Below are 113709 nucleotides of genomic sequence, written 5' to 3' on the forward strand. Positions count from 1 at the left end.
ATCTGACCGGTGAGTCACCCAATACCGTTGGTGCCTGTTCACCGGCACGTTTCGTGCGCTGGCAGCAAACCGATCACGGTATGGAATCCCGTCTCAATAACGTCTTGATTGACCGCTATCAGGATGATGAAAACGCCGGTTACCCTACCTTGTGCAAGGGTCGGTATCTGGTGGATGGCCAGCGCTATCACGCGCTGGAAGAGCCCACCAGCCTGAATACACTGGAACTGCTACCGGAACTGATGGCGTCCAATATTGCCTCGGTAAAAATTGAAGGCCGTCAGCGCAGCCCAGCTTATGTCAGCCAGATAACCCGCGTATGGCGAGAAGCGATTGATCGTTGTCAGGCTGCGCCGGAGAGCTTCGTGCCGACACAGGAATGGATGGATTCGCTGGGTGCGGTAGCCGAAGGGACACAAACCACTCTCGGTGCTTATCACCGTAAATGGCAGTAGGAGAAGATATGAAATACGCATTGGGACCCATTCTCTACTACTGGCCCAAAGCCGATATTGAGGCGTTCTATCAGGCGGCGATATCCAACAGTGCGGATATTATCTACCTCGGCGAAACCGTGTGCAGTAAACGCCGTGGCATGAAGGTGAACGATTGGCTCGACCTGGCTCGTCAGGTTGCCACCAGTGGTAAACAGGTAGTGATTTCCACCCTGGCTCTGTTACAAGCGCCCTCTGAACTGAACGAACTGAAGCGCTATGTCGAAAATGGTGATTTCTTGTTGGAAGCGAATGACCTTGGCGCAGTCAATATGGCGGCAGAACATCAGTTGCCTTTTGTCGCTGGTCATGCACTGAACTGCTACAACGCCTATACTCTGCGACTGCTGCACAAACAGGGAATGGTACGCTGGTGCATGCCGGTAGAATTATCCCGTGACTGGCTGCAACATCTGTTGAATCAGTGTGATGAACTGGGATTCCGTCATCAGTTCGAAGTGGAAGTCCTGAGCTACGGTCATCTCCCACTGGCCTACTCCGCTCGCTGTTTCACTGCTCGATCGGAAAATCGTGCCAAAGATGAGTGCGAAACCTGCTGTATCAACTACCCGCAGGGTCGTGATGTATTATCGCAGGAAAACCAGCAGGTATTTGTGCTGAACGGCATCCAGACCCAAAGCGGTTACTGTTATAACCTTGGCAATGAGCTGACATCAATGCAAGGACTGGTGGATATCGTCCGCCTCTCACCACAAAGCACGGAAACACTGATAATGCTGGATAAATTCCGCGCCAACGAACAAGGATTGCGCCCACTCACGCTGGAAAACCAGGTGGAGTGTAACGGTTACTGGAAACGGGTAGCCGGGTTAGAATTGGTTCAATAATATCAATCACATTGCGGGGGATAGCCCTCTCCCGCACACTTCATCCTGCGTCATCTCCTGAATATTGAGTAATATTAATTACTCTCATTCATTGACTGATCGCTGTCAGGTCAGCACGTAATCAGGCGAGCCATGCTTATGCCATCACATACTGTTCCCTTTTCCGTTCTTGATTTGGCTCCCATTCCGCAGGGCGCTACACCACGCGATGCTTTCCATCATTCGCTGGATCTGGCTCAACACGTGGAACAATGGGGCTACCATCGCTATTGGCTGGCTGAACACCATAACATGACGGGGATCGCCAGCGCCGCCACCTCGGTATTGATTGGCTACCTTGCTGGTGGAACGCACCGTATCCGGCTCGGTTCCGGTGGCGTAATGCTGCCCAATCACTCACCACTGGTGATTGCAGAACAGTTCGGTACGCTGGAATCCCTGTATCCCGGTCGTATCGATTTGGGGCTGGGACGGGCTCCCGGTACTGATCAGCGCACCATGCTGGCGTTGCGTCGTCACCTAAATGCCGAGATGGATGATTTTCCCCGTGACGTACAGGAACTTCAGCGCTATTTCACCGCCACGCAACCCGATCAACCAGTACAGGCAGTTCCCGGCCAAGGATTAAATGTCCCCATCTGGTTGCTCGGTTCCAGTTTGTATAGCGCCCAGCTAGCTGCCTCAATGGGATTACCTTTTGCGTTCGCAGCGCATTTTGCACCCGATATGCTATTGCAAGCTTTGCAAATCTATCGCAGCACTTTTCGTCCATCAGACCGTTTCCCCGAACCCTATGCGATGGTCTGCGTGAATGTGGTAGCCGCCAATAGCGATCGTGATGCCCGTTTCCTGTTTACGTCCATGCAGCAGCAGTTTATCAACCTGAGACGAGGTAACCCTGGCCCATTACCTGCACCAGTAGAGGATATGTCCGCCCTCTGGACAGCAGCCGAACAGTTTATGGTAGAGCAGACATTGCGGCTGTCGATAGTGGGAGATCGCAGTAAAGTTCGTCATGGTTTGCAAACGTTGCTGAGGGAAACACAGGTCAATGAAATCATGATTAATGGCCAGATCTTTGATCATCAGGCTCGGTTACATTCATTTGAAATGATCGCGGGATTGCGGGAAGAAGTCATTCAGGAAAACCAGATAAACTGACAATAAAAAACCAGCCCGAAGGCTGGTTTCAATTCACTGCGTTATGCTTCGCTGCGACGCGGTGCGCGTTGACCATCACGGCCACCACCGCGACGTTCGCCACCACCTTCACGGCGTTCGCCACTAAAAGGACGGCCAGCGCCTGCGGGGCGATCACTGAAAGAACGGCCACCGCGAGCCGGTGTTGCACCTGCACCACCACGTTCGCGACGTTCATGTGGCTGAGCATCACCCATCAGTTGCATATTCATTGGCTTGTTCAGGATGCGTGTACGGGTAAAGTGCGACAACAGGTCACCCGGCATTCCTTTCGGCAGCTCAATAGTGGAATGGGTAGCAAACAACTTGATGTTACCGATGTAGCGGCTACTGATATCTCCTTCATTAGCAATAGCACCCACGATGTGACGTACTTCAACACCATCATCACGACCCACTTCAATGCGGTACAACTCCATGTCACCCACATCACGGCGTTCACGACGCGGAGGACGTTCCCCGTCACGTGCTTCGCCACGGCCATCACGACGACGCTCACCACGTGGTGATTCATCACGATCACGAGATTCACGGCGTGGACGACGATCAATCACCGGATCCGGCGGCAGAATCAGCGGACGCTCACCTTGAGCCATTTTCAGTAACGCCGCAGCCAGCGTTTCCATATCAAACTCATCCTGTGGCTGCAACTTGGCCAACAGCGCACGGTACATATCCAGATCACTGCTTTCCAACTGCTGTTGCACTTTAGAAGCAAACTTGGCCAAACGACGCTGCCCCAGCAGCTCTGCATTCGGTAATTCTACTTCCGGGATAGTCAGCTTCATGGTGCGCTCAATATTGCGCAGCAGGCGACGTTCACGATTCTCTACAAACAACAGCGCACGACCCGCACGACCCGCACGACCCGTACGACCAATACGGTGGACATAAGATTCTTCATCCATCGGGATGTCGTAGTTGACGACCAGACTAATACGGTCCACATCAAGACCACGAGCCGCCACATCCGTTGCAATCAGAAGATTCAAGCGACCATCTTTAAGACGTTCCAGCGTTTGTTCACGCAATGCCTGATTCATGTCACCGTTCAGTGCGGCACTATTGTAACCGCTGCGCTCTAGCGCTTCTGCCACTTCCAACGTTGCGTTTTTGGTACGGACAAAAATAATCGCCGCATCAAAATCTTCTGCTTCCAGGAAACGGATCAATGCTTCGTTTTTGCGCGCACCATGCACCGTCCAGTAACTCTGGCTAATGTCTGGGCGAGTAGTAACGCTGGACTGAATACGGACTTCTTGTGGGTCCTTCATGAACCGACGAGTAATGCGACGGATCGCTTCCGGCATCGTTGCAGAGAACAGCGCCGTCTGATGCTCAGCCGGGATCTGCGCCATGATGTTTTCTACATCTTCAATAAAGCCCATACGCAGCATTTCATCAGCTTCATCCAGTACCAATCCACTAAGATTGGACAGACTCAGCGTACCGCGCTTCAGATGATCCAGCAGACGTCCGGGCGTACCCACGACAATCTGAGGTCCCTGACGCAACGCACGCAGCTGTACGTCATAGCGTTGACCGCCATATAACGCTACTACGTTGACGCCATGCATATGCTTGGCAAAATCACTGCAGGCTTCAGCCACCTGCACCGCCAGCTCGCGGGTTGGGGCCAGCACCAGCATCTGCGGTGCTTTTAAATCTACGTTAATATTCTGTAATAACGGCAAAGCGAATGCCGCTGTTTTACCACTCCCGGTCTGCGCCATACCCAGCACATCACGGCCGTTGAGCAGATGAGGGATACATTCTGCCTGAATGGGTGATGGTTTTTCGTAACCCAGATCTGACAGGGCATTAATAATTGGAGCGGATAGCCCCAAGCTAGCAAAAGAAATTTCAAACTCAGCCATGTAAACGTGCCTCATTTCATAATGGCGGCCAGTCTACATAACTTGTCGAGAAAATATTCAATCATTTTCATTGAAAAGTGTGAACCGGCTCAAATTGGATTAAAAAGCGAACAAAAAAGCCTCGCCCATAAAGGCGATAGAAATCATCATGATTTCAGGCTGATAGATGTTCGTCAGCTATTGCTGGTCCGATCCTGATAGGTCGTCTTGCTCTTGGCCTAACTGCGCCAATTCCAACAACGCATAGCGGTGCTCAACAAAGTTATGAACGTTGTTAGCAACCGTCAGCTTGAACAGCGCCAAAGCGGTGTTCTTGTCCCCCAGACTTAGGTAATGCTTACCTAAATAGAAGTCAGTTTCACTGAGATGCTCAGCGAGCGAAGTGTTATCCGTAGCTTCTTCCTGTACACGCTGCATCAACGTTTTTTCGCTGATGTTGCCCAGGTAGAATTCGACAATATCCCATCCCCACACACCTTTCTTCGCTTCCTCATAGCGCGCTTTTAACGCTGCATTGGCCTTCTCGGGATTAATTTCTCTCTCCACAAGATACAGCCACAAGGAACGAAAAGGATCATTAGGATCGTCTCGATAAAACGCCAGCAGATCATCCTGCGCTAACAGGTAACGACCACCATAGTATAAGGCGATCCCCCGATTCAAACGCGCATAATTGTAAGTTGGATCAAGCTCTAATACAGAATCAAACGCTTCATAGGCAGCATCAAAATTGCCTGCCTGCGTTAAGTAAATACCCAAATAATTAAATACTTCAGGCATATCGGGACGGATAGAGAGCGCTTGTGAAAAATCATTTCGCGCCAATGCCCGTAACCCCAAGCTATCATACAGCACTCCGCGCTCATATAATAGCTGCGCTCGCTCGTCGGGGGTAAGAGCCCGACTCGCCAGGATCTGTTCCATGCGAGCCAGAATCACTTCCTGTTGCAAAGTGGGTTGTAATGGAACTGCCAATACTACATCTTTGCGCCAATCTGTGTTGCTGCATCCTGCCAGCATGATTGCTGTCGCAACATAACACCAGCGCAAGAAAGGCTTCATTTCCTACTCCCGAAGACATACATTGTATGAACATCCTGTCCCCGACTGCTCAGTATAAAGATATCCATTCCTTATAATACACGCAGCTCCTTCACACTGTAAGGAGCTGCAAACTGATTAGCTGTTATTCTTCTTCCCCGGAAGCGGAAACCGATTCCTGAGGCTGGGCATTGGCTTCTTTAATGCTCAGACGAACTCGTCCCTGGCGATCAACTTCCAGTACTCTAACCGGAACTTCCTGACCCATTTGTAGATAATCAGTCACTTTCTCGACACGCTTATCAGCGATTTGAGAAATATGTACCAAACCTTCTTTACCACCACCGATAGCTACGAAAGCACCAAAGTCTACAATGCGGGTCACTTTACCTTGATAAATCCGACCGACTTCAATCTCAGCGGTAATCTCTTCGATACGGCGAATGGCATGTTTTGCCTTCTCGCTATCCGTTGACGCGATTTTCACTGTACCGTCATCTTCAATTTCGATGGTAGTGCCAGTCTCTTCGGTCAATGCACGGATAACAGAACCGCCTTTACCAATAACATCCTTGATCTTGTCAGTACTGATCTTGATCGTATGAATACGCGGTGCGAACTCAGAGATTTCACCACGCGGTATGCTGATTGCTTGCTCCATCACACCCAGAATATGCAAACGGGCACCTTTTGCCTGATTCAGCGCAACTTGCATGATTTCACGGGTAATGCCTTCAATCTTGATGTCCATCTGCAGCGCGGTTACACCATCACGGCTACCAGCCACTTTAAAGTCCATATCGCCCAAGTGGTCTTCGTCACCAAGAATATCGGACAAGACAACATAACTGTCGCCTTCTTTTACCAATCCCATAGCGATACCCGCTACAGCGGCTTTAATCGGCACACCAGCATCCATCAATGCCAAAGAGGCACCACAAACAGACGCCATAGAAGAGGAGCCATTAGATTCGGTAATTTCGGATACCACACGCACGGTATACGGGAATTCACTCGCTTTCGGCATAACAGCCAGAACACCACGTTTTGCCAGACGGCCATGACCGATCTCACGACGCTTCGGTGATCCGACCATACCAGTCTCACCTACGGAATACGGAGGGAAATTGTAGTGCAACATGAAACGATCAGTGCGTTCACCGGTCAGTTCATCAATATTCTGAGCATCACGCTCAGTACCCAATGTAGCGGTCACCAACGCTTGTGTCTCACCACGGGTAAACAGAGCAGAACCATGAGTACGCGGCAACACACCGGTACGCACATCCAGACCACGGATCATGTCTTTTTCACGACCATCAATACGCGGTTCACCACGTAACACTCGACTACGAACCACATTTTTCTCAATGCTGCCCAAAATGTCGCGGATTTCATCTTCATCCAGCGTAGCATCTTCTGCCAATAGCACCGCAGTAACTTCAGCTTTGATAGCATCAACCTGTGCGTAACGCTCTTGCTTTTCAATAATGCGATAAGCATCACCTAAACGGGCTTCAGACAGCGCCTGCACACGACTCTGCAATGCAGCATTCACTTTCGGAGACGACCAGTCCCATTTCGGTTTACCTGCTTCAGCAACCAGCGCCTTGATGTTCTCAATAACTACCTGCTGCTGGTCATGACCAAAGACAACGGCACCCAACATCTGATCTTCACTTAATAAGTCAGCTTCGGATTCAACCATCAGTACAGCCCCCTGGGTACCGGCCACAACCAGATCCAGACGACTTTCTTTCAGTTCATCAATAGTCGGGTTCAGCACATACTGGTCGTTGATATAACCAACACGAGCGACACCGATAGGACCATTGAACGGAATACCAGACAGGCTCAACGCAGCAGAAGCACCGATCATGGCAACGATATCCGGGCTTACTTGCGGATTCACCGACACCACCGTGGCAATAACCTGAACTTCGTTCACAAAACCATCTGGGAACAGCGGACGAATAGGACGGTCAATCAGGCGGGAGATCAGGGTTTCGCCTTCACTCGGACGACCTTCTCGACGGAAAAAACCACCCGGGATACGGCCAGCAGCGTAAGTACGCTCCTGATAGTTGACAGTTAGCGGGAAAAAGTCCTGACCAGGTTTAGCGTGTTTAGCACCCACTACCGTCACAAATACTGCAGTGTCATCCATACTAACCATAACAGCAGCAGTAGCCTGACGCGCCATCATCCCTGTTTCCAGAGTGACAGTGTGTTGACCATATTGGAATTTACGTACGATCGGATTCAGCAAAATTATATCCTTCACCATATGCTATGTGCGTGATTAGGGGACGAATTCACGCCAAGTTAACACCCGATCCAGTCACTACATCCTCGCGACTAATGACAACCTTCAGTCTGCCTTTGCAGATAAAGCCTCTCATTAGCCGCGCGAATCGCTGTAATAACGGATCCTATTTAAAACACAATACATTACTCTGTTTTACTAGACCTTCCTAGAAGAAAGGGGCCGCAAGAGGCCCCTTCCCACTGAAACTCGCCAGATTAGCGACGCAGGCCCAGACGTTCAATCAAGCTGGTATAACGCGCTACATCTTTACGCTTCAGATAGTCCAACAGCTTACGACGCTGCGAAACCATGCGCAGCAGACCGCGACGACTGTGGTGATCTTTTTTATGCTCAGCAAAATGGCCTTGCAGATGATTAATCTGCGCAGTCAACAAAGCAACCTGAACTTCAGTAGAACCACTGTCGTTAGTATCACGACCGAATTCCGAAACGATTTTAGCTTTAGCTTCAACGCTTAGAGACATAGTAAACTCCAGAACATTATAAATAAAAAAACAAGGCGCCGATCTCTAATTCAGCCACCCAAGATTTAAGCCGGGTTATTCTACTCGTAGCGCCTTACGATAGCAAGATGCTCACTGGATAGCCGGCTCTGCGTGTTCGACCACCAAACGCCGTGGTGCCACACGGCCTTCAACGTCCATCTCACCCATACCGATAAATTTATGCTCTTCACCTTCAGTAATGCGCACCATACCCGACAGTGGCGCCCCGGCAGTTCGAACAGCCTGGCCCAGCTTCAAATATCCTGCCATCACTAAAGAAAGATTCACTTCAGGAAACGCTTGTACCGGACTATCCATAGGCAGTAACTGTGCATCCAATGCCGACATTAGTGAAGATGCATCCACCTGATCCTGATCCAGCAATCCGTTAAGCTGCTCCAGCGTTATCATTCGCTCGATAGGGTAATTTGCTACCTGTAAACGACGCAGGTAAATGACATGTGCACCACAACCAAGCTTTTCACCTAAATCGTCAATAATGGTACGAATATAAGTGCCTTTGGAGCAATGAATTTCCAGCTCCAGCTCATTCCCTTCCCAGCGGATAAACAACAACTCATAGACAGTGATTTCCCGTGCTTCACGCGGAACCACCAGCCCTTGACGGGCATACTCATATAACGGTCGACCCTGATACTTGAGTGCGGAATACATGGATGGAATCTGCTGGATAGTGCCGCGAAATCCATCTAGCGCATGTGCCAGCTCATCACCAGTGAACGTAACCGGGCGTTCTTCGATCACATTACCGTCAGCATCAGAAGTATCAGTGCGCTGTCCCAACCGGGCAATAACACGATAACGTTTATCTGAATCCAACAGATACTGGGAAAACTTGGTCGCTTCTCCCAGACAAATCGGCAGCATTCCTGTTGCCAGCGGATCCAACGCCCCCGTATGGCCTGCTCTGTTGGCATTAAAGATACGCTTTACTTTTTGTAGTACATCGTTAGACGATATATTCTGTGGCTTATCTAGCAATAACACACCGTTTATATCTCGGCCGCGACGACGAGGACGCCCCATTAATCCTCCTGATCATCGTCGGAAGAAGAGCGACGCTCAATATCCTTTCTAACAACATTGGTCACCAGATTGGACATACGCATCCCTTCCACCAGGGAATTGTCATAAGCAAAAGTCAATTCCGGAACCACACGTAAACGCATAGCCTTACCCAACAACATCCGGATAAAACCAGAAGCATCCTGTAATGCCTTCAGGCCTGTTTTAACCTGTTCCGGCTCATTATCATTTAAAAAAGTCACAAAAATCTTGGCATAGGCCAAATCACGCGAGACCTCGACACCAGAAACTGTGGCCATGCCCACACGCGGATCTTTTACTTCACGCTGAATGATAATGGCGATTTCTTTTTGCATTTCCTGCGCCACACGCTGCGTGCGACTGAATTCTTTTGCCATGATGAATCCTCAGGGAAAAATCAGGGGGCACTAAGCCCCCTGAACGGAAAAATGAAATTACGTTATCGGAAAAATTAAGCGATAGTGCGTTTAATTTCAATAGTTTCAAACACTTCGATCATGTCGCCTGGGCGAACGTCGTTATAGTTCTTAACACCGATACCACATTCCATACCGTTACGGACTTCGTTAACGTCATCTTTGAAGCGGCGCAGAGACTCCAGCTCACCTTCATAGATCACCACATTGTCACGCAGGACGCGGATCTTGTTGTGACGCTTAACAACACCCTCGGTCACCATACAGCCAGCAACCGCACCAAACTTCGGTGACTTGAAGACATCACGCACTTCGGCCATACCGATGATTTCTTGCTTGTACTCTGGCGCCAGCATACCGCTCATCGCCTGTTTCACTTCGTCGATCAAATCATAAATGACGGAGTAATAACGCAAATCCACGCTTTCTGACTCAACGACACGACGCGCAGAAGCATCAGCACGAACGTTAAAACCAAGAATAATCGCGTTCGACGCAGCAGCCAGTGTTGCGTCGGTTTCTGTGATACCGCCCACACCAGAGCCCACGATTTTGACTTTCACTTCATCAGTAGACAGTTTCAGCAAAGAATCAGAAATCGCTTCACAAGACCCTTGAACATCAGATTTCAGAACAATATTTAGCTCAGAAACCTCACCTTCGGTCATGTTAGCGAACATATTTTCCAATTTGGATTTCTGCTGACGAGCCAGTTTAACGTCACGGAATTTACCCTGACGATAGAGAGCCACTTCACGTGCTTTCTTCTCATCGCGCACAACCGTCGCTTCATCACCGGCCGCAGGTACACCTGACAGGCCGAGAATTTCAACTGGAATAGACGGACCAGCTTCTGTAATTTCATGCCCCAGTTCGTCACGCATTGCACGTACTCGGCCATATTCAAAGCCACACAGAACAATATCACCTTTATTCAGTGTACCTTCACGTACCAGAACAGTTGCAACCGGACCACGACCTTTATCCAGGAAGGACTCAATCACGACACCACTGGCCATACCGCTACGGATCGCCTTCAGTTCCAGAACTTCGGACTGTAACAGGATTGCATCCAACAGCTCATCAATACCCGTACCGGCTTTTGCCGACACATGTACAAACTGAGACTCACCGCCCCACTCTTCCGGCATAACGCCGTACTGGGACAATTCATTTTTCACACGGTCTGGATCAGCTTCTGGTTTATCAATTTTGTTAACAGCAACAACGACCGGGACTTTAGCTGCTTTGGCATGCTGGATTGCTTCAATAGTCTGAGGCATAACGCCATCGTCAGCTGCAACCACGAGAACCACGATATCTGTTGCCTGAGCACCACGTGCACGCATAGCGGTAAACGCGGCATGCCCCGGAGTATCCAGGAAAGTAATCATCCCGTTTCCGGTTTCTACGTGATAAGCACCTATATGCTGAGTAATCCCACCCGCTTCGCCAGCTGCGACTTTAGTAGAGCGAATATAATCCAGCAGTGAAGTTTTACCGTGGTCAACATGTCCCATGATAGTCACTACCGGTGCACGAGATTCGGGTGCAACGCCAGTATCACGGTCACTCATTACCGCTTCTTCCAACTCGTTTTCACGGCGAAGAATCACTTTGTGACCCATTTCTTCCGCAACCAGTTGTGCTGTTTCCTGATCGATAACCTGGTTAATAGTCGCCATAGCGCCAAGTTTCATCATGGTTTTGATGACCTGAGAGCCTTTCACCGCCATTTTATTGGCCAATTCGGCAACCGTAACGGTTTCACCGATGACCACATCACGGTTGACAGCCTGCGCTGGTTTATTGAACCCCTGCTGCAGTGTGCTTGGTTTACGTTTGCCCTTACCACCACGAACGGCACGAGCCTCTTCACGATCAGCCTTGGACTCAGACAGACGATTACCTTTTTTCTGTTTGGTCACCTTACGGCTACGACTACGACGTTCACCTTCAACCTTGCGGTCATTCTCATCTTCAGCTTCACGCGCATGATGAGATGTTGTTACGTGGTAGTCAGCATCCTCGGTAACAACTGGTGTGCTTTGTGCTTCCCAAAGTCCGGCGTTCTCTGTCGCCATGCGACGGGCTTCTTCAGCAATACGCCGGGCTTCTTCTTCAACTTTCATCTGTGCCGCTTCTTCTGCTTTGCGCTTGAGTTCAGCCGCTTCAGCTTCACGTCGAGCTTTCTCAGACTGGGCTGGTTTGGTCGTACTGTCATTCTGTTGATTGATCACTTTTTCTTTTTCCGCTACATCACGCTTAGCTTTTTCGGCGGCTTCACGTTTGGCTTGCTCTTCAGCAGCGCGTTTTGCCTTCTCAGCGGCTTCACGTTTAGCTTTTTCTTCAGCTTCACGTTTAGCTTGCTCTTCAGCAATGCGTTGTGCCTGTTCTTCCGCTTCACGCCGTGCCAGCTCTTCCTCTTCAGCCTGTTGGGCATCCAGTGGATCGCGTTTTACATAAGTGCGTTTCTTGCGGACTTCAATCTGCACCGATTTACTCTTACCGCCGGTGCTCGGAATATTTAATGTGCTACGTGTTTTACGTTGTAATGTCAATTTGCTTGATGCACTACCGCGTTCACGGTTCAGGTACGTCAGCAGTGCTTCTTTCTCGTGCTGCGCCACAGAGTCTGAAGCAGACTTGGTAATTCCCGCATCAGCAAATTGCTGTATCAGGCGGTCAACCGAAGTCTGAATCTCTGCGGCCAGCGATTTTATGGTTACATCTGTCATGCTGTTCCTTTCCTGCTACAGTTTGTTATTCGTTGTCGTCACCAAACCAACAGATATTACGTGCAGCCATAATTAGCTCACCGGCTCTTTTTTCATCAAGCCCTTCAACATCTGCCAGGTCGTCGACGCCCTGCTCAGCAAGATCTTCCAACGTACATACACCACATGCAGCCAGTTTGAATGCCATTTCACGGGACAAACCAGGCAAACTGAGCAAATCATCGGCCGGTTGAACATCACCACGGCTTTCTTCACGCGCCAACGCCAACGTGGTCAATGCGGCTTTTGCACGCTCACGCAGAGATTCAACGATTTCTTCATCCAGATCGTCAATTTCTTGCAACTCTTTGATCGGTACATAAGCCAGCTCCTCCAGCGAAGAGAAACCCTCTTCCACTAAAAGTGTGGCGAAATTTTCATCAATATCCAGATATTTAGTGAAGATATCGATTGCTGCATGAGCTTCAGCCTGATGTTTCTCCTGAAGATCTTCTATGGTCATCACGTTCAATTCCCAGCCACTGAGCTGAGAAGCCAAACGCACGTTTTGTCCGTTACGGCCGATAGCCTGAGCCAGGTTGCCAGCTTCAACAGCGATATCCATGGTATGATTGTCTTCATCCACCACGATAGATGCCACATCTGCCGGAGCCATTGCATTAATAACAAACTGTGCCGGGTTATCATCCCATAGCACGATATCAACACGCTCACCACCCAGTTCACTAGATACTGCCTGTACGCGCGCACCACGCATACCTACGCAGGCGCCTACCGGATCGATACGCTTATCATTGGTTTTAACTGCGATTTTCGCACGAGATCCCGGATCACGTGCCGCAGCTTTGATTTCAATGAGTTCCTCACCAATTTCCGGTACTTCAATGCGGAAAAGCTCAATCAGCATTTCCGGGCGAGAACGGCTGACAAACAACTGCGCTCCACGGGCTTCTGGACGAACGGAATAAAGCACGCCTCGCACACGGTCACCTGGACGAAAATTCTCACGGGGAAGCATATCTTCACGGCCAATAACCGCTTCGGCGTTATTCCCCAGATCCAGGGAAATATTATCACGACTCACTTTCTTGATTACACCGGTTACGATTTCACCTTCCTGTTCACGGAACTGTTCGACAACCATCGCCCGTTCAGCCTCACGAACCTTCTGAACAATAACCTGCTTGGCTGTTTGAGTAGTGATCCGATCGAAGGTGACAGATTCAATCTGGTCCTCAATATAACCACCCAGCTCGACGGTAGGATCATCAAACTGTGCCGCTTCCAGGGTGATCTCACGTGTTGGTAAAGTGACTTCATTCACTACCAGCCAGCGACGAAATGTATCAAAGTCCCCTGTTTTACGGTCAATACAGACACGGACTTCAATTTCCTGTTCATACTTTTTCTTAGTTGCTGTTGCTAATGCTGTTTCCAGCGCTTCAAAAATTTTCTCGCGCGGAACGGCTTTTTCGTTTGAAACCGCTTCAACAACAGCCAGAATCTCTTTATTCATCCTAGTTGCCTCATCCAAACTTTAAAAGTGGGGTACCAGATTCGCTTTCTGGATGTTGCTCAGTGCGAACACTTCGTCTTTGCCTTCCACTGTTACAGAGATCATCTCACCTTCTACGGATTTAATTACTCCCTGCCACTTACGGCGATTCTGGACTGCCATACGCAGCACGACTATCACTTCTTCACCAATAAAATGTACATAATGATCAGCAGTGAATAAAGGGCGATCCAGCCCTGGAGACGACACTTCCAGGTTATAGGCGACGGATATGGGGTCTTCAACATCCAACACTGCACTGACCTGATGGCTAACATCAGCACAATCATCAACAGTGATCCCATCGTCACTATCAATATAGATACGCAGCGTCGATTGGCGACCCCGAATGAATTCAATACCCACCAGTTCATAACCTAATGCTTCAACAGGTGCTGAAATCATCTCTGTTAATTTTTGCTCTAATGTGGACAAGTCCACCCCCAAGACATAAAAAAAGGGCTTAATAGCCCAGTAATTCTGCTGTCAAATAACAAAAAACCCCGATATATCGAGGCTTTTAGTAACTGGACCCTATATACCGCCTATACAGCGCGGTGTAGTTTTCCGTTAAGGATTTTTTCAAAACTTACTGTGGAAGTGATACAAAGACACGCTAGAACAGTTTATTTGTGAAAAAAAACTTTATTGGGAAAATCAAGTGGTTGCGGGGGCCGGATTTGAACCGACGACCTTCGGGTTATGAGCCCGACGAGCTACCAAGCTGCTCCACCCCGCGTCCGAAAACGTGGCAAATAATACGCTGACAACCGCAAAAATGCAAGTTATCTCTAGGATTGGTACAAGGACGAGACTTGAAGATTTGGCCTATCGTATTGAAACACAAGGAGACCTGTCAAGACCTTATCGTAATGAATCCTCATCCATATACTTATCCCTGATTGTGTCCTTCGTTATCTACTATTAATAAAGTCAATAACAGCGGCGATAAATTACAACACAGGGTTTCTGATGCGGTGGGCATAATACCCACAACCTCACTCAATGTCTATGAAAGACAATAAGGAAAACAGGCAATCATCTCGCAGCCGACATTCACGGATAATGTTTGGGATAATATTGTTCATTGCCGCATTGATGGACAGTGACCGTCTGCATCTGCGGTGGAAACACGAGTGGGACCCATAGAGAAGGCTACCCGCCTGACCCAACGTGCAATTTCGAGGTGTAGACCTTCACCGCACAATCTTTCACCAGCCCACGATCTCACGCACCAATGCCCGATAAATAGACGCTGATTCATGCAGCAATCCAATTATCTACAACGCATAAACCAATATGTAGAACACCGGTAAGCTCGTCAAAACCGAGGCAACCATCTGGCGGACAAAAAAGCGATCACGACAGCTCAGATCGCTCCCCCAAAGATAAGGATTATCAGTAAATACCCTTACGACGTTGTTTTTCATAAGAATGATTGGGCTACAAATGCCGGTTAACCGGCATGGGGCGGAATACTGCAGAGCATCATGAAATATCTGCGGCATTCTCACGGGAACGTTTGGATCAAAAAAACATACCGATTGACGAAGACAATTACGGCCAGGGTTAACAATAGAGCCCAGCTCATTTCTGCTCCCTTGCGATGCGTGATACAAAGACTGAGATCATCATGCCGAAGTAACCCATGCTCACAATTGCGCCTTCTACGTCAAAATATGTGAGCAGCATGGAAAGTAGCAGTGAGGAAACGACACCGGAGAGCGCACTAAGATGCTTAATCATCGGCACAACAATGGTGATAAACATCGCAATAATTGAGAAATCGAGGTGATATCTATTCAGATTGGGAAGAATGGGTGTCGCCATCCCCATGAGGCTGAATGCAACCCATCCAACATAGAAGGTAATTACAGCACCCAGCAAATAGCTGACCGAGAGAACATGTATCCGATCTTCCTTACTACTCAACGCAAATAACTCGTCGGTCAGCAGAAATCCCATCGGCAATCGATACTTTACATGCAGCGTTGAAACGAACCGCCGAAGTGTAAGGCCATAAATAAAGTGCTGCGATGTGATAAAGAACACCGAAATCAAAAAACATTGGACAGAAACACCGCACTATTTGTAGACATGGTGAATGATAAGGCCAATCAGGTCGGTATTGATGTGCAGTTATTCCATCAATCTTCAATCTTTCACATATTGATTGGCGCGCAAAAAGCAGGGGTTGAGATTGCGCCCTCTGAAGATGCAATCTGGATGGCGCAAAAAAACGCGGCTATATACAGCGAGCTGAAAGCGATTCTTGCCCGCCAAAGTATTGATATGCACAAGTCCCATGGTTGGCTTAGTGCCTGCCATACGCATGACGTACTTGAAGATGCGGCAGGCAGGTTCCATACAGCGTTCACCATGTTATTAAACCAAAACAGTTCTACAGGTTTAGCGGACTAAGCGGAGGGAGCCATGATCGAGATCGTCAACTTCATCAACGGCAGGCATATTAGGGCAACGGGAGAAGGCAACCTGTTTTCGGTAAATCCGGCAACCGAAGAACGCATTGCCCACGTAAATATTTCATCACCAGTGGATGTTGATACCGCCGTGCAGGCAGCCAGAGCGGCATATACACAAGGGCCTTGGCCACGCATGGCGGTAGAGGAAAGGGCTGCTTACCTACATATGATCGCAGACGTACTGGAAGACAACCTGGTGTTATTTGCACAGCATGAATGTGAAGATACCGGTTTCTCTGTTGGGCCAAATCTTTGAGGAAGTCGGCCTACCAGAAGGCGTAGTCAATTTGGTACATGGCGCAGGGCAGCCAACTGGCCAGGCATTGATACAGCATCCCGGTATCGATCTGTTGTGTTTTATCGGCGGTACTCAGGTAGGTAAAGAGGTTTTAAGGTATTCGGCGAATACGGTGCGACGCTCGTTACTTGAATTGGGCGGAAAATCCCCGACTGTGGTACTGGCTGACGCAGATATTGATGCTGCATTGGACGGTGCATTGGTGTCTGCTTTCAGTAGCAACGGGCAGGTATGCACGGCGGGTTCGCGCATCATTGTCGAGCAACCCATTGCCGAGGCGTTTAGCCGCAGATTTATTGAACGAACCCAGCATATTCGCGTTGGTGATCCGTTTGATGAAACCAGCGAGATAGGCCCGATGATCAGTGCCATGCATCGGGAAAGGATGCTGGAAGCCATTGCGCAAGCCCAGCAAGCAGGAGCAAGCCGGAGAACCGGTGGGCATATACCGGCAGAACACCAGCAGGGTTTTTACATTGAGCCTACCGTATTCACGGGGATTCATCCTCAGAGCGATTTGGCCACACAAGAAATATTCGGTCCCATTATCGGAATTTTTACTGCGGACAATGAAGTTCACGCCCTTGCTTTGGCCAATGATACCCGATTTGGGTTAGCAGGATCGGTATGGAGTGCGGATCAATCCAAAGCATTGTCTTTTGCCCGACAAATGCAGGCGGGAAATGTTGGAATAAATACGCCATACATTCGGGATATTCGTTGCCCATTTGGCGGTTTTAAAGAGAGTGGCATTGGTGCCGTTGGGGGACGCTGGAGTCTGGACCAGTATACCCAAACGCAAACCCTGTGTTTGCCCCTCAACAAATATACTCTGCCTAAATATGGCGCACTGAAATAACGCCACCTGCCGACCAAAATTTATATCAATAATTACTGTGAGCGTGAACATGAATGAAACAATTAATAATCACTTCAGCCTAACCGATTATGACGTGTCACAATTCAAGAAGAATGGCTTTGTTGTTTTACGATCATTTCTGTCAACTTCACTGATTTCACATATTAAGAACTCCATCACTGAACACCTGCGGTTGTTGGATGAAAACCAAACTGGTTTCAAGCGCGTCGGATACGATATTTTTGAAAACGATTTAGTTATCAAGGCGCTGCTGGCCCATGACTGCTTCTCCGGCACATTGACCACGCTGGCTAATCGCAGCCTGTTCTATACCCAGGGGCTGGGTTTCCAGATAGAAAAAGAAAAGCACACGGGTTTTCCTTGGCACATTGGGACACAAAGCTTTGGTTATCAACATGGTGAGGATTTTGGCTGTTCGATGTGGGTGCCGTTAGTAAAAATTGATACCGATAATCAGGGAGGCGGTATGAGCTATGTGCCGGAACATATTATTTCGGGCAAGTTTATGTATATGGATATCGATCCGTCTATCGATCAAATGATACGTGAGCTTGCTGAGGTGGACAGAGATTCCCTTGAGTTGGGCAATTACATCGAGTTACGGCACAGTATTCTCAATTCACCCGCGCTCAGTACGTTACTAGAATATTACAAGCACACTGATTCGTTTAACCTCGGTGATGTATTGATTTTTAACAAAAATGTGATCCACGCCAGTGAACCGTTATTAGAAGGAGAGATCGCAACACGTACCGCTTTTGTGATGCGTTTTATCGACATCGATAGCCGCTACGATGAAACCCGTTCCCGCGGACTAGACTTCTCAATGATCTATTTTGGCCATCCCCCTTCCTCCGATTTTCACACTAAAGTCAGTGAGAACGATGGCGACCTGATCCGGGAAAGCAAGCTATTCAAGGATGGCAATAGCCGGATTTTGGCGAAGTCATAAGTAGAAATAGATGGAGGAGGAAACGTGGAAAAGGTGGAAAAGGTGGAAAAGGTGGAAAAGGTGGAAGAATACTCTATATGGAAAAACAGCCAGTTCCGCATTCTGTTCTCTGGGGCGCTGTTTTGTAATCTGGGCGGCAAGGTTTATGAACTGGCACTTCCGCTGTTGATCTATGACATTACTCGTTCATCAGAAATTATGGGCTGGGTGCGTGCCGTCGAGTTTCTGCCTTATATTCTGCTGGCGTCGGTAATTGGGGCGTGGATCGACCGGGTGGATCGCAGAGTGTGGTCGCAATGGATGGTTGCTGGGCAGGTTGTGTGTCTACTGACGGGATGGTTGGCCATTCAGTTTTTACCCAACCCGCTGTGGGTGCTGTTCCCTTGTGCCTTCTTTATGATGGCGTTCAATTTTGGTTATCTTAATGCCAGAATGGGCATGTTGAAGCACATACTCCCCTTATCGTTGCAAAGTGCCGCGACTTCCAGCATGAGTTCGCTAAACAGCCTGTTTCAGGCCATGGGGCCATTGCTATCAGGCGTGGTGATTTTATTCTCCTCTGTGCATATTATTTTTCTGTGGATCGCCTTGTTCCTGTTTATCGCTTGGTGTTACCTGATAAAAATGCCGTATGAGAGAGAGGTATTCAGGACCACCGGATCAATAGGAAAAGCAATTATTGAAGGGTGGAGAATCCTGCGGGCCAACCCTCCTCTTTATCATATGGCATTGGCAATTGCGGTGTTAAATACCAGCTCGGTAGTCTTTTCATTACAGTCAATCTATTACGCCAAAACCGTGTTGGCCATGAATGCCGTGGATATCGGTTATATGGCGTCTGCGGGCGGGATCGGTGGGATACTCGGATCGCTGTTGACGGTGCGTTTGCGCAACAAATTTGGTCTGGGAAAAGTGTTGATTACCACGACAATAACTCAGGCACTGGGCTATCTATTTATTTTGTTTTCTAACCATTCATTAGTACTAGTTTCTGCTTTCTTCTGGGTAAGTTTCTTCGAAGTCATTACGGCTATTCTCGTTTATACCTACCGGCAGGAAAGTATCAAAACCGAAAATCTGGGCAAGGTTATGGGGATCACTGGTACGCTGTTTAAAATGGGTTTGCCGTTTGGCCTCGCCATTTCTGGATACATTGTGTCGGGCTATGGCATTGGCACATTATTTACCGCCTGTGCTGTCGTTCAAATTTCCATGGGAATTTTATGCACGCTAAGCCCAATAGCGAAAGTGTCTTAGTCCTATAGAGATTAGAACTGACCACATATTGATTCTTGATTTAAAAGGATTTTCACCAGTTCGAAAATGTAGTTGCTCCCAAACATTTAGGGCTGGATTATTTACGGGTTAATCACAGAAGACAATAGACTATACCCTGTTTTCTATCGGTGACTTATTGAGTCAAGAATAATGTTTTTATCCCCTTTATATTTCGAATAAATACTGTCTCTCAGAAAGTCTCAACGCGTTCGACTTATTTATTTACCCAATTTTCTACTCGTAGTCCCGTCACTCGCTCAAACTCACAGACATTATTGGTTACCAGTATCAGTCCAGATGAGCGGGCATGGCTTGCCAGCAGGTATCATAGGAACCGATAGGCGTTCCTTTTCTTGTCAGTTCTGCGTGAATCTGACCGGTATGAACAGCGGTATCAAAGCCATATGTCAGCACTTCCATACGGGTGGCAAAACCTTCAATCACCGCCAGCTTCTTTTCAGGATTAATCGATTTTTCCGCACCGTAAATCAGTTCCATTAGCGTGACAGAACTGATGCCGAATTGGCCGTAATAGCGATAAAAAGCCTTTCTGACTTCCTGTGTTTATTTTTGATAGTGTAAATACAAATATTAGTATCAAGCAGATATTTGAGCATCGAAAGTCTTCCCTGATTTGTTCATTGGGTTGTCCTCGGTTACTCATAAAATCAGACGCTACGTCTGATCCTTCAAACTCGTTTCGATGCCGTCAGGTAGATAAAGCCACTATTTCAAATATTCCATGATCCAGTCCGCCGACTGTTGTCACAGATCAATCGGTACATCAGCACGGATCTTCCATGTATCCAGGCAGTGATGATTTGCCAGCAGCATAACCACTTGAACCATAAAACTGTAGGAATGACTATGTGTCTGACACCGTTCGTAGTTTAAGGCTTGGCGCGAACGACATAGCAATTACGCTAACGTTGCAATTTATCTGAACCAATTGCGACTTCTTGATGAATATTGCCAGGAGGCCTGTTGACGCCGTTTTCTATTATGAAAACGGAGGGTCACGTACCACCAATATCAGGCATTACAAGCATGGCCGGAGGCGAAAATGAGTGATGGTTGTAACGGCGCTACGTTTGAAGACTGCTGACCACCAGAAAAAGGCGGCAGTCAACATCCTGTCACTAATATCTCCTAGCGGGGCGGGACACGGTTATTTTCACCAATGCATTGAGTGCCCAGCACAACTTACAACCCTACAGTAAAACCACGGGGTTCAGATAAAAAAATAGACGCCTATTGGCGTCTATTGATTCTGTATTGGTACCGAGGACGGGACTTGAACCCGTAAGCCCAATCGGGCACTACCACCTCAAGGTAGCGTGTCTACCAATTCCACCACCTCGGCATCAAAATCTTACAACCCGATAACATATTCACTTGTCATCGATAAACTTCATCCGGCTCGCCTCAAGCTATCCGCGATTATTTAGGGATATCGCTAGTTGGTGCGGCAGGAGCCGTACTCTGCTCAACTTTGGCTGGAGCTGGCTGACTCAAGCTTTCCCACTCACTCCCTTTCTGGCTATGATTGGAGCTCATGTTACCTAAAAGCAAGCTGATAATGAAAAACAGCGTCGCCAATATAGCCGTCGTACGGGTCATGAAGTTACCAGAACCGCTCGAACCAAATAAAGTAGCGGAAGCACCTGCTCCGAACGACGCGCCCATATCAGCACCTTTACCTTGTTGCAGCATAATCAGCCCCACAAGGCTAATAGATACCAACAAGAAAATGACTAAAAGAGCTTCGTACATAATTGTACCTGTTACTGTTTCCCCACGAAGTGAGGATTGCTGAATTCTTGCGGTTAACCCGCCTGCTGTAGCCCGCAGTAGGATGTTGTTTCATCCCCTACAAAGCGGGTCTGAATACTAACCAAAGCATGCACCGTAAGCAAGGGTAATTTAGCGCTGCCTGGCCGATTGGGGAAAAAAACAGCGGACAACCAATCCCCACACCAAAGACCACATTATCCAATTGATTATTCAGTTTTAAATCAACAACGATATGCTTATGTCATCTCATCTGGGTAAGCGAGATAGTTGATCAATTATCAGCCAGGCAGGTGGCGTCATATATATTATCCGACGGCCTTTACAGCCTCGGCGATACGGTCAGCCAAAAGCGTAACCATCTCGCCATCCTCGCCTTCAACCATAACCCTAATCAACGGTTCAGTACCGGACTTACGTAGTAACACTCTCCCGCGCCCGGCCAGTTGATTTTCAGCATCCTGAGTAACTTGCTTAACTGATTCATCTTCCAATGGATTATGTTCACCAGTGAAACAGACGTTAACCAGAATCTGGGGAAACAGCGTCATGCCACTACATAAATCATGCAGACTCATATGATTACGAACTATAGCTGTCAGGACTTGCAACCCCGCAATCACACCATCTCCGGTAGTCGTTTTATCAAGCAGAATAACGTGGCCAGAATTTTCTGCACCAATCCGCCATCCTTTCTCCTGCATCAACTCCAGTACATATCTGTCGCCCACTTTAGCCCGCGCAAAAGGGATGCCTAACTGCTTAAGTGCCAGTTCCAACCCCATGTTACTCATCAGGGTACCGACAGCCCCTCCGCGGAGTTGCCCTTGACGCAAGCCTTCACGGGCAATAATGTACAGGATCTGGTCACCGTCAACTTTGTTGCCCAGATGGTCAACCATTATCAAACGATCACCATCACCATCAAAGGCAAGACCAACATCGGCTTTTTCAGCTAAAACCCGTGCCTGCAACTGGCTGACATCCGTAGCACCACAGTGTTCATTTATATTCATCCCATCAGGCTCGCAGCCAATGGTTATCACACTGGCACCCAGCTCACGCAGTACACTGGGAGCGATGTGATATGTCGCGCCATTGGCACAATCCACAACGATCTTCAGGCCATTAAGGTTCAATTCGCTCGGGAAGGTTCCTTTGCAGAACTCTATATAGCGGCCCGCCGCATCTACTATCCGGTTGGCTTTACCCAACTCGGAAGATTCAACACAGGTAATCGGCTTTTCCATTTCTGCTTCAATAGCCTCCTCGACTTCATCCGGCAATTTAATGCCATCGATCGAGAAGAATTTAATGCCATTATCGTAGTAAGGATTGTGGGAAGCCGATATAACAATACCGGCTTCCGCTCTAAAAGTACGTGTCAGGTAAGCCACCGCGGGTGTCGGCATCGGGCCGGTAAAGGAAGCGGAAAGTCCCGCTGCAGCCAATCCGGCCTCAAGCGCAGATTCAAGCATGTAACCGGAAATACGGGTATCTTTACCAATGATGATCTTTTTAGAACCATGGCGAGCCAGAACCTTCCCTGCTGCCCAGCCAAGTTTTAATACGAAGTCAGGCGTAATCGGTGTATCTCCAACTTTGCCCCGAATACCGTCAGTTCCAAAATATTTACGGCCGCTCATAAATTTTTTTTATTCCTTAGCTGAAAGTGTGGCTTCTACAATGCGCATGGCATCAACCGTTTCTTTTACATCATGAACGCGAATAATGTGAGCGCCCTGCATAGCAGCTATAACCGCGCAGGCAACGCTGCCATGCACTCGGTCAAGAGGCGGAACATTAAGTACCTGACCAATCATGGATTTTCTCGACATACCAACCAGCAATGGCAAACCAAAGCGATGCATCTCCTTCAGATGAGCAAGTATCTGATAATTATGCGCTAGACTTTTGCCAAATCCGAACCCCGGATCCAACAAAAGCCTGCCTTTCTGGAGATCGGCATTCACACAACGTGCAATATGATGCTCAAAAAAAGCAAAAACTTCATCCAACAGATTGTCATAATACGGGGCGTGTTGCATGGTTTCTGGTAATCCCTGCATATGCATCAGACATACTGGTAATCCGGTAGCTGAAGCGGCTTCCAAAGCGCCAGGCTCCTGTAATGACCTAATATCATTAATCAAATGAGCACCGGCCAATGCCGATGCAGTGATCACTTCTGGCTTTGACGTATCTACGGAAATCCAGGTATCAAAACGCTGGGATAGTGCCTCTACAACGGGGATTACTCGTGATAACTCTTCTTCCACACTTACTGCATTAGCTCCAGGTCTGGTTGACTCACCACCTACGTCGATCAATGTTGCTCCTGCCGCGATCATCTCCTGTGCATGGAACAGCGCGGCATCTAATGTGGCGTGCTTTCCTCCATCGGAGAAAGAATCCGGGGTAACATTTAAAATACCCATCACCTGTGGACAGGAGAGATCCAAAATCGCTCCTCTGGCAGTCAGCTTCATATTCATTCCTCAAAACCACGACCATTTTTATACTGCTGGAACCATTAAACTCCAGTAAAAAACCCCGGCAAGCCGGGGTTTACAAATCACAGAGATCAACAATACAGGTTGCTATACCATTATTTATCGTTTAGCTGTTCTGATACCGTATTACCCTGGTTGGGTGTAATTGGCTCATCGCCGCCTTGCGTTGGCATATTGGGAGCGCCGCCATTATCAGAATGACTATTCGATGCTGATTCCTCCCAATCCGCTGGAGGACGGACTTCTTTTCGTGCCATCAGATCGTCAATTTGCGGAGCATCAATGGTTTCATATTTCATCAATGCATCTTTCATTGAATGCAGGATATCCATATTTGCCATCAACAATTCACGGGCACGCTGATAATTACGCTCGATCAGTACCTTAACTTCCTGATCAATAATTCTGGCGGTTTCATCAGACATATGTTTCGTCTTGGCTACAGAACGACCCAGAAATACTTCTCCATCTTCTTCCGCGTACAACAAAGGACCCAGTTTTTCCGAAAACCCCCACTGAGTCACCATATTGCGGGCAATAGATGTAGCCACTTTAATATCGTTTGAAGCCCCTGTAGATACGTGCTCAGAACCGAAAATAATTTCCTCGGCTAAACGACCGCCATAAAGCGTAGAAATCTGGCTCTCCAGTTTTTGGCGACTGGCGCTGATAGCATCCCCCTCGGGCAGGAAGAACGTTACCCCTAATGCACGTCCACGCGGAATAATCGTCACTTTATGCACGGGATCATGTTCTGGAACCAGGCGACCAATAATGGCATGGCCCGCTTCATGATACGCAGTGGATTCTTTCTGTGCCTCAGTCATGACCATAGAACGTCGCTCCGCTCCCATCATGATCTTATCTTTAGACTTTTCAAACTCAGCCATAGAAACAACACGTTTGTTGCCACGGGCCGCAAATAAGGCAGCCTCGTTAACCAAGTTAGCCAAATCAGCCCCAGAGAAACCCGGTGTACCACGTGCGATCACTGAAGCATCAACATCCGGAGATAAAGGAACTCGGCGCATATGAACCTTCAAAATCTGCTCACGGCCACGTACATCCGGTAATCCCACCACCACCTGTCGGTCGAAACGACCTGGTCGTAACAACGCGGGATCCAGTACATCAGGACGGTTGGTTGCCGCGATAACAATGATACCTTCGTTACCTTCAAAACCATCCATTTCGACCAGCATCTGATTCAGTGTTTGTTCACGTTCATCATGCCCGCCGCCCAGACCTGCCCCACGCTGACGCCCTACAGCGTCAATTTCATCAATAAAAATGATACAAGGAGCAGCTTTCTTGGCTTGTTCGAACATGTCACGCACACGAGACGCACCGACGCCAACAAACATCTCTACAAAATCGGACCCGGAAATAGTAAAGAAAGGCACTTTCGCTTCACCGGCAATTGCTTTAGCCAGCAGCGTCTTACCCGTCCCGGGAGGACCTACCATCAGAATACCTTTCGGGATTTTACCGCCAAGCTTCTGAAAACGGCTAGGTTCACGCAGGTACTCTACCAGTTCACTGACTTCTTCTTTAGCTTCATCGCAACCAGCAACATCAGCAAATGTCGTCTTGATCTGATCTTCAGTCAGCATCCGCGCCTTGCTTTTACCAAAGGACATGGCACCTTTGCCACCCCCTCCCTGCATTTGACGCATGAAGAAAATCCAAACGCCAATCAGCAACAGCATCGGGAACCAGGAAATGAAGATAGAAGCCAGCAGGCTCGGTTCTTCAGGTGGCTCACCAACAACTTTCACATTCTTAGTCAGAAGGTTATCCAACAGCTTGGGATCGTTGACAGGGATATAAGTCGTATATTGCGTGCTGTCTTTTTTGACGACACTGATCTTACGTCCATTAATGTGTACTTCACGAACCTGATCCTGATTCACTTCAGTTAAAAAGGTTGAATAATCCACCCTACGGCCATTCGACTCGCTGGGCCCAAAGCTCTGGAATACCGACATCAGCACAACCGCGATGACTAACCAGAGGATCAGGTTTTTCGCCATGTCACTCAAGGGATTAACCTCATATTACAACTGTGTTAAAAAATAACGTTAGGGTACTACACTTTGCGCCCTGTCGCTACGATGTACACCTCACGGGACCGGGCACGCGAGGCATCTGGCTTACGAATCTTTACCGTTGTAAACAGGGAGCGAATTTCTCGCAGATATTCATCAAACCCTTCTCCCTGAAATACTTTCACCAGGAAACTTCCGCCTGGCGCTAATATATCCCGGCACATATCCAATGCTAATTCCACAAGATACATCGCTTTGGGTATATCCACTGCCGGTGTACCACTCATGTTCGGGGCCATGTCAGACATCACCACCTGAACCTTATCACTGCCGACTCTTTCCAAAAGAGCCTTCAGAACTAATTCATCACAAAAATCCCCTTGAAGAAAATCGACTCCGACAATAGGATCCATAGACAGAATATCACAAGCGATAATACGCCCTTTTTCGCCGATTTGGCTGACAACATACTGTGACCATCCGCCAGGCGCTGCCCCTAAATCCACAACAGTCATTCCCTGTCTGAATAGCTTATCGGTATGCTGTATTTCATCAAGTTTAAACCAAGCGCGCGAGCGGAGTCCTTTTTTCTGCGCCTGCAGCACATATTTATCGCTAAAGTGTTCCTGCAACCAGCGGCTGGAACTTGCAGAACGCTTTTTGTTAGCCATCAATTTTCCAACTATTATTAAAAAAGCGCGTTCGGTGAATAAAACGTCTCAATGACAACCAAATGACACAGTCCAATTGGTGATAATCATCAGATGGCGGTAGAATGGCCCGTTTTCAATCCCAACCTAAGTAAAAAAAGACAATGAATCTAAGTAATAAACAAAAACAGCACCTAAAAGGTCTGGCACATCCGTTAAAGCCAGTCGTAATGTTAGGCAATAATGGCCTTACTGAAGGTGTCCTGGCTGAGATCGAACAAGCTTTAGAACACCACGAACTGATCAAAGTAAAAATTGCTACGGAGGATCGTGAAACCAAAGGTTTGATCGTCGATGCCATCCTGAGAGAAACCCGCGCCAGTAATGTACAGGTTATTGGTCACACTTTAGTACTCTATCGTGCTGCAAAAGAACGCAGAATAGTGTTGCCACGATAACACTTTTAGGTTCAGGTCACCTTGTTTTCACAGCAAAGTGCCATGACCGTGGGTGCGAGAAAAGGCCGTAAACGGCCTTTTTCTTTACAAACTTTATCGATTTAACCATCAGATCTGCAAGAATTAAATATATTTAACATTCAGAATTTCAAATTCCACATCCCCACCGGGGGTACGGATTGTGACAATATCGTCCTTTTCCTTACCAATGAGGCCTCGAGCAATAGGAGAATTCACAGAAATGAGGTTTTGTCTAAAATCGGCCTCATCATCACCCACAATTCGATAGGTCTGTTCCTCCTCACTGTCCAGGTTCATTACGCTCACTGTTGCACCAAAAATCACACGGCCATTATTGGCAGCCATTTTAGTGATATCAATCACCTGTGCGTTGGAAAGCTTGGCTTCAATTTCCTGAATACGACCTTCACAGAAACCTTGCTGTTCACGTGCCGCATGATATTCAGCATTTTCCTTCAAATCACCGTGTGCACGAGCTTCCGCAATCGCTGAAATAATTTCAGGACGACGAACACTTTTCAAATATTCCAGTTCTTCGCGTAATTTTTCGGCACCACGCAACGTCATCGGAAATTGTTTCATATTGTCAATACCTCTAAAAAATCCGTACAAATCAAATAGCCATCATCCTGGCGCTATACAATCAACTGCGACGGAGTGTCTGTAGCCAGTGTTCCCTGACAATTAAGGCAAGCAAAAGCGCCCTAGCCCAGAACAAAACTTCCAGGTTAGACACCATGTTGCATTTTGATACGTATTTTACCCTAGAGTTCCACAAGGGTCATCGTTTACTTTAACCCTTATTGCGCCGTAGTATGACCACACGTTACCCTGTTCTTAGCTGAGATTATGCGTTTTTCATCGATTGTTGCTGGACTTACCTGTGCTTTTATTCTGCATGCCAACGCTGCTCCCATAGAGAATCATATACAATATTTGCCCAGTGGCGCCAATCTGGCGCTGATTGTGCAAAAAATCGGGGCATCGACACCAGTGATTGACTACCACAGTCAGCAGATGTCATTACCGGCCAGTACACAAAAAATCATTACCGCACTGGCGGCATTGCTTCAGTTAGGTCCCGATTATCGGTTTATTACCACGATGGAAAGTCACGGCGCAGTAACCAACGGTGTTCTAAGGGGTAATCTGATTATTCGTTTCAGTGGAGATCCTACGTTAACTCGCCAGGAAATACGCGATATGGTGCAAAATCTGAAAAAACGTGGAATCTACGGAATTTCTGGTGATGTGCTGATTGATACTTCCATTTTTGCCAGTCATGACAAAGCACCAGGTTGGCCCTGGAATGATATGACGCAATGCTTCAGTGCACCGCCTGGCGCTGCCATTGTTGATCGTAACTGCTTTTCTGTTTCGCTTTACAGTGCCCCCCGACCAGGTGACAACGCTTTTATTCGCGTAGCCTCATATTATCCGGTACACATGTTCAGTGAAGTCAGAACGCTGGCTAAAGGCTCTCCTGATGCGAAATATTGCGAACTGGATGTCGTGCCCGGTGAATTAAATCGTTTTACGCTGACCGGATGTCTGACACAGCGAGCGGAACCGCTGCCGCTGGCGTTTGCCATTCAGGATGGCGCAAGCTATGCAGGGGCCATTGTGAAAGATGAGTTGCTGCAGGCCGGCATTCGCATTAACGGTAACCTACATCGCCAAACTCAGCCGAACCCCGCGGGAACCATTCTGGCCCAAACACAATCAGAGCCCCTACATGAATTACTGACAACTATGCTCAAGAAGTCAGACAATATGATCGCGGATACTGTCTTTCGGACTATTGGTCATGAGCGTTTTAAAGTACCGGGCACTTGGCGAGCAGGGGCTGATGCAGTACGTCAAGTCCTGCTGCAAAAAGCCGGAATCGATTTAAATAACAGTATTATTGTGGATGGTTCCGGATTATCACGACATGACCTAATAGCACCGGTCACGATGATGCAGGTACTGCAATATATCGCTCAGCATGATAGCGAACTGAATTATATCAAGATGCTGCCACTGGCGGGATACGATGGCACATTACGCTATCGCGCTGGTTTACATGAGGCTGGAGTTGACGGAAAAGTTTCCGCGAAAACCGGGTCATTACAAGGCGTCTATAATCTGGCTGGGTTTATTACTACCGCCAGCGGACAACACATGGCTTTTGTGCAATACATTTCCGGTTATGCAGTTCCGCCGAAAGATCAGAAATCCCGACGCATTCCTCTCGTTCGTTTTGAAAGCCATCTGTATAAAGATATCTATCAAAACAACTAACCATTTATCTTACTTAAAAAATTCCCTTATCTACCTGCGCAGATAAGGGAAAAATCAACAAATCACAAGCAAATTCATTAACGAGAATTTCGTCGGTAATCATTTGTGATAAATGATTTCAACGCCTTCGTCGTCACCTTCATCCCAATCATCTTCAGCTTCCGCTTTGGCAGCCTCAAGTTGTTCACGATGATAGTCATCCCACATGAACTCTACTTTTTCAGAAGTCGCTTCTTCTGTAGCAGCCAATGCCTTAGGCTGTGTATTGAGAAAATTCATCACATCCCAACACAGTGCATTAACACCTTCACGGCTAGCTGCAGAAATCAGATAATATTTCCCTTCCCAGCTCATAGATTCAGCAATTTCTTTAGCTAGCCTTTCAGCCTCAACCTTATCCAGAAGATCAACTTTATTAAAAACCAACCAACGCGGTTTTTCTGCCAGTGCAGCACTGTACTGCTGAAGTTCATTCACGATAATCCGGGCATTTTCAATCGGATCAGATTCATCTATCGGCGCCAGATCGATCAAATGCAGCAGAACGCGGCAACGCTCCAGATGCTTAAGGAAACGGATCCCCAGGCCAGCACCATCCGAAGCGCCTTCGATCAGACCCGGAATGTCCGCCACCACGAAACTTTGTTCGCTATCCATACGCACCACACCCAGACTCGGGACCAACGTAGTGAATGGATAATCAGCGACTTTAGGTTTCGCTGCAGAAACAGCACGGATAAATGTAGACTTACCGGCATTGGGTAGCCCCAACATACCAACATCCGCCAACAAAAGTAGTTCCAGCATCAATTCACGTTCTTCACCCAGAGTACCGCTGGTTTTTTGACGGGGCGCCCGATTAACTGATGATTTAAAACGAGTATTACCCAGCCCGTGCCACCCTCCCTTCGCTACCATCAGACGCTGCTGGTGACGGGTCATATCACCCAGCACCTCTCCCGTTCCTTTATCCTGGATACGAGTTCCGACAGGAACTTTCACGGTAATATCTTTGCCACGCTTGCCAGTACAATCCCGGCTCTGACCATTCTGTCCACGTTCAGCCCGAAATGATTTTTCAAAGCGATAGTCGATCAAGGTATTCAGATTTTCATCTGCAACCAGGTAAACGTCACCGCCGTCACCGCCGTCACCGCCGTCCGGTCCGCCATTAGGAATATATTTTTCTCGACGAAAGCTGACACAACCATTGCCACCATCGCCTGCCACAACCAGAATTGTGGCCTCATCTACAAACTTCATTTACTGTCTCCGCAAAAACCAATAGAAAAACACTCTATCTGCTTCAGCAATTATTGGTTCTATTTGGCGTAACCATCTTATTTATATATGTAAAACATACATCATTAAAAACCGACGCGTTAGAACCATTTCGGTAAAGGGTGCTGATTGTACCCGCTTACTTCAAGGATTTCATCTGTATTAAAAATAAACAGCAAGGATTCAATGTCAATAATAAATACCGACAGCGTCTTCAGCTCAGTTGCTTTTACACTACCGGGCCTGATGGTTTCCTTGATGAGATCATACGATGTCCAATGGCTGAGAACATGGCACCAGATACAACCACAAAAGCACCGATATAACCCAACAAATTAAGCACCGGCACATCAAATGTTGTCGGCCAGACCGATGACAATAGTTCAGAAAATAATAAGGTAAACAAAGGGGTTAATGTAATGATGGCACTCACCCGAGCAGCTTGCCAGCGTGCCATGGCCTCAGCCAACGCACCGTAACCAATCAACGTATTTGCACCACAGAACAACAGACAAATAAGCTGCCATCTACTCAATTGGAAAATCACCTCAGGCTTCGCCAACGGTGTAATAAATAAGACACAAAGCGCATAAAGCAAAAGCAGAATTTGCGGTGATGTCAGACGCTGTAGCAGGACCTTTTGCGCTACACCATAAGAAACCCATGCAGCAGCCGCGCCAACGCCAAGCAAGACACCTAAGGTATAATCAGTCAGGCGGGTAAAAATCTCAGTCAGACTGGTATTAAAAAACATCACCAACCCACAAAGTAAAATCGCTGCCCCAATTGTCTGCGTAAATCTCATTTTTTCTTTTAATATAAGTACACTGGCAAACATCATACCTACAGGAGAAAGCTGCCCTATCACCTGAGATGCCGTTGGACTTAAATACTGCAATGACGAACTAAACAAGACAAAATTACCCAGTAATCCACAACTGGCAATAAGCAACAAAATCCACCAACGCCGGTGGCGGAAAACTCGTCTCCTGGGTAGCATGCCCTTGGAGTAAAGCACAATCCCCAACCCCACCAAAGCAATAACAAACCGGTACCATACAATGGTGTAGGGTTCCATGACCGCCAGAACCTGTTTCATCGCAATTGGTAAGGCTCCCCAACATATCGCGGTGGTTAACGCCAAACAAAATCCGATGCCAGCATTCTGTTTCATAATTCAACCCATGCAGTGATACTGCTCTATCAGAATGTAAAAAGCCCTGCAACGAATTGCAGGGCTTAAGTCAATGGACCTGAACTGTATAATTATTCAGCAACGATGCTTATATATTTACGATTCTTCGGACCTTTAACTTCAAATTTCACTTTGCCGGTAGACTTAGCAAATAGGGTGTGGTCTCTGCCGCAACCTACATTACTTCCAGCATGAAATTTGGTACCACGCTGACGAACAATAATGCTGCCAGCCAGGACTGATTCACCACCAAAACGTTTTACGCCAAGACGTTTACTTTCTGAGTCACGGCCGTTACGAGTTGAACCGCCAGCTTTCTTATGTGCCATTAATCCGCTCTCCTAAAACTTAAGCGCTGATGCCGGTGATTTTCACGTCAGTAAACCACTGACGATGGCCCGCTTGCTTACGATAGTGTTTACGGCGACGAAATTTAACAATCTTAACTTTCTCACCACGACCATGAGCAACTACTTCAGCTTTGATCTTACCGCCATCGACGAAAGGAACGCCGATTTTGATTTCTTCACCATTGGCAACCATCAAAACCTGGTCAAACTCAACAGCTTCACCAGTTGCGATGTCCAGCTTTTCCAAGCGAACGGTTTGACCTTCGCTTACTCGGTGTTGTTTACCACCACTTTGGAAAACTGCGTACATATAAAACTCCGCTTTCCGCGCACCCTATATTGATTTACTCAGAGCGCACTATAAATATTCATAATAGGGCGCGAATTCTACGCAAAAAACCCCCTCATGACAAGAGCAGAATCAACCAATATGAAGAAAAAGGATACAACCCACTAACTGCCATTTATCTACGTCATTTTTCAAGTACAATCATTTACACAGTCCCATTTAAATGCCGATAAACAGCAATCTTACGGCGATGTTGAAGAAACCAGCTGGCAGACTAATGAATCTAGAACAAATCACAGCATTAACCGCTCAGGATATGGCCGCCGTCAATAAGACCATACTTGAACAATTGAACTCGGATGTAATCCTTATCAACCAACTGGGCCACTACATTATTAGTGGTGGTGGTAAACGAATCCGGCCAATGATCGCTGTATTGGCTGCCAGGGCACTAAATTATCAAGGTGACAAACATACGACTGTGGCTGCCTTGATTGAGTTCATCCATACCGCGACTTTATTACATGATGATGTCGTCGATGAATCGGACATGCGCCGAGGAAAAGCTACCGCCAATGCTACATTTGGTAACGCCGCCAGCGTGCTGGTTGGTGACTTCATTTATACTCGCGCTTTCCAGATGATGACAAGCATCAACTCCTGGCGTGTTCTGGGCCTGATGTCAGATGCGGTTAATGTGATTGCTGAAGGTGAAGTCCTGCAACTGATGAACTGTAATGATCCAGATATCACCGAAGAGAGCTATATGCATGTGATTTACAGCAAAACGGCTCGTCTTTTTGAAGCCGCATCTCAATCGGCTGCCATTCTTGCTGACGCTACGGCCGAGCAGGAAAATGCATTACAGGATTATGGTCGCTATCTTGGAACAGCTTTCCAACTGATTGACGATCTACTGGATTACAGCGCCGACGGAAAAACCCTGGGAAAAAATACCGGTGACGACTTGAACGAAGGGAAACCCACTCTGCCTTTATTGCATGCCATGTATCATGGTAACCCAGAGCAGAGCGCCATGATTAGACTGGCAATCGAGCAAGGCAATGGACGTCATCTACTGGAAACAGTTCTTGCAACCATGCAACAGCATGGTTCTCTCATTTACACACGGCATCGAGCAGAAGAAGAAGCGGACAAGGCCATCAGTGCACTACAATGTCTGCCTGACACACCTTTTCGCTCTGCACTTGAAGGGTTGGCTCATATTGCCGTTCAACGGGAGTTTTAGTTTTCACAATCCCGGATTCTTAGCTATGTTGACTCATTCTTCGTTTTACCCTCAAGTTGGGACAGCATAGTTAACACCCCTTCACGCAAGATATAATTTATCAAATGCGAACGCTCTGTCTCTGAAAGTTGATGAAAAATTTGCACCCATGCAGCCCATAATGTTGGTTGTTGTGGTGCCATATAGTCAGGCGGCGTCTCTTGAATCAAGGTCTTTTTCACGTCTTCTGGCAGACTCCAGATCGCATACTCGACCCCTTTTCCCTGAATGCCTATTCGCCGACGTCTCTCCCAACCGTTATCCCTCGCCTTTTTATTAAGCCCTTGACGAGATTTGGGTAATCCTGCGATCCCCAAAAGTTCATTAGTCGAAAACCACTCTTTATCCATCTCCATATTTTTGCCCTGTTCCATTAGTTATTTCCTCACACTCCTTGATGATGACCAGTTTCCATATTAAGTTTCCACATAATAGAATAATTTTACCAAAACATCTAACAGTATGACGTTACAGAAATGGCTGAAATATTCGTAATGCAGGAAAAGGTATCGAACTTATTTTTCGATTAGACGGAGAAAATAGATTTGTCATTGATGGATGCCATTCCTTTGGTATAAGGAATGGCGAAAAACATTACTCGGAAAAATCTTTTGCTGATATTGATGACTCAGCATCCAACGTATGCAGGCCAAGATGCCTAAGCGTTGCCGAGACACCTTCACGCATAATATAACCAATCAGCTTTTCCCGCTCTGATGCTGAAAGCTGCTGGTATATCTGTATCCAAACAGCCAGCATGTCGGGCTGCTTCACCACGTACTCTCCTGATGACTCCTGTATTAATAATGAATGCTGCACAGGTTGCGGCAGGCTATGAATGAAATATTCCACTCCTCTTCCTTGAACACCTTTGCGGCGACGCTTTTCCCAACCATCTTCTCGGGCTCGTTTATTCAATCCTTGCCGTGATTTAGGGAGTCCGCCAATACCAACCAACTCGCTGGTCGCAAACCACTCTTTTTTCATGTCCTTTCATCCCGATAGTGCTATTCGTTACAAAAGCAGGTTCATTTGGAAATAAATTGGAAATAAATTGGAAATTGATGATATATTATTTCCAAATAATGACTTCTTATTAATGAAGTCATTCACCACGAACTGTTATTTATACCACTAATATGCTGTCGTCTTATAGCGATAAGGGAAGGATTATGAATTCAAGGAAACATGACTGGCATCCGGCTGATATCATAGCGGCGTTGAGAAAGAAGGGGACCACGCTCGCCGCTGTCTCCCGTGCAGCCGGATTAAGTTCATCGACACTCGCCAATGCCTTATCCCGTCCCTGGCCCAAGGGGGAATGGCTGATTGCTGATAAATTGGGTGTTCACCCCGCCGAAATTTGGCCGAGTCGCTATTATGATCCTAATACCAATGAATTGATCGACCGAAAGAAACTTATTCGCCCTCGATGATTAGCGAAACAAAAGCCGGAGATAACAAACTCCGGCTTTATTCACATAAATCATTTCAAGAATGAATTATTTATTAACGAAGGATTCACCCAGCGCAATATCATGATTCAGTGTATCCAGCATGCTACTCATTGATTGCTGCTCAAAAGCGCTCAGGGAACCGATAGTCTTGTATTCGGCAATACCGTCTTTACCCAGCAGTAATGGTTGCGCAAAGAAACGAGCGTATTTACCATCGCTTTCAACATAAGCACATTCAACCACACCGCTTTCCCCCGACATGGCTCGAACCAAAGACAAACCGAAGCGTGCAGCAGCCAGCCCCATTGACAAGGTCGCAGAGCCGCCACCAGCTTTCGCCTCAACAACCTCTGTACCTGCATTCTGAATGCGCTTGGTGAGATCAACAACTTCCTGCTCAGATAAGCTAATACCGGGGATTTGAGACAAAAGAGGAAGGATGGTTACACCAGAGTGGCCACCAATAACGGGCACATTAATCTCTTGTGGCTGCTTTCCTTTTAGTTCAGCGACGAAAGTGCTGGAACGAATAATATCCAGAGTAGTCACGCCAAACAGTTTGCGCTTATCGTAAACTCCTGCTTTTTTCAATACCTCAGCAGCAATAGCAACGGTCGTATTCACTGGGTTCGTAATAATACCGATACAGGCCTTAGGACAAGTACGTGCAATTTGCTCAACCAGATTACGAACGATACCCGCGTTCACATTAAACAGATCCGAACGATCCATACCAGGTTTACGTGCGACCCCTGCAGAGACCAAAACAATGTCAGCACCTGCTAAAGCCGGAGTGGCATCTTCACCACTAAACCCTTTGATTTTCACAGCAGTTGGAATATGGCTTAGATCAACAGCGACACCCGGCGTTACGGGGGCAATATCATAAAGGGATAATTCCGAACCTGAAGGAAGCTGGGTTTTGAGGAGAAGAGCAAGGGCTTGACCGATACCACCTGCGGCTCCGAGAACTGCAACTTTCATCCTGAACTCCTTATTATCGTTAAGTAATAAATGCCGTGGATTTGTTTAGTTTTATAAACTTCATGCTCGTGAGAAAAGTTAAAGCAATCAACCTACCATCAGTGGGCAATAACAATCGCTGCAAAAACAGCCATCTATTTAATAATAAATTAAAATCCACCTCGGATCTGAAAGGTAAGTAAAGTTATGGATAATTGCATTGATGACTCAGCATAAGTCCACGACTGATTAACTGGGCAGTTACATTACACCGACCATCAGCCTCCAAACAACATCATTCTGATAACATTTCCTTCACTTTTATGTGACGAGGAGCACATTTTTCTGACTGGCCAGGTAGCTAAAAATTTTTCAATTTTGAAGGGATAGGTGCCTGTAGATAATAGCGATTTTATACGCATTCACATTGCATAAAAATTCATTCTTATGCATAATATCGACATGACCCACATGCTTTATCTGGTGCAGAATGCGTAACTCAACAAAACAAGATGATTTGGTTAAGGCGTTCAAAGCGCTGCTGAAAGAAGAGAAATTCAGTTCTCAAAGTGAGATAGTGCAAGCATTGCAGGATGATGGTTTTGAAAACATCAATCAATCTAAAGTATCCCGCATGCTGACTAAATTTGGTGCAGTCCGTACTCGCAATGCAAAAATGGAAATGGTGTATTGCCTGCCCGCCGAACTTGGCGTCCCTACCACAAGCAGCCCCTTGAAAAACCTGGTGCTGGATGTCGATCATAACGACGCGGTAGTGGTCATTCATACCAGTCCTGGTGCCGCTCAGCTTATTGCTCGTCTACTCGATTCACTGGGAAAATCAGAAGGGATTCTAGGCACCATTGCCGGTGATGATACCATTTTTACAACACCGGCCAGAAGCTTCAGCGTTAAACAGCTCTATGAAGCCATTTTAATGCTGTTTGAGCAGGAATTGTAATTCCGTTTTGCCGATAGCCCCTTCCTTTACATAAAGGGGCTAATTACTCACTCGTTTCACTCAATAGTAGGCAATTCTGCCAACGGCCAGCGAGGCCTAACTGACACACCTAGCGTTTGTGTTCCGCCACATTTCAAACGTATAGTGCCCACATAGGCAATCATGGCTCCATTATCGGTGCAAAATTCTGGACGTGCATAAAACACCGCACCACCACGTTTTGCCATAATATCTGATAAGCGCTGCCTTAGCGTATTATTGGCGCTGACCCCACCGGCCATGACCAACCGCGTAAACCCAGTTTCATCCAAAGCACGACGACATTTTATTGCCAGAGTATCCACGACCGCATCCTCAAAGGCCCGTGCGATATCTGCTTGAGTCTGAGCATCTTTTCCATACTCACGAATAGTGTTGGCCGCAAACGTTTTTAACCCGGAGAAGCTGAAATCCAATCCTGGGCGATCGGTCATTGGGCGGGGGAATGTGAATCTGCCTGTCTGCCCATGCTGAGCCATTTTTGATAACAATGGCCCACCTGGATAATCCAACCCCAGCAATTTTGCGGTTTTATCAAACGCCTCCCCCGCCGCATCGTCAACGGATTCACCCAACAATCGGTACTCTCCAATACCCGTCACACTGATTAACTGGGTATGTCCACCAGAAACCAGTAAAGCAACAAACGGAAAGTCGGGAGGGCTGGCTTCTAGCATCGGTGCAAGTAAATGCCCTTCCATGTGATGAACAGGAATTGCAGGCACGTTCCATGCAAAAGCCAATGCGCGTCCAACTGTGGCACCGACCAAAAGCGCACCGACCAGCCCAGGGCCCGCCGTATAGGCCACACCATCAATGTCACCTTGTTGCAAACCTGCTTCGTGCAAAGCCGCCTGAATCAAAGGCACCGTTTTACGAACATGATCTCGGGACGCCAGTTCTGGGACTACACCACCATAATCGGCATGTAACTTAATCTGGCTATACAACTGGTTAGCAAGCAGCCCTTTTTGCGTGTCATAAATTGCGACACCAGTTTCATCACAGGATGTTTCAATACCCAATACGCGCATTGCTGTTTTCACTCTCACTATTACGGTACACGCTGCCTTTGGATGATGCAGCTTGCTTCATGCGGCGGATAGTCTACCATAAGCGTTTCTATTTTAAGCGCATGCATAGCCTGCGTGTTTTATAATCACCACAGCGCTTTACAAAAGCACCATAGTTGCAGTAGAATTCCGCACCATTTTGAAAAGGCTGGCACAAGGCCAGCGGCAAACCGAATTTATTGAGGTGAGAGGCACATGCCGGTAATTAAAGTACGTGAAAACGAGCCGTTCGACGTAGCTCTGCGTCGCTTCAAGCGTTCCTGTGAGAAAGCAGGTGTTTTGGCTGAGGTTCGTCGCCGTGAGTTTTATGAAAAACCGACGACCGAACGTAAGCGCGCTAAAGCTTCTGCTGTGAAACGTCACGCGAAGAAGTTGGCTCGAGAAAACGCACGCCGCACTCGTCTGTATTAATTTTTGGGAGGATATTGCCTCCATCGCGTGATTAATCCGCAGACTTAGCAGTTGCATACGAAGGCCGTGCTTTCCGAAAGGAATGCGCGGCTTGTTGTCGTTTATAAGCTTATAGATAAGGGGCTTATGGCTGGACGCATTCCACGCGCATTTATTAATGACCTGCTGGCTCGCACGGATATCATCGACCTGATAGACGCACGCGTAAAACTAAAAAAGCAGGGCAAGAATTACCATGCGTGTTGCCCGTTCCACCATGAGAAGACCCCATCGTTCACAGTTAACGGTGACAAACAGTTCTATCACTGTTTTGGCTGTGGTGCGCATGGGAACGCCATCGATTTTTTAATGAATTATGATCGCCTTGAATTCATTGAATGTATTGAAGAATTGGCAACCATGTATGGTCTGGAAGTCCCCTACGAAACAGGAACTGGTCCTACACAATTTGAGCGCCATCAACGGCAAAGCCTGTATGGGCTGATGGAACAATTAAATACATTTTACCAACAGAACCTGAATCAACCCGCTGGCGCCTCTGCTATGCAGTATCTGACGAAACGAGGATTGAGTGCTGAGGTCATCCGGCATTTCGCTATTGGTTATGCCCTGCCAGGATGGGATAACGCACTAAAACGCTTCGGGCGTAGCAACGATGACAGAAGTACACTGAACGATGCAGGAATGCTGGTGACTAACGAGCAAGGCCGGACCTATGACCGTTTCCGTGAGCGAGTCATGTTTCCTATCCGCGATAAACGAGGCCGAGTCATTGCTTTCGGTGGTCGAGTTCTTGGCGATGGTCTACCCAAGTACTTGAACTCACCAGAGACAGAAATTTTTCATAAAGGTCGGCAATTGTACGGCCTGTATGAGGCGCAACAGAAATACCCTGAATTGAAACGATTACTGGTGGTTGAAGGGTATATGGATGTTGTCGCTTTGGCGCAATTCGGCATTGATTACACCGTTGCTTCATTAGGAACCGCCACTACAGCAGATCATATTCAGTTACTATTTAGAGCTACCGATCAGGTTATCTGCTGTTATGACGGTGATAGAGCAGGACGAGAAGCTGCCTGGCGAGCGCTGGAAACCGCGCTACCCTATTTAAATGATGGTCGGCAGCTACGCTTCATGTTTTTACCTGATGGTGAAGATCCTGACACACTGGTTCGACAGGAAGGCAAAGATGCCTTTGAACTGCGGATTGAACAGGCAATGCCACTGTCGGTTTTTTTGTTTGAAACGCTACAGCACCAGGTGGACATGAGTACACCGGATGGACGTACAAAACTAAGTTCGTTGGTACTACCCTTGATTAGTCAAGTGCCTGGTGAAACGTTGCGATTATACTTGCGTCAGCAATTGGGAACCAAACTGGGGATTCTGGATGACAGTCAGCTCGACCGATTGTTACCAAAGATGTCAGAACAGACATCCTATCAACCCCCACAGCTAAAAGTCACAACTATGCGTATACTGATAGGACTTTTAGTTCAGAATCCCGGTCTTTCCGCAGAAGTGCCAACGTTGGCACTGGAAGATATTGAAGAAAGCAAAGTGGCGGGACTGGAGCTATTTCTGGAGTTGGTAAAAACCTGTGATGACAGTCCAGGTCTGAATACCGGCCTGCTGCTAGAGAAGTATCGAGAGAGTAAATATCGAAAACAGCTTGAAACCATGGCTGCCTGGAACCATATGATCGTAGAGGAAGAGCTTGAAGAAAAATTCAGAATTAGTTTGGCTGAGCTCTACGACCAACTACTGCAACTGCGCCTGGATACGCTGATTGCCCGCGACAGAACACATGGGCTCAGTGTAAAAGAACGAAAAGAACTTTGGTCATTGCAACTGGCTTTAACGAGAAAAAACTGATTACTGAGGCTTAATTGCCGATAAATAGTAGGGACTATCCCTACAAAATGCCGTGACAGGGGCTGCGGCGACAAGAAAAAATACCCCTAATGTTATTGTTGGCGATTTCCGCCGACCGACACCAACCCAAATACTCTGAAGTGTGGATACCGTCTTATGGAGCAAAACCCGCAGTCACAGCTCAAGCTACTTGTCACCCGTGGTAAGGAGCAAGGCTACCTGACCTATGCTGAGGTCAATGACCATCTGCCGGAAGATATCATCGACTCCGACCAGATCGAAGACATCATCCAGATGATTAATGACATGGGCATCCAGGTGATGGAAGAAGCACCGGATGCAGATGATCTTATGTTAGCCGAAAACACTGCTGACGAAGATGCAGCGGAGGCTGCAGCACAAGTGTTATCCAGCGTTGAATCCGAGATTGGACGTACTACCGATCCGGTGCGTATGTACATGCGTGAAATGGGTACCGTTGAACTCTTGACACGTGAAGGTGAAATCGATATTGCCAAACGTATTGAAGACGGTATCAATCAGGTACAGTGCTCCGTTGCTGAGTACCCTGAAGCCATCAGCTATTTACTGGAGCAATACGATCGTGTTGAAGCAGGTGAAAGCCGTTTATCAGATTTGATCACTGGCTTTGTCGATCCAAACGCGGAAGAAAACCTGGCACCAACGGCAACACATGTTGGTTCTGAGCTTTCCAGCGATGAGATAGATGACGACGAAGACGAGGATGATGACGAAGAGGAGGACGATAACAGCATTGACCCTGAGCTGGCCCGTCAGAAATTCGCCGAACTGCGTGAGCAGCATGAGACGACCCGGAAGGCAATCAAAGCCCACGGACGCAGTCATCCAAGTGCTGGTGCGGAAATTCTGAATCTGTCTGAAGTTTTCAAACAATTTCGATTGGTACCAAAACAGTTTGACCTGCTGGTCAACAGCATGCGTTCAATGATGGATCGTGTGCGTACGCAAGAACGCTTGATCATGAAGCTGTGCGTTGAGCAGAGCAAAATGCCGAAGAAAAACTTCGTCACACTGTTTTCCGGCAATGAAACCAACAATAAATGGTTTGCAGCCGCGATGGCAATGGGTAAACCCTGGTCCGAAAAACTGCACGACGTGAAAGAAGATGTACAGCGCGGCTTGCAGAAACTTCATATGATTGAAGAAGAAACTGGGCTGACCATTGAACAAATGAAAGACATCAACCGCAGGATGTCCATTGGTGAAGCGAAAGCCCGTCGTGCAAAAAAAGAAATGGTGGAGGCAAACTTGCGTCTGGTTATTTCTATCGCCAAGAAATACACCAATCGTGGCCTACAGTTCCTTGACCTGATTCAGGAAGGAAATATCGGTCTGATGAAAGCCGTAGATAAGTTTGAATATCGTCGTGGTTATAAATTTTCAACTTATGCTACCTGGTGGATCCGTCAGGCGATCACTCGTTCTATTGCGGATCAAGCGCGGACTATCCGTATTCCGGTACATATGATTGAAACCATCAACAAACTCAATCGTATTTCACGCCAGATGCTGCAAGAAATGGGTCGTGAACCCACTCCGGAAGAACTGGCTGAACGTATGCTGATGCCGGAAGACAAGATCCGCAAAGTACTGAAAATCGCTAAAGAGCCAATTTCGATGGAAACACCGATTGGTGATGATGAAGATTCACATCTTGGGGATTTCATTGAGGATACCACGCTGGAATTGCCGCTGGATTCCGCAACCTCTGAAAGTCTGCGTTCAGCGACACATGATGTGCTGGCCGGCCTGACAGCCCGAGAAGCGAAAGTATTGCGCATGCGCTTTGGTATTGATATGAACACCGACCACACATTGGAAGAAGTGGGTAAACAGTTTGATGTTACGCGTGAACGTATTCGACAGATTGAAGCGAAAGCACTGCGTAAACTACGTCATCCCAGTCGTTCTGAAGTACTGCGCAGTTTTCTAGATGATTAATCATCTTCTGGTTAAAAAAACCCCGATTCGTCGGGGTTTTTTTTATTGCTGATGCAATTGCAACTCACAATACAATTCACGATAAGCCGCTGTCAGTGATTCCACTGTCGCACGATTGAGGCCACTGGGATTAGGTAACACCCACACATGTGTCTTCCCCAGCGAAAAATCCTGCTTGCCCCATGCCACCTTAGTGCAGTTGAAAGCCTGACTGAATGCCTGTTTTCCCAATACTGCCAACGCACGGGGCTGATAGTGCAATATTTTATCTATCAGGGCCTCTCCACCCTTCTTCAACTCATGACGCCCCAACTCCGACGCCTCAATCGTTGGGCGTTCCACCAACATCGTAATACCACAACCTGTATCCAACAGTCGCGTCTCTTCCTCTGGTCTCAGCAAGCATTGAGTAAATCCAGCCTGATAAATGACTCGCCAGAAACGATTACTGGGATTGGCAAAATGATAGCCATGATGTGCACTGGAAAGACCGGGGTTGATACCGCAAAATACGACATGCAGGTTGAAAGCCAGAATATCCGTAATCATTATTAGCCCTTTAACATCGTTTATAAGTGTTATGGCAAATTCTGGCAGCAATAACAATAGGCTAGTCTGGATAGAAAACAGCCATACGGTCTCTCAGCTATAGACCGCCCCTGCCGGATTACCGTATAATTAGCGGCCGTTGGCCCCTTAGCTCAGTGGTTAGAGCAGGCGACTCATAATCGCTTGGTCCCCCGTTCAAGCCGGGGAGGGGCCACCAAATTTTAGCTGTAAAATCAACACATTAAGCCACTTCTCAGAAAGTGGCTTTTTTGTTTCTACACACGAGTGTCTCAAAAGTGTCGCTCAGGTTTTCAGGCATATTGAATTCAACCAACAAAAATCCTGCACGCGGGACCGCAGATAATCAGCAAAACGTTCAATCAGAAGGTGCTACTCATGGAAGAAATGCATTTCATCTATATAAATGCCAAGGGGTACATTGATGCCTATTCCGTTACAAAAATCAGTTACAGCGATAACCATATTCAGGGTATTTGCAAGGCATCCAACACACTAAAAACTTTCAGAAAAGATCGGGTTATTTGTCAGTTTGAATCTGAAACGTTAGCGATTGAGTCCGTGTGTAAATATTCTCCCGATGACTATGCACACCTCATTACAAAACCACCCAAAAAAGAAACGTTCGATATCTGCTTCACCGGATTTAAGAAAGCTGATAAAGACAGGCTCGCAGGCATCGCAACAGAATATGGGCTGATTATCCGAAGCTCAGTAACCCAAAACCTCAACATGCTGTGCTGTGGATACAACGCAGGGCCAACAAAAGTTAGCACCGCACGAATGAAAGGCGTCATCATCATTGATGAATCGCAGTTCATTGATTTTTTAGAAACGGGTCAAATCCCCGATATATGATATTAACCCAGACAATTTACTAAAAAAGCCCGCATGCGGGCCTTCTGTTAATCAGTTTGTATTGGTCAGATGTTCATCACCGCCTGCCGCCCCTGCGGATGAGGTGCAACAGGCTGAACAGTTTCGGGTCGCGAAATCGAACGGACATAGGTTTCATGACTGATAAACGTATGACCGCAGTTAATATTAGTACACTGGTTGTAACGTTCCTTTGTTGTGCTCGTCACCTCATAAGATGATCGCGTGTGTGCGGCACTTCCGCACAAAGGACATTTCATCATTTCAATAATCCTCAACAAATAACGCCATTGTTTGAATAAAGCTAATTATACAGCAGAATAAATTACATAAAATCTAATTTTTTATTCCATTTCAACTTCATCAATTTTTACCTCCAGATCCAGCGATGTGGTAAACCCCCGGTCACTGAGCGAATGCGTCACTGTGCCTATTGTCCAGTCGGCGGCGTCGATTTCTCGCTTGAACCCGGTCACTTTCACTGGCAGTTCCGGGTACAGCTCGGCCCGGCCTTTTGCCAGTTCAATGGAGAATGTCGCAACCCCGCGCTGAATACGTTCCCAATGCATTTTTGCGGCCCGTTCAGCATTTCCTTTGTTGGAATAGGTACGGCTGAGAACTAGCACGTTTTCATCTGTTCCCAGCAGGTACTCTCCCTGTTTTTCTTCCGGCGTTTTCTTTTTTGCCGTCGTGGTTTTGCGACGACGTTTTACCTTCACGGTCTGATTTTTCTTTAGATCTCGGGTATGCAGCCAGTGAGCCATGACGCCGGTGTAGGCGCCACGGTCAGCCAGGGTAAAACGGTGGCTGTCGCCGTCCTTGCGGCTGATGGTGGCAACGGGCAGCGCTTTACCACTGGCGGTTTTTCCCTGGCCTTGTCGCAAAAACAGCAGATGGCCATCTTTGACGGCGGCGATGGCGCCATGATCTTTCGCCAGGCGCATCAGAAACGAGCAGTCTGACTCATTGGTCTGGTCAATATGGTCAACCTCCTGCGCAGCAGTGTCGCTGTCCAGTGCCGGAGTCAGCTTATGCCGGGCGGCGATGTCGTTCACCATGGCCCCGACCGTGGTCTTGTGCCAGGAGCGTTCCCGCTTGAGGTTCAGCGTTTGCCGAAAATCTGCACTGCGGGCGCGTAGCGTCAGCCGGTCAGGTGCACCGCTATGCTCTATCTCATCCACCACAAAGGTTCCCTTTTTCAGCAGGGGTTCACCTTTCCAGCCAAGAAAGACGGTGATTTCAGCCCCGCGCCGGGGCAAGGCCAATTGCCCGTCGGCGTCGTCCAATTCAATATCCAGCTGATCGGCTTCAAAACCGCGATTGTCGGTGATGGTGAGTGACATCAGACGCTTATCCAGTGTGGCGGTAATGTCATCTTTCCCAATGCGGATGCGGTAATCCGGCGTTAATTCCGTACCCGCTAACCAGCCCATCAGGACAGCACCCCATTCACTGCCGACGTCACACTGTCGAGTGCCCCGGTCAGGGTTGTCTGTGCCTGGCCGAGATAGCTCGTTGCCTGGTTTTTCAGTGTGGAAAGCTGTTCCGTCAGGTCGCCCAGCATGGCATTCAGTGATTCATCCACGCGTTTTAACGTCAGGGTAAATTCAATCCGGCGGGCGTTGCCGTCGCTGAAAAACTGGCTACGGGTTTCACTCATGCTTTCAATCACGTACATGCCGTAAATGGTGCCGGAACCTTCCAGCAACGCCCAGGCTTTACCGGTTTCGGCCATCTGTTCGAGTACCAGCAGGGAGAGTTTGCCGCCGGTGACCTGGGGCAACAGTACCGCCTGTAATGTGATGGTGTCGTTATCCGGCCCCAAAAACTGTGCCACCGGACGGTAACCAACCCGGTTATTGGTGGGGTGCCGCCATGAGCGTTGCCTTTGTAATTCCTGATAGGGGATGGTCTTTAATGTAAAGACGAATAACCCCAGCACCATCATCATCCGATACCCCCTTGATCGCGGTAGTTGCTGCGTGATTTGGCGCGGGCGCGGTGTTCCCGTTCATCTAATTGACGGGCGACTTCGCGGGCAATGTCAGTGGCATTCTGTCCGGGCTGGGTCACGATAGTGATCGGCGCGTGAATAGACACCGGCGCCAGCGATGAAGGACGAGGTTCTGGCCGGCTCACCGCGTATTCTTTCGTGGGTAAGCTGAATGGATGCAGCGGACGCGCCATTACCGGTTGCGCGGCCGCGCCTAGCATCATGGCGGCAGAGGCGGCCAGCGCAGCCGTTCGGCGACGGCTGGTGATCCTCGCCGGGCCGTTAACGATTTCAGGGCCATTTTCCCCGACAATGCCAATCCGTCCGGACGGGATAACGCCACCGGTGTCAAACCGGGGGATGTCATTTAATACCGACGAACCGGCCCCGGCAGCACCCGGTACGGTGGGCAGGGATGGCATCTGCTTGCTATCGGGTTTCATCCAGTCCGGCAAGTAGTCAGTCAATGACGCCAGTTTGGTTTTCAACAATTCCCATTTTTCATTGATACCGGCCATCAGTCCATCAATCAGTTGGGAACCCGCTTCCTGAAACCGGGCAGGCATGGATTCAGCGGTGCTAACCAGCTCATTCCAGCGATCACTGATGGTTTTCTTGATGTTTTCCCAGGCTTCTGACACGCCAGCCTTGATAGCATCCCAGTTTTTATAAATCAGCCCCGGCAAGGTGTAGTTGAGAAAGTAAGACTTGATACCCTCCCAGGCAGTACTGATGGCGTTTTTCACCCATTCCCATGCCGCCGATGTTGCGTTGCAAATAGCATCCCACAGCGCCTTGAATTTGGGGCCGAGCGTGTCCCAGTGTTGCCAGATATAAATCGCCCCCATGGCAATCAGGCTGATGATCGCCAGAATGGGATTAGCCATCATCAGCCGTCCCAGCCACAGGACGGCTTTTCCCACAATGCCAAGCGCACCACGGATAAGACCGAAAGCACTGACGGCCCTGATCCCCAAGACATTGCAGCTCAGACGCAATAACGCCATCGGGCCTAGTATCGCCGCCACACTCAGGATGATGGTTCCCATCATTGTCAGGAAGCTGCCCAGTGCCAACACCGTACCGGTAATGACACGGGTCAGTTGGGGATGTTGGGTCAGCCAGCCGCCAACTTTCGACGTTAGCGCGGTGACGCTATGGGTGATGGCACGCAGTGGACTGTCAACACTGTCAAACAGCGTGATGCCAACATCCTCCCAGGCAGATGAAAAGCTTTTCAGATCGCCGCTGAGGTTATCGGTCATCGTACCCGCCACTTTTTCAGCTTCGCCGTGCGCGGCGCGCACCTCGGCCACCAGTTTCTGCAACTGTCCTGTCCCGGCCTGCTCAACCAGGACACTCAATCCGGAAAATGCCTCCTCTCCGGCAATGTGCTTAAAGAGGGACGCCCGCTTGGCGTTGCCCATTTTCTGAGTGCGGGCGTACATTTCTGACAGCAGATCCGTTAACGGGCGCAGGTTGCCGCGTGCGTCTTTGGTTTTGATGTTCAGTTCTGCCAGTGCCTCCGCCGCCGCTTTGGGAGGCGAAGCCAGCCGCGCCAGAATAGCGCGGAGTGAGGTTCCTGCCTGGCTGCTCTGAATACCCGCATCACCCAGCTTGCCCGCCGCCGCTGACGCGGTTTCCAGATCCACGCCCAGCGTCGCCGCCACGGGTGCCACATACTTCATGGTTTCACCCAGCATCTGCAAATTGGTATTGGAGCGGGTAAATGTGGCCACCAGACTGTCGCCCACCCGGCTCATTTGGTTGGCGGGCAGTTTGAAACCGGTCAAGATGTTAGAGCCGATGTTGGCGGTGGTTGCCAGATCGGTATCTCCCGCCAGCGACATGTTCAGTGTGCCGGGCATGGCGCCGCGTATCTGTTCCGGGTTAAAGCCCGCCATGGCGTAGAAACTCTGCCCTTGTGCCACATCATTGGCCGTAAACGCTGTGGATGCGCCCAACTGCCGCGCCTGTTGGCGCAATGCGGCCATTTCTGGTGCGGCTTTTTTCAGGCGGGTCAGCGCTTGCACTTTTGACATCCCTTGCTCAAAGTCAAAACCGGGTGCCATCGTGCGCTTGGACGTGTAAAGCATCCCGACACCCGCTCCGGTGATGGCCGCACCCTTTACCGACAGCTTATTGCGGGTTTCTATCGTTTTGGAATACCGGCTTCTGATGGCATTCAGTTTTTGCTGGCGCTCCCCCACACGCTTTAGTGCTTGTTGCTGGCGAGTCAGCGCGTTGGTCACCGATTGTGTATCACGGCGTAATTGCCGTTGGGCGTCGCTCAACTTTTTGGTGTCCAGACCAGACGCATGCAGCGCCTCACGCTGACGCTGAACGGACAGGCGCAGACCGTTGTATTTTCCCTGTAATTCATTTACGCGGTTTTTCGCCGCACCCAGTAGCCGGGTTTGCTGGGCAGTAGGCTTTTCTGTCGCGGCGAACTGTCTGGCAAGACGCGCCGCTTCTTCCCGTGCCGCCTTCAGGCTGTGACTGACTACAGCGGCTTGCGCACTGGTTTTACGAAAACCGTCAATCCGCGCCGCCTGGTTATCCAGTTGTTTCAACTGGGCCTGGCTTTTTTTGACGGCAGCGGCCAGCTTCTGGGTGCTGGCCTGTGCCTGTTTGAAGGGGCGGGTCAGTTTATCGACCGCATTCATGATGACCTGCAAACGCAGGTTATTGTCACTCATCACCGGCTCCGCTGCGGATGATTGCCTTGTGCCGCCATTCCAGTACGTCGGTTAATGGCATGTCCTGTGTGACAGAAGGCGGCCAGTGAAACACGGTGGCAATGTCCGCCACCAAATCATCTACCGTCAGTCCGTCAGGGAATCGGACCGGACCGACTTCGGCAACAAAAAACTGACCACCTCGACTGACAGGCTAATCAGGTCTGCCGGGTCCAGTTCCATCACCTCGGCTGTGGTTAATGCCGGTGTGGTGACACGCGGTAAAATAACAGTCAGTGCGTTGACGTCCATTTCCATCAGCGGTTGTAAGCGCGTACCGCGCAGCGCCCCGGCGCTGGGTTTGCGTACCGTGATGTGAGTCAGTGTGGTATCGCCGCGTTTCAGCGGGGTATCCAGCGTGACGGTTTTTTCAGTGGTCAGGGTGTCGTCGTTTTCCATCGTGTTCTCTCGTTATTCCGGGATATCTGAACGCACAGGCCGTTTCGTCTGTGCGGCGTCGGTATTACAGGCCAATGGCAGCGCGGTGTTCCTCCAGCCGGTCTTCACCGCCAATGTTTTCAATCATGTTCAGCAGGTCGATTTCTACCAGCACCTCACCGTTGACGGTCAGCTTGTAGTAGGTGCAGACGGTTGAAATCTTGGTTGTCGGTTTTTCGCCCTGTTTGTATTCGCCGCTGTCGATTTCTTTGTGACGGCCCCGGAGCGCGATTTCTACTGCCCACACCTCGCCCGTGTCGTCACGCTGGATGGAGGCCGTAAAGCGGAGCGGGACACCGTCGGCTTTCACGGTTCCCAACTGCTTGTAAATCAGCGGCTCCATTCCACCAATTTGCCACTCAGCCTCGAGTGCGCCATCATCCAGCCCCATGTCGATATCTGCGGCCCCGGACATGCCGCCGCCGCGGTATTTCTCAAACTTGCGGGTCAGCTTGGGCTGGGTGAATGACTCCACAATCCCCAGCCAGTTGTTGCCGTCGTTAAACAGGTTCAGATATTTCAGTACGCGTGGTAATGCCATGTTGCTCCTTAGCTGTTCACCTGGCTGGTAAAGTCGATCAGATAACTGTCAGTGATGCGTTGGCGCAGCATCAGGTTTTCCAGTGGCGGCACTGGCGTGTAGTCGTAGTCAATAGAGAGCTTGCCCGCTTTCAGGGTGTCCTTATCGTTTACGGTGTCATCAATCCAGCAGTCACCACCCAGCAAATAACCCTGTGCCGTCAGTTCACGCATCTTGGCGCGTATACCTTCGATAATGTCGCGGGCCAGTGAGGGATTTAGCGGTTTATCCACGGCCCACATGTGAGCCTCGGCCATGGTGTCAGCCAGTACCTGTGCGGTGCGGGTGTAGTTTTCAAAGGCGAATAACGGATCGTCTGAACAGGTGCGGGAACCCCAGAAGCGGAAGCCGTCTTTGCGGATCAGCGTAGTGACTTCATTCTGGTTCAGCAGACCGGCGTCGGTGGCCGGGTCTTGCAAATCCCAGAACACATCCGCAGAAATGCCGGTGACGCCGTTCACGCCGACGTTGGACAGGGTTTTGTGCCAGCCAGTTTGTTCGTCCAGTTTGGCACGCAGCCCCAGCGCACGGGCGGTAGCATAAGCGGTGGTGTCGGCACTGGTTGTGGTATCCCAGGCGATAAAATCCGGCCAAATCAGCATCAGTTCACGCTGACTAAAATTGTCGCGGTAGGCGATGGCCTCTTCCACTGTCTTGCAACCGTAGGCGCTGATGTAGGCAAAGGCACGCAGACTCTGCGCGATACTCGCGAGCTCTGCTGATACTGCCTGGTTGTCATGCCCCGGCACGCCGAGAATACGCGGTTTTACCCCCAGTTGGGCCTGGGCGGCCTGCAATGCTTTCATTCCGGTTTTCTTGCCGTCGGACGTCACGCCGCCGATGATGTTCGTGGTGGTTTCGGCTTCGCTCTCGCCCTGGGCGACACGCACCACTACCGTAACGGGCTTTGCCTGGTCACCGATGGCATCCAGTGAGTGAGCCAGCGTGCCGGATCCACCCGCCTTGCCACTGGCTGTCAAAACATCGGTGATCAATACCGGTTTATTGAGCGGAAAGGTTGCCGCGTCGGCATCGTCGGCGGTACAGACCAGGCCGATAATCGCTGTCGATACGGTGGTAATGGTGCGAGTGCCTTCGTTGACTTCAACGACACGCACACCGTGATGGTAATCAGTTGCCATAAACGGTTCTCCGGTGAGTGAGTAACCGTTATGGTGATGTGACCGGGGCGACTGTGCATTAATCGCTCCTTGTGTGAAGGACAGCACAAGGTTTGTGTCGCGCTCGGCACAAACCACGGCGCTGGGGTTAGTTCTCCGGCACCGTCGGCCAGTCGATATTCGGCGCGGTAGCGGTATCGATGCGACTCAGTAATACCACGTATTTTTTCCAGTCGGTCAAGGCCGCTTTTTCCTCGTCGGTTGCCAGAGCCAGAGCCACCGCATAGGTGAGTTCCGCGATACGGGTGTTAGCGGTTGCGCGACGGCTCAGTAATTCATTCTCTGCTGTTTTCACTGCCGCTGCGGCCAATTCTGCTGTTGACAGCCTAGGAGGTTGTACAGCGATGGGCTGTTCAGCCGCATCATTGAACTGGATGACGTTTCCATTAGATTGTTCGTTTAATAATTGTTGATAGTAGGCCGTGTTAATTTCAACCACATCAGCCGGCATCACATTGCCGTGAACGGCTTTTGTATAAAATCCACCCGTAGATTTTGAATAATATGGCATTATCAGTACCCCACAGCCATCCAGTTTATGGTCGGAAACATGTCGGTTCCAGCAGTAGTGTAATACAACGTAGCCCCCGCATTGGTTGCTTTCTCAAACGAGAAGCTGGTATACGAATCACCCGCCAGCCCTGTCCGGATCGAGCCCGATATCGAACACAGTGCAGCAGGGAACGTGATCGGAAACAAAAACGGTAATATTGTGTACGTATTGGCAGACGTTGAGGTCATGGATAGTGTTCCCCATTGCAGAATCAAGCCGCTCGGCAGCACTTGATATCCATTGTCGGCCAGCAAACTTTTAAATGATTCGGAAAAATCTTCGACGACAGACCGAACAAAGGCTGTGGTGGCAATCTGTGTGCTGTTTGTCGCTTGTGCTGGCGTCGGCGCCGTTGGTGTTCCGGTCAATACTGGGCTGTTAATCGGAGCGTATTGCAGATGTGGATTGGCCGCGGCAACATGCGCCGCTAGCTGGCTGTCGGTATAGGTTTTTACCTCAATAACCGCGTTATCAACATATTGACGTGTGGCCAACACCACCGCCGGGTCAATTTTCAGCGTCACCGCCTCCGTGTTGCTGACAATCAAAATCATGCGCACGGTCTGGATACGTCCGGAACCTTCCTGTAACTGCGGTTTGTAGGTTTCCGGGCAGTTGGCGATGGCAATCAGATTATCGTCAGCGTCATACAGCCCGATTTCCCGGATCCAGAAGCCGCCTTCATTTTCCGATATCACCTGTTCGGCAATAATATTGTTGCTGTTATTGGCATCAACGGTCAGCGAATTGAGCGGCGCTCGGCGCTTTTCGCCAATCAGTTCGGTTTGTGCCGGGTCGGGGGTGGGTAATGTTCCGCCGCCATCGCCAACGGCCATATGGGTAATATTCAGATGACCACCCAGCATGGTGGCATTTGCCAGTCGTGCCGCACCAATGTGGGTCAACAGTGCAAAATATTTGGTACTCATGCGGTTACGCTCACATTATCAGTCAGATGAAGAGCCACCCCGTGCACATCCGCGCCAGAGATGGTCAGGGTTTCAGGAAAATAGGGGTACACCGTCAGTTCATCGCCGCCGTAACTGCTGGCCGACACCGGTAGATCTCCGCTGGCATCCAGATTGATGGAGAGACCCAACAGGTGACGGCTGAGCGGTTTGGCGTCGGCAATCAGTCGCTCCAGCTCAAGAAAGGTTTCCTCGGTAATGCCATTGTCCTGCACGCCAATATCCAGCCGGAAGGTGCCGGGGGCGTCGCCGGTCTGCCACCATTCGGTGATGCGGATCAGGTAGCCGAATGGCTCCACGACACGCCGTAATGCGCCGAGTGTGCCTTTGTGTTTATGAATAAAAAACGCATTTTTTATCGCCTGGCGCTTTACGCTCTCCGGCCAGTGCTCATCCCAGCGGTCAACGGAAAACGCCCAGGCAAGGTAGGGAAGAAATGAGGTCGGGCAGGTATCCGGGTTCCATAACGGGCGTATCGGAACCGGTAACCCGCTGATGGTGGCGTCCACCTGTGCCAGACGGCGTTCTAATGCGGACGAACCCGGTGGCAACAGAGTGTTATTCATCACTGCCTCCGATGGTTATCTGCCAGCCGGTGCAATATGACGCCTGTGTCTGGTCCAGCACCACATCAACCAGTGGGGCCAGCAGGTTCACACGCTGCACGCCTTCGACATGCAGGGCGGCATAAATGGCTGACAAGCGGATATCACGCCCAAGGCGACGCTGGGCGGAAATGTAGGTCTGCAAACGTTCTTCCGCCGCAATGCGGACCGGTTCGGCTTCCGGCCCCGGATACAGATATAACTGGGCGTCAATCTCATAGTTCACCGCCGTGGCCGATTGCACCGTTACCCGGTCAGCCACCGGACGCACCGACTCATCATTCAGCGCCGTTTCTACTACGGCCAGCAGGTCGGTATCCGCAGTGCCGTCACCCTCGCGTGACAAGACGGTGACGATCACTTCCGCCGGTGAGGGGCTGATCGCGCTGGCATCTGATACCCGCCCGTCGGCGCTGACGGCGTGGAATTCATAGGCACCGGTCGGCCCGGCAACACTCAGTCCCTCAAACGCCGCCGGGATGCGTTGGCGCAGGTCATCATCGCTTTCCATGACCGCCTCTACTGGCGGGATAGCGGCGGTATCTGCCGGGGTAATGGTCAGGCGCTGCACGTTATGGTTGGCGGCCAACTGATCTAAATCACTGCCGAGGGCATAGGCCACCATCACCGCCTGTGCGGCTTCGTTGATGCGTTGTAGTAACAGGATCTCCCGATAGGCATTTTCCTGTAACAGTTTGACCACCGGCTCAGATTCTAATGCCAGCGTCGCGGCCACCGCGTCCTGCTCATCCGTTGGGTAGAGGGCAATAAATGCCGCTTTTCGTTCAGCGAATACCGTTTCAAAATCCGGCACCGTGACAATCTCCGGTGCGGACAATTGCGATAAATCAATCACACTCATCAGGTATTCCCCAACGATACGGATAAATTCACCGGCTGGCCGCTGACCAGTTCGGCGGTGACATCAGCGGCCATGCTGCCGTCAAAGGCGCTTTGCAACTGAACCGACGTTAACCGCAGGCGTGGTTCCCAGCGGTTCAGCGCGGTGTAAATAGCGGACATGACTTGTAAGCGCGTGGCGGCATTTTGTGGCTGGTCCAGCAGGTCAAAGACCAGTGAACCGTACTCACGCCGGGCCAGCCGGGTGCCTACTGGCGTGATCAGAATGTCGCGGACCGACTGACGGATATGCGCGGCATCGCTGATGCGTTCACCGCTTTGCTGATTCATGCCGAGGTAGCGCATTACACTGGCCCTCCGGTATTGCTGCCGCCGGTCTGTACACCACGGTGCTGATGGGTATGCACCACGACGCCATTTGACGACATAGCGCCACCCTGCTGGATGACCGGGCCGTTGATGGTCACCGCTGCATTAAGTGTGAGCGTGTCCGCGTTCAGCACCACGTGTTTTACGCCATCAATCAGCAACTGGCCGGATGCTGGCTCATACTCAAAGCGAGCACCATCGGGGAAGATAGTCACCAGCGCATCATCAGATACGGACGGCGGCGGATTCTCACTGGAGAAAATCGCGGGTAGCACAAAGGCCGTAGTCAGTTCGCCGCCGATGCTCAGTAACAACACTTGTTCCCCCGGTGAAGGTTTCCACCAGGTGCGGGACGTTCCGGCGCGGGTTGTTAGCCAGTTCAGCCAGCCGGTTTGCAATTCGCCGGTTTGTACCCGGCATAACCAGTTATCAGAATCGACGTCGATAACGACGCCAACCCGGATCAGGTTCAGCAACAGGCGCATGATTTCGGTAGTTTCTGCATTCATGGAGATAGCCTGCCAGCGATGAAACGACACATCACGGGCGGGCTATTGTGCGGAGGGTGATACATGCATAGAAATGCACTTGTGCACAGTGCCACTGTGCGTTATAATTTAAGCCATTCATCAGTAAGGACGATAAGGTGAGAGATGCAGAAGAGAAGCATCGACAGTTTCCGGGATCAGTGGCTTGAGGATTTTTTTCTATATGGAACGCCACATAAGAAAATCCCTGCGGGTATCGAATCTTCGATGGCGAGAAAACTGGATATTATCAATGCAGCGATAAGCCATCGTGATCTTCGTTCTCCGCCGGGAAACCGATATGAAGTATTAAATCCGCCATTGGGTGAGTATTCATCTATCCGGGTGAATGAGCAGTACCGGTTAATTTTTAAATGGTATGAGGGGAAAGCTTATGATCTGTACCTGGATGCTCATACGTATAAAAAACACAAATGATGATTGGCGGATAGCCTGATATCACAGTAATGAACAAATGTAGTAACCGCTGAGGATGACATATGCAAGCGACACGTAAACCAACAACCGTAGGGGATATTTTACTGTATGAATATCTGGAACCCTGCGGCCTAAAAATCAATGATTTGGCTGACATGCTGAATGTGCATCGCAACACCGTAAGTGCATTGGTGAACAATAACCGTAAGCTGACCGTTGATATGGCATTTCGTCTGGCCAAGGTCTTCGATACGTCCGTTGATTTCTGGCTTAATCTGCAAATGAATGTCGATTTGTGGGAAGTTCAAAACGATAGGCGTGCTCAAGAAGAGATTGGTCGCGTTACCACACTGAATGTGTTACTGGCCAAGAAAGAGGCAGAAAAAAAACAGGTGGCATAAGTTATCGCGCTAACCATCGTTGAAGCAGTACGTTAATTTTTTCTCTTTCGTGGTCATTCATCCCCAGCAACTGCCGGGCCGGATACTTCGTGACTGGCCCGCGTTCCCGCACCTTATCCCGTAACCCATAGTGATGTACGCGGGCAATGCGTTGTACCGCACCGGAAAAACCAACTTCGGCCACGTCTGCCGTGGCGGTGGCCTTCAGGTATTTGGCAGTACGCAGCTTGCTGAACATCTGCCGCCGGATACGACCAGGTTTAGTTCGAGCGGAAACCCGTCGGGCTTCAAACGTGGTGCCGTCCGGGTTCTGCTGTAACCGGATGTGGTCTTGCTGTTGTTTGCGCAGGTCGCGGGCAATCTCCCGCATCAGTTTCTTACGCTCGGCCGGGGCCAGCTTTGTCAGCAGAGCCGACAGCCAGCCTTCAACCTGGTGCAAGTCATCCATGTTTTAGCGTCCAGTATTCCTCGGGGTCGCCGGGCTCGGGCAACGCCGCGACCACCTGATTGCCGCCCTGCTCCTGAACCTGAATACGTTCGGTGAGTTTCAGGTCAATGCTGATATCACACGCCTGATGATTAAGTATGTCCACTTCAAAGGTAAACCCTTTTTCCCGGTTATCCGGGCTCGCCATTATGTCCGGTTGATTCTCTCGCAGCCAGTGCAGGATAGGCGCGATGAGCAAATTCTGGTCACCGGCAAAATCAGTCACAACAATGTTCAGGGTGTAGCGGTATTCCCATGACAACGAGGGGACCAGCGTGCTGACTACCGTGCCGTTATCGACAAAAATATGCAGGCACTCCGGGTTTTCCCGCAAGTGTTGAACGGCATTAGTCAGTGCGTTTCGTAGGGAGTGCGGTTTCTGCATGTGCGCGTTCCTGACAAGCTATCGTGATGTCTACCTGATCGGCGCAATCTGCCAGCGCCGCTTCGGTTTCATCCAGTTGATTATTGAGTTCGCCGTTGGTCTGTGGGCTGGCTGCCGGAAACCGGCACGGCGTTAGACTGGGACAGCCATTCACGGTAAGCGTGACCGCCGGTGAGGACGGGACGCTGGCGCAACCGGACAATATCAGCAGGCAAAGGGGTATCAGCCCAGCGTTTAAGTTCTGCATTCTCACGTTTTAACCTCTCTATGGTTTTCTGCCGGGCAGACAACGCCGCCTGGTTCTCATTAGCCAGCGCCCGTAATCGGGCCTGCTCCTGATTATTGTGTTCGGCCTGTTCAGCGACGCTTTTCAATTGACTGTTTTTCTCAGTTAGCGCCGTCTCTTGTACCGACAGTGTTTTTGCCTGTTGGATCGTCAGTTGTTGGGCATTGTGCAAGCGCCATGACTGCAACCCCAATCCAGCAATCAGCACCGCCGCCACTGCCCCAATAACCAGCCCTGCCCGCAATATACTCATGCCAGCTTTCCTCCTGCCTGTTGATAAAAGGCAACTAGCCGTTCAAAACCATGCTCATGCTGACCATATCCAGCCCCCGGCAAGGATGCCCAGATATTACGGCACTGGGTGATGGCACAAGCGATACGTCCGGCGATCACATCATCCAGTGCCCGCTGTTCGCGGATAAGCTGAACTGCCAGCGCATCTTGTGAGGCCGGGCCAAAATCGGGCAAGGTCAACTGTGCTTTGTAGTGTGGCCAGTAGCGGTATAACTGCTGATAACGCCCGGCGGCACTGGAGCGTTGCCCCTGTTTGTTAAACACTTTGGCCGGACGACCGTTGGCAAACGGGTGATCGCTATAGTCGGTAAAAATCTCCGGTTTGCCATCAATGCCCGTCACTACCACGTCATAGCCCCGATTGCGGGTTAACGGGTGGTTAGCCGTTCCCTCAGAAAAAGCCAGCATGGTCAGAAAGGCGATCACGTTCGGGTGATTACTCATTATCGGGTTTCTCCTGGCTATCCGTTTTGTCACTCATTTGGCGGGCACGACGCTGGATCAACAGCTCGATAGTCTGATAACCAGCAATCCCCAGCGCGGCCCCGATACCATTGATTGCCAGTGGCGACAGGTCGGGGAATTGCACCAGTGCCACTCCAGCAATCATGGAGACAAAGCCGCCCAACAAGATGCGGCCCACAAACAGCCGGAAGGTGATGGACTCACCACCGGCCAGTACCTTGCCGACCGCAATCAGCACGCCAATGATGAACAGGGAAATAAGACTTTTATCGGTTTCGTTCATAAATTAATCCCAGAGTTGAACAGTTTGCTGTGTGGGCGCAGCGACGACCTCCGGCATATCGACTTCCAGACCGTGCGGCAGAATGGGGCCGACATCAGCCAGCCCTGGATTCGCCAGTAAAACCTGTTCGGTCATGCCGTCGGTGCGTCCGTAGTAACGCCAGCACAGCGCATCAACGGTGTCGTATTGCTGCGCCCGGATTTTCATTAAATCAGCTCGACAATCATGTGCGACAGCGCTTGCAGACGGCTTAAGGCCCAGCGAACATCCCGCCATAAATCATCAATGGCCGGATCCAACGCGTCGGCGCGTTTGTTGCCCGACGCGGTGGTGTCATAGTCGCGGTAACGTTCGGTGAGATTGGCCCGCGCCCAGCACCACACCGCGCGGCGGTAGAGCTGGACACGTTCGCTTTCACCATCCAACTGCTCGGCGGGTACGTCAGCCAACGTGGTGTAACCGGCGGTTTGTTGTTGCTGTCGCCATTCGTACAGTTCGGCGTTAACTTCGGAAATGGCGGTCAGCACTGTCGGGCGTAGCCGTTCCTGTGTGACCGTGCCGTCAGTCCGCATCACATTGCGAAAATCGGCCAGATTAAGATCGGGCCAAAAGCTGGTATTTTTGATGACATCCGGCTGGCCCGGCATGGACTCAGGTGCAATAAAATTCATGGCATCCTCTGAATAGGTGGGCGGTGGACGGGGTTTTGATGCGGCTGATAGCCTGTCGCTACCCCGTGCCGCCCTGCGCGTGGGCACGTTCGGTTATCCGGCGCTACTGGCGTTGCGCAGTTGGCGTTCCAACTGTTCAATGTCTTTTTTCACGCCACTGTTTTGGTTAAGTTGCAAAGCCCGTTTCAAGTGATTGAGCGCCTGCATCGGGGACGCGGCGCGTAACGCATAGCCCAGCGCCTTATGCAGGCGTGCGCGGGATTCATCCGGCATGTCGGCACTGTCGGTTAGCGTCAGCGCCGTCATCAGCACGTCAGCATCAAAATCTTTCTGCGCCACAAAGGCTCGCATAGCGGCGTCGGCGAATTCTTCTGCCACGGTACAGGCGGTTTGTCGGGTGTAGGGGCGGGGCATCACCCAGTCATGGGTTAATGCATGACGAGCAAGCGCCAACGCCCCGGTGTAGTCGCCTGCATCAATGCGCCAGACCATGATGTGCATCAGTACGTCATCTTGCCGATGGCTCTTCGCTGCCAGTACGCCCGCCACCCAGGGGGCATACTTAGGTAGTAACTGGCGTTTCAGTTCGGCTTTTTTTTCTTTCGACTGAATGCGTTTCAGGTGATGCTGATCTTCGGTCAGTTGCATCAGCATCTGTTCATAGCCGGAGGCATGTCGGGTAGTGCCGCCTGAACGGGCGGCCTGTTGTGCTTGGATGTAACGCGTATGTCGCTGAAAAGGGTTAAGCGCCATGCTTACTCCTCGGTAGCGGCAGGTGTTACGGTCGCAGACTGGGCTTCAACTTTTCCCAGAGCGATGTTTTCTACCAGACAGGTGCAGTCGTAATCTTCGATAACGTAGGCTTCATTCACTGACTCAAAGTTTTCAATGCGATCACGTTTCGGATTATCAATGATGGCGCGACGGCGGGTGCCGTCCTGCCAATAGATAGACAGATTATCGAGACGGGTAATCAGCAGGGCATTAGCCGGGAAGAACGGTGCGCGTACTGCCTGCAATCCGCCCATGCGTTTCTGGCTGATAATCAGGTCCGCGGCCAGCACTTCACTGTTGGGTTGTTCCTTGTTAACCAGCGGGAAGTATTTGTCAGCCAGCAGGCCACGACCACAAATCACTACCAGTTCGGTATCGTCCTGGTACTGAACGGCGATTTTTTCATCCACGGCGGCCATCACCAGGGCGTCCAGATTATTGAAGTCACCGTTTTCGCCCACGCGGATTGTTTCGGAAATGACGGTCCCGTCTTCATCCACAATATTGCTGATAATGTGGGCGGGGGCCTCCTGTCGGATTTTTTCCAGCCAGCCGATATTGACATCCTGCAATAGTGGATATTGCACACGACTGGAGGTCTTTTCCCGCTTCACGCCATTAAACCCAATCATGATGCGATCCAACGCCTGGCGGGTAACAATCGCATTGCGGATACGGGTCTGGAAATCCTGAAATTTGGCCCACAGGTCAAGCTTGGCGTAGGTTAGCGCGGTATCAAAGTTGGTCTGAGTACACTTGTAGCCGGTTCCGTCGATATACGTCGGGTCGGTGGGTTCACGCTCTTGCTTGGTGGTATCGGTAGTGCCAGCAATAGTGGAACCTACGCCCAGCCCCAGCACTTCGCCGGACTGTTCATCCACCGGGATGATGTTAACCAGTTGCAGGAAGGCCGAGGATTCCTGAATTTTGTCTTCCAGTGTCTGGCTGACGGACGGTTCAACGTTAAATTTCGTACTGATGTTTTCCAGCGGTACGTTGTTTAACTGCGCCAGTTGTTGCAAGAACGCATTAAATTTAAAGCGGGTTTCATTTTTCATGAGGTCAGAAATTCCTTAGCAATCGGTGAGGATAACGGACGGCGTAGCGCCACCGGTGGCACGTTGACGGAACGACGGATTGCGATCCTGCTGGCTCAGGGTTTCCGTTAACGCCTTGAGGTCATTGGTCTGGGCGTTCAGTTGGGTTTCCAGCGTGTCGAGGCGGGTTTTCTGGTCAGAAAAGGCGCTGATTTGTTCCGCCAGTGCCTGCTGTTCCTGTGCGACCAGCTCCACCGCCTGATGAACGTCGTTAAATCGCGCATCGTCAGAGGTTTGCTTTTTGGCGAATAGGGTAGAAATTCGGCTGAACAATGACGGTTTTTCGTCGTCCAGGTCTTCGAATTCGATCAGCGTTTCTTCAGCGGCTGAAAACAGGTTGTCGGGGGAATTCTTGCGCTTTGCCAGTGGGTTGTGTTTTGCACCTGCACTGAAGGTCAGTAGTTCAGTACCGAGGCTGGCCGGATCATCGGTAACGGCTAGCCCTTCCAGATAGGCTTCTCCGCTGCCAGCAAACTTGGGGTTAATTTCCATAGACGTGAATACCTTTTGCCCTTTCTGGGTCATGGTGATCAAGTCTTCGGTTGGTTCGATATCGGCGTACAGCCCCATTTTCCCAGCCAGTTTACCGTCTTTGATTTCCTCTGCTGTCAGGCCAGTAACACGACCATAACGGCGGAAGGGGCTATCCGGGAGGATACCTTTGATGTGTTCCATATTAATCAGAGCAGTGCTATAGACCGGATCGTAATTCGTGGCCATCTGTTCCAGCCAGGTACGCTCGATGTTGCGCCCGTCAGTCGTGGCACCTTCCACGCCGATACGAAAACGCTTTGCTTTTTTTGCCATGTGACAGGCTCCAGTCGGGGTTTAGTCAAATCAGAGCCTTTATGGTCGCGGGGATGGGGCAGAGGAAACAACGCACGGGCATTGTGCAGCGTGGGACACAATCGGCGAGAGCGGAAAGGCGTTGCGGTGGGCCGTAGTCTGGCGGCATGGAAACGACAGCACAAAACACCGACCTCGATCCCCGCCGTCAGGCCATGTTCCTGTGGTTCCAGGGATTACGCATTGCTCGCATTGCCGAAATGCTGGGTGAGAAACCCGCCACCGTACACAGTTGGAAGAAGCGCGACAAGTGGGGCGATTACGGCCCACTGGATCAGATGCAACTGACCACGGCGGCGCGTTACTGCCAGTTGATTATGAAACCGCAGAAGGAGGGGAAAGATTTTAAGGAAATCGACCTGCTGGCCCGGCAGTCGGAACGACACGCCCGCATCAATAAATATCAAAACGGCGGCAATGAGGCAGATTTAAACCCTAATATCGCCAGCCGGAACAACGGCCCGCGCAAAGCACCGGAAAAGAACCTGTTCAGCGACGAGCAGATCGAGAAGCTGGAAAATATTTTCCGTGATGGCCTGTTTGACTATCAGCGCGTGTGGCAGCAAGCGGGCATGATGCACCGCATTCGCAACCTGCTGAAATCCCGCCAGATTGGAGCGACCTACTATTTCGCCCGTGAAGCCTTGATTGACGCGCTGATCACTGGCCGTAACCAAATATTTCTGTCAGCCAGCAAGGCACAGGCTCACGTTTTCAAACAGTACATCATCGAATTTGCCCGTGAAGTGGGTGTGGAACTTAAGGGCGATCCGATGACGCTCAGTAACGGGGCAACATTGTATTTCCTCGGCACCAACGCCCGTACTGCGCAGAGTTATCACGGCAATCTTTATCTGGATGAATATTTCTGGATCCCTAAATTTCAGGAACTGCGCAAAGTCGCATCAGGGATGGCGCTACACAAAAAATGGCGACAGACCTATTTTTCTACGCCATCCAGCCTGACACATAGCGCGTATCCGTTCTGGTCTGGCGCGTTGTTCAACCGTGGCCGCGCCAAGTCGGACCGAATTGATATCGACCTGACCCATTCACACCTTGCAAGAGGTGTGCTCTGTCCGGATGGTCAATATCGCCAGATTGTCACCGTGGAAGATGCGGTGCGCGGTGGCTGCAATCTGTTCGACCTAGACCAGTTGCGGCTGGAATACAGCCCGACAGATTATCAAAACCTGCTGATGTGTAAATTTATCGACGATCTGGCGTCGGTCTTCCCGCTGTCTGATATGCAGGCGTGCATGGTGGATAGTTGGGAGGTGTGGGAGGATTTCCAGCCGCTGATGTTGCGGCCCTTTGGCTGGCGTCCGGTATGGATTGGCTACGACCCGGCAAAAGGTACGCAAAATGGTGACAGCGCCGGGTGCGTGGTGATCGCGCCACCGATAGTACCAGGCGGTAAATTTCGCATTCTGGAGCGCCACCAATGGCGTGGGATGGATTTTCGCGCCCAGGCTGACGCCATCAAGAAACTGACTGAACAGTATAACGTGACCTATATCGGTATCGACTCGACCGGCGTCGGCCTCGGTGTCTACCAGAATGTAAAGTCGTTTTTCCCGGCAGTGCGGGAGTTCGTTTACAACCCTAATGTCAAAAACGCCCTGGTGCTGAAAGCCTACGACGTGATCAGCCATCGTCGGCTGGAATTCGACGCCGGTAACACCGATATCGCGCAATCTTTTATGTCCATCCGCAAGGCCGTTACCGCCAGCGGTAACCGTCCGACTTATGAAGCGAGTCGCAGCGAGGAAGCCAGCCATGCGGATCTGGCGTGGGCCACCATGCATGCCCTGTTTAATGAACCGTTGGAAGGTGAAAATGCCAACAGTAATAACATCGTGGAGATTTTCTAATGGCGAAACGCCGCAAGCCCCAACCGCAAACGACTACCCTGACCGCTCCGGTGACGCCGGGCGTAGAAGCTTTTACCTTTGGTGACCCGATCCCGGTGCTGGACCGGCGGGAATTACTGGATTATGTCGAGTGCGTACAGATGGATCGATGGTATGAACCGCCGATCAGCTTTGATGGACTGGCACGAACGTTCCGGGCAGCGGTACATCACAGTTCGCCGATTTTTGTTAAACGCAACATTCTGACCAGCACTTTTATCCCGCACAAGCTGTTAAGTCAGCAGGCGTTTAGCCGTTTTGTGCAGGATTATCTGGTTTTCGGTAATGCTTATCTGGAGAAACGCACCAACCGTCTGGGCGGTATTCTGGCGCTGGAACCGATACTGGCGAAATATACCCGGCGTGGGTTGGATCTGGATACCTATTGGTTTGCCCGCTACGGCTATAACAGCCAGCCTTATGCTTTTGAGCCGGGCAGCGTGTTTCACCTGATGGAACCGGATTTGAATCAGGAGATTTACGGCCTGCCGGAATACCTCTCCGCTATTCCCTCTACGTTGCTGAATGAGTCGGCAACGCTGTTCCGTCGTAAGTATTACCTTAATGGCAGTCATGCCGGATTTATTCTGTATATGAGCGACGCAGCCCAGACGCAGACCGATGTCGATAATATTCGTCAGGCAATGAAGAATGCCAAAGGGCCGGGCAATTTCCGTAATCTGTTTATGTATGCGCCGAATGGTAAGAAAGACGGCATTCAGGTGATCCCGTTGTCGGAAGTGGCAGCGAAGGATGAGTTTTTGAATATCAAGAATGTATCCCGTGACGATATGCTAGCCGCCCAGCGCGTACCGCCGCAGATGATGGGGATCATGCCGAGTAACGTCGGCGGGTTCGGGGATGTGGAGAAGGCCAGCAAGGTGTTTGTGCGGAATGAGTTGATACCACTGCAGCGCCAAATGCTTGAGCTAAATACGTGGATAGGGGAAGAGGTTATAAGATTCGAGGCTTATCAGTTGGACGTCGATGATGGGGGGATCTCTGTCTTACTTCCCTCTTCATAATGTCGCTATGTAACGTACTAATTGCAAAAAGCCGCTAAAAGCGGCTTTTTTATATTTTATGCTCCACAACGTTTATCGTTGGGTGAACACTTTAATCGGCGGCAATTACGACAATATGATTGTGGGATCAATCTTTCGCCATCAACAGTACGAAACCCAAATACTTCCTCAATTTTATTCAAATCGCCACTTGCAACCGTCTTACAGCAAGGACAAACGGCTTCAACTTGATACGCCATATATATCTCCATATAACCATTATTATCATAAGAGTATCTAATGATTTAAAAGTAAAATGGGATGTAGATCTTGAAACAGAATTTCACCTTAGAATGCCTTGCGCGCAATCATGGCCCCGCCACGCCTGCCCGCTTCGTGTAATGGTTTTCATGCAGGTGCATGATCCAGTGGAAAGCGCAGTGGTACTGGCGGCGGGTATGATTTCTTGCGCAATCTGGATCATGCGGATTCATGCGGTTTAAGCATGCAGTTATATACACCTACTGCGGGAGTTAAAATAATCTACTTTACTCAACACTACTCCCTATATACTTACCCGCTTAATGATAGAGTTTTAATCTATTCACCTAAATAGTCGCTAATCACCACTAGGTAATAATGCCTATTCAGTAATATATTCTTAAAATAAAAGAGTCAATAATGATATGATCTTCTCATTATTCGTTAAAAATCAAATAATATCGGGTATTATTTGATTCGTTAATTCCATTAAAACTCTATAACAAAAACATTTTCCTGATATACACGACCTAAGATTACTTCATGTGCCGTGTTAAAATCTGGAATTACTTTTAAAATAGCATTGCTATGTTTTAGTAAAGATTTGGCCCTATACATACCAATTCCACTACCAGCTCGATTGGATTTCCTAGCCATTTCACCAGAATACCCCTCAATAAAAATATCATCTACTTCTGATTGTTCAATTCTCAGACTAATCATTTTGAAAAATATTGATAATTTTTTTGTTGAAGGGTCTTTAGAAAAATAAATAGATAAATCCGAACCCGGTTTAATATACTTTACAGCATTCTCAATAATATGATAGACTGCGACATGGAAAGTTTCATAATCCATATTAACACGATCAGTTGACTTGGAAACATCAACAACTATCTCATTGTCAGTGAAGTCAGGAAAAAAAACATACATAACATTCATAATAACACGATGAATATCATGACTCTTTAAATTAATTTTCGGATTATCACTTAAAAGAGTATTATATACATCTATTTCCGTTTTCATTTTCATAGTATTCTTAGCTACCCTTACAAGGGATAACGATGTTTCATAAGGCTCATTTGTCACCTGTTTAATAATAGTTTCTTTCCAATCTGATTTTTTCTTATCCTGCATTATTTCTTGAGGGATTATAGAATATACTTCTTGAATATTATGAGCATTCAACGTAACCAAGTTATGTATTAAACGATTAATATGTTTTCTTGTTTCTTCCTTAATTTTATGATAAGCATCTTGTAACATAGGGATACTGAGCAAAATAACATTGACTCTAGATCTCATTAATTTTGAGCTTTTGAGCATTTCTTTATTATCAGAAATAGCAAAAATAGTTCCAACTTCATTACTTAATTTCAATGCTCTTAGAAGCCGACCGTCATGCTGAAACTTAACATTAGAAGAATCCAAATTTTTTATCTTATCAAACAATACTTCTTCTATCCCATTATGTAAAACACAACCATCACTAGCTACTATTTTATAAATAAAACTTGTCATATAGCACCTTTAATTATCAAGCGAAATCTTCAACAATCCGTTGAAACTGATAAGGATCTGCATCCTTAGGTAAAAAGTCATCAACTTCACGAAGAGCCTCATGAAACCGATCACCCGTTTGCTCCGCTGAATAAATTATAATCTTTTTTTCTGGATATTTTTGTTTTAAAGCTGAGGCTAACCCTAGTCCTTCTTCCTTTGGAGTCAATTCAAGACCAACACCTTGTATATCTACAAAAATAATATGCGAAGATTTTATTTCTTCTTGATCAAGACTTTCTGCATCCTTAATTAATTTTGTGTGAACCCATCCAGCACGCTGCAGAATTTTTACAACTTTGAATCTCACTTCATCATCAATAAAAAGAATTTTTGTGCTATTTTTTTTACATCCTAAATTAATTTCGTCATCTTTCATAGTGCATCCTTTCTCATTTTGAGTATCTGTCGCACCATTGTAGATGTTTAAATTTACGCTTTGTTCATTATGATTCTGTTCTGATGATGGCACAACTAGCGCCAAATTTTTAGACCGAAATTTTTTCAAAAAAAAACTAATGAACCACCCGACTACGGTAATTCCAATACCACCAAAAGCCCAGCTGATTATTGGATGAGCCAAAAGATCGAAATCCATATTATCCCCAGAATGAAAAACAAAACTTTTCTAATATAAAGAATAAGTAAAAATTGTTCAAACAATACAAAAATCAGCATAACACATTAAAATACAAACAAAATTTAACAACACCAAGAAAAAAATCCAAAAAATATGCTTTTTGTATAAAAAACATCACAATATAGCAAATATTTTTAACTCATCTAGCATAAATACTGTGTTACACATTACCGTAGCCTTTGGTTTTGTTAACCACCGAAATATCATCATTAATCTGTTAACCTACTTCTATTTACAGTTTTTCTAGCCCCATGGAAGGAAAAACGATCGAAGATGACCTGTTTTTCATCAAATTCCCCCTTGCAAGCTCAGCAATTAACTCCAGGGCAATCTCTCGATCTCTTTCCTGACATACACCTGCGGTTGTCAGGCGCGCAATCAGCTCCACACGTTCTAACATTACACGCTCACCTAACTCTTTATCCACATTATCTCCCTTGCGAATACTGTATATAAACACAGTATATACATAACATTTCAAATTGTGAATAGTGTAAATATTAATTATCAACGGCCTGACCAAAAATAAAAAAAACCGCCGAAGCGGTTTTTTACGGTGAGTGGACAACCTAGCGAATCACTGTGATCCGCTCCAGCGCAGCCTGTGCAAGAAAACCAGATCGGCTTTTAAATTCGGGATGGGAAGCAACAACACGATCAATACGGTCAATCAATACCTTTGGCAACGTGACGTTGATTTTTTCTGCGCCTCCCATCAGGCGGGAGATATCAACATCAACTAACGCCCATGTATAACCCGCATACTCCGGATTTTTCGCCAGATCCTGAACAGTGGAAACAGCAGGAATATCGCCCCCCGTCTCAATCAACAACTCAATGTGACCGGTAATAGCTTCTTTCGCGTTGCTCATTGCTTCATCAAGAGCATCACCAGCAGAAAAGCAACCCGGCAGATCGGGAACAGTCACACCATACGCGTGTTTTTCGTCGCCTGGCTCGATAGCAATTGGATACAACATATTTAGCCCCTCTCTGTGAAGCGGGGTTAAATCCCCGCTTGCTTCCTGATGCTTTTGACTGTGCCTATTGGCAAGTCCTTTTTAGGGTGTGGGATTGTCACCAACCCCGGTTTAGTCGGGTGAGTAAAATGGTGATGACTACCGTTAACCCTAACCAGAACCCAACCATCCGTTTTTATTTCTGCTATTAGCGTCTTGCTATCCATCCTTTCACCCGATCACCTTACGATAAAATTATTATAACCCTAATAACCCCGATAAACAACCAAGATAGAGTTATTGGGGTTATTCCCATTCCTCACCACCCCCACCCGTCCACGGACTCTGACGGCAACCGAATATCTTCGCCATCCACGCGCAGGGTGGCACCGCGAACCAGCGCTTCACGTTCCTGACGACTTGTTTCTATTCCTCGCCGATGCAAATCAGCTTGAATTCGGGTTAACTCCAGACGTTGTGCCATGGTTAAACGTGCCGACGGTGATCGCGGCGGGGCCGTTGTTGGGTCAATATTCTGTTGTAGCGTGCGTCGCCGTGTTATTTGCCCTCGGGCTGCGACTACCAACGACAGCACAGCTCCTTCATCATTCCAGTCAATCGGTATCGGGGGCGGCCCGGAAAACGCCGTGTTGCCCTGATTTTGTGGGTTAACGTGGCGATTTTTCTCGGTGCTGCCGATGCCCGATCCACAGTTATTGACAGGACTCCGAGACGCGGCAGAGCCGCTTTTTAACGGCAAAACCTCAACGTCAACGGCCTTTGGGACGATGCGCCATTCATCGGCTCGGGTGGTAAATACCTGGCCGGTGCCATAACGCGGCGAGAAGATCCCGACCACTTTTTGCACTTCTTCATCGTAGCTGTTGAGGTTGGCGGCCAGGGTACGCGCCACGCGGACAGTTTGCTGGTCACGCGGCACATTCGCGCCGCCCTGGGCTTTCATGTAGGCGGCAAAATCTCCGTTATCGGCGGCAAAGCGGACTGCCTCTACTTGTTCGTCAAATTGGTCGGCCAGCAAACAGTCACGAATACGGCGGCACTCGCGATACGCACCCATTGTCGGGATACCAATCGGGTGAAATTGAGGGATACGCCACGTTGCCGCCCAGGCGGTAACGGCGGACGCCGCGTCCTTCAATGGCTTACCGGTTTCACTGTCCAACTCGCCATCCAGCGCGTAGCCGTCAATATTCTTGGCAATGTATTTAGCGATATAGCCTGCGGCTCCGCCTTTGTTCAGGTGCTTGCAGTCAAAGCGGTTTTCTTGTGCGCCGGGTTCGTCGCCATCGTCTTTCAAGGCATAGCGGCGCATTATGTCGATAATCTGCTGACGCTGCCCTTTTTCACAAAACAGCATCATGTGCCAGTGCGGCGTTCCGTCGTGATGTGGTTCAACAACACGCATCCCATACACCTGTAGATCATTATCTTTAAACGCGGTGCGCATTAGCCCCCACACCCGCACCAGGTAGCGCTGCCCGTCTTTCGGCGTGAAAGCTTCCCGGTCCCAATTTCGGTTAAACTGCACTTTCCGGGCTTTGCCGATCACTCGCGTCGGGTGATATTTGGAGGGTGTCGTAAGGGTGATAAACATACCGACGTCATTCTGTTCGCTGGCATAACGCTCAATACCGGCGATGGTGCTCATCAACTCCATGCGCCGGATCTCCGGGTTAGAGATACTCGCCATCACCTTGTCTATCAGGTCGAAACGTTCCCCGGTAGCGACGTTCTCCACTTCACAGCTTTTCAGGAATTCAAGGTTAGCAAGACGGTGGGAATAGACTTCGCGGATCGCCTGTTTGCTGGCGTAGGGTGATGCGTCCTTGTTGACCTGGCCGATAGCTATCAGGAAGGCTTCACGCCAGCGGGTACGCTGGGCTTTCAACTGGCGCTCCCACCACTCCTCGTTACACAAACGAACCAGCGCGGCAAAGGCGCTGCGCATATCCAGTTTTCCCCGGCAATACTTGCGCCAGTGCAACGGCCTGACGTTAAATGCGCGGCACATCCCGGCGATTTTGCCATACAGGTGGCTTTGCGCTTTGTGGGTAAACAGCACCGCATTATCCGGGCCATGTTCCGTTAGATAGTCATCACTCAGCCATTCGTAGTTTTTGCTGACTTGCCGGGCAATGCGACGGGCAAACTGTTTTAAATCTGGGTCGGTCATGTCTGGCAGATGGCGAAAGCCGTCGGATTCATCCAGCGCCCGGCGCAGATCAACCCCGTGGCGCAGATTGATAGCCTCAATCCGTGGCCACAATCGGCGCTCAACGGTCAGCACCAGATAACGAAAGGCGGCGGCTAATCCCTGGGATTTTTTCAGATACTCGTAACGGCTGCGGAAGCGGGCCGCCAGAAAGCGCGGTAAGGTATGCAGGCGGGATAAAACCGCTTGCCCCTGAAGGATTTCTTCACGGGTAAGCGCTCTTTCATCGGGGCCGATGGCGGGGCGAGGAGCGTTCCATGGATAAGCCCATTCTTGATTCACACGGACGCTCTCACAGATTCAATAATCCGCCGCATGGCAACAGGCGGCACAGCATTTCCAGCCAGGTGAACAGTCATGCGGTGGCTATGCGGCGTGACATACGATGACGGGAAAGACATCGCGGCCATTACCTCACGCTTTGTCACCATCCGCATGCGACCACCATCAACAACAGCCCAGCGATCACGTGTTGTAATTGTGCCTATTGGCCTGTCAATTGAGCGCCCCGAGCGTGTGTTTCCGTAGTAACTAAAAATGAATCGCTCGCCGAACTGCCGGCGACCGTTTTCGATACGCTCAAGCGTTGATATCGCACGACCCGGACGATTTATCAGTGACCATTTTCCGTCATCAAAATCAATGAACGTCGCGGCAGAAACATGGCTGACGTGTGGCAGATCGAGTAATAGCGGGGAGCGACTGCGAGTGCAGATCAGAAACAATCGGACGCGATTCTGAGGAACCCCCAGATCAGCACAATCAACAATATGCGGCGATAGTGCATAACCCAAAGCCGCCATTGCCGCCAACCATGCCGGATATAGCGTCCAGCTCAGAAATTCAGGCACATTCTCAACAATCACCACTGACGGCCTGTGATATTCTGCTGCTGACACAACAGCCCATGCAGTCGAGCGACTTGCATCATGCTGCGGATTCCCGGCGGCTTTTCCGCGCGCCCGGCTATGCCCTTGGCAGCACGGTGACGCCATCATCAGATCGTGCGCAGGAACAGCAGCCCAATCTGCCTGATGTAAATCCTGACAGACATGGTGCGCATCTGGATGATTGGCTCGATGATAGTCAACTGCAACGGGCCAGTGATTTGCGGCCCAGACAACGCGCATACCGGCCATCCGCGCGCCTGTTGATGAGCCACCAAATCCGGCGAAAAGATCAATAACATCCATCAAAACACCTCCACTTCACCCTGCGCAGGCGCAGCCATATCCAAACCCCACCACAGCGGAACGCAGTATGGGCACACCCCACAGCCGTGGCCGCCACACCCCAGCACGCCGATCACTTCTTCAGTTTTTTTACGTGACCGACCAGCCGCCCCAACAGAGCGCGTTACATTGATTTCATAGAATTGGTAGTGTTGGTAAATCTCGCGGGTGGCTTCGGTGTCACTGTTGGAAATAACGACTTTCGCGCCATGCTTACGGTTAACTTCCAGCAGTGCCTGGACTAACTGGCGGTGGTTGTTTTCCGTAAATGGTTCGGTGTGGTATTGGGTAAAGTCGGCTGTTTTGCTCTCAGGCAGGTACGGCGGATCGCAGTAAACAACAACATCGCCACCGGTGACAAACTGTAGTGATTGCTGAAACGGCGCGCAAAGAAATATCGCCTTTGTATCATTGGCCTTTTCGGCAAACAGGAGAATTTCATTTTCAGGAAAGTAGACGTTTTTATACTTGCCAAACGGCACATTAAAGCCGGTCTTCTTGCTGTAACGGCAAACGCCGTTATAACAATGGCGGTTCAGGTAGAGGAATTGCGCAGCGCGTCCAATATTCTCCAGCGTATGCGCACACATACGCGCGGATCGCCGCTGAGTGTTGAAAGCAGTGCGAATTTTGCCGTAGCCCTCGGCATTGTTGAATTTTTCAAAGATTTCCTGCGCGGCTTCGATAACCAAATCCGTGTGGCTGGTTACGCAACGATAGAGGTTAATAAGATCCGGGTTAATATCGGCCAGCACATAGCGGCGGTAATCAGTATTCAGGAACACCGACGCACCGCCGACAAACGGTTCAATCAGGCAATCAGCGGCGGGAAGGTGTGGCAGCAAATCGGGTAGGACGCGGGTTTTACCCCCCGCCCATTTGATGAACGGACGGATCATTTGGTACCCCCGGCCGCAGAATGAATTTTCTGCCAGACGGCAGAAACTAGCGCAACCTGCTGAATGGCGTCATCCAGAGCGTTATGTTTGACGCCAACAGTTTCCGCCGTACCAATAAAACACCCCATGTCCATTACGACAAAACCGATTTCCTTCATCGTCCGTACATCACGTTCATTCCAGTAATTCCAAGGAATATCGGTATCGGTACGCTCAAACGCAGATTTCAAAATTTCGCAATCGAAAGATGGACTATTAGCCCAGACTCGCAGCGTCTTCAGGTCATCGGCGTTATCTGTCAACCAGTCGCCAAGACGGTTTACGGCATCCCATACAGGAATAGCGTCATCGCTGACCAGCTCCGCCCGCGCCTCTGACGACTGCCTCAACCACCATTTAATTGTGTCACCATCGGGGGCAGCACCGTTCTTCATGTCATTTTCAAAATCGACACGGCAATAAAACCTATAATTCAGTGCGCCCGTTTCTGGTTCAAAAAACACCGCCCCAATTGATGCCAGCGGCGCATTTTTATTTTTTCCCAGCGTTTCTAAATCAATCATGACGTTATTCATAAATTCCCCCGGTAGTGTTTATTTTTCAGCTCAGTGACTTCCTGACAATTCACACACAAGGCGACGCCCGGAATGGCAATGCGGCGGGCTTCCGGGATTGGGGCGTCGCACTCTTCACAGAAAAAGGCAGATACCAAACGGCCCAGCGGTTGCCGGGCTTTCTGAATCTGGTTTTCGCGGATCAGTTCTTCGCGCTCTTGCGCCATATCCATCAAATCCATTAGCGCAGTTCCTGTGCAGAGCGTTCAAAGTTTGCCGCCTCGATACGCAGCAGTTCGGCGACCTCTTTGCCTGACAATTCATTTTTCTGGATATGAATAGCCAGTTTGTCCAGTCGAGCCGAAACATACAGGTGCTGATTAGCGCGTTCATCCATCCGGGCTTTATTCAGCAGAGATAAAAAACCGTCTGCACTAACGTCTGTTTTTCTTGTTTCGATATTTCTCATCGCGGTACTTCTCTTATTTCAGGTAAAAGAATGCCCGACGCGGTGAAGCGTCTGATTTTTCCGGGCGTTAATTAACGGGTATAAATTTCGGGTTTAATACTGGTCAAAATAGCGGGTGAATCGTCGAACGCGCTTAACAGCTCCTGCAATGAGCGAATTAACGCGGGTTTCCATTCACAGCTATCGCTTTCAATACGCCAGATTGGTTGATTAAATTCCTCGGCAGATAATCCGGCATGGAAAAATAACGATTTTCTTTCGCTAATAGATAAACGCTGAATAAACGTAGTATTGCTAGTTTCGTGTTTACGGTATTTAGCAAAGGCGCTGCGTAATTCATCTAGTGCGCCGATCACCCGTTCGCAAACGTTGGTTTCCATTTCTTCAAGGTGATAAACCGCAACGCTCTGATTAAGCCCGGCATGGAAAACAACCGCTGCTCGGTAACGTTCAGGTAGGTGATTGTAAAAATCACAAGATTGCTGCCAGCGGCTACCGGCAAAGTGTTTGCCAATCAGGGCGCGTAAGTTGCCTGGCATGGTGTTCAGGTGCCCGGCAGTAAATGCGTAATGCTGGTTCATGAATTCCTCCTGAATAAGTCTTTGAACGTGCCTTTGGGTGGTGCCCAGCGACGGCCATCGGGCCGGATAATGATCCCCTGTTTACCTTTCCCGTGACGGATCTCGGCGGGGAGTGGTTTCTCTACCTGGTGACGCCAGAGAAAGGGTGCAACAGATATCGGTTTTTGCATTGTTCCCTCCTGTTGGTAACAGCCCACAAATAGGCAGTTGCGAATAGGTGCCGGGATGTTTCACCACGCCCGGCGCGTGGTTTCCCCTGGTGTTGTTATTCAGCTCAAACTTGCGCCTATCCCGCTGATAGCGTCTACGGTGGACGCCAGCGCCGGGTTTGCCTGGATGCGTGTTTGCAGCGACAAGCCAACTAATGACAGATATTTGATACCGGAATTAATACTGCTGATAAATGCGTGGCGTCGTGTCTGGCTCATGCGTTCGGTAGAGACGCTTTCTGCCGCTACGGCCCCCATCGCGGCGGTAGCCTGCAACACGTAAGTGGTGATGCGTTCGGCGTTCGCTTCGTTCATGGGAACGGCGGGCATACATTTGAGCTGTGCCAGTAGGCCATCAATTAGTGTGGCGTCTTCGGTCACATCAGTGATGGTCAGCAATTCTTCACATGTCAGTTTATGAGGCTGTTCCGGGTTCAATTTGTTGCGCAGCATTTGCGGCCGTATGTTGACGGCGTTTGCCACATCGACCAGATTCTGCTGACTGGCAAATTTTCGGCAGGCATCATCAAAAAGTGGCTGTTTGGCGATCTGGTAATCAAACATGGTTATCGTCGTCCTAAATCGCAATGATTAGTTCGCGTTAAGCGAAATGTCACACTGACTCAAGGCTTGGATCGTCAAGGCAGCCATATTCACTTCGACCAGCCCTTTCTTTTGCTGACCTTTCGGTTTGATAGGCAATTTCCCGTATTCAATCAGGTTTCTGGCTGTTTCTTTATTGGTGCCAGTGCGACGGCAATACTCGTCTAAGGGGAGGTATGGTTCAGGGATGATAATTGTAATGTTGGGACGCATAAGGCAAACTCCTGATTAGATTGATACGGCAATATCAGTCAATGACAGTCAAAAACTAACTACAAGATGGAGATTAGCTAGATATTATCTACATGTCAATATTTGTAGATTTAATCTAGCTTTAAAATTTTATGGCTAGATTCCGTATAAACCCCGATGCAGGTAGTGGCCCAATTTTGGACCGAGTGATTGAAGCCTATGGATTTACTCAGAAAGCTCACCTTGCTGACCATCTAGACATAGCATCTAGCTCACTAGCGGCGCGCTACAAACGCGGCGGTTTGCCCAGTGACATTATGGTGCAATGCATGATGGAAACAGGAGTAACGCTTGAATGGTTATTGACAGGATCTGGTGAAAAACATCAAGATAATGGCACTACCTCTACAAGTGTTGTTAGAAAAAGTCTAATTAGAGGTGAGCTTATTGATGCAGGCTATGTCTTGCTCGATAAATCACTATTCATTGAGCCACGCACGTTCCCCAATAAGCCTCAGTTAGTGGTTGACTCAGACACGCAATACATAGTTGATTTACATTTAGAATTAGTCAGCGATGGGCTATGGCTAGTCAATATCGAAGGAAAAATAAGTGTGAGGTCTCTAACACGTATCCCTGTCAAACGATTGAAAGTTGAAGGTGCGGGCGTGGCCTTTGACTGCAATATTGATGACATTACAGTATTAGGTAGAGTCGTTCTCACTATTCAATAATATGAGTGTACGTAAGTTAAAAAGCGGTGATTGGCTCGCGGATTTTTATACCGTTAACCGTAGCGATGGAAAACAAGGTAAACGTGTCCGTAAAAAATTTGCGACTAAAGGCGAAGCTCTGGCCTTTGAAAACTACACCCTACAAAAAATTGAAGATGCGCCCTGGCTTGGTGACGGGAAAGATAAACGCCGTTTGTCTGACCTTGTTCACCTCTGGTTTGAACGACATGGTATTACGCTACGCGATGGTGAGAAAAGACGGAGCGCCATGCTTTGGGCAGCGGAGTGTATGGGGTCGCCACTAGCTACTGAATTTAATGCCCAACTTTTTACAGCCTACCGAGCTAAAAGGCTTGAAGGCCACTTTGCGCGCACTAAACGTGTTAGCCAAGTGTCCCCACGAACAATGAATCTTGAACACGCTTATTTCTTGGCGGTATTTAACGAACTAAAACGACTTGGCGAATGGAAAGCACCTAACCCACTGGAAGACGTTCGACAGTTTCGCACCGATGAAAGCGAAATGGCCTATCTCACTAACGAGCAGATTGATAGGTTACTGGAAGAGTGCCGGAATAGTAGCGCCGGAGATCTGGAAATCGTTGTGAAGCTATGCCTTGCGACTGGTGCACGGTGGAGTGAAGCGCAAAACCTGCGGTGTTCCCAAGTATCGGATAACAAAGTTACCTTTGTTAAAACCAAGGGAAAGAAAAATCGGACAATCCCTATCGCTCCAGAACTGGCGGCTGAATTACCGAAAAAGAACGGAGGGCTATTTACTAACTGTTATTATGCGTTTCGCTCAGCACTGGAAAGAACGGGTATTGAATTACCTGATGGTCAAATGACTCATGTTTTACGCCATACCTTTGCCAGCCATTTCATGATGAATGGCGGTAACATATTAGTTCTTCAAAGAATCCTCGGGCATACTGATATAAAAATGACCATGCGTTATGCACATTTTGCGCCCGAACATTTTGAGGATGTACTTAAATACAATCCATTGGTGGAATATGAACACCCTTAAAAAGACTGTCACACTAATAAAGAAACTCCTTCGTTTAAAAAAAACAATAAGCTTTCTTAGCTTAATAGTTTTTGTAATACCTTTAGCATTATACTTTATAATATTTCATAAATCATTATCATCTGAATCAAGTGAATGGGCAGCCTTTGGCTCTTATATTGGTGGTGTCTATGGCCCAATCTTTGCTCTCGCAAGCGTGATAGTTTTAGTAGTCACTTTATTTAAAATTAATGATGCAAATCAAAAATTCTTTGAATTGTCTAAAAATTCAAATACGATTAACGAAATAATTGAGCTTTCAAAAATACTTGACGCATCCATAAACAAAAAAAAGTTATTCTCTCAAGACAGAAACTACGCATTTAGTTGGCTCGGGGATACGGTAAAAAACAAATTTCGCCATGCAGAACCAACAAGAGAAGAAGATATTATTGACGCTTGTGTCACAAGATTTACAGAAAATGACATTGAGATTTTTAGAGAGGAAGCAGACATAATTTATGAAATTTTGCTAAGAATCGATGCCATAGAAAATGGGGATCTTAAAGAAAGGGCAAAATCGATTTTCAAGGTGATAATTCCAAATTGCGAGCGCTTTTGGCTTGAATGCTATATTCGCAAATTTCATCCCAAAGCAACGCAGCTCGTCGATTTATGGTCTTATTTCAGCGTAATGCCCAACGATCTCTACTCCCTTATGCCTACAGAGGGTGATGTATAACCTTTAGTTGAAAATGTCGCAAAAGTGTCTCATAAACATAGATATATTGCCTCATAAAACCTTATATTGATGTTATAACCATATGATTATAAACCAAGTTGTTGTTTTCAGGTTAGTCATTATGGTTCTCATAATCGCTTGGTCCCCCGTTCAAGCCGGGGAGGGGCCACCAAATTTTAGCTGTAAAATCAGCACATTAAGCCACTCTCAAGAGTGGCTTTTTTGTTGCCATTGAAAAAAGGTGGTCCCAGAATTTTACGCTTATTTTAAAGGCAACGTAAAATTCCGGGAACACTATTGTAGTGCACGGATCGTAAATTCGATAATAAGGAGTTACCCCTATGCCACAAGATAGTAAATGGGTATCTTTATGGGGCTGACATTCTTATGGTTAATATCGTTACTTTTTTTGCCAAGAGAACCTTTGCCATAGAACCTTGTTTGCGTAATTGACCGCGCAGGTAATACATCATTGTTCAGCATTTGAACACTAATGCATATCCTCGGAAGAAAAGTCAGAGTGAGTGAGGTTGAGGGGGTGGCTTTTACTTGTTCTATCGTAAGCGCCCTTAAATCGGCATCTTTTTTTCAGTGATTAACTGCGCCACACTGCCGCTGTCTACCATAAATGCAGGGCGCAATCATGACATCTCAACAGCGGGCCGAGCATTGGCGCGAACAGATCACCACCTGGCAAGCATCCGGTCTTTCTGGCCAGGTTTTCTGCCAGCAACAGCAGCTGACATACCACCAGTTTGTTTACTGGCGGCAAAAATATTGTACCGATAACCCGACTCAAGCGCGGGCCCCAGGGTTTGCCAAAGTCACCGCCGACATCACCCACGTCGACACCCCAACCGAGCTGACACTCTCATTGCCCAATGGCCTGGTGATCACCGGTCTTAATGACCGCAATGTTTCCCTGCTGGGCGCTATTCTCAGGCAACTCTGATGCGTAACCGTGACTTACGCCCGGCGCTGGCGATGCCACAGATTTTTCTTTATCGCGCACCCATCGATTTCCGCAAGCAGGTCAACGGGCTGGCGGCGCTGATAGAACAGGAATTGGGACACGATCCTTTTACCGGGGCGCTGTATGCTTTTACTAACCGCCAGCGCAATAAAATCAAATGTCTGATGTGGGAAGACAATGGTTTTGTCCTTTATTACAAGGCGCTGGCAGAGGAGAAGTTCAAATGGCCCAGTCTGGCCGATGACCTGTTACCCCTGACCGGGGAGCAGATTAACTGGCTGCTTGATGGTTACGATATCAGTCTACTCAATGGGCATAAAAAACTGCATTATGATGGCGTTAATTAGTCGAAACAGGAAGCATCAGGTGGCTGTTTTTGTTATAATTTAACCATGAAAACGCCCACTTTCCCGCCAGCCGAAAACCCAGACAACCGCAGTTTATCTGCGGTTGAATTGCTGGCGCAGGTCGAGGAACTTCAGCAACAGCTTCAACATCGCGAATGTTATATCGCCCTACTCGAAGAACTGCTCCGCCTCAAAAAAGCCCAACAGTTTGCCGCCAGCAGTGAGCGGCATACTGACCAGATTGCCTTGTTCGATGAAGCCGAACTGGACGTGGCAATGGAGTCCTTGTTGGCTCAACTGCCGGATGACGTATCGCCGCCCCCACCGCCGTCTGGCACCCAAAAACGCCAACGCGGTTTCTCCGCCAACCTGCTGCGTGAACGTGTGGAGTTGTGCCTGTCCGACGAAGAAAAAGCCGGCGCCCGCGCCACCTTCTTCAGCAAGGTTAAAGAAGAGCTGGCGTTTATTCCCGCCCAATTAAAAGTCATCGAATACTGGCAGGAAAAAGCGGTGTTTGACCGCGATGGCGAGGAGTTTATTGTGGCTGCCCGCCGCCCGGTCCATCCGCTGGGCAAATGTTTTGCCACCACCGCCTTGCTGGCGTATATCATCGTCGCCAAATATGCCGATGGGCTGCCGCTGTACCGCCTGGAAAACATGCTTGCCCGCAGTGGCCACCCGGTAGGCCGCACCAATATGGCCCACTGGATCATCCGGTTAGCCAAGGTATTTGCCCCGCTGCTGGCCAGGTTGCGTGACGTGCAAAACAGTGGCCGTTACCTGCAAATGGATGAATCCCGCATCCAGGTGCTGAAAGAAGAAGGCAAAACCGCCCAATCGGACAAATGGATGTGGGTGATACGCGGTGGCCCCCCCGATAAACCTTCAGTGCTGTTCGAGTATGACCCGAGCCGCGCGGGTAGTGTTCCCGTGCGCCTGTTGGCGGGATTCACCGGTATTTTGCAAACCGATGGCTATGCCGGTTATGACGCGGTGTGCCGTGAAAACAATCTCGTGCGTATCGGCTGCTGAGATCATGCCCGGCGCAAATATATTGAAGCGGGCAAAGCGGTTCCCAGGAATGCCAAATCTGCCAAAGGCAAACCCACTAAAGCGGATGTGGCGCTGGGCTACATCAGTAAACTGTATGGGATCGAACGGAGCCTGCAGGGGCGCAGTGAAGCGGACAAATACCTGGCCCGTCAGCAATATAGCCTGCCGTTGCTCAATGCCTTTAAACTATGGCTGGAGCAGAATGTCGGCAAGATAATGAAAGGCTCGCTGACCCGTCAGGCCATGGACTACACGCTCAACCACTGGGCAGAATTGATAGGCTATTGCGATCATGGGCAGGTGAACATCAGCAATGCGTTGGCGGAAAATGCCATCCGCCCGTTTGCGGTCGGTCGCAAGGCATGGCTATTTGCCGACAGTTCGCAGGGCGCCAGCGCCAGTGCCGGGTGTTATTCCTTGATCGAAACGGCGAAGACCAATCAGTTAGAGCCGACGGCGTATATCCAGTATGTGCTGGATCACATCGGCGAGGCGGATACGCAAGAAAAACTCGACGCGTTATTGCCCTGGAATGTGGACCTGGTCCCTTTTTTAAAAAATGTGCCGCAGTATGGATAGGGGGAGTACGTCGATTTAACGGCGCTTACATTCTATCTACGGTATAAAAATAATTGGCTTAGTAGTATTACTCTTAATATAAAGACAAGGATTTCATAATGATAGATTACAGTACAGCCACGAAAAATCAGTTAAAACAAGAATTTTTAAGCTTGATTAGAGTAGTCTCAGACATGCCTTTTGGTACGAAAAAAGAGTTTTTCCACCTGCCTAACATCCTTAATGTAAGTGAGCAACCTTTGGCCGTAGCCAGTGGAATGATGAATGGCAACACCTGGCTTGTCGATGAAAGAGAAGGGGAATTAGTCTAATTGGACTTGATGGAGCATCGCTCACAGACGGAGAAGAACCAGCGAGAGCATTCAGAATTCTGTGTCACGTTAAAAACTCTATAGCGTTATCACACTATTCAGTCGCCCTTCAAAATAAATGGCTAACTGCGACAATGTCAAATTCCAGCTCTGGATCGGCATTGTCTATTTCTCCTGTGCATTCATCAGTCCCAGATAAAGCAGTTTCAACAGGCTGTTTTCATTCGGAAAAGCGCCTTTGGTTTTGGTCAGTTTCCTGAACTGACGGTGCACCGATTCTATCGCGTTGGTTGTGTAGATCACTTTGCGTATGTTAGCCGGGTAGCGGAAGTACGCTGACAGGTTTTCCCACTTGCGCCGCCATGACTGGAGCACCACCGGATATTGCTGACCCCATTTGGCCTCCAGCTCATCCAGTGCCGTTTCTGCGGCTTCTTTTGACACCGCACGATACACCGGCTTCAGGTCGGACATGAAGGCTTTATGGTGCTTTGAGGCCACGTATTTAATCGAGTTGCGTATCTGGTGAATAACGCACAACTGCACCTCTGTCTGCGGATAAATGCTGTTTATCGCCTCCGGGAACCCAGTCAGCCCGTCCACGCAGGCTATCAGGATGTCTTCAACGCCACGGTTTTGCAGATCGCTTAATACAGATAGCCAGAAGTTTGCCCCTTCGCTTTCCGACAGATACAGACCCAGAACTTCTTTTTTGCCTTCCAGATTCAGCGCCAGCACAGTGTAAACGGCTTTGCTCTGGTAACGGCCATCCTCGCGGATTTTATAGTGAATGGCGTCCAGCCAGACGAAAGGATAAACTTTCTCCAGCGGGCGCTGTTGCCACTGTTTTAACTCAGGAATGACTTTATCGGTGACGGCACTGATGGTGGCGGTAGACACGCTGAATGCGTATAAATCTTCAATCTCCCGGCTGATATCCTGGTAACTCATCCCCAGCGCAAACAGACGAATGATTTTGCGCTCGATCTCATCGGACAGTGTGGTCTGATGCTTTTTCACCAGTTGAGGCTCAAAAGTGCCATTACGATCGCGCGGAGTCGTCAGTTCGAAGCTGCCGGTCGGGGCTTTAATGGTTTTTTTACCAGAGCCGTTTTTACGGTTGGCTTCCACATCTGAAGCCAAATGGGAGTCAAGTTCCGCAGACAGGGCTGCTTCAGTTAACTGTTTGATTAACGGGGTTAAGATGCCATCTTTGCCGGTCAGTGACTGACCGGACTGTAGCGCTTTCAGGGCTTTGTCGAAATCAAAGGGTTGGGACATTTGTCATTCCTTTTTGATGATATATTACTGGAATGACACGGAATTTCTAACACTCCCGAATTACGTTAACAGCGTAACGCCTTCACTTTCTTCTAAATATACAGATTTAGCAATGACTAAGCATCACGCAAACGCCGCGCTATTTTCTTTAAATGGAACTAACGTATCGATTCCCGACATCAACACGTTAGTATCACATCAATGATTTGCAGCACTGTTTAAAATAATGGCAGTGATGACTCCCGTAGTAGCCGCAATCAACACATAATTTCCGTCGATGTAGCTCCAATAGTGGCCTGAAGGTGGCTGCTGAAGGCCCCGGGCGCGCCAATCATGAACACGATAACGTTGCCCTTGAAAATGACTGGGTATTGGTCGTCCTTTTCTGAAATCATGACCTTTCCATGCAAAATGATCACGTTCAATAGCGACAGGTCCGCTATGATGCTTTCTATCATTACCATTATTATGCCTGCCTGCCTCTGCCACATGAGCTCTGGGCTTATGATTAGGTCCAGCTTCATCATAAGGATAGTTCCCAGGCGACCGCATTTGTTCTCGATTATCCAACTGATCGGCCCAGGATATCGTGGAAAAAGCACTACTCCCTGCAAATACCATCATTACAAGTGCCAACATTTTTTTCTTCACTGTATGTTCCTCAATTTGCTAACAGCCACCTAATCTCTCAGATAATAATATCTATTAAAAAGACTCAAAAATAATGAAGAAATATCCTAAAAATTAATCAATTAACGACAAAAAAACAAATCCATATTGATTATTCCCAGTTTTTTACATCATTATAAAATAATGGGAAAGATGCCCGTACGCGCGCAGATGAAAAATAGGGAATAGCGCTCGCGCCCTATGTTTTTAAACCAATTTCATCTATTAAAAAGCGAAAAAAAATACCGCTGGCATTAGTCTATCACTTATCCAGTAAATAGTGATAAATAAAACCAGCGGCTTCAGTTGACTTGGATTATTATTGCGCTTTAGGTGCCGGGGTTCCTTGGTTCAAACGGTTGTCAAAATTTGCATTGAACTGCTTTTTCTGCTCAGGAGTCAGAATATTGTACATATGGTTTTGTTCTTCCAGACGCTGCATCATACGCGCTTTATTAGCTGATTCCATGCTATCCACGATGCTCTGCGCTTTCTGCTTATCGAAATTATCGCTAGCTATGATATTATGTAATTGACGACGCTCTTCAATTGAAGGCCATTGTCTATTATTTCTATAGCCTTGCATGAATTTCTGCATTTCTTGTTGTTGCTCATTAGTCAAATTCATTCCGTTAAACATCCTGTTATGTGGTGCCCATTGTCCACCACATGGGGATTGTCCCATCATGTTACCAGAACCCTGTTGGCCATAAAAATTACCATGAGCATCAGCAATACCCACAGCACCTAATGCCAGTGCAGAGGCAACTACAATAGCGGTAAATTTAGACATAATATATTCCTCGCGTTTCAGTTTTAGTTATCAACACATCGTATTGACCTATGTGACTAAGTATAGCCCTCTGAGCTTAAGGTAATGAGAGAAATGGTAAATATGTGCAAGAATGATACTCACAATTACGTCAATTATGGAGAATATGGAAATACTGTGTAGACCATGGTTGGAATATACTGACAACGAAAAGAATGGGCCATAACGACCCATATATATCTTACCCTGTTTTTTAATTAGCCACCAAACGTCAGACTAGATGTCTGAACTCCAGCATAGTTACTGGCAAAAGTTTTTGCAGCAGAAACCGATTTCAGGCTGTAACTATAGTTGGATGATGGTGTCCATTTACTTTGTGATGAAGTCTGATTGGTAATAGACGGTGTACTTCCCGTATCAGTGAATGTTCCGGTCCCTTTATCATCTAACATGCCATTTGTACTGCTGGTTGTGCCAAAATAATTGTACTCGGAAACAATTTTGGCATCCTGAGCCAACGTAAAGCCCAGATGATAATTTTCAATATAGTTATTGTAGGCATGAAAATAACCATACCGCATCAACCCAGGGCCACGAACATAAATATTATTGAAATAGCAATGACAAATGGTTAAATGAGGATAACCGTCATAAGTAGAAGAATAGCTGCTACCATCCGTCGGATAACCGAAAATCAGACCATATTCATGATTTTTAAATAGGCAATTACTAATAGTTACGTAATCAGCTTTCTCTCCGACATAAATCAGTTTATCGACACCGCCATCTGTCAGCGTATAACTATGCCCTGGGAAAGTCAGGTGATCAAGCCAGTATTTACTACCATGCGTCAAGTAAATCTGAATATCATCATTCCCATTAATAGTGCTTGTATGCTTGATGGTAAGATTCTGGAAAATTATATTCGTTGAGCTTGATGTGGTTCTGAAGTGAATATTAGTCAGTGTATTACTTGAATAAGATCCAATGATAGACTTATTGGCACCCATCGTGACTTTTGTTAAAGAACTCGCGGAAATATCAGCATTAATGACCAATATTTTGGAGTCTGTACCAGCAATATGTGTTTGTAATTCACTTAAGCTAGTAATTGAAACGACAGTGCCACCAATACCCCCTGTTGTACTACTTGCTTTTGCAAAACCGACCATACCTGTAGTGCCGTTATTAGGATATGACATAACTATACTCCTGTACTAATTAATAAGTAGTAGATAAAAAATGAAATAGAAGTATTCATTTCCAGTCATCTGATTTATCAGACAGGAGAACTCTACGATAGTGTTTACATACCCTCAATGACATATTATGCAGTTAATTACCACACAACAAAGTCGACAATAAATAAAGAACATTGATAAAATAAAGGAAAGGATACGTAAAGACAGCGGATCTTAATTGTTAGTTTTCTATAAAGTCCACAAATTAATAACTAGTTAACATTATCAAGATATTATCTAATAAGCATAAATATGAATAATTAACAATGTGAATTGAAATAGAAATAGAGTGATTATCTATACAAAGACATCATTGATGATGAATATCACCGATGCCCACAATCAAGGCAGAGTACGGACAAAGGCAGCCGCGTCCTCCGCCAACGCATCAATATGCATTCGAATTATATTAACCTTTTGCAGCAAAGGATTACGCTCGGGCGAGGCATCTATTGCATTCACTTGATTAACGAGAAGGCTAATTTGCGCACACAAATCAGCCTCCCGTTTCCTGGCCTGTATCAATTGCAAATGAAGATACTGATTATCACGCTGCCAAACCTGCTGTTGCCTCTGAACACTGTATTCCAATGCTTCTAATGCACTTTCCAAGCGCGCGCCTAACTCTTCAATATAAGACATAGAGATTCCTTCATTTACTTATCCAGCGAATTATAATGGCTGTCTAGCATGACAACAAATGATCTCAACACGTCAGACTTCATCATGGAGTTTCCTCGCTGTAGTGGCGATAATTACCACAATTAGTAAACATAAATTTCACACCTAATCATCACACAACTAGTGCTATCACGGCTTTATCAGACCAGATATATTAGATATCGATATAGTCATGACCGACTATTCCCACTTTTTCTCGTCACTGAACCTGGGCTTTGCCATATTAAAAAATCGGATTGCAATAGGCTCAAGGCATACAGATCTGGAAGATCACCCCGTCTCAGTTAACTGCATTCTACTGTGAGCGGGCGCGAGGGGGTGCCGGATTGATTGTTACCGCCGATGTCGCACTGAATCCCAAAGAAGTAATCACCCAATGAGCAACCACGTTGTATGCAACGTTTTCAATTTCCTCATCATCAGGCAATCACTGTGACTGCCCGTCAAGTCGGAAGGAAAAGCTGCGTTGCAAATTCTGTATGTTGGATGCGGGCCACTGGGTGTACCTTCTTTTTGACGATGCGGATATATCACAAGAACTGGATGCCCGCCAGGCGCTTCATCAGTCGACCCGACTGGCATTGAACATTTATTTTTAAGCTTAGCGATGTTTATCTGCTGTTTTCACTGCTCTTAACACCACGAATTTAGCGTTACTGGCGACGATCTCGCAGTTACCGAACAAGCGCTTCAGCTTGTGAAAATAATCAAGATGGCGGTTGCCGACAATGCGCAGTTCACCGCCGATGTCCAGACAACGCCGGGAATCACGGAACATCTGCCAGGCAACGCTATCAGTTACCGCCTGTTGTTGATGAAACGGAGGGTTACACAGTACGACCTGAAGGCTCTCGCGCCCAATCCCCGTCAACGCATGATTGACAGCGAAACCACATCGATCACGGTCCTGTGGCCGATTGATTTCCACATTCATACGACTGGAAGCGATCGCCATATAAGATTCGTCAAAAAAGCTGACATAAGCCTGCGGATTAAGCGCTAGCGCGCCAAGGCCGATTACGCCATTACCGCAGCCTAGATCCACCATTTTGCCTTCAACTTGCTGTGGCAAATGCTGCATAAAAAAACGGGCACCGATATCTAGATTATTACGAGCAAAAACATTGGCATGGTTATGGATGCAATACCCATACTCTTCTATCGGCCATGTTATTGTAAGTGACTGCTCACTCACTTCATGCATGTCTGGTTGGCAATGGATCAGGCGAGCTTTTTTCCACGCCAGAGAGGTGCGGGTCGGTCCCAGGATCTGCTCAAATAGTTGCAGTGTGGAAGTATGGATATCGCGTGCCTTGGCACTGGCAATAATCACCGTTTGTGGCACAACAACTTTTTGTAGCATTCGTAATTGATGCTCAAGCAATGCCAACGCTTTAGGAATCTTAATCACCACCAGCGCGGGAGCAGATGGCAATTCAGCCAGGCTATCCAGCAAGGTCACCGAATCCTCACTATAACCATTCAGTAATAGATTATGATGTGTCGCCAATTGGCTTAAATACGAATCGCTGATGCAATACGGTGACTGGGCCTGAAGTCCACAAGCCAGTGCGCCAAACGCATCATTAAAAATCAACTTTGGCCCAGGGCCAATGGACATGGAAGCAATCTCCCGCAGTAAAAATTCATCTGCGGCTTCCCATGCCTGCAACACCGTATCGTCCTCAATGTGAGGATAACGGGCCAGCGTCAGGTTATGTGTTTCCAGATTGAGTTGGCTCATCGCCTCTCCTATCATGCAAAATTTTGTGCCGTTTATCCCTTAAAACGATACAACAGTAAATGGTTTTCTCCGCCCTGCCCGGTATTGGCTTTAAGAGAGAGCATCAGTATCGTAAAATTGCCTTGAGATTCCATCATGATAATCTAGATTTATACTTACCTGTCAGAACCGTATGGTGAACCATAGTGATACGTTTTGCTATTGTAGGAACTAGTTGGATAACCCGTCAGTTCATTGATGCCGCCCATGAAAGTGGGAAAATGAAATTGACCGCCATCTATTCACGTTCGCCAGAAAATGCCCGACAGTTTCAGACCGATTATCTGGTTGATGGCCTATACACATCACTGGAAACCCTGGCCGGCTCTGACATCATTGATGCAGTTTATATTGCCAGCCCCAATTCCTTGCACTGCGAACAGGCTCAATTATTCCTGCGTCATGGTAAACATGTCATCTGTGAAAAACCGCTGGCATCAAACCTCAATGAAGCGGAGCAGATGATTGCCAGCGCCAGGCAGCATCATGTGGTGTTATTCGAGGCGTTTAAAACCGCCTATCTACCAAATTTCAGTGTAATTACTCAGGCCTTACAGCGTATCGGACGGTTGAGAAAAGTGGTTCTCAATTACTGTCAATACTCATCCCGTTACCAGCGATATCTGTCAGGCGAGAATCCCAATACGTTTAACCCGGCCTTTTCCAACGGCTCAATTATGGATATTGGTTACTACTGTCTGGCGTTTGCGGTTTCGCTGTGGGGCAAGCCACGTAGTGTACAGGCCAGCGCCACATTACTTGAAAGTGGTGTCGATGCCCATGGCAGCGTCATTCTCAACTATGGCGACTTTGATGTGAGTATTGTACATTCCAAAGTCAGTCAATCCGCTAGTCCAAGTGAAATTCAAGGTGAAGACGGAACACTGCTCATTGAAAAGCTATCGGAATGTCAGCAGGTACTGTTAGTTTCCCGTGATGGGAAACGGCTGGATCTGTCTCAACCGCAACATATTAATAGCATGCTGTATGAAGCCGAAGTCTTTAGCACGTTGGTCGCCAATAGTGAGGTTAACCATGTTGCACTGGCCCGTTCCCGCGCCGTAGCTGCGCTGCTGACGGAAATACGTCGGCAGACAGGAGTAGTATTCCCGGCCGATACCCTCACCTCCGGCAGCGGAAAGTAATATCACTATCGCGATACTTCAGCAAAGTGAACAAATTTCACCCGCTGGCGGACAGTTACTGCATATCTCCAACGTCGGTTCTTCTTCTGATAACGCGCTGACTATCATGGCTATCGTCCTCCTGTAGCGGAGGCTCTTTACGTATTTTATTGTGCTTTCTGTCCAAAAAAACGCGACTTTCCTTTCCTCAAACTTATATTTTCATATACTGATACACGCAAACGCACTTGGTAACAGGTCATAAAGTCATCCAGTTCCGTCAGAGAAGGCAAGCCTGTTAATCACAATCATTTCTCACAAGCGGTACCACCGTTAATATTATGAAAACACAATCAAGATTTTTTAATTATCTGATTCAGGGAAGTCTGGTAAAGCAGATCCTGATAGGACTGGCACTTGGCATTATTTTGGCCTCGGTTTCCAAGCCAGCGGCCATTGCAGTAGGGTTACTGGGAACGTTGTTCGTTGGGGCACTTAAGGCTGTAGCACCGGTATTGGTATTGATGCTGGTTATGTCCTCTATCGCCAACCATAAGAAAGGCCAGAAGACCAATATCCGTCCAATTTTGGCGTTGTATATCATAGGTACACTCTGTGCAGCATTGGTGGCAGTAGTTCTGAGCTTTCTTTTTCCGTCCGTACTGACACTCCACGCACAAGCGACCGATGTGGTTCCGCCATCAGGCATCGTCAGCGTCCTTAAAGGCTTGCTGATGAATGTGGTGGCGAACCCAATCAATGCGTTGCTGAATGCTAACTATATCGGCATTCTGGTATGGGCTGTAGGTCTGGGTGTCGCATTACGTCATGGTTCTCAAACCACCAAAACCGTTGTCACTGACATATCTCATGCGACGACATTTATCGTGCGCGTAGTTATCCGTTTTGCTCCGCTAGGGATATTTGGCTTGGTCTCATCCACACTGGCGGCAACCGGCTTCAGCGCTCTGTGGGGCTACGCCCATCTGTTGGCTGTTCTGATCGGCGGGATGTTGATGGTTGCATTGATTACCAATCCATTGATTGTTTACTGGAAAATCCGGCGTAACCCATATCCACTGGTCTGGACCTGTCTGCGTGAAAGTGGGGTAACCGCTTTTTTTACCCGCAGTTCTGCCGCTAACATTCCCGTCAATATGGAGCTGTGCCGTAAACTGAATCTGGATGAAGACACCTACTCTGTTGCGATTCCGCTGGGTGCCACTATCAACATGGCGGGCGCAGCGATTACCATCACGGTGCTAACGTTGGCAGCTGTTCATACACTGGGCATTCAGGCCGATATCCCTACGGCTTTGTTGTTAAGCGTAGTTGCATCCATTTGTGCCTGTGGTGCTTCGGGAGTCGCTGGCGGTTCTCTATTACTGATTCCGCTGGCATGCAGCATGTTCGGTATCTCCAACGATATCGCTATGCAAGTGGTGGCGGTGGGATTCATCATCGGTGTATTGCAGGATTCAGCAGAAACTGCCGTCAATTCATCCACCGACGTAATATTTATCGCGGCAGTTTGCCAGGCTGAAGACACTCACCAGACAGAGCAGGAGCGTTTGGACGTACTGTAATCTTTTCCAGGGTAAGGGACTTTTCCTTACCCTGTTCTACATGCTGATCAGGCATGTTTCGATACTTGTTTTTCCACTTTAAACGGATCGATACCTCTTCGTTGCATACGTCGGAAACGAATAATATTAAAGCCATTCATCAGCAGGAAACTGCTTTCAATCAATGATCCGCCAATCGATCCTAACCAGATATTGTGCATAACCCACATTGCTGTGGCACACCATATAATGCAGCGCGTGGTCAAGCCATGAGTACGAAACAATGCCCAGGTGCTGGCTACGGTAGCGATAATAGGCAGTAGTTCCATCGGATGCTTTAACTCAGACAAGCCAAACACCAGTGTCAGGACGATAAAGACAAACATCACCGCAATATTGTTAGTTTTCAGAGTAATGAGTGTGCGGATGGAATTCAGCGTGGCGCTGATGCCCGCAGAATTTGCCCCCATTAGAAAAAAATGACAACCAATAACCACACTGTAAAGCGAGAGCTGAATTTTGAATTTTTTATCGTCACGGTTGAAAAACATGGTGATACCGACAAAAAAAGCCAGTACCCCTACTGCCTGGGCAAACCAGTAGTATGACATGATCCCTGCCTTGGAAAGTGTGACAAAAACGAACGGCGCCTTACAAAACGCCGTTTTATTTTATTCGGAATCGGATGGATTTACAACGTCACACCACTCTTGAATATTGCCAGTTCGCGGAAATCATTGACTTCGTTTCTGGTTTGTTTGCCATTAGCGATCTCAACAATCAAATCCACAAACTGCGCCAACAACTCATCCATTGGCATGCCATGAATCAGGCGACCCGCATCAAAATCAATCCAGTGTGGTTTTTTCTTCGCCAACTCGCTATTGGTCGCCAATTTTACCGTTGGAACGAAACCACCATAAGGCGTACCCCGCCCCGTACTGAACAGTACCATATGGCACCCGGCTCCAGCCAGGGCGCTGGTCGCTACCGCATCATTCCCCGGAGCACTAAGCAGATTAAGGCCCGGTGTATGTAACCGCTCACCATACTTGAGGACATCAACAACATTACTTTGTCCAGCTTTCTGCGTACAACCCAACGACTTCTCTTCCAGTGTGGTAATACCACCGGCTTTATTACCTGGTGAAGGGTTCTCGTAAATCGGCTGATCGTGGGCAATGAAATATTGCTTGAAATCGTTGACCATATTCACCGTTTTCTCAAACGTTGACTCATCACGACAGCGACTCATCAGGATACGCTCTGCACCAAACATTTCCGGCACTTCCGTCAATACGGTCGTCCCGCCATTGGCTATCAGGTAATCAGAAAAACGGCCTAGCAGCGGGTTAGCGGTAATCCCGGATAGCCCGTCAGATCCACCACATTCCAGACCAAACTTCAGCTCACTGAGTTTACCGGCTTCACGGCAATCGTTGCGCATAACCTGATAAAGCTGATGCAGACGTTCAACGCCGGCTTCCACCTCATCATCCTGTTGCTGACAAATCATAAAATTGACGCGCTCTGCATCATATTCACCCAACGTGGTACGAAAAGTATCAACTTGATTGTTTTCGCAACCCAGACCAACGACCAATACCGCACCAGCATTCGGATGACGTACCATGTTCTGCAACATAGTACGGGTATTTTCATGATCCTGCCCCAATTGTGAACAGCCAAACGGATGGCTGAACAGATAGACACCATCAATCCCCTGAGCATCATCTGTTTCTTTCAGAAAACGCTGCTGGATCTGGCGGGCAATACCATTCACACACCCAACAGTAGGCAGGATCCACAATTCATTACGAATACCGACCCCCCCATTTTTGCGGCGATAAATCTGTACCTCACGGTCATCCATCTGTGCCGGCAGAGAGATAACCTCCGGTTGATACTGGTATTCATCCAGATCGCTCAGATTAGTCTTGGCATTTTGCGAATGGATGTGTTCACCGGGAGCAATAGCGACCAATGCATGACCGATGGGCAACCCGTATTTAATAATCATCTCCCCCGGCATAATGGTGGCCAACGCGAACTTATGTCCGCGTGAAACGGGTTGTGCCAACGTTAAGGTGATATCATCAATCGTTACCGTTTCATCCTGCACCAAATCGCGCAAGGCTACGGCAACATTGTCCAAAGAGTGAATTTTAATGATGCTTTGCATGGATAAGCCTTTTGCGATTAGCAGTAACTCTCTAGCGCCGCACGCATACCGCGTTCAACGATAGATTGCAGTTGTTCAGTCACCTGCTCCACCAGTCCCGGCACATTAGTCAGGTCCTGTTCCCAATGTTGAGCATTACCTAATACCGCAGTAACCACTTGTGCCAAGGTAGTAGTATTGTCTTTTACACCACCCCATAGCGCCTGATAATGTTCCAGCCACTGCGCATCATCCTGTAATGGGTAACTCTCTCCGTTACGCTCGCCACGGTAAAAAGCGATCAACGCCGCCAGAGCAAAAGTAAGACGATGCGGCAACTCTCCGTTACGCTCACGGTAGGCCAGCAATTGCGGCAGGATACGGGTACGGAATTTTGTCATGCCGTTCAGTGCAATAGACAACAACTGATGCTGAATAAACGGGTTTCTGAATCGGCTTAATACCGCTTGGGCAAACGACATCAATTCGTCGTGCGGCAAGTCCAATACCGGGACAATTTCTTCGGCAATGGTTCTTTCCACAAATTTACCAATCTGGGCATCATTCATGGCCTCACCAACAGTATCCAGGCCTGCCAGAAACGCAACCGGTACCAGCGCCGTATGAGCACCATTGAGAATCGCCACCTTACGTTCTTTGTAGGGTTTGATGTCATCTACGATACGTACATTCAGGTTCAGTTTATTAAGGCGTAGTTCTTCCGCCAACCACTGTGGTCCCTGAATTACAAACAGATAAAAATATTCGGCAGTATCCAGGAATGTATCCTGATAACCCAGTTCCTGTTGCAGCGCCTCAACTTCGGCTCGCGGATAACCGGTGACGATACGGTCGACGAGTGTAGAGCAGAACGTATTATGTTCATTCAGCCAGACGGTGAACGCCGCTGGCAGTTCCCATTGCTTGGCATAACGCAATACCAGTTCTTTCAGTGCTACACCGTTGTAATCGATCAATTCACACGGCAGTAATATCCAGCCTTTGTCCGCTGCTCCGGCAAAATGGTTGAAGCGCTCATACAGCAACCGAGTCAGTTTGGCCGGAAAGCTGGCAGGTGGCGTATCGGTAAGGCGGTCTTCAGCGTGATAGCTGATACCTGCTTCTGTCGTATTGGAGAAAACAAAACGAATGTTAGCATCATGCGCCAACGCCAGATATTCATCGAATTGGCGGTAAACATTGATTTCACGATTAACAGAACGAATCAGTCGCGGTTCACGTACCGCGTCCCCTTGTTCGTTAAGCCCACGGATAATCGTGGTATACAGACCATCCTGAGTATCAAGAGCAGGTGGGAAATCAGTGTCTATCGGACGAACCACCACAACACCCGCATCCAAATCGGTATGCTCGTTTAACAAGTCCAGTTGCCAATCGATAAAAGCGCGAAGGAAATTGCCTTCGCCAAATTGAATGACGCGATCAGGGTAATGACGGCCAGGAAAATCACGGCGATTTAACGTTTGCATTAACGATGCTACCTCATGACATGAATAACAATCAGGGATAGGGTTGATACAAACCATCACTACCCCAGAACAGAAATCGTGGACAGGGCACCGTTAATGATGCCCGTTTTTACCCTTACAACTCGATGGCGAAATAACGCTTGGCGTTATCAAAACAGATGTTTTTTACCATTTCGCCCAGTAGCGGCAGGTCAGCTGGCGCCTCCCCGTTTTCTACCCAATGGCCAACCATCTGGCACAGAATGCGGCGGAAATACTCATGGCGGGTATAAGAAAGGAAGCTGCGGCTGTCTGTCAGCATACCAACGAAACGACTCAACAGGCCTAACTGAGCCAACTGCGTCATCTGACGTTGCATACCGTCTTTCTGGTCATTGAACCACCAGCCGGAACCGAACTGCATTTTCCCCGGCATACCCTCACCCTGGAAGTTACCAACCATCGTACCGATTACTTCGTTATCCCGCGGATTCAGGCAATATAGGATGGTTTTCGGCAGCAGGTTTTCTTCATTTTGTTTACTAAGCAGACAGGACAGTTCCTGGGCTAACGGGCGATCGTTGATCGAATCAAACCCCACATCCGGCCCCAACAGCTTGAACTGACGTAGGTTGTTATTACGCAGTGCACCAATGTGATACTGCTGGACCCAACCGCGACGTGCGTATTCCGCGCCCAGCCATACCAATACAGCTGTTTTGAACTGCGCCACTTCATGTTCATTCAGGATTGCACCGGACAGACGGCGCGCCAGAATGCTATCCAGCGTGGTTTCATCCGCTTCGGCGAACAACACAACATCCAGTGCATGATCAGATACTTTGCAGCCATGCGCAGCGAAGTGATCCAGCCGCTTGGTCAATGCTGCCTGTAAATCACTGAAACGACGGATATCGGTATCAGACACTTCACCAAGCTTCACCATATAATCGTTAAAGGTCGGTTGTTCGATATTGAACGCTTTGTCTGGTCTCCAGCTTGGCAAAACCTTAATAGAGAAACTGCTGTCTTGGGAAATCGTTTTGTGATGCTGCAAATCGTCAATCGGATCGTCGGTAGTACCGACCATTTTCACATTCATCTGCTGCATAATGCCGCGAGCTGTAAATTCATCTCGTTCCAGCAAGTCATTGCCACGCTGCCAGATAGCTTTGGCTGTCGCCGGTGACAACAGCGTACCGGTGATACCAAACGGACGACGTAATTCCAGATGTGTCCAGTGATATAGCGGATTACCAATGGTGTGAGGAACCGTTGCTGCCCAAGCCTCAAATTTTTCCCAGTCGCTGGCATCACCGGTACATAAACGTTCCGCTACACCGTTAGTGCGCATAGCACGCCATTTATAATGGTCACCCTTCAACCAGATGTCATACAGATTTTTAAAACGATAATTCTCAGCAATCTGCGCCGGCGGCAAATGACAGTGATAATCAAAGATAGGTTGATCAACCGCATATTCATGATACAGACGACGAGAAAACTCGGTGTCTAACAAAAAATCTTCACTCATAAACTGGGGCATATTTCGCTTCCTCACAATGCTTTTACCAACCAACGTGGTTGTTCTCACAAAGATATCACACCAATTATGTTCGATAACTTATCTCATTAGTGAGGTCATGATCGCAAAAAAAGGGCATTCTGCCGTAAAAAGCCGCATTCCCTATGCATAAACCCACTTTATGAGCACATCAGGACCCGTTTTTTTATTCCGTATGAAAATAATGGTTTTGTGATATCACTCAATTTTTAAATTGGTATGACAAATTATTGTAGCGCTGTATGACACAGGGATTCAATCTCAATATTGTCAACAAGGTTGGTTTTCCTACTAAGAAAACGATGACGTAGATAACAAGACAACTATGCAACCCGCCATTCGGACAAACAATCACCGCATGGTTTAACGCTCGGTAGCTGCCATGGTTTACATCTTTATGTCGGAAATGATGTTTTAGTGGAAAGTTATACCAGCGAGTCGACAAAAAAAACTATTCATCCCGTCACTTTCGGCGTGGTTTGTACAACATCGTGGCAGTACTTGTTCCGCTGCGATGATTTAACTCGGAGAGATTTTTGAAATGCGTAAAATTAAAGGGTTACGCTGGTACATGATCGGCCTGGTTACCATCGGTACCGTACTCGGATATCTGACGCGTAACGCAATTGCGGTCGCCGCACCAACGTTGCAGGAACAACTTCATATTACTACCCAGCAATACTCCTACATCATTGCTGCCTATTCTGCCTGTTATACCATCATGCAGCCCATCGCAGGCTATGTACTGGATATGCTTGGCACCAAAATAGGCTATGCCGTGTTTGCCATCTTATGGGCGCTCTTTTGTATAGGAACCGCGCTGGCAAACAGTTGGGGTGGGTTGGCTGTTGCTCGTGGCGCGGTCGGTATGGCTGAAGCAGCCATGATTCCAGCAGGTTTGAAAGCCAGCAGTGAATGGTTCCCGGCCAAAGAGCGTTCCGTCGCCGTAGGCTACTTCAATGTAGGTTCTTCTATCGGTGCAATGATCGCTCCACCACTGGTGGCCTGGGCCATTATCATGCATAGCTGGGAGCTGGCGTTTATCATTACCGGTGTATTAAGTCTGGTCTGGGCATTGAGCTGGCTCTATTTCTACAAACACCCTAAAGATCAGAAGAAACTGAGCGATGAAGAACGGGATTACATTCTGAGCGGTCAGGAAGCACAGCACCAAACCAACAACGCCAAGAAAATGTCTGCCTGGCAGATTATACACAACCGTCAGTTCTGGGGTATCGCCTTACCGCGTTTTCTGGCTGAACCGGCTTGGGGTACATTCAACGCCTGGATCCCATTGTTCATGTTCAAGGCCTATGGCTTTAACCTGAAAGAAATCGCCATGTTTGCCTGGATGCCGATGCTGTTTGCAGACCTGGGCTGTGTTATCGGCGGCTATCTGCCCATGCTGTTCCAGAAGTATTTCAAGGTTAACCTGATAGTCTCCCGTAAACTGGTCGTCACCATGGGTGCCGTGTTAATGATCGGCCCAGGGATGATCGGTTTGTTCGCCAGCCCTTATATCGCTATCGCACTTCTGTGTGTCGGTGGTTTTGCCCACCAATCACTTTCTGGCGCACTGATTACCTTGTCCTCAGATGTGTTTGGTCGTAATGAGGTTGCTACTGCTAACGGTTTAACCGGTATGGCTGCATGGACGGCAAGCACCATGTTTGCTCTGGTGGTGGGTGCGCTGGCGGATACGATGGGCTTCAGTCCACTATTTGCCGCACTGTCCGTGTTTGACTTGCTGGGTGCCATCGTTATCTGGACCGTACTGCAAAACCGCCCAGCAGACGAAGTTGCTGCAGAAAAAACCATATTACATGCTGCGCACTAACACTGATAAATTTTAGTTTCCTGCCCCTCATCCGGTATCATCTGATGCCGGATGAACCTTCCGCATATATTTCTACCACAATGAATAACTGTGACCCGTGATGTTGGTTGCAACTGAGGATAAGTGGTATAACAAATTATTTCAGCGTTCAACAAAGATAGTATCCGTAGCACTAATAACCAATTAGAGCCCGTCATCTATCTAAAGGCAGGCATCATGGCACTCACAGAATCTCGACGGCTTTATCAACAATTAGCAGCAGAATTAAAACAGCGTATTGAAAACGGTGTTTATCCGGTTGGCGAAAAATTACCGGCTGAACGTTATATTGCTGAAGAAATGAATGTCAGCCGCACAGTAGTGCGTGAAGCAATTATCATGCTGGAAGTTGAGGGTTATGTTGAAGTCCGCAAAGGCTCGGGCATTCATGTCATGTCCAATCAACAACGCCACCTCTTGCCTTCCAGCAGTGAAACCGAGTTTATTACCGCAGGTCCGTTTGAGCTGCTTCAGGCCCGTCAATTGATCGAAAGCAATATTGCGGAATTTGCGGCGACACAGGTGACTCGGCAGGATATCTTACAATTGATGGAAATCCAGGAGTACGCCCGGCAGGAAGACCGCTTCCGCGATTCAGAGTGGGATCTGAAGTTCCACGTACAGGTTGCTCTGGCCACGCAAAACTCAGCAATGGCGACCATTGTGGAAAAAATGTGGAGTCAGCGTGTACATAACCCCTACTGGCGCAAGTTGCACGAACACATTGACGATCGATCCATTGAAAGCTGGTGTGAAGAACACGATCAAATTCTGAAAGCATTGATCCGTAAAGACCCTTATGCCGCTAAGCTCGCTATGTGGCAACACCTGGAAAACACTAAGCAGATGCTTTTTCGTGCCACTACCGATGACTTTGAGTTCAATGTTGATCGCTATATGTTCGCTGAAAATCCAGTAGTACATCTCGATCAAATGCCCCACAGTAAACCCTGATTTTTCCTGCTTTTGCTCCATCTTTGTGGAGCAAAACATTCATTAGTCATCTAGTTTTGTCAGTAAGTGTAAATATTACATGGTTCACCTCTCCTCCCCCAATAAACAGCGCCCCATAGACCTTCCAACGAAATATTCCCCTGTCTCATTTCCACCTATTTTGTTACAGTTAGAACTCCTTTTTTACGATTAATCGGCCGTGATGGCATAAAACCGCTGAAATAAGATGTCGCTTTCAATCAGGCAAGACTAAAACACCATGTATCAGCGACATTGAGCGTAAAAAATAAAACACCATCGGTTAATGAAACGGACAACAGAATTAATAAAACATGCCGAGACATGCGAAATACGCCACCCGATGAATAGAAGACTGATTACCCTAACGTGGTCCCATCAATGCCGCAGTACAGGAATACCGGATGGATATAATTAAAGAACTTTTGCACGCACTTTGGCACCAGAATTTCGAGGTACTTGCCAATCCAAAGTTGATCGGCACAGTCTATCTATTGCTATTTTTGATCCTGTTTCTGGAAAACGGTCTACTACCTGCTGCTTTTTTACCAGGTGATAGCCTGCTGATTTTAGTTGGTGTGTTGATTGCTAAAGGCACGATGAATTATCCCTTTACTATCCTGTTACTGACTACCGCCGCCAGCCTCGGGTGCTGGGTCAGTTATATCCAGGGGAAATGGTTAGGGAATACGCGCATTGTTCAGGGTTGGCTGTCACATTTGCCTGCACATTATCATCAACGCGCACATCAACTTTTCCATCGTCACGGTCTTTCAGCACTACTTATTGGCCGCTTTTTGGCATTTGTGCGTACACTATTACCCACCATTGCAGGGCTGTCCGGCTTGAATAGCACCCGCTTTCAGCTGTTTAACTGGATCAGTGCATTACTGTGGGTATCCATTCTGGTTTCATTGGGTTTTGCGTTAGGGAAAACACCGATATTTCGGAAATATGAAGATGAGCTGATGTTCTGCCTGATGTTACTGCCACTGTTGTTACTCTGCATCGGGCTCGCTGGATCGTTAATCGTTCTTTGGCGTAGGAAACGAACCATCAATGCTGGAAAAGGAAATTGAGATGATCGCCCACTGTCTGAAACACAAACATGTCTGGCGTATCCTGTTGGTCGTGTTACCCGCCATTATCCTGACACCTTCGTCACGACACCCACAGGATGATGCGATGTTACACATCACGCCACAGCACCAGGGCGCAACACTTCCTGATGGTTTTTATATCTACCAGCGGTTGAATGAGCGGGGAATCGGTATCAAAAGCATTACTCCTTCCAATGACAGCATTATTGTTCGTCTTTCTTCACCAGAACAAAGCAGTGCGGCACGTGAAATATTGAGTATGTCGCTCCCCCAGGTGAATGTGGTTACACAGGCACCAGATCCAACACCTTTCTGGCGACATAAACTCATTCAGCAACAGTCCAAACTGGGTTGATTTTCTCAACCTTATACCTGTTTTTTCTCTTTAGACCATTCTTGGCGTCTTGTTCCCATCTTCCTGTTTTTTGCCCACAACATTGCCTGCTATCAGCACTGTATTGACTGTCCGTTTTACTGCGTTCTATTGGAATTATCATGATGCGCGACCAGGCAAGTCGAGAAATTTTGAACTATAGTTAGGTTTTAAGATTCATCATATTAGGGAGTTCTCACATGACTCAAGAATCAAGCTCTGACCAATTACGCGCGGAATTGCGCTCATTGAGTGACACACTGGAAGAAGTGCTGCGAACGTCCAGTGACAAATCCAAAGCTGAAATGGAAAAGCTACGCGGAAAAGCAGAAACAGCGCTCAAAGAATCACGTGAACGACTGAATAATGCCGGAGAACACATCGCCACCCAGACTCGTGAAGCAACTGAGCACGCGGAAGAATACATTCGTCAGAACCCCTGGACTGGCGTTGGGATCGGTGCAGCAGTCGGTATTGTACTGGGTATACTGTTGGCTCGCCGCTAGTACTATGACAGAACAACAACGACAAGGTCCTGCCAGTAGCGCCATCACCTCAGCCCAGCGCATCATTACGATTATAGTCGGAATGGTAGAAACCCGGGTCCGGTTAGCGGTCATTGAGTTGGAGCAGGAAAAAACAGCGCTGATCCAGTTACTGTTGGTGGTCGAGCTGACACTGCTATTTACTGTCTTTGGCTTAATCGGCTTAATTACACTGATAATATGGAGTGTAGAACCTCAATACCGTCTCATGACTCTTGGCTGGATTACTGGAAGTCTGTTTATTCTTGCGCTGATCGGTGGAATCTGGACGCTCAGGCATATTCGTAAATCGACACTGCTGAAAGCAACCCGCAAAACGCTGGAAACTGACCGATCATTGCTTGAAGGTAAATCAAAATGAACCGTCGTCTACAGTTAGAACAGGAAAAGGCACATTTGCTCCGCACCATTGAACAGCAACGTCTCGACCTGTCTGCTGAAAAGACACGTTGGCTGTATTCCACCCGCCACGCTGACCACTATTGGCGCATAATGATGGACGTACGTAAATACCTGATATTAGGATCTGGACTCGCGGTGCTGTTAGGTTTCAAACACCGTGGACGGTTAAACCGATGGTTACGCAAGGCGGTTCGTATTGGGGAAGCGGTAATGCTTATTCGGAACACCTTCACCAACCACTCGTGATACCTGCTTCATTGTTGCTGCATACTACCTATATCTCCCGGATATAGGTACTTTCTCTTATCGCCCGCATAGATAGTCAATTTTTCTGAAAAAAAACGACAGTTTTACTTACTGGCTTATCGTTTCTCCTACATCTAATATCATCATCGCCTGTTACAGGCATCCGCTTGATATACGCTATTGCTGGATGAATGACTTATAACATCGTACCGGCTTGCACAAAATAATTGGAGATAATGTTGATGAAAAAATTAGACAATAGCCTGCTGCTGATCGCCCGTATTTTAATGCCAATACTCTTTATTGTTGCTGGTTACGGCAAACTTGGTGCCTCGTACGCGGCAACTCAGCAATATATGCAAGCGATGGGTGTTCCCGGTACGCTGCTTCCATTAACCATCCTGCTGGAGTTGGGTGGTGGGCTGGCAGTATTGTTCGGTTTTCTAACCCGTACTACAGCACTATTCACCGTTATCTTTGCCTTGCTGACCGCTTTTCTCTTCCACAGTGATTTCGCTGTAAGCGTAAACCAAGTAATGTTCATGAAAAACCTGACCATTGCAGGTGGTTACCTACTGCTATTCGTGACTGGTCCGGGTGCTTTCAGCATTGACAACTTACTGAATAAAAAGTGGTAGAAACGGCATTACCCCACCGGTATTGCCTTTATTCTACAAATGCCATGGTGGTAAACGGATGAACGTTGCTGTCATGGTTTCATGTATTTTCAGGAAGGTACTCAAAATGGGACAATTAGTTGATGGTGTATGGCATGACACATGGTATGAAACTCGGTCGACTGGTGGCCATTTCAAACGCCCGGAAACATTTTACCGCAACTGGGTTACACCTGATGGTAAACCAGGCCCCACAGGCAAAGGCGGTTTTAAGGCTGAGTCCAGACGTTACCATTTATACGTGTCGCTAGCCTGTCCCTGGGCACATCGCACACTGCTACTCAGAAAATTGAAAGCACTGGAAGAACACATTGAGGTCTCGGTAGTACATCCGTTAATGCTGGACCAGGGCTGGACATTTAATACTGACTTTCCCGACGCAACAGGGGACAAGCTTTATCAGCACGAATTCCTTTACCAGCTCTATCTCCATTCACTGGCTGATTACAGCGGACGCGTTACCGTTCCCCTACTGTGGGACACGCAACAACATACTATTGTCAGCAACGAGTCCGCTGATATCATCCGCATGTTTAACAGCGCTTTTGATGATGTTGGTGCTGCGCCTGGTGACTACTATTCACCAGCACTGCGTCAGCAAATCAATGAGTTAAATGAATGGATTTATCATCAGGTAAATAATGGTGTCTATAAAGCAGGGTTTGCAACCAGCCAGACTGCTTATGATGATGCCGTAACCAACTTATTTTCTGCATTGGATAAACTGGAAAACAGGCTCAGCCATCAACGTTACCTGACAGGTGAACGGCTCACAGAAGCTGACCTTCGCTTGTGGACAACACTGATCCGTTTTGATCCTGTGTACCATACCCATTTCAAATGTGACAAACGCCGCATAACTGATTACTTCAACCTGTACGGTTTCGTAAGGGATATCTACCAACTACCTGGCATCGCCGAAACAGTAAACATGGATCATATCCGTCACCACTATTACCGCAGCCATCCCACCATCAACCCACACGGCATCATTTCCATTGGCCCCGAAAGATCATTTTCTGATCCACATGATCGATCCACCCGATTTTATGAATAATTTTTAGGATAACCGGGGGAATAGGAAAGTAAAAAACACCCGTACAGCCCCTTGAATCTACCGTGCAATGTAGATTCAAGAGGGTTATCTACAAGTAGTAAAAGGAGTACCCAATACTCCTTTTACTTAATGATGAATAACCATCACTTCTGAATAAGCAATTTTGGAATCTCACGTAAAAACCAGGACTTTGCCTCCCCCATACTATCCCGTCGCCACGCCATAATAATCTGACTTTCAAATGTGTTCTCCGGGCTGACAACTCGCAACCGTCCCTCAGCGATATCTTGAGCCACCATATCATAAGGCATAGTTGCCACACCTAACCCGGCCAGCAGTGCACGGCGTTTATCATCCATAGAACTTACGGTAAGACGAGGTTGTTTATCCAACAGTTGTACTGTCAGTACCGGACGTTCACGCGCAGTATCCGCAATAGCAATCCCCCGGTATTTAACACGAGTAACCTCGGACAACGGCTCTGGTTCATCATGAATTGGATGGCCTGGACTTGCTACACAAACACTTTTCATCAAATACAGTTTACGTGTATTGATTTCAGATGATGCGCGGAAATGCATGTCGGGTGCGATGACAATATCGGCCCGACCTTGTTCCAGACGTTCCCAGGCACCGGCCAGCACCTCCTGAATTAGCGACACCTGGGTGTTGGCCTTCAAGGACAGCTTATTCAGTAACGGAAATAATCGTTCAATCGGAACCAGTGCTTCAATCACAATCGTTAAATGCGTTTCCCATCCACGCGCTAGTGCTTCTGCATCAGTAGTGAGCTTATCCGCCGCATCCAGCAAAATACGTCCGCGTTCCAGCAGCATCCGACCAACATTGGTGAATTTGGTACGATGTCCGGAACGGTCAAACAGAACCACATCCAGCTCATCCTCCAGTTTTTGCATGGTATAACTCAGGGCTGAAGGCACCCGCCCCAATTCGTCCGCTGCAGCGGCAAAGCTTCCCCGACGGTCTATGGCATCCATGACCCTTAAAGCTTCTAACGTTAATGCCCGCTCTTTTGCCATTTTATACTCATTCAGAATTTTTGAACGTACAGACCAGATTAACTGGCTAACAATCCAGCGTCCAGCCAATTACTATCTAATACATGGATAATTTTACAGGCCGAAGACCATGATCATTAGCAAAGTAGCAGAACATTGCGGTCAGGCTGACTATGGCTGGTTACAGGCACGTTATACATTCTCTTTTGGTCACTATTTTGACCCCGAACTACTAGGTTATGCTTCTTTGCGCGTGCTTAATCAGGAAGTCCTTGCCCCTGGCGCGGCTTTTCAACCTCGAACCTACCCACAAGTAGATATTCTCAATATTATATTGCAGGGGGAAGCCGAGTACCGCGATAGCAACGGTAACCATGCCAGAGCAAAAGCAGGCGATGCGCTATTATTGGCCACGCAGCCCAATGTCAGCTATAGCGAACATAATGCTTGCCATAAAACATCACTTACGCGCCTGCAATTATGGCTGAATGCCTGCCCCACACAAGAAAACCGCACCTTGCAACGGCTCTCGCTGGATAAAAAAGGCTGTCATTTGCTGGCGTCCCCCGAAGAAACTCAGGATCAGCATAGTCTGTACTTACGTCAGCAAGTATGGATCTATCATCTGGATCTCAATATCCACGAGCAAAACACCATTACACTAAACGGTAATCGCGCTTATTTACAGTCAATAAATGGAACAATGCGAATTAATGGCATCACGCCAGAAAATAGCAAAACGTTGCATTGTGGTGATGGTGCCTTTATCCAGCAGGAAGCAAAAATAACCGTTCTGGCGGAAACGCCAATGCGAGCACTGCTCATCGATCTGGTGGTCTGATACTCGGACCAGGTTGTCTTTTCGGTGTTTTTGTCCAGGCATGATAAGATAAATCATAATGCTCTCAGACATGCTTCGGGGTTACTGCAATGGATTCAATCAATCCGGGAAAACTTCTTGCCTTGGCCGAACAGCTTTGTCAGCAGCGCTGCGTGCGCCTGACACCTCAGCGGCAGGAGGTTCTGCGTTTGATGGCGCAACAGCCTGGCGCTATCAGTGCTTACGATTTACTGGATCTGCTCCGTGTTTCTGAACCCCAGGCAAAACCACCTACGGTTTACCGTGCTCTCGATTTTCTACTGGAACAGGGATTTATTCATCGGGTCGAGTCCACTAACAGTTATGTGTTATGTCATCATTTCGAAGAGCATAATCACACATCCGCATTATTTATCTGTGACCGATGCGGCCAGGTAACGGAGCGGCAAACAGTCGGTGTCGAGGAAAACCTTCAGCAATTGGCTAAGCAGTCAGATTTCATTTTGCGCCACAGTGTGGTGGAAGCTCATGGATTATGCAGTGCATGCCAGCAGGTTGAATCATGCGACCACCGAGAAAATTGCAATCACGATCACAGTATCACCATTAAAAAACGATAGTTGCGACTCAATTTTCCTATCCCTCGAGTATTCCGCTGTGAACCACATAATCAATGTCCGCTAAGTACCGGTGGATGATTTAAAATTTATATTTTTGGAGAACTCATTAGAAAGTAAAAACTGTAAGAGGAATTGCTGAAATAGATGGCTGGTAAAAGTAGGGGAATAAGTAAAATAACGGCATCTCACTTGAAGACGCACCCGCTCATATTAGAAGAGCGAGCGCTATATTTTAAAGGCCGAGATGAATAAAGGAAATGAAGGAATATATCAGTTCCAATCGCTGTTACGAATGACACCAACCGCCAGTCCTTCAATAGAAAAACTCTGTTCACGCAAGTCAACAACAATAGGTTTGAATTCTCTGTTTTCCGCCAGTAACTGTATGATGTTACCTTGTTTTTTCAGACGTTTAACGGTAACTTCGTCATCAATACGCGCCACAACAACCTGACCATTATATACATCTTGCGTTTTATGCACGGCCAGTAGATCACCATCCAGAATACCGATATCTTTCATCGACATTCCGCTGACTCTTAGCAAAAAATCCGCACTCGGTTTAAACATGGATGGATCAACCTGATAATGGCACTCAATATGCTGTTGAGCCAGCAAGGGCTCACCGGCCGCAACCCGGCCAATCAAAGGCAATCCAAGATCTTCTTCTTCCATCAACAAGCGGATACCACGGGACGCGCCGGTAACAATCTCGATCACACCCTTGCGTGCCAGTGCCTTTAAATGCTCTTCTGCGGCATTAGGGGAACGGAATCCCAACTGCTGCGCAATCTCTGCCCGTGTAGGCGGCATACCGGTTTGTGAGATATGATCACGGATAAGATCATAAACCTGCTGTTGTCTGGCTGTTAACTCTTTCATCCCGCCCCCTGGTTGTTTATACAGTTTAGCTGTGAGTATATACAGGGAAGGTGTCGATGGGAACCTTGATATTGCCATTCAGCGCTTTTTTCTCCGATTCTGGAAGCCGTCATGCAAAATGATTCCACAGTAGTGAGATCCAGACGACAGCAGCCAACAAACAGGCGACGAAAACAGCTGCCGAGCCAATATCTTTCGCTCGTCCCGATAATTCGTGATACTCCAGCCCCACTCTGTCGACTACCGCTTCGATAGCGCTATTGACCAATTCAAATAATACAATCAGTACAACTGACCCGATGAGTAATAGCCTTTCAATTGTTGAAACTGGCAGCCAACAAGCAATAATAATAGAGGCAAGAGTGAGTAATGACTCCTGACGAAATGCAGCTTCATGCCGCCAGGCCTGCTTCAACCCCTGGAGGGAATATCCCGTTGCTTTGATAATACGGGTTATTCCAGTTGCTTTATTCATACTTACTCCATTCCTTTATTCGTGATTGAACGCAATTTTAACGCGCTATCATCGTCTCATCACCACAGATCTCCAGTGAGGTTTCTGGTATCCTTGCGGCGAGTTGCTAACAAGAGGCTTCTGGTTGTTATGTCAGGTTGGCGTAGAATTTACTATAACTTACTGAATTTCCCCCTTAAACTCTTGGTAAAGAGTAAGATTATTCCTCATGATCCTGTCGCTGAATTGGATTTGGATCCTTCACGTCCGGTTTTCTATGTATTGCCCTATAACTCTAAAGCGGATCTACTAACGCTGCGGACTAAATGTCTGGCGCTGGGGCTACCAGACCCTTTACAACCATTGGTTATTGATGGTGAAGAGTTGCCCAGCTATGTATTTATTAATGATGGTCCACGAGTATTCCGCTACTACGTCCCCAAGCAGAAATCCATAAAACTGTTTCACGACTACCTGGATCTGCATAGCAGTAACCCGGCGTTAGATGTACAGATGGTGCCAGTTTCAGTGATGTTTGGTCGCTCGCCAGGTCGTGAAAATCAACATCAAGCCACACCACACCTGCGTTTGTTAAACGGCATTGAGAAATTTTTTGCTGTTTTATGGCTAGGACGTGATAGTTTTGTCCGTTTTTCCAGTCCAATATCGCTCCGTTATATGGCGACAGAGCATGGCACTGATAAAACCATCGCTCATAAGCTGGCCCGCGTCGCGCGAATACACTTTGCCCGCCAACGTTTGGCCGCTGTCGGGCCTCGGCTACCAGTAAGGCAAGACCTTTTCAACAAATTGTTGACGTCAAATGCCATCACCAAAGCAATTGATGATGAAGCTCGTGTAAAAAAAATCCCCCATGAGAAGGCGCAACAGAATGCCATAGCGTTGTTGGAAGAAATTGCCGCGAATTTCTCTTATGAAGTGGTACGATTGTCGGACCGGGTGCTGAGCTGGACCTGGAACCGCCTTTATCAAGGGATTAATGTTCACAATGCTGAACGGGTACGCCAACTGGCGCAAGACGGTCACGAAATTGTTTATGTCCCCTGCCACCGCAGCCATATGGATTATCTGCTGCTCTCCTATGTGCTTTATCATCAAGGGTTAGTACCACCCCATATTGCTGCTGGCGTTAATCTGAATTTCTGGCCAGCTGGCCCGATTTTCCGCCGCCTGGGCGCGTTTTTTATCCGCCGCACTTTCAACAACAAACTTTACTCTACCTTGTTCCGAGAATACCTGGGTGAACTATTCACGCGTGGTTATTCCGTAGAGTATTTTGTCGAAGGTGGACGTTCCCGTACCGGACGACTGCTGGAACCCAAAACCGGCACGCTATCGATGACAATTCAAGCTATGTTGCGTGGTGGTACCCGAGCAATCACCCTGGTGCCCGTCTACATCGGCTACGAACATGTGATGGAAGTGGCTACTTATGCCAGAGAACTTCGTGGCGCCACTAAAGAAAAAGAGGGTTTCATACAGATGGTGCGTGGTTTGCGCAAACTACGTAACCTCGGACAAGGGTATGTGAATTTTGGCGAACCCCTGCCCTTAATGGCTTACCTAAATTCGCACGTACCACAATGGCAGGAAGCCATTGATCCTATCGAAGTCCAGCGCCCAAGTTGGTTGACACCCACAGTGCAGGACATTGCCATGAATATCATGGTTCGCATTAATAATTCGGCCGCGGCAAACGCCATGAACCTATGCTCTACGGCGCTGTTAGCTTCTCGTCAGCGTGCTTTGACCCGCAAGCAGATGGAAGAACAGCTGGAGTGTTATCTGCAAATACTGCGCAATGTTCCTTATGCTACCGACATCACCGTTCCCAACAAAACAGCAGCCGAACTGCTCGACCATGCATTGAGCATGGATAAGTTTGAAGTCGAAAAAGATAATGTTGGTGACATTATCATTCTCCCGCGTGAACAAGCGGTATTGATGACCTACTACCGTAACAATATCCAACACTTGCTGGTATTGCCCTCGCTGATTGCCAGTATCATCATCCATCATCGAACGGTTACCCAGACAGAGCTGTTGCGTCAGGTCACATTGGTTTACCCACTCCTGCAAGCTGAACTTTTCTTGCACTACGAAAAATCCCAATTGAGTGATGTATTGACTGCACTAACAGAAGAACTGGCTAGTCAGCGCCTGATTTTGATAGATGAAAAAGGGTTGGTACTGAATCCAGCGCGGATAAGAACACTTCAATTGCTATCGGCGGGTATTCGCGAAACCCTTCAACGTTACGCCATTACACTATCATTACTCAGCACAAATCCGAGTATCAGTCGCAGTATGCTGGAAAAAGAGAGTCGTAACATGGCTCAGCGCTTGTCAGTATTGCATGGAATCAACGCACCGGAGTTCTTTGATAAAGCTGTTTTTTCCACGCTGGTTAACACGCTGCGGACAGAAGGTTACATCAATGATACTGGCGATGCTATTCCGGAAAATACGTTGGAAATCTATAGCATCCTGGGGGACATGATCACCCCAGATGTCAGACTGACAATAGAAAGCGCCAGCGCGTCAGAGAAATCGGCAACACCGGAAATCCCTCCATCAGTGGCATAAAGCCACATATGGCTGCGGTAGTGTCCCTACCGCAGCCATTCGATTACAAACCGAGCAAAATGCCGGCAAACAACACCATACCAACGTAATTGTTATTTCTGAAAGCACGGAAACAACTTTCACGCTCACGCCCGGCAATCAATCTCTGTTGGTAAGCAAACAATCCGGCCGCAATCAGCACTGACCAATAAAATATTTCACTTAATCCGGCCAGATGCCCTAATGCCAACATGGCCATCAACGTGAACAACTGTAACAGCCCGACAATCAATGTATCATGACGTCCGAAAAGAATAGCGGTCGACTTGATACCAATCTTCAGGTCATCGTCACGGTCCACCATGGCATATTGAGTATCGTAAGCGACAGTCCAGCAAATATAAGCCAGGAACATAACCCAGCAGGACACCGGTAATGACTCACTTACCGCCGCATAAGCCATCGGAATAGACCAGCCGAAAGCCATCCCCAACACAAACTGGGGAAGATGACTGATGCGTTTCATGAAGGGATAAACCCATGCCAGCGCCAACCCGGCCACGGAAAGCCAGATAGTCATATTATTCATGGTCAGCACCAGCCCAAAGGACAGCAATACCAACACGATAAACAGCACTTTGGCGGATTGCTCACTGACCGCGCCACTTGGCAATGGCCGCGAAGCAGTGCGTTTGACATGACCGTCAAAATGACGATCTGCATAATCATTAATCACACATCCTGCTGCACGCATCAGAAACACGCCGGCCACGAACACCCATAGTATCCAAGGTTGTGGTACTCCCCGCCCAGCCAGCCACAACGCCCATAGCGTTGGCCATAATAACAGCAGAGAACCTATCGGCTTATCAATGCGCATTAAACGACAATATGCAACCCAGCGTCCTGCCGTTAAACTTCTTTCCAACTCGGTATTCTCCTCTCTGCCGGTCAGAATGTTTTACTGACCATCGAATAAAGTGGGGCATCCGGTAAAAAAAGCTCGGTGATCAACAGCGGATTACCGGAAAGTACCAGGCATGAACGACGAACCCAAAGTGAACCACAACGCCCGAGATGGATAAAATTACGCTTCGGTGGGCCTTGTAAAAACAGATAGCGTCCCAGTGGCGTATTACCTATCTGTGTCAGATCTATCTCAGCCTCTTCCAACGTTTGCTGTGGTATCACCGTGCGACCGAATAACCAGGGTTTCCCATCCCCGAGCAGCGTCACTTCACGCAACCAGTAACGGTTGCTTAATGGCAACAGTGGTTGTTCATTCTGCACATCAAGTGTGGAGATAAAATGCTCCGTACTCACGCGTACTGAAAGACGAAGGCAATGCCGTTCCAGACGACGCGTCATAGAATCATTATAGATTAACCAATCAGCAACCGTCGCGGGTACATCAGTAGGCTCACACCACTCCACTGAGCGTAGCTGTGCCAAAGCCTCATCAGACATTTTTCCCTGCTCCACCCGATATGTTTAGTAAATAAAATAAACGCGATCCATTGTAGCGCAGAATAACGGGCTGATAACACGGTCTGAACCAATTGTTAGTGATGTGAATAATATTTGTACAATATTTAACGTGTCAACCAGTGTGGATGACATGGGTTCGAACATGGTCCTGTGATATCAACGATGAACCTGAACGCAAGAGGGGAAACGTAGCTAAAACAGGCCAAATAAAAAACACTACCCGACCTACAGACCGGATAGTGTTTTAATTGTGGCCAAACAGAATGCAACGGATATACCGTGTCGCCATCAGTCAGTGGACGGCGACAGCAGTTATTACATCATACCGCCCATACCACCCATACCGCCCATGCCACCGGCTCCGCCTAAGTCAGCTTTGTCGTCTTTTGGCAACTCGGTCACCATACATTCAGTGGTAATCATCAGACCAGCAACAGATGCGGCATATTGCAGAGCAGAACGAGTTACCTTGGTCGGATCCAGGATACCCATTTCGATCATATCGCCATACGCTTCAGTGTAAGCGTTATAGCCATAGCTACCTTCACCCGCTTTCACCTTGTTCGCAATAACGGAGGCTTCTTCACCCGCATTAATCACGATCTGACGCAAAGGTGCTTCCATTGCACGCAGTGCAACTTTAATACCTACGTTCTGATCTTCGTTTTCACCTTTCAGGCCAGACGCCGTGACAGAAGATGCCGCACGAATCAATGCCACACCACCACCAGCGACTACACCTTCTTCAACTGCCGCACGAGTAGCATGCAACGCATCTTCAACACGTGCTTTTTTCTCTTTCATTTCGACTTCAGTCGCAGCGCCAACTTTGATAACTGCAACACCGCCAGCCAGTTTGGCCACACGTTCCTGTAGTTTTTCACGGTCATAATCAGAAGTGGCCTCTTCAATCTGCTGACGAATCTGGGTAACACGACCTTGAATAGTCGACTCATCACCCACGCCATCAATAATGATAGTGGTATCTTTGTTGATCACTACACGTTTAGCCTGACCCAGATCTTCCAGTGTTGCTTTTTCCAACTCCAGACCGATCTCTTCAGAAATTACAGTAGCGGCAGTCAGAGTAGCGATGTCCTGCAGCATGGCTTTACGACGATCGCCAAAGCCTGGAGCCTTAACGGCAGCCACTTTCACGATACCACGCATGGTGTTCACTACCAGAGTAGCCAGTGCTTCGCCTTCTACGTCTTCAGCGATAATCAACAGTGGCTTGCCGGCTTTTGCGACAGCTTCAAGTACCGGGAGCATTTCACGGATATTGGAGATTTTCTTGTCAGCCAACAGGATATATGGGCTTTCCAGTTCAACAGAACCGGTTTCTTGCTTATTGATGAAGTAAGGAGACAGATAACCGCGGTCAAATTGCATACCTTCAACCACATCCAGTTCGTCTTGCAGACCGGTACCTTCTTCAACGGTGATGACACCTTCTTTCCCCACTTTCTCCATGGCTTGAGCAATCAACTTGCCCACAGTTTCATCGGAGTTAGCAGAGATAGTACCTACCTGAGCAATAGCTTTGGAATCAGAGCAAGGCACAGACAGTTTTTTCAATTCTTCAACTGCAGCGATAACCGCTTTATCTATACCGCGTTTCAAATCCATCGGGTTCATACCCGCAGCAACGGCTTTCAGACCTTCATTAACGATGGACTGGGCCAAAACGGTAGCAGTCGTGGTACCGTCACCTGCTGCGTCATTCGCTTTAGAAGCGACTTCTTTCACCATCTGGGCGCCCATGTTCTCGAACTTGTCTTCCAGTTCGATTTCACGCGCAACGGATACGCCGTCTTTAGTGATAGAAGGTGCGCCGAAGGATTTATCCAGAACAACATTACGCCCTTTCGGACCCAGAGTAACTCTCACTGCATCAGCCAGTACATTCACGCCGCGTAACATTTTTACTCGTGCGTCATTACCGAATTTTACGTCTTTAGCTGCCATTGGTTATTTCCCTTAAATTCGTTCAGTTCAGATGATTACACGCGATTAAGCTTCAACAATTGCCAGAATGTCGCTTTCAGACATGATCAACACTTCATTGTTGTCGATCTTTTCTGCCTTAACGCCATAGCCATCATTGAAAATAACGATATCGCCTACTTTTACGTCCAGCGGTTTGACCTCACCGTTTTCCAAAATGCGGCCATGGCCGATAGCCAAGATTTCACCACGAGTGGATTTACCCGCTGCGGAACCGGTTAAAACGATACCGCCAGCAGACTTGGACTCGACTTCTTTGCGTTTAACGATTACGCGATCATGTAGTGGACGAATTTTCATTGATAGCTCTCCTTTGAGAAAGTCCATATCAGTTTAGGTAAACGCCGGATATGCCATCATACCCGGCCTTGTGGAGTTGTAAGTGGGGACGTTTCCATGCGCTTCAAGGGAGGAAATAAATTTTTTTTGCTTTAAACCTGTATTTTCCACGAAGAGCACAAAAAGCAAGCTAAATTCAACCAAATATCAGTGATTATCTCGATCATTATCACGGGGTTCGATACGGTCATTATGTTCCTTATCCTTCCGCTGATATTCACCTTCAAAAGTATTTCCTTCAGAACCTGATGTGCCAGTTCCCGTTCCGGAACGAGTGCGCCAGATATACAGATGAGGCATCAGTTTCAGTGTCAGATGCTTTTGCACTGGTGGCAATAACAACATCAAGCCAAGAAAATCGGTGAAAAAACCGGGAAGCAACAACAAGAAACCAGCCAGCACCAGTGATACGCTTTTTACCATTTCCACGGCAGGACTTTCGCCCGCTTCCAGTTTCTGCTGCATCTGGAGAAAGGTTCTCATTCCCTGATTACGAACCAGGGATACCCCTACACAGGACGTAAACACGACCAACAGTAATGTCATCGCCACACCAAAGACTTCGGCGACCCGAATAAAAATGGAAACTTCGATGTAAGTAAAAAAGAAAATCAGTAATAACGGTAACCAGCGCACCCGTAACTCCTGTGGTTAAAATTCGATGCGCCAACAGGAAATACTCTTCCGAATGACATCGTCGTAATATTTTACACAACGCACCGTAACAAACGACTGGAGGAAAGATTCGATCAGTCGTTAAGATAACGAACCATATAACGAAAGAAATGGTAGCTCGGTAGCGGATTTTCAACCTGCATGCGACGAGTTTTTTTACTCTTAGTGATAAGTCGTGACTATTATCACAGTTCGTAGCGAAGGAGGAACGTGTATCTACAGATAGTGATCCATTCGACGAAATTTCTCAATCAGCCAGAATATCATCACGATAACAAAGGCAGTTATGGTCAAACATTCTGAAATTGTTATCCACGGTAACACAATAGGTGTGCATAAATGCTAACCGACAAAAGAATAAGAGAAGGCTTCTATGTCAGATAACATTCGTATTGAAGAAGACCTGTTAGGTACCCGAGAAGTCCCCGCCGATGCATATTACGGTGTTCACACCCTCCGAGCTATTGAAAACTTCTATATCAGCAACCAGAAAATCAGCGATGTTCCCGAGTTTGTGCGCGGTATGGTGATGGTTAAAAAAGCCGCAGCATTGGCAAACAAGGAGCTGAAGACCATTCCCCACCAGATTGCCGATGTTATTGTCAAAGCCTGTGATGAGGTGCTGAACAATGGTAAATGCATGG

Annotated in this window: 122 protein-coding genes, 3 tRNA genes and 6 pseudogenes (2 of these 131 running past the window's edge); 45 read left to right on the top strand and 86 right to left on the bottom strand. The window is 48.2% G+C overall.

Translation table 11 applies throughout. The annotated features are described in order from the left end of the window. The 3 genes from ubiU to RS889_RS19745 all read left to right on the top strand — a co-directional run. On the top strand, positions 1-455 hold the 3' portion of the coding sequence (gene ubiU, locus RS889_RS19735) for a ubiquinone anaerobic biosynthesis protein UbiU (protein WP_021014389.1). 541 nt of this gene lie to the left of the window's left edge; only the last 455 of its 996 coding nucleotides appear in the window; its start codon lies off the left edge, out of view; its stop codon occupies positions 453-455. An 8-nt stretch (positions 456-463) separates the two neighbouring features. Continuing rightward, complete coding sequence (locus RS889_RS19740) at positions 464-1342, top strand: U32 family peptidase (RefSeq protein WP_315708460.1); 879 nt, start codon at positions 464-466, stop codon at positions 1340-1342. Between the two features lie 138 nt (positions 1343-1480). Next, the gene (locus RS889_RS19745; RefSeq protein ID WP_021014387.1) at positions 1481-2503 is read left to right on the top strand and encodes a luciferase-like monooxygenase; all 1023 of its coding nucleotides are present in this window, start codon (positions 1481-1483) and stop codon (positions 2501-2503) included. A 41-nt stretch (positions 2504-2544) separates the two neighbouring features. Here the strand turns inward: RS889_RS19745 and RS889_RS19750 are convergent, their stop codons facing one another. From RS889_RS19750 to RS889_RS19805, 11 genes are all read right to left on the bottom strand, one after another. Further along, positions 2545-4419: a DEAD/DEAH family ATP-dependent RNA helicase gene (locus RS889_RS19750; protein ID WP_021014386.1), complete on the bottom strand. Its 1875-nt coding sequence runs from the start codon at positions 4417-4419 to the stop codon at positions 2545-2547. A 177-nt stretch (positions 4420-4596) separates the two neighbouring features. Continuing rightward, a complete protein-coding gene (gene nlpI, locus RS889_RS19755; RefSeq protein WP_021014385.1) occupies positions 4597-5481 on the bottom strand; it encodes a lipoprotein NlpI in 885 nt (294 codons plus the stop codon). Positions 5482-5605: 124 nt separating this feature from the next. Next, positions 5606-7729 (bottom strand): polyribonucleotide nucleotidyltransferase, encoded by a 2124-nt coding sequence (gene pnp, locus RS889_RS19760; RefSeq protein ID WP_315708461.1) that lies wholly within the window; start codon positions 7727-7729, stop codon positions 5606-5608. A 254-nt stretch (positions 7730-7983) separates the two neighbouring features. Further along, on the bottom strand, positions 7984-8253 hold the full coding sequence (gene rpsO, locus RS889_RS19765) for a 30S ribosomal protein S15 (RefSeq protein WP_021014383.1): 270 nt from the start codon (positions 8251-8253) through the stop codon (positions 7984-7986). A 111-nt stretch (positions 8254-8364) separates the two neighbouring features. Further along, positions 8365-9321, bottom strand: coding sequence for a tRNA pseudouridine(55) synthase TruB (gene truB, locus RS889_RS19770; protein ID WP_315708462.1), 957 nt, complete (start codon positions 9319-9321; stop codon positions 8365-8367). After that, the gene (gene rbfA, locus RS889_RS19775; RefSeq protein ID WP_021014381.1) at positions 9321-9719 is read right to left on the bottom strand and encodes a 30S ribosome-binding factor RbfA; all 399 of its coding nucleotides are present in this window, start codon (positions 9717-9719) and stop codon (positions 9321-9323) included. Before rbfA ends, truB begins: the two co-directional genes overlap by 1 nt. A 74-nt stretch (positions 9720-9793) precedes the next feature. After that, positions 9794-12496, bottom strand: a complete 2703-nt coding sequence (infB, locus tag RS889_RS19780) for a translation initiation factor IF-2 (protein ID WP_315708463.1) — start codon at positions 12494-12496, stop codon at positions 9794-9796. Between the two features lie 25 nt (positions 12497-12521). Then, positions 12522-14012: a transcription termination factor NusA gene (gene nusA, locus RS889_RS19785; RefSeq protein ID WP_315708464.1), complete on the bottom strand. Its 1491-nt coding sequence runs from the start codon at positions 14010-14012 to the stop codon at positions 12522-12524. Between the two features lie 21 nt (positions 14013-14033). Next, positions 14034-14486 (bottom strand): ribosome maturation factor RimP, encoded by a 453-nt coding sequence (gene rimP / locus RS889_RS19790; RefSeq protein ID WP_021014378.1) that lies wholly within the window; start codon positions 14484-14486, stop codon positions 14034-14036. A 227-nt stretch (positions 14487-14713) separates the two neighbouring features. Then, positions 14714-14790 (bottom strand) — tRNA-Met (locus tag RS889_RS19795). Between the two features lie 848 nt (positions 14791-15638). Continuing rightward, complete coding sequence (locus RS889_RS19805) at positions 15639-16103, bottom strand: AzlC family ABC transporter permease (protein WP_315708466.1); 465 nt, start codon at positions 16101-16103, stop codon at positions 15639-15641. Here RS889_RS19805 and RS889_RS19810 point away from each other — a divergent pair. Genes RS889_RS19810 through RS889_RS19830 form a run of 5 tightly spaced genes read left to right on the top strand, consistent with a single transcriptional unit; the run spans position 16080 to position 19921 of the window. After that, a complete protein-coding gene (locus RS889_RS19810; protein ID WP_315711191.1) occupies positions 16080-16472 on the top strand; it encodes a hypothetical protein in 393 nt (130 codons plus the stop codon). The genes RS889_RS19805 and RS889_RS19810 overlap by 24 nt on opposite strands. 12 nt (positions 16473-16484) lie before the next feature. Continuing rightward, a complete protein-coding gene (locus RS889_RS19815; RefSeq protein ID WP_315708467.1) occupies positions 16485-16790 on the top strand; it encodes an aldehyde dehydrogenase family protein in 306 nt (101 codons plus the stop codon). Beyond that, entirely contained in the window at positions 16747-17691 is a 945-nt protein-coding gene (locus RS889_RS19820) for an aldehyde dehydrogenase family protein (protein WP_315708468.1), read from the top strand. The genes RS889_RS19815 and RS889_RS19820 overlap by 44 nt, the downstream gene beginning before the upstream one ends. A 49-nt stretch (positions 17692-17740) precedes the next feature. Beyond that, the gene (locus RS889_RS19825; protein WP_315708469.1) at positions 17741-18664 is read left to right on the top strand and encodes a phytanoyl-CoA dioxygenase family protein; all 924 of its coding nucleotides are present in this window, start codon (positions 17741-17743) and stop codon (positions 18662-18664) included. Between the two features lie 24 nt (positions 18665-18688). After that, entirely contained in the window at positions 18689-19921 is a 1233-nt protein-coding gene (locus tag RS889_RS19830) for an MFS transporter (RefSeq protein WP_315708470.1), read from the top strand. Positions 19922-20156: 235 nt separating this feature from the next. On the opposite strand, the pseudogene vapC reads toward RS889_RS19830, so the two are convergent. The 7 genes and pseudogenes from vapC to rlmE all read right to left on the bottom strand — a co-directional run bounded on the left by vapC (position 20157) and on the right by rlmE (position 26965). Further along, positions 20157-20559 (bottom strand): annotated as a pseudogene (gene vapC / locus RS889_RS19835) (type II toxin-antitoxin system tRNA(fMet)-specific endonuclease VapC). A gap of 659 nt (positions 20560-21218) precedes the next feature. After that, positions 21219-21305: transfer RNA gene (locus tag RS889_RS19840), tRNA-Leu, on the bottom strand. Between the two features lie 77 nt (positions 21306-21382). Continuing rightward, positions 21383-21715, bottom strand: coding sequence for a preprotein translocase subunit SecG (gene secG, locus RS889_RS19845; RefSeq protein WP_315708471.1), 333 nt, complete (start codon positions 21713-21715; stop codon positions 21383-21385). Positions 21716-22041: 326 nt separating this feature from the next. Then, positions 22042-23379: a phosphoglucosamine mutase gene (gene glmM / locus RS889_RS19850; RefSeq protein WP_315708472.1), complete on the bottom strand. Its 1338-nt coding sequence runs from the start codon at positions 23377-23379 to the stop codon at positions 22042-22044. A gap of 9 nt (positions 23380-23388) precedes the next feature. Further along, on the bottom strand, positions 23389-24222 hold the full coding sequence (gene folP / locus RS889_RS19855; protein WP_315708473.1) for a dihydropteroate synthase: 834 nt from the start codon (positions 24220-24222) through the stop codon (positions 23389-23391). A gap of 119 nt (positions 24223-24341) precedes the next feature. Then, a complete protein-coding gene (gene ftsH, locus RS889_RS19860; RefSeq protein WP_315711127.1) occupies positions 24342-26279 on the bottom strand; it encodes an ATP-dependent zinc metalloprotease FtsH in 1938 nt (645 codons plus the stop codon). 56 nt (positions 26280-26335) lie between these two features. Further along, on the bottom strand, positions 26336-26965 hold the full coding sequence (rlmE, locus tag RS889_RS19865) for a 23S rRNA (uridine(2552)-2'-O)-methyltransferase RlmE (protein ID WP_021014367.1): 630 nt from the start codon (positions 26963-26965) through the stop codon (positions 26336-26338). Positions 26966-27108: 143 nt separating this feature from the next. Between rlmE and yhbY the strand changes: the two genes are divergently transcribed. Continuing rightward, on the top strand, positions 27109-27402 hold the full coding sequence (yhbY, locus tag RS889_RS19870; RefSeq protein WP_021014366.1) for a ribosome assembly RNA-binding protein YhbY: 294 nt from the start codon (positions 27109-27111) through the stop codon (positions 27400-27402). Positions 27403-27525: 123 nt separating this feature from the next. Here yhbY and greA read toward each other — a convergent pair whose 3' ends face one another. Next, positions 27526-28005, bottom strand: a complete 480-nt coding sequence (gene greA, locus RS889_RS19875) for a transcription elongation factor GreA (RefSeq protein ID WP_021014365.1) — start codon at positions 28003-28005, stop codon at positions 27526-27528. Positions 28006-28272: 267 nt separating this feature from the next. Between greA and dacB the strand changes: the two genes are divergently transcribed. Next, entirely contained in the window at positions 28273-29706 is a 1434-nt protein-coding gene (gene dacB / locus RS889_RS19880) for a serine-type D-Ala-D-Ala carboxypeptidase (RefSeq protein WP_315708474.1), read from the top strand. Positions 29707-29805: 99 nt separating this feature from the next. On the opposite strand, the gene cgtA is transcribed toward dacB, so the two are convergent. The 4 genes from cgtA to rplU all read right to left on the bottom strand — a co-directional run bounded on the left by cgtA (position 29806) and on the right by rplU (position 32842). Continuing rightward, positions 29806-30969, bottom strand: coding sequence for an Obg family GTPase CgtA (cgtA, locus tag RS889_RS19885; RefSeq protein WP_315708475.1), 1164 nt, complete (start codon positions 30967-30969; stop codon positions 29806-29808). 247 nt (positions 30970-31216) lie between these two features. Continuing rightward, entirely contained in the window at positions 31217-32161 is a 945-nt protein-coding gene (locus RS889_RS19890; protein ID WP_021014362.1) for a DMT family transporter, read from the bottom strand. Positions 32162-32253: 92 nt separating this feature from the next. Continuing rightward, positions 32254-32511 carry a 50S ribosomal protein L27 gene (gene rpmA, locus RS889_RS19895; protein ID WP_021014361.1) on the bottom strand — a complete coding sequence of 86 codons (258 nt, stop codon included), beginning with the start codon at positions 32509-32511 and terminating at the stop codon, positions 32254-32256. A gap of 19 nt (positions 32512-32530) precedes the next feature. After that, positions 32531-32842 (bottom strand): 50S ribosomal protein L21, encoded by a 312-nt coding sequence (gene rplU / locus RS889_RS19900; protein WP_010283026.1) that lies wholly within the window; start codon positions 32840-32842, stop codon positions 32531-32533. A 256-nt stretch (positions 32843-33098) separates the two neighbouring features. On the opposite strand from rplU, the gene ispB reads away from it, so the two are divergent. Next, the gene (gene ispB / locus RS889_RS19905) at positions 33099-34070 is read left to right on the top strand and encodes an octaprenyl diphosphate synthase (RefSeq protein ID WP_037380546.1); all 972 of its coding nucleotides are present in this window, start codon (positions 33099-33101) and stop codon (positions 34068-34070) included. A 23-nt stretch (positions 34071-34093) separates the two neighbouring features. On the opposite strand, the gene RS889_RS19910 is transcribed toward ispB, so the two are convergent. Together RS889_RS19910 and RS889_RS19915 are read right to left on the bottom strand one after the other, a co-directional pair. Continuing rightward, the gene (locus tag RS889_RS19910) at positions 34094-34459 is read right to left on the bottom strand and encodes a DNA-binding protein (RefSeq protein WP_315711128.1); all 366 of its coding nucleotides are present in this window, start codon (positions 34457-34459) and stop codon (positions 34094-34096) included. 244 nt (positions 34460-34703) lie between these two features. After that, complete coding sequence (locus RS889_RS19915; RefSeq protein ID WP_021014358.1) at positions 34704-35096, bottom strand: DNA-binding protein; 393 nt, start codon at positions 35094-35096, stop codon at positions 34704-34706. 185 nt (positions 35097-35281) lie between these two features. On the opposite strand from RS889_RS19915, the gene RS889_RS19920 reads away from it, so the two are divergent. After that, the gene (locus RS889_RS19920; protein ID WP_021014357.1) at positions 35282-35545 is read left to right on the top strand and encodes a helix-turn-helix domain-containing protein; all 264 of its coding nucleotides are present in this window, start codon (positions 35282-35284) and stop codon (positions 35543-35545) included. 66 nt (positions 35546-35611) lie between these two features. Here the strand turns inward: RS889_RS19920 and mdh are convergent, their stop codons facing one another. Further along, positions 35612-36550: a malate dehydrogenase gene (gene mdh, locus RS889_RS19925; RefSeq protein WP_315708476.1), complete on the bottom strand. Its 939-nt coding sequence runs from the start codon at positions 36548-36550 to the stop codon at positions 35612-35614. 469 nt (positions 36551-37019) lie between these two features. Between mdh and argR the strand changes: the two genes are divergently transcribed. Then, on the top strand, positions 37020-37490 hold the full coding sequence (gene argR / locus RS889_RS19930) for a transcriptional regulator ArgR (RefSeq protein ID WP_021014355.1): 471 nt from the start codon (positions 37020-37022) through the stop codon (positions 37488-37490). A 56-nt stretch (positions 37491-37546) separates the two neighbouring features. On the opposite strand, the gene tsaD is transcribed toward argR, so the two are convergent. After that, positions 37547-38563, bottom strand: coding sequence for a tRNA (adenosine(37)-N6)-threonylcarbamoyltransferase complex transferase subunit TsaD (gene tsaD, locus RS889_RS19935; RefSeq protein ID WP_315708477.1), 1017 nt, complete (start codon positions 38561-38563; stop codon positions 37547-37549). Positions 38564-38797: 234 nt separating this feature from the next. On the opposite strand from tsaD, the gene rpsU reads away from it, so the two are divergent. The 3 genes from rpsU to rpoD all read left to right on the top strand — a co-directional run bounded on the left by rpsU (position 38798) and on the right by rpoD (position 42874). Then, entirely contained in the window at positions 38798-39013 is a 216-nt protein-coding gene (gene rpsU, locus RS889_RS19940) for a 30S ribosomal protein S21 (RefSeq protein ID WP_001144069.1), read from the top strand. Positions 39014-39139: 126 nt separating this feature from the next. Next, complete coding sequence (dnaG, locus tag RS889_RS19945; RefSeq protein ID WP_021014353.1) at positions 39140-40891, top strand: DNA primase; 1752 nt, start codon at positions 39140-39142, stop codon at positions 40889-40891. Between the two features lie 156 nt (positions 40892-41047). Continuing rightward, positions 41048-42874, top strand: coding sequence for an RNA polymerase sigma factor RpoD (rpoD, locus tag RS889_RS19950; protein ID WP_021014352.1), 1827 nt, complete (start codon positions 41048-41050; stop codon positions 42872-42874). Positions 42875-42916: 42 nt separating this feature from the next. On the opposite strand, the gene mug is transcribed toward rpoD, so the two are convergent. Continuing rightward, complete coding sequence (gene mug, locus RS889_RS19955) at positions 42917-43423, bottom strand: G/U mismatch-specific DNA glycosylase (protein ID WP_315708478.1); 507 nt, start codon at positions 43421-43423, stop codon at positions 42917-42919. Between the two features lie 141 nt (positions 43424-43564). Here mug and RS889_RS19960 point away from each other — a divergent pair. Together RS889_RS19960 and RS889_RS19965 are read left to right on the top strand one after the other, a co-directional pair. Next, a tRNA-Ile gene (locus RS889_RS19960) sits at positions 43565-43640 on the top strand. A 179-nt stretch (positions 43641-43819) separates the two neighbouring features. Then, positions 43820-44299 carry a BRCT domain-containing protein gene (locus tag RS889_RS19965; protein WP_315708479.1) on the top strand — a complete coding sequence of 160 codons (480 nt, stop codon included), beginning with the start codon at positions 43820-43822 and terminating at the stop codon, positions 44297-44299. 65 nt (positions 44300-44364) lie between these two features. On the opposite strand, the gene RS889_RS19970 is transcribed toward RS889_RS19965, so the two are convergent. The 14 genes from RS889_RS19970 to RS889_RS20035 form a co-directional block, all read right to left on the bottom strand. Then, positions 44365-44580, bottom strand: a complete 216-nt coding sequence (locus tag RS889_RS19970; RefSeq protein WP_290181544.1) for an ogr/Delta-like zinc finger family protein — start codon at positions 44578-44580, stop codon at positions 44365-44367. An 81-nt stretch (positions 44581-44661) separates the two neighbouring features. Then, a complete protein-coding gene (locus RS889_RS19975) occupies positions 44662-45750 on the bottom strand; it encodes a phage late control D family protein (protein ID WP_315708480.1) in 1089 nt (362 codons plus the stop codon). Then, positions 45750-46268: a phage tail protein gene (locus RS889_RS19980; protein WP_290180260.1), complete on the bottom strand. Its 519-nt coding sequence runs from the start codon at positions 46266-46268 to the stop codon at positions 45750-45752. The genes RS889_RS19975 and RS889_RS19980 overlap by 1 nt, the downstream gene beginning before the upstream one ends. Next, a complete protein-coding gene (locus tag RS889_RS19985) occupies positions 46265-49009 on the bottom strand; it encodes a phage tail tape measure protein (RefSeq protein ID WP_315708481.1) in 2745 nt (914 codons plus the stop codon). The genes RS889_RS19980 and RS889_RS19985 overlap by 4 nt, the downstream gene beginning before the upstream one ends. Next, entirely contained in the window at positions 49002-49121 is a 120-nt protein-coding gene (locus RS889_RS19990) for a GpE family phage tail protein (protein ID WP_290183047.1), read from the bottom strand. The genes RS889_RS19985 and RS889_RS19990 overlap by 8 nt, the downstream gene beginning before the upstream one ends. A gap of 14 nt (positions 49122-49135) precedes the next feature. Further along, positions 49136-49447 (bottom strand): phage tail assembly protein, encoded by a 312-nt coding sequence (locus RS889_RS19995; protein WP_290180258.1) that lies wholly within the window; start codon positions 49445-49447, stop codon positions 49136-49138. Positions 49448-49511: 64 nt separating this feature from the next. Beyond that, positions 49512-50027: a phage major tail tube protein gene (locus tag RS889_RS20000; RefSeq protein WP_315708482.1), complete on the bottom strand. Its 516-nt coding sequence runs from the start codon at positions 50025-50027 to the stop codon at positions 49512-49514. 8 nt (positions 50028-50035) lie between these two features. Continuing rightward, entirely contained in the window at positions 50036-51208 is a 1173-nt protein-coding gene (locus RS889_RS20005; RefSeq protein ID WP_315708483.1) for a phage tail sheath protein, read from the bottom strand. A 127-nt stretch (positions 51209-51335) separates the two neighbouring features. Then, complete coding sequence (locus RS889_RS20010) at positions 51336-51758, bottom strand: tail fiber assembly protein (RefSeq protein ID WP_315708484.1); 423 nt, start codon at positions 51756-51758, stop codon at positions 51336-51338. Between the two features lie 2 nt (positions 51759-51760). Further along, a complete protein-coding gene (locus tag RS889_RS20015) occupies positions 51761-52729 on the bottom strand; it encodes a phage tail protein (protein WP_315708485.1) in 969 nt (322 codons plus the stop codon). After that, positions 52726-53334 carry a phage tail protein I gene (locus RS889_RS20020; RefSeq protein WP_315708486.1) on the bottom strand — a complete coding sequence of 203 codons (609 nt, stop codon included), beginning with the start codon at positions 53332-53334 and terminating at the stop codon, positions 52726-52728. The genes RS889_RS20015 and RS889_RS20020 overlap by 4 nt, the downstream gene beginning before the upstream one ends. Further along, positions 53327-54235 carry a baseplate assembly protein gene (locus tag RS889_RS20025; RefSeq protein WP_315708487.1) on the bottom strand — a complete coding sequence of 303 codons (909 nt, stop codon included), beginning with the start codon at positions 54233-54235 and terminating at the stop codon, positions 53327-53329. Before RS889_RS20025 ends, RS889_RS20020 begins: the two co-directional genes overlap by 8 nt. Further along, on the bottom strand, positions 54235-54579 hold the full coding sequence (locus RS889_RS20030; RefSeq protein WP_290180249.1) for a GPW/gp25 family protein: 345 nt from the start codon (positions 54577-54579) through the stop codon (positions 54235-54237). The genes RS889_RS20025 and RS889_RS20030 overlap by 1 nt, the downstream gene beginning before the upstream one ends. Next, positions 54579-55112, bottom strand: coding sequence for a phage baseplate assembly protein V (locus RS889_RS20035; protein WP_315708488.1), 534 nt, complete (start codon positions 55110-55112; stop codon positions 54579-54581). The genes RS889_RS20030 and RS889_RS20035 overlap by 1 nt, the downstream gene beginning before the upstream one ends. Before the next feature lie 144 nt (positions 55113-55256). Here RS889_RS20035 and RS889_RS20040 point away from each other — a divergent pair, with 144 nt between their 5' ends. Together RS889_RS20040 and RS889_RS20045 are read left to right on the top strand one after the other, a co-directional pair. After that, complete coding sequence (locus RS889_RS20040) at positions 55257-55568, top strand: type II toxin-antitoxin system RelE/ParE family toxin (protein WP_290180247.1); 312 nt, start codon at positions 55257-55259, stop codon at positions 55566-55568. 62 nt (positions 55569-55630) lie between these two features. Continuing rightward, positions 55631-55969 carry a HigA family addiction module antitoxin gene (locus RS889_RS20045; protein ID WP_315708489.1) on the top strand — a complete coding sequence of 113 codons (339 nt, stop codon included), beginning with the start codon at positions 55631-55633 and terminating at the stop codon, positions 55967-55969. 1 nt (position 55970) lies between these two features. On the opposite strand, the gene RS889_RS20050 is transcribed toward RS889_RS20045, so the two are convergent. From RS889_RS20050 to RS889_RS20100, 11 genes and pseudogenes are all read right to left on the bottom strand, one after another. Beyond that, positions 55971-56417, bottom strand: a complete 447-nt coding sequence (locus tag RS889_RS20050; protein WP_315708490.1) for a phage virion morphogenesis protein — start codon at positions 56415-56417, stop codon at positions 55971-55973. Continuing rightward, positions 56410-56841, bottom strand: coding sequence for a phage tail protein (locus RS889_RS20055; RefSeq protein WP_315708491.1), 432 nt, complete (start codon positions 56839-56841; stop codon positions 56410-56412). Before RS889_RS20055 ends, RS889_RS20050 begins: the two co-directional genes overlap by 8 nt. Next, positions 56804-57088, bottom strand: coding sequence for an Rz1-like lysis system protein LysC (lysC, locus tag RS889_RS20060; protein ID WP_290180243.1), 285 nt, complete (start codon positions 57086-57088; stop codon positions 56804-56806). Before lysC ends, RS889_RS20055 begins: the two co-directional genes overlap by 38 nt. Beyond that, positions 57015-57380: pseudogene (gene lysB / locus RS889_RS20065) on the bottom strand (Rz-like lysis system protein LysB); the annotation flags it as partial. The gene lysC and the pseudogene lysB, both read right to left, overlap by 74 nt. Further along, complete coding sequence (locus tag RS889_RS20070) at positions 57377-57865, bottom strand: glycoside hydrolase family 24 protein (protein WP_290180242.1); 489 nt, start codon at positions 57863-57865, stop codon at positions 57377-57379. The pseudogene lysB and the gene RS889_RS20070, both read right to left, overlap by 4 nt. Then, positions 57858-58169 (bottom strand): phage holin family protein, encoded by a 312-nt coding sequence (locus RS889_RS20075; protein WP_290180241.1) that lies wholly within the window; start codon positions 58167-58169, stop codon positions 57858-57860. Before RS889_RS20075 ends, RS889_RS20070 begins: the two co-directional genes overlap by 8 nt. 3 nt (positions 58170-58172) lie before the next feature. Continuing rightward, positions 58173-58376: a tail protein X gene (locus RS889_RS20080; RefSeq protein ID WP_290180240.1), complete on the bottom strand. Its 204-nt coding sequence runs from the start codon at positions 58374-58376 to the stop codon at positions 58173-58175. Next, complete coding sequence (locus tag RS889_RS20085) at positions 58376-58840, bottom strand: head completion/stabilization protein (RefSeq protein ID WP_315708492.1); 465 nt, start codon at positions 58838-58840, stop codon at positions 58376-58378. The genes RS889_RS20080 and RS889_RS20085 overlap by 1 nt, the downstream gene beginning before the upstream one ends. A 93-nt stretch (positions 58841-58933) precedes the next feature. Next, positions 58934-59593 (bottom strand): phage terminase small subunit, encoded by a 660-nt coding sequence (gpM, locus tag RS889_RS20090; RefSeq protein ID WP_315708493.1) that lies wholly within the window; start codon positions 59591-59593, stop codon positions 58934-58936. A 2-nt stretch (positions 59594-59595) separates the two neighbouring features. Beyond that, complete coding sequence (locus RS889_RS20095; RefSeq protein WP_315708494.1) at positions 59596-60672, bottom strand: phage major capsid protein, P2 family; 1077 nt, start codon at positions 60670-60672, stop codon at positions 59596-59598. A 15-nt stretch (positions 60673-60687) separates the two neighbouring features. Continuing rightward, positions 60688-61518, bottom strand: a complete 831-nt coding sequence (locus tag RS889_RS20100) for a GPO family capsid scaffolding protein (protein ID WP_315708495.1) — start codon at positions 61516-61518, stop codon at positions 60688-60690. Between the two features lie 146 nt (positions 61519-61664). On the opposite strand from RS889_RS20100, the gene RS889_RS20105 reads away from it, so the two are divergent. Next, positions 61665-63431 (top strand): terminase ATPase subunit family protein, encoded by a 1767-nt coding sequence (locus tag RS889_RS20105; RefSeq protein WP_315708496.1) that lies wholly within the window; start codon positions 61665-61667, stop codon positions 63429-63431. Next, positions 63431-64495, top strand: coding sequence for a phage portal protein (locus tag RS889_RS20110; protein ID WP_315708497.1), 1065 nt, complete (start codon positions 63431-63433; stop codon positions 64493-64495). Before RS889_RS20105 ends, RS889_RS20110 begins: the two co-directional genes overlap by 1 nt. A 729-nt stretch (positions 64496-65224) precedes the next feature. On the opposite strand, the gene RS889_RS20115 is transcribed toward RS889_RS20110, so the two are convergent. The 15 genes and pseudogenes from RS889_RS20115 to RS889_RS20185 form a co-directional block, all read right to left on the bottom strand. Further along, the gene (locus tag RS889_RS20115) at positions 65225-66259 is read right to left on the bottom strand and encodes a histidine kinase (protein WP_315708498.1); all 1035 of its coding nucleotides are present in this window, start codon (positions 66257-66259) and stop codon (positions 65225-65227) included. 16 nt (positions 66260-66275) lie between these two features. Then, positions 66276-66896 (bottom strand): DNA-binding transcriptional response regulator, encoded by a 621-nt coding sequence (locus RS889_RS20120; RefSeq protein WP_315708499.1) that lies wholly within the window; start codon positions 66894-66896, stop codon positions 66276-66278. A gap of 301 nt (positions 66897-67197) precedes the next feature. Then, a pseudogene (locus RS889_RS20125) lies at positions 67198-67365 on the bottom strand (DinI family protein); the annotation flags it as partial. 142 nt (positions 67366-67507) lie between these two features. Next, a complete protein-coding gene (locus RS889_RS20130) occupies positions 67508-67918 on the bottom strand; it encodes a type II toxin-antitoxin system HicB family antitoxin (RefSeq protein ID WP_315708501.1) in 411 nt (136 codons plus the stop codon). A 26-nt stretch (positions 67919-67944) separates the two neighbouring features. Beyond that, the gene (locus tag RS889_RS20135) at positions 67945-68124 is read right to left on the bottom strand and encodes a type II toxin-antitoxin system HicA family toxin (RefSeq protein ID WP_290180226.1); all 180 of its coding nucleotides are present in this window, start codon (positions 68122-68124) and stop codon (positions 67945-67947) included. A 92-nt stretch (positions 68125-68216) separates the two neighbouring features. Further along, entirely contained in the window at positions 68217-70412 is a 2196-nt protein-coding gene (locus tag RS889_RS20140) for a replication endonuclease (RefSeq protein ID WP_425475091.1), read from the bottom strand. Next, positions 70409-71323, bottom strand: coding sequence for a DNA cytosine methyltransferase (locus RS889_RS20145; RefSeq protein ID WP_315708502.1), 915 nt, complete (start codon positions 71321-71323; stop codon positions 70409-70411). The genes RS889_RS20140 and RS889_RS20145 overlap by 4 nt, the downstream gene beginning before the upstream one ends. After that, positions 71323-72261: a DNA adenine methylase gene (locus tag RS889_RS20150; RefSeq protein WP_315708503.1), complete on the bottom strand. Its 939-nt coding sequence runs from the start codon at positions 72259-72261 to the stop codon at positions 71323-71325. The genes RS889_RS20145 and RS889_RS20150 overlap by 1 nt, the downstream gene beginning before the upstream one ends. Continuing rightward, positions 72258-72836 carry a 3'-5' exonuclease gene (locus tag RS889_RS20155; RefSeq protein WP_315708504.1) on the bottom strand — a complete coding sequence of 193 codons (579 nt, stop codon included), beginning with the start codon at positions 72834-72836 and terminating at the stop codon, positions 72258-72260. The genes RS889_RS20150 and RS889_RS20155 overlap by 4 nt, the downstream gene beginning before the upstream one ends. Beyond that, on the bottom strand, positions 72833-73057 hold the full coding sequence (locus RS889_RS20160) for a TraR/DksA C4-type zinc finger protein (RefSeq protein ID WP_315708505.1): 225 nt from the start codon (positions 73055-73057) through the stop codon (positions 72833-72835). The genes RS889_RS20155 and RS889_RS20160 overlap by 4 nt, the downstream gene beginning before the upstream one ends. Further along, positions 73057-73284, bottom strand: a complete 228-nt coding sequence (locus RS889_RS20165; RefSeq protein WP_315708506.1) for a DUF2732 family protein — start codon at positions 73282-73284, stop codon at positions 73057-73059. Before RS889_RS20165 ends, RS889_RS20160 begins: the two co-directional genes overlap by 1 nt. Positions 73285-73355: 71 nt before the next feature. Next, positions 73356-73865 (bottom strand): replication protein B, encoded by a 510-nt coding sequence (locus RS889_RS20170; RefSeq protein ID WP_315708507.1) that lies wholly within the window; start codon positions 73863-73865, stop codon positions 73356-73358. Beyond that, a complete protein-coding gene (locus RS889_RS20175; RefSeq protein ID WP_290180215.1) occupies positions 73862-74035 on the bottom strand; it encodes a hypothetical protein in 174 nt (57 codons plus the stop codon). The genes RS889_RS20170 and RS889_RS20175 overlap by 4 nt, the downstream gene beginning before the upstream one ends. A gap of 99 nt (positions 74036-74134) precedes the next feature. Then, on the bottom strand, positions 74135-74638 hold the full coding sequence (locus RS889_RS20180) for a phage regulatory CII family protein (protein ID WP_290181514.1): 504 nt from the start codon (positions 74636-74638) through the stop codon (positions 74135-74137). 27 nt (positions 74639-74665) lie between these two features. Further along, the gene (locus RS889_RS20185) at positions 74666-74890 is read right to left on the bottom strand and encodes a regulator (RefSeq protein WP_290181513.1); all 225 of its coding nucleotides are present in this window, start codon (positions 74888-74890) and stop codon (positions 74666-74668) included. A gap of 131 nt (positions 74891-75021) precedes the next feature. On the opposite strand from RS889_RS20185, the pseudogene RS889_RS20190 reads away from it, so the two are divergent. The 8 genes and pseudogenes from RS889_RS20190 to RS889_RS20225 form a co-directional block, all read left to right on the top strand. Then, positions 75022-75192, top strand: a pseudogene (locus RS889_RS20190) (helix-turn-helix domain-containing protein); the annotation flags it as partial. A gap of 6 nt (positions 75193-75198) precedes the next feature. Then, positions 75199-75603: a S24/S26 family peptidase gene (locus tag RS889_RS20195; protein WP_315711131.1), complete on the top strand. Its 405-nt coding sequence runs from the start codon at positions 75199-75201 to the stop codon at positions 75601-75603. Position 75604: 1 nt separating this feature from the next. Continuing rightward, positions 75605-76633 carry a phage integrase gene (locus RS889_RS20200; RefSeq protein WP_315708508.1) on the top strand — a complete coding sequence of 343 codons (1029 nt, stop codon included), beginning with the start codon at positions 75605-75607 and terminating at the stop codon, positions 76631-76633. Beyond that, positions 76620-77354 (top strand): hypothetical protein, encoded by a 735-nt coding sequence (locus tag RS889_RS20205; RefSeq protein WP_315708509.1) that lies wholly within the window; start codon positions 76620-76622, stop codon positions 77352-77354. Before RS889_RS20200 ends, RS889_RS20205 begins: the two co-directional genes overlap by 14 nt. Before the next feature lie 643 nt (positions 77355-77997). Next, positions 77998-78306: an IS66 family insertion sequence element accessory protein TnpA gene (gene tnpA / locus RS889_RS20210; RefSeq protein WP_315707813.1), complete on the top strand. Its 309-nt coding sequence runs from the start codon at positions 77998-78000 to the stop codon at positions 78304-78306. Then, entirely contained in the window at positions 78306-78674 is a 369-nt protein-coding gene (gene tnpB, locus RS889_RS20215; protein ID WP_290180505.1) for an IS66 family insertion sequence element accessory protein TnpB, read from the top strand. Before tnpA ends, tnpB begins: the two co-directional genes overlap by 1 nt. A 45-nt stretch (positions 78675-78719) precedes the next feature. Further along, positions 78720-80306: pseudogene (gene tnpC, locus RS889_RS20220) on the top strand (IS66 family transposase). Between the two features lie 98 nt (positions 80307-80404). Then, the gene (locus RS889_RS20225) at positions 80405-80617 is read left to right on the top strand and encodes a hypothetical protein (protein WP_315708510.1); all 213 of its coding nucleotides are present in this window, start codon (positions 80405-80407) and stop codon (positions 80615-80617) included. Between the two features lie 78 nt (positions 80618-80695). Here the strand turns inward: RS889_RS20225 and RS889_RS20230 are convergent. From RS889_RS20230 to rlmG, 6 genes and pseudogenes are all read right to left on the bottom strand, one after another. Further along, positions 80696-81898: pseudogene (locus RS889_RS20230) on the bottom strand (IS256 family transposase). Positions 81899-82096: 198 nt separating this feature from the next. After that, complete coding sequence (locus tag RS889_RS20235; RefSeq protein ID WP_315708511.1) at positions 82097-82549, bottom strand: RcnB family protein; 453 nt, start codon at positions 82547-82549, stop codon at positions 82097-82099. A gap of 337 nt (positions 82550-82886) precedes the next feature. After that, positions 82887-83360 carry an ATP-independent periplasmic protein-refolding chaperone Spy gene (spy, locus tag RS889_RS20240; RefSeq protein ID WP_021014348.1) on the bottom strand — a complete coding sequence of 158 codons (474 nt, stop codon included), beginning with the start codon at positions 83358-83360 and terminating at the stop codon, positions 82887-82889. Between the two features lie 236 nt (positions 83361-83596). Further along, positions 83597-84541, bottom strand: coding sequence for a polysaccharide lyase family 1 protein (locus tag RS889_RS20245; RefSeq protein WP_315708512.1), 945 nt, complete (start codon positions 84539-84541; stop codon positions 83597-83599). A gap of 381 nt (positions 84542-84922) precedes the next feature. Next, positions 84923-85222: a hypothetical protein gene (locus RS889_RS20250; RefSeq protein ID WP_315708513.1), complete on the bottom strand. Its 300-nt coding sequence runs from the start codon at positions 85220-85222 to the stop codon at positions 84923-84925. A gap of 640 nt (positions 85223-85862) precedes the next feature. Beyond that, the gene (gene rlmG / locus RS889_RS20255) at positions 85863-87005 is read right to left on the bottom strand and encodes a 23S rRNA (guanine(1835)-N(2))-methyltransferase RlmG (protein ID WP_021014345.1); all 1143 of its coding nucleotides are present in this window, start codon (positions 87003-87005) and stop codon (positions 85863-85865) included. A gap of 185 nt (positions 87006-87190) precedes the next feature. Here rlmG and RS889_RS20260 point away from each other — a divergent pair, with 185 nt between their 5' ends. Together RS889_RS20260 and sstT are read left to right on the top strand one after the other, a co-directional pair. Further along, entirely contained in the window at positions 87191-88189 is a 999-nt protein-coding gene (locus RS889_RS20260) for a Gfo/Idh/MocA family protein (RefSeq protein ID WP_315708514.1), read from the top strand. A 320-nt stretch (positions 88190-88509) separates the two neighbouring features. Continuing rightward, the gene (gene sstT / locus RS889_RS20265) at positions 88510-89754 is read left to right on the top strand and encodes a serine/threonine transporter SstT (protein ID WP_021014343.1); all 1245 of its coding nucleotides are present in this window, start codon (positions 88510-88512) and stop codon (positions 89752-89754) included. Positions 89755-89801: 47 nt separating this feature from the next. Here the strand turns inward: sstT and RS889_RS20270 are convergent, their stop codons facing one another. From RS889_RS20270 to uxaC, 4 genes are all read right to left on the bottom strand, one after another. Then, positions 89802-90344 carry a YgjV family protein gene (locus RS889_RS20270; protein ID WP_315708515.1) on the bottom strand — a complete coding sequence of 181 codons (543 nt, stop codon included), beginning with the start codon at positions 90342-90344 and terminating at the stop codon, positions 89802-89804. Between the two features lie 80 nt (positions 90345-90424). Next, positions 90425-91915, bottom strand: a complete 1491-nt coding sequence (locus RS889_RS20275) for a UxaA family hydrolase (RefSeq protein WP_315708516.1) — start codon at positions 91913-91915, stop codon at positions 90425-90427. Positions 91916-91932: 17 nt separating this feature from the next. Continuing rightward, positions 91933-93384, bottom strand: coding sequence for a tagaturonate reductase (locus tag RS889_RS20280; protein WP_315708517.1), 1452 nt, complete (start codon positions 93382-93384; stop codon positions 91933-91935). Positions 93385-93499: 115 nt separating this feature from the next. Continuing rightward, positions 93500-94909: a glucuronate isomerase gene (uxaC, locus tag RS889_RS20285; RefSeq protein ID WP_021014339.1), complete on the bottom strand. Its 1410-nt coding sequence runs from the start codon at positions 94907-94909 to the stop codon at positions 93500-93502. Positions 94910-95468: 559 nt separating this feature from the next. Here uxaC and RS889_RS20290 point away from each other — a divergent pair. The 9 genes from RS889_RS20290 (at position 95469) to RS889_RS20330 (ending at position 102175) form a co-directional block, all read left to right on the top strand. After that, a complete protein-coding gene (locus tag RS889_RS20290; protein ID WP_021014338.1) occupies positions 95469-96764 on the top strand; it encodes an MFS transporter in 1296 nt (431 codons plus the stop codon). 216 nt (positions 96765-96980) lie between these two features. Beyond that, positions 96981-97757, top strand: a complete 777-nt coding sequence (exuR, locus tag RS889_RS20295; RefSeq protein WP_021014337.1) for a transcriptional regulator ExuR — start codon at positions 96981-96983, stop codon at positions 97755-97757. 422 nt (positions 97758-98179) lie between these two features. Then, a complete protein-coding gene (locus RS889_RS20300) occupies positions 98180-98854 on the top strand; it encodes a DedA family protein (RefSeq protein ID WP_021014336.1) in 675 nt (224 codons plus the stop codon). Next, complete coding sequence (mzrA, locus tag RS889_RS20305; protein WP_425475092.1) at positions 98835-99230, top strand: EnvZ/OmpR regulon moderator MzrA; 396 nt, start codon at positions 98835-98837, stop codon at positions 99228-99230. The genes RS889_RS20300 and mzrA overlap by 20 nt, the downstream gene beginning before the upstream one ends. Positions 99231-99448: 218 nt before the next feature. After that, positions 99449-99754, top strand: coding sequence for an ElaB/YgaM/YqjD family protein (locus RS889_RS20310; protein WP_290181496.1), 306 nt, complete (start codon positions 99449-99451; stop codon positions 99752-99754). 4 nt (positions 99755-99758) lie between these two features. After that, entirely contained in the window at positions 99759-100154 is a 396-nt protein-coding gene (locus tag RS889_RS20315) for a phage holin family protein (RefSeq protein ID WP_315708518.1), read from the top strand. Further along, the gene (locus RS889_RS20320) at positions 100151-100441 is read left to right on the top strand and encodes a YqjK-like family protein (RefSeq protein WP_315708519.1); all 291 of its coding nucleotides are present in this window, start codon (positions 100151-100153) and stop codon (positions 100439-100441) included. Before RS889_RS20315 ends, RS889_RS20320 begins: the two co-directional genes overlap by 4 nt. A 242-nt stretch (positions 100442-100683) precedes the next feature. Further along, positions 100684-101079 (top strand): DoxX family protein, encoded by a 396-nt coding sequence (locus RS889_RS20325; RefSeq protein ID WP_315708520.1) that lies wholly within the window; start codon positions 100684-100686, stop codon positions 101077-101079. Between the two features lie 106 nt (positions 101080-101185). Further along, entirely contained in the window at positions 101186-102175 is a 990-nt protein-coding gene (locus RS889_RS20330) for a glutathione S-transferase family protein (protein WP_315708521.1), read from the top strand. A gap of 143 nt (positions 102176-102318) precedes the next feature. Here the strand turns inward: RS889_RS20330 and RS889_RS20335 are convergent, their stop codons facing one another. Continuing rightward, positions 102319-103215 (bottom strand): LysR family transcriptional regulator, encoded by an 897-nt coding sequence (locus RS889_RS20335; protein ID WP_021014329.1) that lies wholly within the window; start codon positions 103213-103215, stop codon positions 102319-102321. A gap of 109 nt (positions 103216-103324) precedes the next feature. Here RS889_RS20335 and RS889_RS20340 point away from each other — a divergent pair, with 109 nt between their 5' ends. Beyond that, positions 103325-104035 (top strand): pirin family protein, encoded by a 711-nt coding sequence (locus RS889_RS20340; RefSeq protein ID WP_315708522.1) that lies wholly within the window; start codon positions 103325-103327, stop codon positions 104033-104035. Positions 104036-104124: 89 nt separating this feature from the next. After that, entirely contained in the window at positions 104125-104634 is a 510-nt protein-coding gene (zur, locus tag RS889_RS20345) for a zinc uptake transcriptional repressor Zur (protein ID WP_021014327.1), read from the top strand. Between the two features lie 270 nt (positions 104635-104904). On the opposite strand, the gene lexA is transcribed toward zur, so the two are convergent. Both lexA and RS889_RS20355 read right to left on the bottom strand, forming a co-directional pair. Beyond that, positions 104905-105516 (bottom strand): transcriptional repressor LexA, encoded by a 612-nt coding sequence (gene lexA, locus RS889_RS20350; protein WP_021014326.1) that lies wholly within the window; start codon positions 105514-105516, stop codon positions 104905-104907. A 109-nt stretch (positions 105517-105625) separates the two neighbouring features. Next, positions 105626-105991, bottom strand: a complete 366-nt coding sequence (locus tag RS889_RS20355; RefSeq protein WP_021014325.1) for a diacylglycerol kinase — start codon at positions 105989-105991, stop codon at positions 105626-105628. Between the two features lie 129 nt (positions 105992-106120). Here RS889_RS20355 and plsB point away from each other — a divergent pair, with 129 nt between their 5' ends. Further along, a complete protein-coding gene (gene plsB / locus RS889_RS20360; RefSeq protein WP_315708523.1) occupies positions 106121-108577 on the top strand; it encodes a glycerol-3-phosphate 1-O-acyltransferase PlsB in 2457 nt (818 codons plus the stop codon). A gap of 43 nt (positions 108578-108620) precedes the next feature. On the opposite strand, the gene ubiA is transcribed toward plsB, so the two are convergent. The 5 genes from ubiA to RS889_RS20385 form a co-directional block, all read right to left on the bottom strand. Beyond that, on the bottom strand, positions 108621-109436 hold the full coding sequence (gene ubiA / locus RS889_RS20365) for a 4-hydroxybenzoate octaprenyltransferase (RefSeq protein WP_315711134.1): 816 nt from the start codon (positions 109434-109436) through the stop codon (positions 108621-108623). A gap of 71 nt (positions 109437-109507) precedes the next feature. Next, the gene (ubiC, locus tag RS889_RS20370) at positions 109508-110023 is read right to left on the bottom strand and encodes a chorismate lyase (RefSeq protein ID WP_021014322.1); all 516 of its coding nucleotides are present in this window, start codon (positions 110021-110023) and stop codon (positions 109508-109510) included. A gap of 336 nt (positions 110024-110359) precedes the next feature. Further along, a complete protein-coding gene (groL, locus tag RS889_RS20375; RefSeq protein ID WP_021014321.1) occupies positions 110360-112012 on the bottom strand; it encodes a chaperonin GroEL in 1653 nt (550 codons plus the stop codon). 45 nt (positions 112013-112057) lie between these two features. Next, positions 112058-112351, bottom strand: a complete 294-nt coding sequence (locus RS889_RS20380) for a co-chaperone GroES (protein ID WP_315708524.1) — start codon at positions 112349-112351, stop codon at positions 112058-112060. A 186-nt stretch (positions 112352-112537) separates the two neighbouring features. After that, on the bottom strand, positions 112538-113026 hold the full coding sequence (locus RS889_RS20385) for an FxsA family protein (RefSeq protein ID WP_315708525.1): 489 nt from the start codon (positions 113024-113026) through the stop codon (positions 112538-112540). Between the two features lie 412 nt (positions 113027-113438). On the opposite strand from RS889_RS20385, the gene aspA reads away from it, so the two are divergent. Then, positions 113439-113709 carry the 5' portion of an aspartate ammonia-lyase gene (aspA, locus tag RS889_RS20390; protein WP_315708526.1) on the top strand. The gene runs 1169 nt beyond the window's last position, so only the first 271 of its 1440 coding nucleotides appear in the window; the start codon lies at positions 113439-113441; the stop codon falls past the right edge of the window.

The organism is Brenneria uluponensis (genome assembly GCF_032395385.1).
In the GTDB taxonomy this organism is placed as follows: domain Bacteria; phylum Pseudomonadota; class Gammaproteobacteria; order Enterobacterales; family Enterobacteriaceae; genus Prodigiosinella; species Prodigiosinella aquatilis.

Excerpts from the sequence above, each read along its gene's own strand:
- RS889_RS19740 (WP_315708460.1), top strand. The coding sequence starts at position 464 with ATGAAATACGCATTGGGACCCATTCTCTACTACTGGCCCAAAGCCGAT.
- RS889_RS19745 (WP_021014387.1), top strand. The coding sequence starts at position 1,481 with ATGCCATCACATACTGTTCCCTTTTCCGTTCTTGATTTGGCTCCCATT.
- RS889_RS19750 (WP_021014386.1), bottom strand. The coding sequence starts at position 4,419 with ATGGCTGAGTTTGAAATTTCTTTTGCTAGCTTGGGGCTATCCGCTCCA.
- nlpI (WP_021014385.1), bottom strand. The coding sequence starts at position 5,481 with ATGAAGCCTTTCTTGCGCTGGTGTTATGTTGCGACAGCAATCATGCTG.
- rpsO (WP_021014383.1), bottom strand. The coding sequence starts at position 8,253 with ATGTCTCTAAGCGTTGAAGCTAAAGCTAAAATCGTTTCGGAATTCGGT.
- truB (WP_315708462.1), bottom strand. The coding sequence starts at position 9,321 with ATGGGGCGTCCTCGTCGTCGCGGCCGAGATATAAACGGTGTGTTATTG.
- rbfA (WP_021014381.1), bottom strand. The coding sequence starts at position 9,719 with ATGGCAAAAGAATTCAGTCGCACGCAGCGTGTGGCGCAGGAAATGCAA.
- infB (WP_315708463.1), bottom strand. The coding sequence starts at position 12,496 with ATGACAGATGTAACCATAAAATCGCTGGCCGCAGAGATTCAGACTTCG.
- nusA (WP_315708464.1), bottom strand. The coding sequence starts at position 14,012 with ATGAATAAAGAGATTCTGGCTGTTGTTGAAGCGGTTTCAAACGAAAAA.
- RS889_RS19815 (WP_315708467.1), top strand. The coding sequence starts at position 16,485 with ATGATCGAGATCGTCAACTTCATCAACGGCAGGCATATTAGGGCAACG.
- RS889_RS19820 (WP_315708468.1), top strand. The coding sequence starts at position 16,747 with ATGAATGTGAAGATACCGGTTTCTCTGTTGGGCCAAATCTTTGAGGAA.
- RS889_RS19825 (WP_315708469.1), top strand. The coding sequence starts at position 17,741 with ATGAATGAAACAATTAATAATCACTTCAGCCTAACCGATTATGACGTG.
- secG (WP_315708471.1), bottom strand. The coding sequence starts at position 21,715 with ATGTACGAAGCTCTTTTAGTCATTTTCTTGTTGGTATCTATTAGCCTT.
- glmM (WP_315708472.1), bottom strand. The coding sequence starts at position 23,379 with ATGAGCGGCCGTAAATATTTTGGAACTGACGGTATTCGGGGCAAAGTT.
- folP (WP_315708473.1), bottom strand. The coding sequence starts at position 24,222 with ATGAAGCTGACTGCCAGAGGAGCGATTTTGGATCTCTCCTGTCCACAG.
- ftsH (WP_315711127.1), bottom strand. The coding sequence starts at position 26,279 with ATGGCGAAAAACCTGATCCTCTGGTTAGTCATCGCGGTTGTGCTGATG.
- rlmE (WP_021014367.1), bottom strand. The coding sequence starts at position 26,965 with ATGGCTAACAAAAAGCGTTCTGCAAGTTCCAGCCGCTGGTTGCAGGAA.
- yhbY (WP_021014366.1), top strand. The coding sequence starts at position 27,109 with ATGAATCTAAGTAATAAACAAAAACAGCACCTAAAAGGTCTGGCACAT.
- greA (WP_021014365.1), bottom strand. The coding sequence starts at position 28,005 with ATGAAACAATTTCCGATGACGTTGCGTGGTGCCGAAAAATTACGCGAA.
- dacB (WP_315708474.1), top strand. The coding sequence starts at position 28,273 with ATGCGTTTTTCATCGATTGTTGCTGGACTTACCTGTGCTTTTATTCTG.
- cgtA (WP_315708475.1), bottom strand. The coding sequence starts at position 30,969 with ATGAAGTTTGTAGATGAGGCCACAATTCTGGTTGTGGCAGGCGATGGT.
- RS889_RS19890 (WP_021014362.1), bottom strand. The coding sequence starts at position 32,161 with ATGAAACAGAATGCTGGCATCGGATTTTGTTTGGCGTTAACCACCGCG.
- rpmA (WP_021014361.1), bottom strand. The coding sequence starts at position 32,511 with ATGGCACATAAGAAAGCTGGCGGTTCAACTCGTAACGGCCGTGACTCA.
- rplU (WP_010283026.1), bottom strand. The coding sequence starts at position 32,842 with ATGTACGCAGTTTTCCAAAGTGGTGGTAAACAACACCGAGTAAGCGAA.
- ispB (WP_037380546.1), top strand. The coding sequence starts at position 33,099 with ATGAATCTAGAACAAATCACAGCATTAACCGCTCAGGATATGGCCGCC.
- RS889_RS19910 (WP_315711128.1), bottom strand. The coding sequence starts at position 34,459 with ATGGATAAAGAGTGGTTTTCGACTAATGAACTTTTGGGGATCGCAGGA.
- RS889_RS19915 (WP_021014358.1), bottom strand. The coding sequence starts at position 35,096 with ATGAAAAAAGAGTGGTTTGCGACCAGCGAGTTGGTTGGTATTGGCGGA.
- RS889_RS19920 (WP_021014357.1), top strand. The coding sequence starts at position 35,282 with ATGAATTCAAGGAAACATGACTGGCATCCGGCTGATATCATAGCGGCG.
- mdh (WP_315708476.1), bottom strand. The coding sequence starts at position 36,550 with ATGAAAGTTGCAGTTCTCGGAGCCGCAGGTGGTATCGGTCAAGCCCTT.
- argR (WP_021014355.1), top strand. The coding sequence starts at position 37,020 with ATGCGTAACTCAACAAAACAAGATGATTTGGTTAAGGCGTTCAAAGCG.
- tsaD (WP_315708477.1), bottom strand. The coding sequence starts at position 38,563 with ATGCGCGTATTGGGTATTGAAACATCCTGTGATGAAACTGGTGTCGCA.
- rpsU (WP_001144069.1), top strand. The coding sequence starts at position 38,798 with ATGCCGGTAATTAAAGTACGTGAAAACGAGCCGTTCGACGTAGCTCTG.
- dnaG (WP_021014353.1), top strand. The coding sequence starts at position 39,140 with ATGGCTGGACGCATTCCACGCGCATTTATTAATGACCTGCTGGCTCGC.
- rpoD (WP_021014352.1), top strand. The coding sequence starts at position 41,048 with ATGGAGCAAAACCCGCAGTCACAGCTCAAGCTACTTGTCACCCGTGGT.
- mug (WP_315708478.1), bottom strand. The coding sequence starts at position 43,423 with ATGATTACGGATATTCTGGCTTTCAACCTGCATGTCGTATTTTGCGGT.
- RS889_RS19965 (WP_315708479.1), top strand. The coding sequence starts at position 43,820 with ATGGAAGAAATGCATTTCATCTATATAAATGCCAAGGGGTACATTGAT.
- RS889_RS19970 (WP_290181544.1), bottom strand. The coding sequence starts at position 44,580 with ATGATGAAATGTCCTTTGTGCGGAAGTGCCGCACACACGCGATCATCT.
- RS889_RS19975 (WP_315708480.1), bottom strand. The coding sequence starts at position 45,750 with ATGGGCTGGTTAGCGGGTACGGAATTAACGCCGGATTACCGCATCCGC.
- RS889_RS19980 (WP_290180260.1), bottom strand. The coding sequence starts at position 46,268 with ATGATGATGGTGCTGGGGTTATTCGTCTTTACATTAAAGACCATCCCC.
- RS889_RS19985 (WP_315708481.1), bottom strand. The coding sequence starts at position 49,009 with ATGAGTGACAATAACCTGCGTTTGCAGGTCATCATGAATGCGGTCGAT.
- RS889_RS19995 (WP_290180258.1), bottom strand. The coding sequence starts at position 49,447 with ATGGAAAACGACGACACCCTGACCACTGAAAAAACCGTCACGCTGGAT.
- RS889_RS20000 (WP_315708482.1), bottom strand. The coding sequence starts at position 50,027 with ATGGCATTACCACGCGTACTGAAATATCTGAACCTGTTTAACGACGGC.
- RS889_RS20005 (WP_315708483.1), bottom strand. The coding sequence starts at position 51,208 with ATGGCAACTGATTACCATCACGGTGTGCGTGTCGTTGAAGTCAACGAA.
- RS889_RS20010 (WP_315708484.1), bottom strand. The coding sequence starts at position 51,758 with ATGCCATATTATTCAAAATCTACGGGTGGATTTTATACAAAAGCCGTT.
- RS889_RS20015 (WP_315708485.1), bottom strand. The coding sequence starts at position 52,729 with ATGAGTACCAAATATTTTGCACTGTTGACCCACATTGGTGCGGCACGA.
- RS889_RS20020 (WP_315708486.1), bottom strand. The coding sequence starts at position 53,334 with ATGAATAACACTCTGTTGCCACCGGGTTCGTCCGCATTAGAACGCCGT.
- RS889_RS20025 (WP_315708487.1), bottom strand. The coding sequence starts at position 54,235 with ATGAGTGTGATTGATTTATCGCAATTGTCCGCACCGGAGATTGTCACG.
- RS889_RS20030 (WP_290180249.1), bottom strand. The coding sequence starts at position 54,579 with ATGCGCTACCTCGGCATGAATCAGCAAAGCGGTGAACGCATCAGCGAT.
- RS889_RS20035 (WP_315708488.1), bottom strand. The coding sequence starts at position 55,112 with ATGAATGCAGAAACTACCGAAATCATGCGCCTGTTGCTGAACCTGATC.
- RS889_RS20040 (WP_290180247.1), top strand. The coding sequence starts at position 55,257 with ATGCAGAAGAGAAGCATCGACAGTTTCCGGGATCAGTGGCTTGAGGAT.
- RS889_RS20045 (WP_315708489.1), top strand. The coding sequence starts at position 55,631 with ATGCAAGCGACACGTAAACCAACAACCGTAGGGGATATTTTACTGTAT.
- RS889_RS20050 (WP_315708490.1), bottom strand. The coding sequence starts at position 56,417 with ATGGATGACTTGCACCAGGTTGAAGGCTGGCTGTCGGCTCTGCTGACA.
- RS889_RS20055 (WP_315708491.1), bottom strand. The coding sequence starts at position 56,841 with ATGCAGAAACCGCACTCCCTACGAAACGCACTGACTAATGCCGTTCAA.
- lysC (WP_290180243.1), bottom strand. The coding sequence starts at position 57,088 with ATGCAGAACTTAAACGCTGGGCTGATACCCCTTTGCCTGCTGATATTG.
- RS889_RS20070 (WP_290180242.1), bottom strand. The coding sequence starts at position 57,865 with ATGAGTAATCACCCGAACGTGATCGCCTTTCTGACCATGCTGGCTTTT.
- RS889_RS20075 (WP_290180241.1), bottom strand. The coding sequence starts at position 58,169 with ATGAACGAAACCGATAAAAGTCTTATTTCCCTGTTCATCATTGGCGTG.
- RS889_RS20080 (WP_290180240.1), bottom strand. The coding sequence starts at position 58,376 with ATGAAAATCCGGGCGCAGCAATACGACACCGTTGATGCGCTGTGCTGG.
- RS889_RS20085 (WP_315708492.1), bottom strand. The coding sequence starts at position 58,840 with ATGAATTTTATTGCACCTGAGTCCATGCCGGGCCAGCCGGATGTCATC.
- gpM (WP_315708493.1), bottom strand. The coding sequence starts at position 59,593 with ATGGCGCTTAACCCTTTTCAGCGACATACGCGTTACATCCAAGCACAA.
- RS889_RS20095 (WP_315708494.1), bottom strand. The coding sequence starts at position 60,672 with ATGAAAAATGAAACCCGCTTTAAATTTAATGCGTTCTTGCAACAACTG.
- RS889_RS20100 (WP_315708495.1), bottom strand. The coding sequence starts at position 61,518 with ATGGCAAAAAAAGCAAAGCGTTTTCGTATCGGCGTGGAAGGTGCCACG.
- RS889_RS20105 (WP_315708496.1), top strand. The coding sequence starts at position 61,665 with ATGGAAACGACAGCACAAAACACCGACCTCGATCCCCGCCGTCAGGCC.
- RS889_RS20110 (WP_315708497.1), top strand. The coding sequence starts at position 63,431 with ATGGCGAAACGCCGCAAGCCCCAACCGCAAACGACTACCCTGACCGCT.
- RS889_RS20115 (WP_315708498.1), bottom strand. The coding sequence starts at position 66,259 with ATGACAAGTTTTATTTATAAAATAGTAGCTAGTGATGGTTGTGTTTTA.
- RS889_RS20120 (WP_315708499.1), bottom strand. The coding sequence starts at position 66,896 with ATGGATTTCGATCTTTTGGCTCATCCAATAATCAGCTGGGCTTTTGGT.
- RS889_RS20130 (WP_315708501.1), bottom strand. The coding sequence starts at position 67,918 with ATGTTGTATCCAATTGCTATCGAGCCAGGCGACGAAAAACACGCGTAT.
- RS889_RS20135 (WP_290180226.1), bottom strand. The coding sequence starts at position 68,124 with ATGGATAGCAAGACGCTAATAGCAGAAATAAAAACGGATGGTTGGGTT.
- RS889_RS20145 (WP_315708502.1), bottom strand. The coding sequence starts at position 71,323 with ATGGATGTTATTGATCTTTTCGCCGGATTTGGTGGCTCATCAACAGGC.
- RS889_RS20150 (WP_315708503.1), bottom strand. The coding sequence starts at position 72,261 with ATGATCCGTCCGTTCATCAAATGGGCGGGGGGTAAAACCCGCGTCCTA.
- RS889_RS20155 (WP_315708504.1), bottom strand. The coding sequence starts at position 72,836 with ATGAATAACGTCATGATTGATTTAGAAACGCTGGGAAAAAATAAAAAT.
- RS889_RS20160 (WP_315708505.1), bottom strand. The coding sequence starts at position 73,057 with ATGGATTTGATGGATATGGCGCAAGAGCGCGAAGAACTGATCCGCGAA.
- RS889_RS20165 (WP_315708506.1), bottom strand. The coding sequence starts at position 73,284 with ATGAGAAATATCGAAACAAGAAAAACAGACGTTAGTGCAGACGGTTTT.
- RS889_RS20170 (WP_315708507.1), bottom strand. The coding sequence starts at position 73,865 with ATGAACCAGCATTACGCATTTACTGCCGGGCACCTGAACACCATGCCA.
- RS889_RS20175 (WP_290180215.1), bottom strand. The coding sequence starts at position 74,035 with ATGCAAAAACCGATATCTGTTGCACCCTTTCTCTGGCGTCACCAGGTA.
- RS889_RS20180 (WP_290181514.1), bottom strand. The coding sequence starts at position 74,638 with ATGTTTGATTACCAGATCGCCAAACAGCCACTTTTTGATGATGCCTGC.
- RS889_RS20185 (WP_290181513.1), bottom strand. The coding sequence starts at position 74,890 with ATGCGTCCCAACATTACAATTATCATCCCTGAACCATACCTCCCCTTA.
- RS889_RS20195 (WP_315711131.1), top strand. The coding sequence starts at position 75,199 with ATGATGGAAACAGGAGTAACGCTTGAATGGTTATTGACAGGATCTGGT.
- RS889_RS20200 (WP_315708508.1), top strand. The coding sequence starts at position 75,605 with ATGAGTGTACGTAAGTTAAAAAGCGGTGATTGGCTCGCGGATTTTTAT.
- RS889_RS20205 (WP_315708509.1), top strand. The coding sequence starts at position 76,620 with ATGAACACCCTTAAAAAGACTGTCACACTAATAAAGAAACTCCTTCGT.
- tnpA (WP_315707813.1), top strand. The coding sequence starts at position 77,998 with ATGACATCTCAACAGCGGGCCGAGCATTGGCGCGAACAGATCACCACC.
- tnpB (WP_290180505.1), top strand. The coding sequence starts at position 78,306 with ATGCGTAACCGTGACTTACGCCCGGCGCTGGCGATGCCACAGATTTTT.
- RS889_RS20225 (WP_315708510.1), top strand. The coding sequence starts at position 80,405 with ATGATAGATTACAGTACAGCCACGAAAAATCAGTTAAAACAAGAATTT.
- spy (WP_021014348.1), bottom strand. The coding sequence starts at position 83,360 with ATGTCTAAATTTACCGCTATTGTAGTTGCCTCTGCACTGGCATTAGGT.
- RS889_RS20245 (WP_315708512.1), bottom strand. The coding sequence starts at position 84,541 with ATGTCATATCCTAATAACGGCACTACAGGTATGGTCGGTTTTGCAAAA.
- RS889_RS20250 (WP_315708513.1), bottom strand. The coding sequence starts at position 85,222 with ATGTCTTATATTGAAGAGTTAGGCGCGCGCTTGGAAAGTGCATTAGAA.
- rlmG (WP_021014345.1), bottom strand. The coding sequence starts at position 87,005 with ATGAGCCAACTCAATCTGGAAACACATAACCTGACGCTGGCCCGTTAT.
- sstT (WP_021014343.1), top strand. The coding sequence starts at position 88,510 with ATGAAAACACAATCAAGATTTTTTAATTATCTGATTCAGGGAAGTCTG.
- RS889_RS20270 (WP_315708515.1), bottom strand. The coding sequence starts at position 90,344 with ATGTCATACTACTGGTTTGCCCAGGCAGTAGGGGTACTGGCTTTTTTT.
- RS889_RS20275 (WP_315708516.1), bottom strand. The coding sequence starts at position 91,915 with ATGCAAAGCATCATTAAAATTCACTCTTTGGACAATGTTGCCGTAGCC.
- RS889_RS20280 (WP_315708517.1), bottom strand. The coding sequence starts at position 93,384 with ATGCAAACGTTAAATCGCCGTGATTTTCCTGGCCGTCATTACCCTGAT.
- uxaC (WP_021014339.1), bottom strand. The coding sequence starts at position 94,909 with ATGCCCCAGTTTATGAGTGAAGATTTTTTGTTAGACACCGAGTTTTCT.
- RS889_RS20290 (WP_021014338.1), top strand. The coding sequence starts at position 95,469 with ATGCGTAAAATTAAAGGGTTACGCTGGTACATGATCGGCCTGGTTACC.
- exuR (WP_021014337.1), top strand. The coding sequence starts at position 96,981 with ATGGCACTCACAGAATCTCGACGGCTTTATCAACAATTAGCAGCAGAA.
- RS889_RS20300 (WP_021014336.1), top strand. The coding sequence starts at position 98,180 with ATGGATATAATTAAAGAACTTTTGCACGCACTTTGGCACCAGAATTTC.
- mzrA (WP_425475092.1), top strand. The coding sequence starts at position 98,835 with ATGCTGGAAAAGGAAATTGAGATGATCGCCCACTGTCTGAAACACAAA.
- RS889_RS20310 (WP_290181496.1), top strand. The coding sequence starts at position 99,449 with ATGACTCAAGAATCAAGCTCTGACCAATTACGCGCGGAATTGCGCTCA.
- RS889_RS20315 (WP_315708518.1), top strand. The coding sequence starts at position 99,759 with ATGACAGAACAACAACGACAAGGTCCTGCCAGTAGCGCCATCACCTCA.
- RS889_RS20320 (WP_315708519.1), top strand. The coding sequence starts at position 100,151 with ATGAACCGTCGTCTACAGTTAGAACAGGAAAAGGCACATTTGCTCCGC.
- RS889_RS20325 (WP_315708520.1), top strand. The coding sequence starts at position 100,684 with ATGAAAAAATTAGACAATAGCCTGCTGCTGATCGCCCGTATTTTAATG.
- RS889_RS20330 (WP_315708521.1), top strand. The coding sequence starts at position 101,186 with ATGGGACAATTAGTTGATGGTGTATGGCATGACACATGGTATGAAACT.
- RS889_RS20335 (WP_021014329.1), bottom strand. The coding sequence starts at position 103,215 with ATGGCAAAAGAGCGGGCATTAACGTTAGAAGCTTTAAGGGTCATGGAT.
- RS889_RS20340 (WP_315708522.1), top strand. The coding sequence starts at position 103,325 with ATGATCATTAGCAAAGTAGCAGAACATTGCGGTCAGGCTGACTATGGC.
- zur (WP_021014327.1), top strand. The coding sequence starts at position 104,125 with ATGGATTCAATCAATCCGGGAAAACTTCTTGCCTTGGCCGAACAGCTT.
- lexA (WP_021014326.1), bottom strand. The coding sequence starts at position 105,516 with ATGAAAGAGTTAACAGCCAGACAACAGCAGGTTTATGATCTTATCCGT.
- RS889_RS20355 (WP_021014325.1), bottom strand. The coding sequence starts at position 105,991 with ATGAATAAAGCAACTGGAATAACCCGTATTATCAAAGCAACGGGATAT.
- plsB (WP_315708523.1), top strand. The coding sequence starts at position 106,121 with ATGTCAGGTTGGCGTAGAATTTACTATAACTTACTGAATTTCCCCCTT.
- ubiA (WP_315711134.1), bottom strand. The coding sequence starts at position 109,436 with ATGCGCATTGATAAGCCGATAGGTTCTCTGCTGTTATTATGGCCAACG.
- ubiC (WP_021014322.1), bottom strand. The coding sequence starts at position 110,023 with ATGTCTGATGAGGCTTTGGCACAGCTACGCTCAGTGGAGTGGTGTGAG.
- groL (WP_021014321.1), bottom strand. The coding sequence starts at position 112,012 with ATGGCAGCTAAAGACGTAAAATTCGGTAATGACGCACGAGTAAAAATG.
- RS889_RS20380 (WP_315708524.1), bottom strand. The coding sequence starts at position 112,351 with ATGAAAATTCGTCCACTACATGATCGCGTAATCGTTAAACGCAAAGAA.